This window comes from Acinetobacter sp. Res13-Abat-PEC15-P4-01 (assembly GCF_015676285.1).
Lineage (GTDB): Bacteria > Pseudomonadota > Gammaproteobacteria > Pseudomonadales > Moraxellaceae > Acinetobacter > Acinetobacter nematophilus.
This window is the reverse complement of the sequence record NZ_JADAIN010000050.1, coordinates 115344-230686: the sequence shown is the minus strand read 5'-3', so window position 1 is coordinate 230686 and position 115343 is coordinate 115344. Positions and strand designations below refer to the sequence as shown.

The following is a 115343-nucleotide window of genomic DNA, read 5'->3' as shown; positions in this document are numbered from 1 at the left end:
CTTTAAGTAAAATTTTTGATGATATTCATCTCAACCATTCAGAATATATTTATCTGCAAGCGCAAGGCGACTGGTCATTCCAGAGCCCAAAACAAGATGCGGTCATTGCACATATTGTCTTGTATGGCGATGCTTATTTAGAATTTTCCCCTTCAATGCATGTCACTTTACACACGGGTGATATGTTTTTAATTCCCGCAGGATTAGCCCATACCGTTAAAAACCAGCCAAATACCCAACTGATTGAAAACTTAAATATTGAACCTTTGTTTGATGGACTCAGACAGGATGCCATCGAATTTGGTCAGGGTAGTTCAGAAAAAACTTTGATACTGACTGTACGATGCCATATGAATGCGATTATGGCACGTCCATTAATCAATGCACTCCCTCCCTTCCTACACATTCAAAATGCATTGAGTGATGAAGCGCCTGAGTGGCTTAAAATCGGGCTGTATTTTGTATCTGCTGAAACGCGTAGAACTGTCGCAGGCAAAAACAAGATCATGGATCATGTGGTGAGCATTTTAATGATTGAATCCGTGCGAGATTTCATTGAACAAATGCAAGACCACAATAACTGGTTGAATGCATTGATTCATCCTGAATTATCAAATGCCTTAGCAGCCATCCATAGTCGCCCCGAACATAACTGGACCGTAGAAAGTTTAGCTGAAACCTGTTGTATGTCTCGCTCAAAATTTGCCAGCCTATTCAATCAGATTATTGGCGAGACACCGCTGGCATATTTACAGCAACACCGTTTACGTCTGGCCAGCCAACTGCTTAAACAAGGTCAACTCTCCATTCAGCAAATTGCCCATCAAGTAGGCTATTCTTCTGAAACCGCATTCAGCCAAGCATTTAAAAAGCAATTTGAACTAAGCCCAAGTCAATACCGTAATCAGCTTTAACCATAACTACACAAGTTCAGGGCAAAACACACAAGCAAATAAAAAAGCGCCGAAGCGCTTTTTTATTTGCTAAATTTCACAATTATTTAATCTTGGCTTGTGATTTCAAATAACGAGAATAATCATCAAGTAATTGTTCACCACGGAATTTTTGGTACATCTGAGTCAACTGTTGTACTTCAGCCGGATTCATTTGAGCAATATCTGCTTTTTTCACATTGGCAACTGCTACAACGACCAATTCATCAGGTAACTTGGCTGTAGTCACAGACCACATACCCGCTTTGGGTACAGGCAGACTGAATGCAGCACGCTCAATTTCGCGTTTAAGCCCTTGTGAACGCGTGAATGTTCCTGCATGTACAAAATTAGATTGGTATTTCGCAGTCACTGCTTGTGCAGGTAACTTTTTGAAATCTTCAATCATTGCATTCAATTTTGCATGTGCAGCATCAAATGCTTTCTGTTCAATCAACTGTGCTTTCACACGTGCTGTAGCCTGAGCTAAAGGTTGGGTGCCCGCTGGATAGTATTTACGGACCTTGATCCACACCACATCACCATTGGCCATTTGTATATTACCAGAAGCTGTTGTATTGCCGTTTTTAACATCCTCGGCAAATAATTTGGTTTTAACCGCAGGATCTGCCAAAACAGGATTGTTGGTGGCTAAATTTACATTCTTCGCTGACTGAACCTGTACTGTCTTCACAGCTTGTGCTACCACATCAAGCGAATCGCTATTCACAACTTGGTCATTTAAGCTGTTTACAGTATCTGAGAAGTAATTTGCAGATTTGTTTTTCAACACTTCAGCTGTTAATTCTACCTTTTTACTTTCCAATGATGGAATTGTTCCCGTAGGTGTATTGACTTCAATAATATGATAGCCAAAATCTGTTTTTACAGGTTTCGCCACTTGACCATTCGCAGTCGAGGCAACAGCTTTGTCAAAATCAGCTCCGAACACACCAGGCGTATAGGCTGCGAGCGCACCACCTTTTACTTTAGAATCCGGATCTTCAGAGTATTGTGCAGCCGCTTGAGCAAAAGTCATACCTGCCTGAATTTTTGCATAGACCTCATTTGCCAAAGTTGCAGCTTGTTCAGGAGTACGTGAATCCGTTGTAATCAGAATGTGCTTTACATCATGTTTTAAATTTTGCTTATATTTCTCTACAAATTGCGCATATGCTTGATTCAACTCTGCATCAGACACGGCTGCATTTGGTTGGGTCAATGTTGCAGGACTCAACACAACATAATCCACATCTACAGCAGCAACCTGTTTAAATTTATTTAGATGCTTGTTGTAATAATCTGCAATTTCTTGGTTCGTCACTTTAACGTTAGCTTTATAATCATCTAGTTTCACACTCGATAAAAATAATTCACGTTGTTCAGATTGCAAATTTGCGATCTGTTGAATATCCAACTGACTAATCAATGCATTATCTGAAATCGTTGAACTCAGAATACTCAACGCAAAATCCTGACGAATATTTTGAATAAATGCCTGACTGGTTAAGCCTTGTGAACGTAAATAATTTGCATACAAATTATTCGAAAATTTACCATTTTCCTGAAAAGCAGGAATTTGCGCAATTTTCTGTTCAATTTGAGCATCACTCAAAGTCACACCCAGTTTATCTGCTTGTTGTCTCAAAAGACTTTGGCTGATCAGATAATCCAGTGCTTTATTTGCAATAAATTCTTTGTTTAACAATGACTCGTCCCCATGAACTGCAGGGTTTGCCAATAACTGATCCGTATAGCTTTTGGTGACCGTTTCTAACTCTTTTTTAGAAATATCTTGACCATTAACAGTTTTAGCCACATCTGCTTTTTGCCCACCACTGAAATAACCTTCAATACCGACCACCGCAAATGGCGCTAAAAATAACACAAGGAGAACTTTACCAAACCAGCCCCTTATGAGAGTGCGAAACGATTCCATGAGTATTCCAATATTATATTTCGTAAGGATTCTAACTGAAATTGTAAGATGAATGAACGAGCAATCACTGATAATTTAATTTTATTTCATAAAAAACGCGCCACATGGGCGCGCTTTCGATAAGCTCAGATTAAGCTACTGAGTCTTTTAAGCCTTTACCAGCTTTAAAGCTAGGTACTTTGCTTGCTTTAATCTGAAGCTCTTCACCAGTTTTAGGGTTACGACCAGTACGTGCAGCGCGGTCTTTAACACTAAAAGTACCAAAGCCTACTAAAGTAACCGTGTCGCCTTTTTTAAGCGCTTCACCAATTGAAGCAATAGTCGCATCTAATGCTTTACCTGCATCAGACTTTGACAATCCCCCTTTTTCTGCAATCGCATCGATTAATTCTGATTTATTCATGAAGATTACGTCCTCTTATTTCGTTTGTTTAAGTTCCAAGGCTGTAGATCAAAGGCCATGACGACTTTATAGCAATGCTTTGGGGGAAAACGCAAGACTCCAAACACGCTTTTCTCAAAAATTACGACTAAAAATGAGTTTTTTTTTTGATTCACCCCGATTATTTCATTTTTTGAGCAATTGCTCACGTAAGTTTTGATTCTCATCCGCCAATGCATCCACCTTATGGTGTAACTGCATAATCAAGCTCTCAAGGTGTTGAAGATCCTTTGCCGTGACGAGACCTATTCGATTAAGCGAGTGATTTACACCATGATCAAGAAGCTTTTCTACTTTATCTTTGGTTTCCGTGACAGATTCTTTGGTTTTCTCCGACACTTTATTTACCGTTTGATCAGTGACTTCAACCGTTTTTGATTCAAGTTCCTCTCCAACTTTGACTAAAGAGTCAAATAATTTATTGCCTTCTTCTTCTGCACGCGAAAAGGCACCCAGCCCTGCCAACCAAATCTGTTTTGTATATTTTCTAAAATCTAGTGCTGATTTTTTATGATTTCTCGATTTTGTATGTGATAAATGCTGTTCATTTTGGTCTTCCTGCAGACCGAATTGTTCTTTATTGCTTTTTTTCATATCCTGCTCCATTTGCCCAAAACTCCAGCTTTTAATGGCCCATATGACCAAATTATGTAGAAAATATATCTATAATATCAAATAAAACTATTGAACCTTTTGCTAAACTGTTCTACAAAAGCAAAGTAATTGTTTAATGTTAAGGAACACTTGCCAATTCAACAATGGTCATTTAAATATTTTTTTTATATGATTGTTGAAATAATGTGTTTCACATCACAGATAAAGTTGTTTCAACGTTATTTTAGAGATCGGATTCTCAATTTGTTATAGGAATGTTTTATGAATGAATCGCAACAAAAGCAAGGTCACTCTCGTTTGTTGCTAAACATTGTCATGATTATCTTGGAAACCATTTATTCTTTTGTATTAAAACATGATCGTGTTGTTCGTTTACAAGCAAAAAAATTTGTCGAACAGCAAATGACCATTAAGATAAATAGTTACATTCCTTATTTTGACTTCTATATTCAATTTACCGATCGCGGCATTTTGTTTGACTTGCAAGCCCCAGAAAAACCTGTAGACCTTTCTGTTAGTAGTACATTAATTGATTTGGTTCAAATTTTCGTTTTTGCCAATCGCCGCAGTATGAAAAAAATGCGTTTAGAAGGCAGTGACGTTATTAAAGATCAGTTTCGTGATCTGGTGATTCATTTGACAGCACCTAAACTCTTGTCAGATTGGAAGCAATGGTTAACTCATCCAGCTGATGACAATCAGACACGTGCATCAAAAAAACGTATTGCTCCCTTGCTTGAAAAAATCGATCAGCAACGCTCAAAGATCAATACCCTTCAAGTTGAGGTAAAACAATATCAAAATCGTGTTCGCCGTCTGCAGCAAAATCAACAGCGTTTATATACGGCTTTAGGTGTATTAGGCTTTCTATTTATGGCACTAATCATGTATAATTTATGGCAAATATTCATGTAAAATATTTTATGTGATTTTATTCTTATAATAATAATCAATAATTCTGACTAATTTAGTCAGAATTAAGCTTAAAAATACTTGACTAATTTAGTCAGGATTCATAAAATTCATACATCTAGTCTAAAACATGTGTATCGAATCATGCGCCTAACTACTCGCGGTCGCTATGCAGTGACTGCACTACTCGACCTAGCATTGCAGCCTACTGAACAAACGATTACGCTTGCAGAAATTGCAGCCCGCCAAACGATCTCTGTCGCTTATCTTGAACAATTGTTCGCTAAATTAAAGCGTCATGGCTTAGTTTCAAGTGTTCGAGGCGCGAATGGTGGCTATCACTTAGCGCGTCATGCTGAAGAAATTACTGTCTTAGAAATTATTGAAGCTGTAAATGAAACTGTGGATGCAACTCGTTGTGATCATAAAGGCAATTGTCAAAATGGTGCAATGTGTTTGACTCACGATTTATGGCAAGAACTCTCTCTCCATATTGCCGATTATTTAGCTAAAATCACCCTTGCCGACTTAGTCGCTCGCGACAATGTACAAACCGTTGCGGTTCGCCAAAATTCAGCACCCCATGATTCAGCCCTTTTATCGGTTACAGGTATTTGACATGAAACGTCCGATTTATCTTGATTATGCAGCAACTACGCCTGTTGATCCTCAAGTAGCAGAACGCATGATGGAGTGTTTAACCTTTGATGGTACCTTCGGAAATGCAGCTTCTCGTTCTCATGCTTATGGATGGCAAGCTGAAGAAAAAGTTGAATATGCACGTGAACAAGTCGCAAATTTAGTTAAAGCTGACCCACGAGAAATCGTATGGACATCAGGTGCGACTGAATCTGATAACCTTGCGTTGAAAGGTATTGCTCAATTTTATGGTTCTAAAGGCAAGCATATCATTACCAGTAAAATTGAACACAAAGCAATTTTAGATACCTGCCGTGAATTGGAAGAAGAAGGTTTTGAGATTACTTATCTTGAACCAGAACCTAGAACAGGTTTAATTACTCCAGAAATGGTCCAAGCTGCACTTCGTCCAGACACAATTCTTGTTTCATTGATGATGGTCAATAATGAAATCGGTACAGTTACGGATGTTGCTGCGATTGGTGAACTTACTCGTGCCAACAAGACTTACTTCCATGTAGATGCTGCACAAGCTGCGGGTAAAGTTGAAATTGATCTTTCAACCATGAAAGTTGACTTGATGAGCTTCTCTGGCCATAAAGTTTATGGGCCTAAAGGCATCGGTGCATTATTTGTACGTCGTAGTCCTCGTGTACGTTTAAAAGCACAGATTCATGGTGGCGGTCATGAGCGTGGTATGCGTTCAGGCACACTCGCTACTCACCAAATTGTGGGTATGGGTGAAGCATTTGAACTCGCAGGTAAAACCCTGCATGCAGAACAAGCGCGTCTACGTGTACTTCGTGACAAGCTTTGGAATGGTTTACAAGATTTAGAACAAGTGTTCTTAAATGGTCATCCTGAATATAATGTTGCAAACTACTTAAACGTAAGTTTCAACTTCGTTGAAGGTGAATCATTAATGATGGCTCTCAAAGATGTTGCAGTTTCATCCGGTTCAGCATGTACATCTGCAACACTTGAACCTTCTTATGTACTTCGCGCACTTGGTCTTTCTGATGAATTGGCGCATAGCTCAATTCGCTTCAGCTTCGGACATTATACGACTGAAGAAGATATCGATCATGTGATTAAAATTACCAAAGCCGCTGTTGAGAAATTGCGTGAACTTTCTCCGCTTTGGGACATGTATAAAGAAGGTATCGACTTAAATTCAGTTGAATGGGCTGAACACTAAGTTTCTAAAATCAAACACGGCATTTCATTGAAAATCAGTGAAATGCCACCATATTAGATTGTAGCAATACATATTATTAACGCTGACCCCGAGGTTTGGAGAAGCATCATGGCTTATAGTGAAAAAGTAATTGATCATTACGAAAATCCTCGTAATGTTGGTGTTTTGGATAAAAATGCAGAAAATGTTGGTACAGGTATGGTCGGCGCACCTGCATGTGGCGATGTAATGCGTTTACAGATCCAAGTAAATGACAATGGTGTAATCGAAGAAGCACGCTTTAAGACCTATGGTTGTGGCTCTGCAATTGCATCCAGCTCATTAGTAACCGAGTGGTTAAAGGGAAAAACCTTAGACGAAGCGCAAGCGATTAAGAATATTGATATCGCAACTGAACTTGCTCTTCCTCCTGTAAAAGTGCACTGCTCTGTACTTGCAGAAGATGCAATCAAAGCTGCTGTTGAAGATTACCGTAGCAAGAAAACTAAAGCTTAATATTTGTTGCTTAAGTTTTTACAGATAATTTTTTAATGGAGTTTTCATGATCAATTTAACTGAAAATGCTGCAACTCATATCAGCAATTACTTAAAGAATCGCGGTAAGGGTGAAGGTATTCGTCTTGGTGTGAAAACTTCAGGCTGTTCTGGTTTGGCTTATGTACTTGAGTTTGTTGATGATATCGACGAACATGATCAAATCTTTGAACAGTTTGGTGTTAAAGTTTTTGTAGACCCTAAAAGCTTGGTATATCTCGATGGCATGGAAATGGACTATGTAAAAAATGGTCTCAATGAAGGTTTCGAGTTCAATAACCCCAATAAAAAAGGTGAATGTGGTTGTGGTGAATCTTTCACTGTATAATCGCCCTGCACTTTTTTCATGTTAAAACAGTGTCTTGCACTGTTTTAATCATATTTAATTACCCTGTTTTCTAGCAAAACATCGTGGATGAGTATCTCCCATGAGTCATTTTGAGTTGTTCGATCTCCCTGAAGCACTCGATATTGATTTAGCAACATTAAAAGCTAATTTCTTAAACTTGCAGCAGCAGTATCATCCTGATAAAGCGGATGATAAAGACAAAGCTTTAATTAAATCGAGTGAGATTAATCAAGCATATAAAGCCCTATCACATGTAGATAGCCGTGCCGCATATTTACTTTCACTCAAAAAACAAGATCATCATTTAGATCAATCAATTAATGATTTTGAATTTTTGCAATCTGCTCTAGAAATTCGTGAGCAACTCGATGAAGCAACAAATACAGATCAACTGCATTCTCTAAAAAAAGAAGTGCAACAATGGATCGATGGCTTAGTTCGTGAATTCAAAATTGATTTTGCTGAAGAAGACTGGGCTGAAGCACGTGATACTGTACGGAAATTGCGTTTTTTCCAAAAAGTAATGAATGACATAGACAAAGCTGAAGATCAACTTCTTGATGATGAAGATTTTAGCTTGGATGATGATTTCTAACTTTTAATTTTAACTACATGTTGAACATGAATTTGTTTTTAGCTTTTATTTTAAGGATGTAACAAATGGCACTCTTGCAAATTGCTGAACCAGGACAATCAAGTGCGCCACACGAACACCGTATTGCCATTGGAATAGATTTAGGTACAACACATTCCTTGGTTGCGACGGTATTATCAGGTAAAGCCAAAGTGCTGAATGATGAACAAGGTCGTGTGTTACTTCCATCCATCGTACATTATTCTAAAAATTCAACAGAATACGGTGATGCAGCAAAACCGTTCATTACGACCGATCCCAAAAATACCATTGTCTCAGTAAAACGTTTTATGGGACGTTCTAAAGCAGATATTAAATTTCAGCACCCACATACTTTAACAGGTGCAGACAATGAAATGCCTACTTTTGAAACGGCACAAGGTCGAAAAACGCCTGTAGAAATCTCGGCTGAAATTTTAAAGCAATTAAAAGACCGTGCTGAAAAAAGCCTGAGTAATCCTGTAAATGGCGCCGTTATTACTGTGCCCGCCTATTTCGATGAAGCGCAACGTCAGGCAACACGCGATGCCGCTGAGTTGGCCGGGCTGAATGTATTACGCTTATTGAATGAACCTACTGCAGCAGCTGTAGCCTATGGTTTAGATCAAGACACCAACCTTGCAACAGATCGCAATTATGTTATCTACGATTTAGGTGGCGGTACTTTTGACGTTTCGATCCTACGTTTCTCACAAGGTGTTTTTGAAGTTTTAGCCACGGGCGGCCATACTGCACTGGGTGGTGATGATTTAGACCGTTTGATTGTAAAATGGGCAAAAAAGCAACTTAACATTGATACTCTGGACGATGCAGAATATGCACATTTCATTGTTTCTGCTCGCAAAGCTAAAGAAGCATTGAGTGATGCTGAATCTGTTGATATTAAAGTGTTGACACACCATCTCACATTAGACCGTACAAGCTTTGAACAGATTATTCAGGTAGCACTCGATAAAACAATAAGCGTATGCAAACGTGTCATGCGCGATGCAAAGCTTACACTGGATGATATTCAAAATGTGGTACTTGTGGGTGGTTCTACTCGTTCTTATGCTGTTCAAAAAGCAGTTCGTGAAGTATTCAACCAAGAACCTCTCTGCACAATCAATCCTGATGAAGTCGTAGCGATCGGAGCATCCATCACTGCAAATCAACTGATTGGCAACTCAAAGGATGGCTCATTACTGCTTGATGTGACTCCTCTTTCACTTGGTTTAGAAACCATGGGTGGATTGGTAGAGCGCTTAATTTCTCGCAATACAGCGATTCCTGTAGCACGCCGTCAAGAATTCACCACCTATCAAGATGGTCAAACCGCCATGTTGATTCATGTTGTGCAAGGTGAACGTGATTTGGTTGAGCATTGCCGTAGTTTAGGGCGCTTTGTACTACATGGCATTCCACCTATGACAGCGGGTCAGGCACGCATTGAAGTGACCTTTCAGGTCGATGCAGATGGGTTACTTTCCGTGTCTGCAAAAGAAACCACTTCAGGGGTCCATGCAAAGATTGACATCAAGCCCTCTTATGGTCTTTCGGAAGCAGACACAGAACGTCTTTTACTTGATGGTTATAAGTTCGCTGAAGAAGACAAGCATTTACGTCATTTGAATGAAACAAAGGTTGAAGCTCGCCGTGAACTCGAGGCCTTAGAACAAGCCCTGAAAGTGGATAGCAAATTACTCAGTCCTGAACAACTGCAAGGATTGAATCTTGCAGCTGAACAGTTGACAGCACAACTTGAAACAGACGATATAAAATCTATTGAACATGCTGTTGAGCAGTTAAAAATCCACAGTGATGCTTTTGCTGCAGAACGTATGAATCAGCATATTGATCATGCGCTCAAAGGCACTAAACTTGATGACTGGTCAAACTCAAACTAATTTATAAGGTAAAGACTATGCCACGTATTAAAGTACTACCTCATGCAACAATTTGTCCAAATGGTGCTGAGTTTGAAGTTGAACCAAATGCCAATCTTTGCCAAAGTTTATTAAGCAATGGTATTAAAATTGAGCATGCCTGTGATATGTCTAAGGCATGTACTACATGTCATGTTATTGTACGCAAAGGCTTTGATGCACTTGAAGAAATGGATGATATTGAAGCAGATTTACTTGATCGCGCATGGGGATTAGAGCCTGACTCACGACTTTCATGCCAAGTTAAAATCACGGATGAAGATATGGAAGTAGAAATTCCTAAATACACCATTAACCATGCTTCAGAAAATCACTAAATAGTTCATAAAAGTGCCGAATTAAAAAATTAAAAAACCACTCAATTGAGTGGTTTTTTAATTCATTGGTCAGTCTTGAACCCTAATCGCTGACTTGGATCTATCAGCTAAAATTTTTAAAGCCGCTTAGCTTTAGCGAATTTCATCTTCAGCATTTAATCTTGCAACACCCTGAGCATTGGTCAGTCGTTGCTGAACTTTAATACGGTCAACCATTTTTTCAAGTACTTCAACCAGTTCTGGATACTCAAAATTTTGCACTTCCTCTAAATTGAGCACCAAATGAAAGCCTTTATATTCATAGTCAAACCATTGCTGATTTTCATTTTTACTGGCGGAGTATTTCTCCATGACCTGCCAAGTTCTCACCTTACCTTGAATACCTTTTAATTCAATAGGTGATTTAGGCGCACAGAGATAATCATTTTTAATCAATTTATAAGTTTCATCTGAAACAAGAATTTCATCAATATCCGCAGCATATTGCAAACGTGCAGCCAAATTTGCATCGCGACCAACAATCGTATAGGCCATACGATGTACAGCACCATAATTCCCAACGTGGCAATAGCCTGTACTCACACCCATGCGGATATGTAATGGCGCATATCCCATTTTCACCCAGCGTTCACGCAGAAACTTCATTTGCTGTCGCATGGCAATTGCCATATCGATGCAGTTTTTTGCATCCTGCTCCACACCTTGTGAATCTGGATCACCAAAGAAAATCAGAATTGCATCGCCCATAAATTTATCAATGGTTGCACCATATTGCTTTGCAATTTCAGTCATATGGCTCAGATAATCATTTAGAACAAATGCCAAATCATCTGGAATCAATGTTTCCGATAATTCCGTAAAACCTTGGATATCCGAAAAGAAAACTGTGATTTTTTTACGTTTATATTCAATTTTTGCTTCAGTGTCCCCACGCATGATCGCTTGCCAAAGTTGCAATGGTGCATATCGGCTGAGTTGATTTGACAACTCGATATAGCGGTTCATTTCATTGAAATAGGTGTTTTTTTTGATTTCCACACTTTTAATACGGCGATTTTGGTAATAATTGCCGATATTAACGAACAGAATAATGCCAATAAAAGACAGCACTGAAAGTTCGGGACTGGTTTGCTGGAAATAATCGTAGAAGCCGAAAATGAAGATAATGTTGGTATAGAAAACAATAAAAGCGATCAGAATAGCTAAAGACGCCATCATGAAAGAAATTTTACTGTTGATGGCAGTATAGATCAGTGCAAACAACAGTACAAAAGAAACCACCAAACTCAAATGTACTGCAGCCAGTGCTGTCGAAACAACAATAACATCCACTAAAAAATAGATATTTTTACGGATTTTTGAACCGTAAGAGTATTCCAGCCAGCGAGAAAATTTGGGGCTGGCTAAAAAAATAAAACCAATGAAAAAAGGAACATAGAACTGATAGTTAGCAACAGGAGAAGTAAAATAATAAATGATAACAAGCAGTGCAATAATCAAATATCCCATAAAACGCTGGAATATTTCAAATTGCTTAGGCTCTTTATCTAACATACGTTCAAATGGCAAAATATTTTACCTCGGATGTCATTTTATTAAACACTTCCCTTGTGCTGTTTTAAAAACTTAGTCCATACGCCAATCAAACGGCATATCACCTTGACCACGCAATGCCAACATCAATGTCTGACGCATATGTGCTAGCACTTCATTGGTGTATGGAACCGCCTGCAAGCCAAATACAGGCTTAGGCCAAGCTACATCATTTTGATAACGCACCACATGGTGAAAATGTAATTGTGGAACCATATTGCCCAATGCAGCCACATTCATCTTGTCAGCACGGAAAACACGTGACAGTTGACTAGACAACCAACTTGACTCGCGCAAAAACTGTTCTTGGTCAGCTTGACTCAATTCATATAATTCAGTGATACCAGGTACGCGTGGGATAAGAATTAACCACGGAAATTGCATATCATTCATTAAACGACATGTTGAAAGCGGGAAATCGCCTACAAAAAAAGTATCTTGAGCAAGTTGTGGATGCAAACTAAACATATCTTTATAAATGACGCAAAATTAAAAGGATGGCTAATACTAACACATCGGTTTTCGTGTGAATATTGGTTATCTCGTGTTTCGGTACAAATAAACACAGTTTGTTTTGAACCTGATCACAATTACACTTTAAAGAATCATTGTTTTTTTTCAAGAGCTTCTCTGAAAAAATTTCATGATTTTTTCTCAGTACTGAATAAAGATTACCCATCTTCAACATATTGATAAATTAACGCTTTAATTCAGCAAGCAAATTATTCAATAAATCTTGCACAAACTGAATCCGCTTCTCGTATTCTTCCAACATGACCATTACTTTCAGGCGTTGGCCCCCCTCCATACGGAACCAGGTCGGATGTTTTTGCATCAATTGAATGATACTGATCGCTTGCACTGGTGTATCAGGTGAAAATTCAATCACACCACCATGTGCACCAATATCGATCTTGGTGATTTCCAACTGCTCTGCCTTGATACGAATTTGATGCACGCTAAATAACTGCTTGACGGGTTGTGGCGGCACACCAAAACGATCGATCAGCTCCATCCGAATATTGTCTAATTTATCTGCTGTATCTGTATTGCTGATCCGTTTGTAGAACATAAGACGCTGATGTACATCACCCAGGTATTCATCAGGAATCAATGCAGGCATGTGTAAAGTAATTTCCGAGGTGAGCGAAAGCGGAGTATCAAAATTTGGCGTTTTACCCTGTTGAATGGCTTTGGTCGCTTTAGCCAGCATTTCCATATATAAACTATAACCAATGGCATTCATTGAACCACTTTGCTGTTCACCCAGTAACTCACCGGCACCCCGTATTTCCAAATCTTCAGTTGCCAACATAAAACCTGCACCAAGATTCGATGCTCTTGAAATTGCATCTAAACGCTTTTCTGCATCACCTTTTAGCCCTTTCAGCGAAGGGACCATCAAATATGCATACGCTTGATGATGCGAACGCCCGACACGTCCACGCAGTTGATGCAATTGCGCAAGCCCCAGCTTGTCTGCACGCTCAATGATAATCGTATTGGCATTCGGGACATCAATTCCCGTTTCAATAATCGTTGAACACACCAGAACATTGTATTCTTTGTGGTAAAACTGCTGCATGACCTGTTCTAGTTCACGTTCGCGCATTTGACCGTGTGCAACAGCTACCCTTGCTTCAGGAACCAGTTGACGAATATTCTCCGCAGCTCGTTCAATGGTCTCGACTTCATTATGCAGGATGTAAACCTGCCCACCACGAAGCAATTCACGTAAAATCGCTTCTTTCATGGTCTCGTTGGTTTGCTCATTCACAAAAGTTTTAACAGCTAAACGACGTGCCGGTGGTGTTGCAATAATCGAAAGATCACGCATCCCCCCAAATGCCATATTCAGCGTTCGTGGAATCGGGGTAGCCGTCAGCGTCAGCATATCCACATCAGCACGCATGGCTTTGATGCGTTCTTTATCCCTTACACCAAAACGATGCTCTTCATCAACAATCATCAAGCCTAAGTTTTTAAACTGCACATTTTCTTGAAGGATTTTGTGAGTTCCAATGACGATATCAACTTTACCCTCAACCAAGTCCTCAATTATTTTGACATGACTTTTACTTGTTCCAAAACGAGAGAGCACTTCAACACGGATCGGCCAATCAGCAAAACGATCTTTAAAAGACTCATAATGCTGTTGTGCCAACAATGTGGTAGGTACAAGAACCGCCACTTGTCGATTGTTCTGAACAGCCACAAAAGCTGCTCGCATTGCAACTTCTGTTTTACCAAACCCTACATCACCACACACTAAACGATCCATCGGTTTGGCTTGTTGCATATCATATAGTGTCGCTTCGATTGCATTGGCTTGATCTAGCGTTTCCTCATAGGCAAAGCCACTGGAAAACTGCATATATGTACTTTGATCCAATTCAAAACTGATACCCGGTTTTGATTGGCGTCGTGCTTGAATATGCAATAATTCAGCAGCAACATCGTGAATCTGTTCGAGTGCTTTTCGTTTTGCTTTGTTCCATGCATCCGTTCCAAGTTTGTGCAAAGGTGCTAAGTCTGGATCACCTCCACTAAAACGACTGATGAGATGCAGATTGGTCACAGGTACATAAACTTTTGCATCGTCGGCATAGTTGAGTTGTAAAAACTCATAATCCTGATCGTCAATATTCAATGTAACCAAACCAGCATAACGACCAACACCATGGTCGATATGAACCACGGGTGCACCGATATTCAGTTCAGTTAAACTTCGAATTAAAAACTCTTCGGAAACTTCCTGTTGACGCTTACGACGACGCTGTACAACCCGATGTTCATAAAGCTGATTTTCAGAAATTACCGACAATTCATCACAAATGACCAAACCACGGTCTAAAGGCGCGTTTGTGATCGCAACGGAGAAATTCGATTGCTGGAAAATTTGAAAATTCTCAACAACAGGGATTTCCCCCAGACTCGCTCTTAGGGCGTCTTTCAAAGTTTCACGACGTCCAGCACTCTCTGCCACCAATAGCACAGGATGATTGGCATCATCAACATATTGCTTGACGACCTTAAAAGGTTGTTCTTGCTTTGGGTCGACAGGTAATTTTGGGGGTATTTCGACAGATAGATTAATACAACCTGTTTTTAATTCGATCTGTTCTGTAGATGCAATGATTCTTGCAAACTGGTTTAAATGTTCAAACAACTGATTGGGTTTTATAAAAACTTCTTCAGGTGGCAGTAGTGGTTGATCAATATTGTGCCGTCTATCTTCATAACGGCGCATGACATCTGCCCAAAATTGGGTTAAACCTTCCTCAATATACTTATCTGTAATGACAATTGCATTGCCGGGTAAGTACGATGTCAAACAGCTTTGTGTCTGCATCGCAGCTTGGGTAAAAAATAAAGGAAAATAAAAGTCCAATCCCGGCGATGCAATTCCCTCTAATACGTCTTGATAAATTGGATTTTTCTTGGGATTCGCCGTTGGAAAACTTTCAGCGTAGCGATCTCTGAATATTGAACGCGCTTCTTTTAAAGGAAACTCTTTAGCCGGTAATACAGTGAAATGCTCAAGTTTTGTTGTTGTTCTTTGAGTCTCAGGATCAAAGAATTTTAAACTGTCGATTTCATCATCAAACAAATCTATGCGGATCGGTGCATTTTGCCCAGACGCATAGATATCCATGATACTGCCCCGTACTGCAAATTCACCGTGGTCATAAACCGTATCAACCAAATGATAACCTGCTTGAACCAGTTTTAATTTTTGTTGTTCTAAATCAAACTTCTGACCAATCTTAATATCAAAATGTTCACCTAAAATCCATGAGGTTGGTGCAACCCGCTGTGCCAATGTTGTTGCCGATACCAACAAAATACCTTTCTGTGGCATATTGGCAAGAATAGACAGTCGTTCAGACACTATATCTTGATGTGGTGATAAACGGTCATATGGCAAGATTTCCCAGTCTGGAAAAATTATGGGCTTAACACCGTAAAATTCAAGTTCACTTTCAAGTTGCGTCAAGTGTTGATTATTGCGCGCAACCAGCACAAAAAGTTGTTCAGACTTCTCCGTTATTTCCTTAAAGAGTAAGGCAGCAGAAGAACCAAGCATTGTACCAATCCAACGCTTTTCGCCTGCTTTCAATTGTTTTAAATTAAGGTCAGAGATTTCTTGTTTAAACATGTTTATATCGGGTCTAAAAGACATAAGCCATAGTTTAACATGATGACTTTGTTGAGTTCAGTGATTTTATTTGTTCAATTTATTCGATTGATGACTAAACACGACCATTTTTCCATCAGGATAAAATCCATTCCAGCCACAAGGTAAACCACCTGCATAATAAACCTGTAAAATCTCTTGCCATATAGGTGGGAAATAGCGATTTGCATAACAATTCAAAATATAAGCAATATCATGCATGATTAATTCTTCTGCGATTGCTTGACCATCAAATGTTGTCCACTTTTCAAGTAATCCATTTAAATTTTTTGTGAACAAGTCGTAATAATTGTTTTGCTGTAATTGATAGTTAATTCTTGAGTTCAATTGCCAATCAAAATCTTCAGGAAACTGTGAATCAACGACTGTTTCCCAATCTGTAAATTTATCCCAACTCCTGTCCGTTGAAAAATTCATCGCCAGATCAACATCGGTGATGACACAATAATCTCTATCTGTTGTATAAGGCTGACTGAAAAAATTATCACCTTTTAAAAATTCAATAAACTCACCAGCTTGTTCAACGATCTCAGCCCAATTTTTTGCAGTTAACATGGTCTATCTTTCCTATTCGTATAGGGTCTGTTGATAATTGGTCGTTTGGGCAAGGCATGTTTTTTAGACGATACTAGACGCGAAACATGCAATTTAGTCATTCCAAATAAGGATAGACACTGTTTTCGCAAGATCATGCGAAGCTGCAACAATACGCTTGTTCCCCCTACGCCTTGTGCCGCAAACAAAGCCACGCTTTGCTCTGGCTCACGATTGTGGCTAAAATTATCTCAGCCTACGTTATGGAACCTGAAAATAGTTCCGCTATTCTCTTTCGTTTGCTTGCGGAGTCTATGCCTTATGCCCGCTCAATCTTAACTTAAAAATCAAGATAAAATTTCAATATCCCGACCATAATCTATTTTTCTCTCTTAAACTCTTTATAGTAATCGTTTAGTTTCCGAACAATCTCTTTAAACTGCTTTAAGTTTTCTTCGGTATTGCCTAATCTCGTTACATAACGACCAGAGGCAATTTCTAAATCAATCTTTTCATTGATCAAGATTGCTTTATAAAACAATGTCTGCAAATCATCAAAATTATTCAGTTTACGGTTAGAAAAGTATTCGAGTCTTTCAGCCAGCTCCACATTTACAACAATGCCATCAACCACAAAACCGTTTTCAGCATCAATTTGAATGTGATGTTGCTGTAAAAAAGCTTGTTCAGCTGAGTTTTTATTGTTTTTAAATAAAGCGGCTATCTTCGTCAACATGTTTAAAACTCAACCAGTAAACAATAGAAGACCATATCTTAACAAATTAAGCTAAACATCGCTGTAAAAAGGACGTTTTTACGCCCTTTTATCGCTCATACAACCTGATGATTTATTCATCACCCAGGTTATCCAAGAAATCTACAGTAGGCACGAAGAATAATGTTCCTGTCACAGCCGTACTAAAATCAAGCAGACGATCTAAGTTTCCTTCATCATCTCCTTGAAACATATGCTCCAACATTTGACGCGTGACACTAAACTTACGGGCGTAGCCAATAAAGAAAGTACCATATTCGTTCTTTGATGGATTGGAAAAAGGCATATTGGCACGCATGATTTTTAATTCATTGCCTTGATCATCATGTGCTTTACTAACCACATTGTGTGCCGTTTTCGGCTTGACATCATCTCCCAATTCAACGTCATTAAACTTTTTCCGTCCAATCACTTTTTCTTGTTCTTCATCACTTAACTCACGCCACTTATCCATATCGTGCATATATTTTTGAATGAAGGCATAACTGCCACCTTTAAATAGGGGGTCTTCATCACCCACTAAAGCATATTCTGCAGCAATTTCCGTTTCAGGATTCTCAGTACCATCCACAAAGCCAATAATCGCACGACCGTCGAAATATCGAAAACCATTCACTTCATCAATCGGATAACTCACCTCTTTTAATTGAGTATTGATGATGTCTGCCAGTTCAAAGCATAAGGCTTGGCGATTTGCGCGGATATGGAAGAACAAATCGCCATCAGTTGATACTGCGGTATATTTAGGTCCTTGTATTTCTTTAAATGTCTCTAATTCTTGTGGCTTAGGTTGATTTGGAAATAAACAATCCCAAGCACGTGCACCAAAGCCCAATACAGCACTGAATTGTTCATCAGGATAACGGTTGCTCAAACTGCGTGTGAATGCAGAAAAGTTAGCTGCGAAATCAATCACCGTATCGACAACTTCAGTCCCTTGTTTTAAACCTAATACAATAAATAAGGCATTTTCTCCTGGGCGATTTATCACAGGTTGAATTCGAGTTAAAGTCATTCCAGTTCTCAAGTATATTTTATTGGTTACAATCTAACATAGACTGTTTTTAAGCTTAAGTTTTATCCGCGTAATTATAATAATTTTCTCTAGTATCGATCGTTTAAGCGGCAACAAAATCCTGATTCGGTATATTTTAAAATACATAATCAACACACTTAGGAGATAAGAGACTTATCCATAAATAATGTTTTCCTATCTGTACCCATAAATCTTAAAACCGCCATTGGGTTCATATTCCTGATACATCACATTCAAACGCTTTAACACATTTCGAAATCGATCCGTCTGATCTAAAATTTTGGCAGCAATTAAACGTCCTTGATGTTCAATTAACATCGGTTTTACGATCAAATACTCAATACTGATAAAAATCGGTATGCCTTCCTGATAAAAGGGTTGCCAATCACCAAAGTACCACGGAACGGTATTTAAGAACTGTGTTTCAGCGTGTTGATCAATTGGATCTTTTAGCAGTTTAGCCATAAAAGCTGGTGGAAAATCTAAACCGTTTATGGCGTCAAGAAGCTTGATCCATGTTGAATCATTCATACAGGATACCAACTGACGCTGGTAAACAATCTGTTGAATTCTCAAAACCTGCTTTTTATAGTGAGCATCATTTTCCAATGCACTGACATGATTTTTATATTCAATATAATTTTCAGCTATACCCACATTGATCTCTTTGTACAAAGCACCTTAGAAAAGGCGCTTTGATATATTTGAATTAGCCATACTGTTTTTGCAGATAATTGACGATAGATTCTGATTCAAACAGTTTTGCTCCCGTATTTGGGTCCTCCAAATACGGCACTTGAATATCTTGCTTGACACGTCCCATCACAGGAACAATTTTTTCACGCTTTCCACCCTTGAGGGGTACATATTTACCCGGTTTTAAACGTAAAGCCGCAGGACCCTGATCTTGCCAACACTCTTTAGCGACATTATGAAATACAAATGGAATTTCCAGTTCTGTTAATACGCAACGCACAATTCTTGTATATGGACTTGCTTCAAAGCCCCATAAATTTAACAGCTTTTCAGGTGCAGCTCGATCAATAATTTTTGGGTTTACCCATACGCCACGTGCGCCATTGATCACTGTTCCCGCCAAAGCAATCACTGGATATCGGGGATAATGTGCATATTTTTTTGGTGTTTTACCGCTTTTTCCATAATGCTTGAATAAATAATCAATAATCGCCACTGATTCATACATGGCTGTTCCAGTGTTTTCATCAACAAAATAAGGAAAACGTAATTTTCCACCATTTTCTTTGACAATCTTACGGTATTTGGTTCCCCCTTTAGGACATGGATAAACTTCGTAATCCAGATTTAATGTAGTCATCACTTCTCTGACACGGCGGCAAAATGGACAACCTTCAAACTCATAAAGCTTTAAGGACTTTTCAGGTTGATTGGGAAATGCTGTTCCAGTAACCCCTCGTCCTCCTCCAGTCAGCGTTGAAGCCAATGCTTGTACGACTTTAATTTGATGATGTACCATTTTGCTACCCTCGAGCAGTCACTCTACATTTTTATAAAGTGCCTATAAATCCACTAGTTTTTCTTTTGAAACCACAATTCCGTTGTTGTCTGCATAAACATAATCACCAGAATTAAAGCTTACATTGCCAAAATATAGAGGAATATCGACTTCGCCTATGCCTTTACGATGACTTTTTTGTGGAATTGAAGCCAATGCATGTACACCCAGATCAAGTTCAGCAAGCGCGTCCACATCACGAACACAGCCATAAATAATGACACCATTCCAATGATGTTTTACAGCAGATTCAGCAATCATATCGCCCATTAATGCACAGCGCATGGATGCCCCACCATCCACAACCAGGACTTTACCAGCACCCTCTGTCGCCAATAGCTCTTTTACACGAGAGTTATCTTCAAAACACTTCACTGTCACGATTTGACCACCAAAACTTTTGCGTGCCCCATAGCTTTTAAAGAATTTGCCATCTAATGAAGGGATCAGCGTTTGAATTTCTTTATCTGGATTGTCATCGAGTAAATCACAGGTTACAAAAGGTACTGTTGTCACGTTATTTCTCCCTAATTAGGCATTCTGTATATGTAAATTATCATAAATTTCAACTTTATGAGTTTGCGTTTGTGCAGCCTCGACCATAGTATGAGCCACTTGCTGTGCTGTCACTGGCTTATATTTAAAGGAGTTGGGGACTAAATGTGAAAATTTTCTATAAAGCTTTTGTGAAATATCCTCAAAAAAACGCTTTTCATTTCTGTCACCCAACAACAAAGATGGACGAATGATTGAAAAACGATATAAATCTAGCTGTTGAATATAGGTCTCAAGCTCACCCTTAACTCTGTTATAAAAAATTGGCGCATTCGCGTTCGCGCCCATAGCACTGACTAAAATCAAATGTGTTTCTGTTGTTTCAAATAAATCTGCAAAATGGGCATTAATTTCAAAATCAATATTGTAAAAAGCTTCTTTGGAACCCGCTTTTTTAATGGTCGTCCCCAAGCAGCTAAATGCATGGCTATAGCCACTTACATCTTGATCATTTAATAACAGAAAATCCTCCAAAACAAATTGCTCAACTTTTTTGTATAGATTAAATTCAGGATTTTGACGGCGAACAACCACCGTAATTTTTTCGCATTCTGTCAATGAATTGAGTTGCTCAATTAAACATTGACCGACTAAACCTGTTGCTCCAATCACAATCGCATTTTTTATCGAATTAGTCATTTTTTAAACAATCTCCTTGATTTACTACTAATCTAACGTTTTATTTCAAATTTTTCTTCAACAAAAATGTTGTCAAAGCATGTCAAGACTTGACTTTGCCGACCTGTTTAATCACAATATGGCACTTGTTTACGGGCTGGTGATAATCCTCTGATGTTGGTTTTCAGATGTGATTTCAGCCCGCCCAGACCAATCTAATCAAGGAGTGCACGAGTGGCAAACTCTGCTCAAGCAAAAAAACGTGCTCGTCAAAACGTTAAAGCACGCAAACACAACGCAAGCTTGCGTTCTATGGTACGTACTTATATCAAACGCACAATCGCTGCAATCGCTACTGGTGAATATGCTGCTGCAACTGAAGCTTATAAAGCTGCGGTTCCAGTAATTGACCGTATGGCTGATAAAGGTATCATCCATAAAAACAAAGCTGCTCGTCATAAGAGCCGTTTAAATGCACAAGTTAAAGCTTTAGCTAACTAATTTATGCATGTAAAAAGAGCCCTTTACAGGGCTTTTTTTGTACCTAAAATTCAAAAAGTCGCTCCAATTACACATATCTTGCACTTTATATTTTTATCTTTTGAACGTTAAACTGTTACAAACCAGTCATTTGCTCAATCTTTATCGCCACATGTTATATGCAAATAGAGAATAATTCTGTTGAATTCACTCTGAAAGGATTGCTGTCGCTATATCTAGCTTAAAAGAGCAGATACCGAATACCTGCCCCCTTACCGTATTTAAATCCTCATTAAAAGAAAATCATCTGAATTCACTTATGATGTCTTATATATGGGTTTGATGTGAAATCAAAACTGTTGCTGTTGACAATATTCCTTCCTGACGTCCTGTAAAACCTAACTTTTCTGTCGTGGTTGCTTTAATGCTAATCTGCGTGATTTCAACATCCAGTACATCTGCAATACTCTGGCGCATTTCCAAATTATGCTTGGCTAATTTTGGACGTTCACAAGCCACTGTAATATCCGCATTGTTCAACACATAGCCACGATCTAAAACTAACTGATAGACATGTTTTAATAGTTTACGACTATCAGCACCTTTAAATTCAGGATCTGTATCAGGAAAATGCTGACCAATATCACCCAACGCCAATGCCCCTAATAAAGCATCACACAGCGCATGCAACACAACATCACCATCTGAATGTGCTTTTAAGCCATGAGAATGAGGAATTTGAATACCTGCCAAAGTGACAAAGTTACCTTCTTCAAAGGCGTGCACATCCATTCCTTGCCCTATACGAATCGGTACGCTCATTTTCAACTCCCTTTATGCAGTTTTTAAGTTTTAAAAATCTTGTATTCGTACTTTCTCTTTCGCTATAGTACGTATGCAAACATTGTGAAAGTATAAGCGATCATGCTGTTGAATACAGAATTTAATCAAATTAAAACGCTCTTGTCTGGTCTCATTTTGAGCTGTATCAGCACGTCTGCTGTTTATGCACTCCCTGTAGACTGTAAACATCAAGACGCTGCTTTATTCAAGAAACTGTGTAGTCCACAATACAAAGAACTTCGTGAACAACTCAATGAAAGTTACCTCACCACCTATCTAGTCACAGATGCACCAGTACGTTTGATAAATGATACCCACCATCTTTGGCTTAACCGTTTACGCCAATGTAAAACTTCAGATTGTTTCAAACAGCAGTTCGATATTCGTCTTGAAGATTTAAATTTTTACACATCCATGAATCAAAGCCTCACTCAGCACTTTATTAAATACCAACATGGTAAAATTGCAGAACAGCCGATTCATTTACAAATCCATCAGTTGAGCAAGGATCGTATTAAAGTAGAGGGCATTGCATACCGAAATCCGAACAACCGTAAAGAAGCCCAAACAATTTCATTGTTGGCTTACACGACTCCAGAAAAAAAGAATGAAATCTTAGACAATGAACATGACTGTAAATACACTTTAAACTTTCAAAAAGCAATTTTATCTGTTTCTACACAACAAAAAGGTTGTGAGCGTTTTAGCGGGATATATCGTCTCTATGATTAGCAATTAAAATATGATCGGGAAAAAATAATGAATATGGCACTTGCACTCGATCCTGAGAAATTAACGGTATTATCACCATGCATGCAGAACCATGATGTTGGTTCAGACCACGATGAATGGCCAAACAATATTCTTTCGCGTTTTACCCAAGTCTATAATGATGGAACAATTACAAAATATCCAGCAAGCCCAAATCACACGATTGATCAAAATGAATTGGGATTATGCCAAAATCTCAGTTCCGAAATCGCCAAGATTATGGCAAATGTAGAAGTGGGCATGGGATCAAATTCCGGTGATTATTTTCACCCTTTCTATATTGTGCATCAGCAAAAAGTCCCTGTTAAAAAGATTACCCCTGAATTGATTTATCAGTCATTCGCCAACACCATTTTTCCACTTGCAACAATTACTGTAGAACCAATGACGTCAAAAACCTTGTGGTGGAAAGAAGTTGAACAAGATGGTGAAGAATCGCCACCAAGCTACTTTGAACCTTGGAAAAAAATGAAAGAATGGTTTACTCAGCAGAATGATTTTATTGATTCTGCCTTTATCCGTATTGGTGACGCAATGCAGTTGGAACAGATCGATCGCAAAGACTATCCTCATGGAACAGTGATTACAGGTTGTGTCTTACCTAGACTGGCATTAGGCTTGACCGCAAATGGAAGCCTAGTGGGTTTATTTGGTTATGTTGTCCAAAGTTAGCATTTTCTGACCCGTTCGACTCAAATTGGGTGATATTCGATATGGATAAAAAATTTATTTCCAAACAGTTACGCACCCAATTCTATCCGCTTTTAAAAGCACAGGGTTTTACCCAAAAAGCTGATGTATTTTGGCAAGTGGATGGTGAAGTGATTCGAATTGTAGATATTCAGCATTTCAAAAAAAGGCATTGCTTTCAAATTAATCTAGGCATACATCTCATTTCATTGGGTGAATATGTAATGGGCTGTACCGGCAAAGGTTTAGAGATTGAGAAAATGCGTGATTATGATTGCGCGTGGCGTGGTTCAATTCTTTCAGGCTTGATGAATGATTATGACAGTGATTGGTCATATACACAGTCAGCGCAAGATGCAGCACAAATGGTTGAATTTTTAGTTTCTGAATGGGATCGTCAGAGTCAGCTTTTTTTTGGAGAAATGGCGCAATGGCCTGAAGATTTCATCAAAAAAGTAACTTTGGCAATCCAAAAACCCGTACATCCAAGTGAAATGTGTACTTTATGCTATGTCTCAGGCGCAGCTGGTAATTTAGAACTCGTGAAAAAACTAGCAGAAGTTGCTCTTCCTTATGTACCTGAGCGGGCAACATCCTTAAAAGCTCGTTTAGAGTCATTTATTGTGAATCCAAGTTTGGCTATACCAAAAATCGCCCCTTAAATATCCAACACCGCACTCAGTGTTTATTCATCAAATTGAAATATTTGTTATATTTTCTAACAACTTTAAATATACGATTTAAATCATTACACTTTATTTCCTGCCCTATTTCACTTATATATAAGTATATATAAATAGTCTGATGACATATTTGTTGTAAATACCGAACACCAAATGATAGAGGATAAAAGGTGTTGCTATGGATTTGAACATGTATATCACCAATAAGTTTAAGAATTTTAATGAGTTTCTAGAAACTCATTGGCATGATTACCCCAATAAATACAAAGAGATCCAAACTTTACTATTTTTTCAAGCTTACACCACTACCCCCTTTTCTGATAAGTTTGAAATCAACATTTATCAAGCTTTAAAATATCCAACACTTAGACATTATTTTCAACAGATTGAAAAATATATTCATATCCCGCCCAAACAACTTTTTCCAAGCTCCTTTCATCGCCCGTATGAACACATTTTAAATGAATTAAAATATTTAAGTTTTTATCAAGACCCGTTTGAAGTGCATAAAAAATTGGAAAAAATCAGAGATACTTTTAATAAAATTTCCATTCCTGTTTCAAGTCATGAGATTTATAGAGAAATTTTACAGCAGCTTAGTGCAAGTTTCGAATATATTGCAGATCCCAAAGTGCTCACTGAGTTGAAAACCAAACTTATTTATCAGTGGCAGGACATTCATAATCTCGAAACTGTAACTGCCTACAAATCACTGGAAAAAATTAAAAACACTCTAAAAAATTACCAACAGAATGCTCATTCCGACTTCTATTTGAACTTGATACAGCTTGGTGAAAATCAAAGGGTTGAATTTAAAGAACGTACCACAGATTTACTGACCAATCGTAAATCTGATAAATGGGTCAAAGCCTGTTTTGCCTTTATGAATACACGAAATGGTTATGTATTTATTGGTGTAGCAGACGATCTAAAAATAGTGGGAGTTGAACAAGAACTTGCCGAACATTTTAATGATTCACTTGATTTAATGAAAAGAAGTTTGATAGACAAGCTTGCACATGAAAGCAATAAAATCTCAAATATTTACACGACATTGGAAGAAATACAGATCCAGGGAAAAACAGTACTGGTGTTCAAGTGTAATAAGTCCGATCGTCCTTTATATTATAAAGGCGAATTATTTATGCGGACCAATGGACAGACAACACGGGTACCACCTGAACTAATCGAAAGTTTTCGTGTAGAATTTTATTGCTAGTCTTAGGTCGGTAAAAACATTTAGAGAAAAGAATTAAAAAAATATGGATTACCCTCAATTTAAATATCATCCCAATGCATACAGACTTGATCTATTTGAAAAACAAATCGGTAGGTGTTCGATTTGCAATCAACAACGTGATTTAAAGTACATAGGTTCTTTCTATAGCGTAGATGAACCCGACTATATCTGTCCATGATGTATTGCCAACGGCGCAGCAGCACAGAAATATGCTGGAGAATACAATGATTACTGCAGCATTGAAGGAGTGTCTTCAAATCCAAATGATGCATTTCCAAAAATCAATCCTGAATTTTTAGATGAGATCTGTAGATGAACACCAAGTTGTCATCGTTGGCAACAAGAAGTTTGGCTCGTGCATTGCAATGCGCCACGTCAGTTTATCGCTTATGCTGATATTGAAATGCTCAAACCGATTGGAATGAAGTTAAAGCCGATATCGAAGAAAATGGCTATCTATCACAGCTAATACGTGATCACCTCATGATCGAAGGTGATTTCACAGGCTATCTGTTTCAATGCATCCATTGCCGACAACATGGCTTACATATCGATTGCAGCTAGACAGAAAAATTAATCAGCATTCATGTCAATCAAAAAATAAAAATTATCAATCACTTAACGAGATAATAATTGAGTCAAATGCTGTTTCACTTCCAGCCATTCTTCTTTTAAAATACTATACATGACTGTATCACGTACTGATCCATCTTTTCTTAAGGCATCCTGACGCAAAATCCCATCACGCTGGGCGCCCAATCGTTCGATTGCTTTTTGGCTTTTGAAATTGCGAATATCCGTACGTAATGCAACTGAATTGGCGTGTAAAGTTTCAAAAGCGTACTGAAGGAGCAGAAATTTACAACTGGTATTGATATGACTACGTTGTACAGACTCGCCATACCATGTATAACCAATTTCAACACGACGTACATCCCAGAGAAAATCTCTAAAACTGGTTGTACCGACAATTCGCTGTGTATGTTGATCGAAAACCACAAATGGAACACGTAAACCTTGTGATTTTTGCTCAAGGGCTTTTGCGATATATGTCTGCATCTGCGAGTAGTGTGGTACCGAGGTATAGTCCAACTCCCATAACTTTCCATCCTTACATACATCCATCAATGCCAGTGCATGTTCTGCCTGCAATGGCAACAGCTGTACCTGTGATGTTTGCAGTGATGTGTAAAGCGGTGAAAAAATATCCTGATTCATAGCAATTACACCAATGTAGAGAAAGCTCCCCGATTTTCCGCTATGTTTTTGAAACTTTTATGATCAAAATATGAAATTACCATGACAATTCATGAATTATAAATGATCTGATTTCTCAATAATCTTTGATATAACAAGATGCTGCGCTTTTACAATCATTTCGAGAAAAATATGAGCTTATGCTTTTTTAATCTGACTTTTGTATCATTTTATATTTTTCAATCGCTTCGATAAATTCTTCTTAAAAAAACGTTATTGCTGAAACAAACTGCCTTTAGAACAATTATGGTTAAATAATAGACCATTCAAAGACGGAGATACAAATCAAGAATAAATCTACAGAGGTTGTCAGATTGACAGCTCAACATTCGACACTTAACATCTTGAACAATCTCGGATTCGCAGTTATTGGTTTTGTTTTGAATTTTCAGTATCAGTTAAAAATAATTTCTACAATTTGTGTAACCCTTGCAATCACAGCATGCTCTTCTTTAGGCGGCGGCTCTGTGCAAAAACGCGCAGCCAAACTTTCGACAGGCATACAGAAGGCTTATTCAGTTTCCCCAGATATTGCAAATAGAGTCTCACCTTTTATTGTACAAAGTGCAGATCAATATAATGTCGATCCATTACTGATTGCAGCTACAATTCGCCAGGAATCCAGTTACCGCAGTTATGTCACTTCTCCATCAGGTGCAGTTGGTTTAACACAGATAATGCCACGTTTCTGGCAACAAGCATGCCCTGGAGATTTATTCGATGAATATACCAATGTGCGATGTGGAACCATGATTTTAGCAAAATACAACCAATCTGCAGGAAGCTGGAAAAAAGCATTGGCTTATTACAATGTGGGACCGACAAATTACGAAACAAACCGTAAGATGAAACGCCAAGGGAAAAGATATGCCAAACAAGTGAAGCAGCATGAAAAACAGTTAAAATCTTCCTTGTAGAAATCTAACAGTAAAATTTATCTATCAACAAATTAAGCCCTCTCTTTGTCATGCTTGAGAGGGCTTAATTTATAGTCGATGCAACCTAGAACAGCAGCGGTATACGATTCAACTTAGGAGAACTTAATCTGCAGAAATATCTTCAAATAGCACTGAAGACAAATAGCGTTCGCCCGCATCAGGTAAAATCACCACAATTGTTTTTCCTGCATTTTCAGGACGAGCTGCCAATTGTGCCGCTGCTGCTAATGCCGCGCCACTGGAAATCCCCACAAAAATACCTTCCTGAGTTGCACTTTTGCGTGCAAAATCAATGGCAACTTGGTTTTCAATAGCAATCACTTCATCGACCAAATCTAGGTTTAAATTTTTAGGAATAAAGTTTGCGCCGATACCCTGTATTTTATGTGGACCAGGGGTTAAGGTTTCACCGCGCTTGATTTGTCCAATGATTGGAGAGTCAGCAGGTTCAACCGCAACTGAGTGAATCGCTTGATTTTTGACATTTTCAAAATAACTGGAGATTCCTGAAATCGTTCCGCCAGTACCGACACCAGCCACAAGAATATCAACTTTACCTGCGGTGGCTGCCCAAATCTCGGGACCTGTAGTTGTTTCATGGATTTTAGGATTGGCTGGATTTTCAAACTGTTGCGGTAAGTAATATTTTTCTGGTTGCTCTGTAGCTAAACGCACGGCTTCTTCGACTGCACCTTTCATCCCTTTTGCAGGCTCAGTTAAAATTAAATTCGCACCTAAGGCTTTTAATACTTTACGACGCTCAATACTCATGCTGGCAGGCATGGTTAACGTGATTTCATAACCTTTTGCTGCTGCTACAAATGCCAGTGCAATCCCGGTATTGCCACTGGTTGGTTCAACAATGTGCATGCCTTTTTTTAAAAGTCCCTTGGCTTCTGCATCAGCAATCAATGCTGCACCAATGCGGTCTTTGACAGAAAATGCAGGATTACGGCTTTCTGTTTTTGCTAAAACAGTTGCTCCACCTGTAATCAGACGATTGATACGAATTAACGGTGTATTGCCAATGGATTCAGCATTGTTGGCATATACTGCGATACCTCGATTTTCTGTGTTGGGGAAATTTGGATCTGTAGACATGGTCTTTCCTTGAATTTAAATGAGTTTATATCAATCTATCACAATGCTGTGGCATGACACTTTGATATTCAGTAACTGAATTTAATTATAGCAACAATCAAACAGTTTACTTATATAAATCATAAGTTTAGTTTTTATGCAATGTATTTGACTGAATTGTCAGCAAATCAAAGTATATATTTGTATATTATTTCAAGCATAATAACCCTATAACTCATCTGAAGAGAAGATTATGGCAAGCAGTGCTTATCAAAAATTTTACCGTCAATTTACAAAAAAAATCTTAAATAAAATTGTCAGCCCACAAGTTCTGGGTGATACACAAACACTTGAAAATACAATCAATGATCCAGATACAGCACATTTTCCAATTTGCTATGTGATTCAAGATGATTCAACATCAAATAAAGTCTTGATTGATAATGAAACTGAAAAAAGAAAGCTTAGTCCTGCATTCGCACCTCTTCAACTTTCTTCCGACTATCAAGAAGATGATTCTTTTATAACTTTAGAGCCAACAAAAAGTAATGCATCGGCATATTACCCAGATAAAATCATTCGTCTGGTTGAGTTTTTATTGAAACATCCTGAACAGGATGTATTGCTGATCCCGACGACGATTTTATGGGGACGTGCCCCTGAAAATGAGGACAGTTGGTATAAAGCACTGATGGCAGATGCTTGGGCAAAACCGACAGGTATCAAACAAGCGCTCAACATCACGCTTTATGGCCGTGACAATTACATCGAGTTCCATCAAGCAATTTCTCTGCGTCAATTGATCAATTCAGCCATCGAACTTACACCGAATTTCTCGCCTGCTCATTATGTGGTTACTGAGCTGAATAAACAGTTTAATGGCTATAAAGAAGCTATTCTGGGTCCTGATATTTCAGATCGTCGTAATGTGATTAATAAATTGATGACCACTGAAGCGATAAAAGAAGCCATTCTTAATGAAAGTATTCATAAAAAAATCAGTATCAATGAAGCTGAAAATCTGGCACATCAGTATTTAGATGAAATCGTTTCTGATTTTTCCTACTCGACGCTGCGTTTTGCTGAGATTGCATTAACCAAACTTTGGACCCAATTATATGATGGAATCGAAGTACATAACTTTGATACAGTGCGTGAACTCGCCAAAGATTACGAGATTGTCTATACCCCATGCCACCGTAGCCACATTGACTATTTATTACTGTCTTATGTGATTTATAACCGTGGGCTGATGGTTCCACATATTGCGGCAGGCATTAACCTGAACATGCCTGTGGTTGGGCAACTGATGCGTGGTGCAGGTGCCTACTTCATTCGCCGTAGTTTCAATGGCAATGCACTATACACGGCTGTTTTCAAAGAATATATCTACAGTATGTTGAATCGTAACACACCGATGGAATACTTCATTGAAGGTGGGCGCTCCCGTACTGGATTATTATTACCGCCTAAAAAAGGCATGTTAGCAATGACAATCCAAAGTTACCTACGAGGAAACAGTAAACCGATCGCTTTTATCCCAACTTATTTCGGCTATGAAAAGCTCATTGAAGGCAGTTCATACATCAAGGAATTGGGCGGTCAAAAGAAACAGGCTGAATCCTTATTTGGTTTATTAAAGTCTATTCAAAAAATTGAAAAAGTATTTGGTGTGGTACATGTTAATTTGGGTGAACCTGTTTTTCTTGAAGATATTCTGCTAAAAAATCAAGCACCGCAACATGTCGGATTGCATGATGAGATCCCTGACAGTGTCAAAGCCAGTGTAAACGATGTTGCAATCGACATTTTGGAAAATATCAACAAAGCTGTGGTGATCAATCCAATCAGTTTGATTTCTCTGGTATTGTTAAATGCGCCTACACATGCCTTAGCTGAACGTGAAGTTTTAGTTCGTTTGGAACAATTCCGCAATTTATTGAAACACCATCACTATGATGAGCGTATGCAAATAACGGAACTCTCCAACAAAGAAATCATTCAATATGCCATGAAACTCAAACAAGTTGAGTTGATTGAACATGACAATGAACGCTGGGTAAAAGTCAGTGATCTTCAGGTCGGTTTACTGAAATATTTTAGTAATAACATCCTGCACACTTTTATTCTGCCTGCTCTGATTGCCAAAGTATTAAAACAAAATACCGAGCAACAGCATTTTAAAATTACAAAATCTGAATTATTTTCACAGGTGATTGAACAATATCCGTCAATCCATAAAGCATTTTTCTTAAAATGGGATGAAACTCAAGTGGATACCCAAATTGAATGTATTCTGGAATATTTCAGTGCTGAAAAACTGATTGATATAGATGCAGAGCATAATATCACCATTTCAAAGGCTGATCCTAAAATTCGCTTACTTTCAGCACTTGCACATTTATATGATGTCAATGTGGTGAAAGAGGCTGAAAAAGACGTAAAGGATAAATAACAGTCATGTAAATTTGAATCAATCTATACGGGGATTAACTCAAAAACAGTGGTTTTGATCCCCCAGTATAGATATCGTAGACTACAAATATAATTAAAATTTAATAATATAAAGTTTATCAACGTATTGAAGACTTGAATCCAATAAAACCATAATAATTCGATACTTGTGCGAAAGTTTTAACGAAACTAAAACCAGCATTTCGGTAAAGATCCGTCATGTTTTCTGCGCTCACCAAAGCAAAATCATCAGTAATGCGATCTGCCATGACCTGTATTTGCTTTTCATGTAATCCTGAATCTAGGGTCAAGGTTTTTAAAGCGTCCAAATCATGTTTATTTTCAAATTGAGTCAATTCTACACTTAAACATATCCCTGTATGGCTTAGGCTATTTGCAATATCTTTAAAAAAAACTAGTTTGCTTTCAACAGGAACAAAATGCGAGACCAAAATTGCCAAGGCTGCATCAAAAGTTGTGGTGATATTTTGCAGTATTGAGCTATCCCCCACGATACATTCAATTCGAGAAGATAACCCTGAATCGTCAATATGCTGTTTGGCTTTTTCAATCATATTTGGAGCAGGATCAATTGCAGTAAATCTCCAAAGTGGAAATTTCTCTGCCAAATACTGTAATTCATACCCTGTACCGCATCCCACTACCAGAATATCGGCTTGTGAAGGTACATAAGTCTGTAGCAAAGCATGGACTTGTAAATGAAACAGTTCATAACCCGGGATTAATTTACGGATATGCTCGTCATAACTTTCCACCACCCTTGGATCATTAAAATCCTTTGCCATAATTCCCCCCCCCTTCTAATCAACGTTTTAAAAAAGATATTTTATAGATGAATTATTAACCCGCTGAAATTAAGGTAACACGAGTTCGATAAAAATTCAGGATGAAATATGATATCCAAAGATGTCATCTACATCTCTTCGAACCAAAAGGTCTTTTATTAAGATATTGTTATGCTACTGATTAACTTTTGGCTGTCGACAAGTTTTGCACTAAACATGATGGCGCTGTGCAGATAATTGCCTTACGGAGTTTCGCAGCTTACACCTCATCAGAAGTAAGACTCGCCACAGGTTGATGCTGCGATTGGATAAAAACTCAGCAAAAATCAACCAAAACCATTGTGTCAAGAAGTTAAAGATAGGGTCAGCACGAACTCGAGTTTAACTATGTTTAACTTTTACGGCTTGTAGACAAAAATCTGCAATTTGTTTAACAAAATATTCTTTATAAGTTTTATCGAAGCGTTTTGTTTTTGCAATACTGAGGGGTTCAATCACGACGAATGTCATTGCTCCCACGATACACAATGCGGTGGTATTTAAATCTTCAAATATAAACTCACCTGAGTGTCGTCCTTCAGTCAAAATTTTAATAATACTTTCTTTAATCAATTGCTTGCTTTGAAAGCGCTCAAGTTCGAATTGTGGATCAACAGGTTCAAACAACAGGGAATATGACAATCGCGGGCTATTCATCGCCCTTTTGACAAAGGTTGTCACTGCGCGATGCAATTTTTCAACAGCAGTTAATTCAGTATGGGCAATATCATTCAAAATATTCACTTCAATATGAATAGCAGCATTTAAAACTTCAATCAGTACTTGATTTTTATTTTCAAAATAACGGTAAACCAAACCACTTGAGACACCCGCTCGATCAGCGATTGCTTGAATTTGAGCGTCTTTAAATCCTCCTTGTGCCACCAGTTCGCGAGCTGACAATAAAATCATCTCACGATTCTGCTGCATTTTTTCTTCCATGACAGAGGATCTTTTATAATTCATAGCAATCTGTAAGTTCCATTAAAATAAGATAATTCAGATTAAATACTAATAAATTTTAAATCAATAAGCTATCAATCTGAGAGATTTCATTGTGATATCTATTTTTATCATCTAAAAAACAATACTTTGGTTATGCGTGAATTTTTTATAAAAATGAAGGCTTAAGCATGATTTGAATAAGCCAATCCTTTAAACAATTCAATTAAAATAATCGTTAAAACATGATTACTTTGTCCGTTAATCCCCCCTTAATCGGTCACTCATCCCCTTTTTTCACATGATCAAAAATGATTCACTCTTCCTATAAAGTGTTTGAATAAAATCAGTGAAACTAATGACTTAAGATAGCTTAATGGTTTCCATTTTATTTTAATTTTATGACCGTAATAACAAAAACATTCAAGGAACGAACAGCATGAAAACACAGCCACTTCTTCTCAGTATACTCACCCTATTCTCGACAGCTTATGCACAGGCGGCTGCAATGGATCAATCCGGACAATCCATACTGGCATTTCTTGAAGACAAAAACTATTTTGAAGTCAGCATTTCCGCAGTTGATCCAGATGTTTCCGGTAAAGTCAGGAATCGTCCAGATTTGGTCAATGCTGGTAGTAATGATCTGAGTACTGGCGATATGGCACGATCATTCCAATACTATAATGCAGCATTGAAACTTCAAATTGCGCCAAAATTCTCATTTGGCGTGATTTACGATCAACCCTATGGTGCGGACATTGAATATCCTTTACGTAGCAATAATACTTTTTCTGATACTGAAATTTCCATGAAAGGTACTTCAGCCAATGTAGATACACAGAATATAACGATGCTATTGGGTTTTCAGCCAAATACACATTTTAATTTGTATGGTGGTGGCGTTTATCAGACGGTCAAGGGATCAGTATCTTTACGCGGCAATTCCATGAGTGTATTCAATGGTTATGACGCAAAATTCAAACAGGACAGTGCTGCTGGATGGGTGGCAGGTGCAGCTTTTCAAATTCCCGAAATTGCCTTAAAAGCCGCTGTAACCTACCGCTCTAAAATTAAACACAAAATTGATGCACAAGAAACGATTTTTGGTGAATCACTGGCGATCACTGAAGATAAAGCGACTGAAATCAATACACCTCAATCTGTCAATATAGACTTACAAACTGGTGTTTATAGAGACACAATTGCGTATTTAAATGCACGTTGGGTAAACTGGAAAGATTTTAAAATTCGCCCTACCCAATTCGGCGCCTTAACCGAGCTCGCCACGGCTGAACTGAGTCAAGGATTGTATTCGGGAGGATTCAATCTCGACGATTATCAAAAAGACCAATACAATTTAACACTCGGTCTGGGACATCAGTTTACTGAAAAATGGGCAGCTTCAGCGGATGTATCATGGGACTCTGGTACAGGTAATCCTGCTTCTGTGTTAAATCCAACCAAAGGTGGGTGGGGATTGGGCATTGGTGTGCAATACAATCCGACTACACAATACTTTATTGCTGGAGGCGTTAAATATCTATGGATTGGCGATGCAACAGCGCAGGATGGAACATATTATATTCCTGTTCCGGGTGCTTCTGAAATCGCACAACAAGGCGACTATCGAAATAACAATGCCATTGGTTATGGTCTAAAAATCGGCTATCGTTTCTAAAAACAACGATTTGGTTAAACTTATTTTTTAGCGTAGACTTCATTCTGGCGTATATATTTGAAGAATGAAGTCTTTTTTATTGAAAAAATTCATTTCATCGTCATTTGTGAATGCTAAAAACTTTAATGATCAATATGAATAAAAATCAACTTTCAATTTAAGGGTAATAATATGAAATTATTAAATTTAACAGCAATGATTGCTTTAGCAACAGCGTTAACGGCATGTGGTGGCTTGCCAAAGGAATGCGAAGAATCTTGGAAACATATGGAAGATTTAGCAAAACAGAGCGGTATTCCTGAAGATTCACTGAAAGAACAGAAAAAGGCTTTTGAAGAAGAAATCAAAAAATTGTCAAAAGAAGATGCAATCAAAGCATGTAAAGCGCAATCATCAATTATTGGCATGGTTAAATAATTTAATCAGCGTCAGTATATGGATGTGCCTTGATCCACATCCATATATTCTTCCACCATTTTTTAGTCCATGATTAAAGGCACTGCTCTGCTTCTGTATAAACAAACATAGGACCTAGATCATATATTTGATCATTTCTTTTGACTTGTGGAATGTATGCGCTTGAGATGCTTCCATCTAAATATAAAGCCTGATCAGTCTTGAGCTGGGTTTTAAAAATATCAGCAAATTCATAAAAATTAATTTTGCCACGACTAATCACAAAATAGAGCTGATTATTTTTAACCCCCACGCCATTCCTAACTTTCAATGAATCTGAGTCTTTTACAAAGATTGGATTAATCTGCCCATTGATGACCAGCATCGGACCAGATTGTGTTGCAAAGCGCGCTTTAAACTTAGACTTCTGATACTGGGATGTGGTTTGAATTACCACTCGATGATCATTCCATGCCACCACCCCATTCGGTTGCATAAAGAAGTTACCAAATTTGTTCTTTTGTTGATTTAATTCAACCTGTTGTTTGTTTTGCTCAATATACAGTCCGACAGGTGTAAAATTGACATGGTACATCCCTGCATTCATAGCAAAACTGATCTTACATTGCTTCAGGTTCTTCTGTAACGCAGCGAATTTCTTATAGGGTCGAGCCTGTGGGTCTTTGAGGAATAACTGTAGCTTACTCAGATCATCAATCCGCACCACATCTGCTATCACTTTCTGATCTTTACTGATTTTGATATAAGTTGTCTCAGCATGTAGCTGAAATGGAAAAGTACTCAATCCAATACTGGTCAGAAAGTTGTAGATCCAATATCTCAAACGCATAAACTTGAATTCCGAATCATCTTTTCAATTTTTAAATTCATAATGCATGTTATTTTGCATTTTAAATGTAATTTTTTACTTAATTAGCACTTTAAGGGCTATTAAATTCATCATGCATCGCTATAATCATTCTATCCTTTCAATTAAATACATGTGTACAATTTATTTGAACTGAGTGACATATGCAGACAAAACAAATAACGAAATACCCGATTGGAACACATTTAATCGTCAAACATTTTGGCTATAGCCATCATGGCATTTATGCAGGACGAGGTCGCGTGATTCATTATTCTGGTTTTGCACATTTCTTTAAAAAACGTCCGATAGAAATGACCTCTCTGGAAAAATTCTCACATGGTAAAACCATTCGCATACGTCTTTATGAGCAACCCAAGTTTTCGGGTCGCCATGTCGTACGCCGTATGCGCTCACGTATGCATGAAAACAACTATCACCTTATTATCAATAACTGCGAGCATCTCTGCAGTTGGGCAATTACAGGGATTGAGAGTAGCCCTCAAGTGGTGAAAATGATGAATCGTTTAACCACAATTGGTTATATCAGTTCAATCATGACCTATATGAACGGCTTATTTTTAACTGTTGCCACCACCTGTTTTGCTTTGGTGTTATATATCAAAATGAAACTTAGAGCTCAGTCCAAACTCAAACTCCCAACTTATCTATCATTAAAAGAACAACAAACCAAAAAGTAGTTCATTTAATGCACTGATCGGTGAAATGGACAAGCCAACACCGTTAAAATGGTGGAAATTTATCTTCAACCAAATTCAAAACTAAACCATGCTCCAAATAGGCTTTTAAACCATCCAACACCGTTGTAAATCCACCAGTCGCATCTATAATAAATTTAATCAGTTCAGCACCCTGCAATGGGATATCATAATTACGAATAGTGACATAGGTTTGCTCGGCACCCAATGCTTCAAAAATGAAATCCACAGATGTTTTAGGTTCTCCCCAGGCAATTTGAATCAATTTATTTTCAAGAATATTAAAAACCATGACCTTTGATTTTACTTGATATTTATCCCAACTCCACTGCACAATTTTGCCTTCTTTTAATGGACCGGTCGCACTGTTAAACCAAAACTTAGTGGTTATTTCAGGATCAATAAATGCATTGAAAACCTCGGATACCGGTTTACGAATCAGCATTTGTGTTTCTATTGTTGGATTCATTCTTATTACTCTTTTACAGGGATAACGATTGGATGAACAATAGCATACTGATAGCATACGTAGATAAGAATCAGTATCAAGTTTTTGTTAATAAATTTAAAGCCTTAATGATTAACCACTGATGATTCAATCCAACAAGGATGTTGTTCTGAAAAGTGAGGCATTGCCTACACAAATCTATTTAAACTCTAGATGTAAAACATGCAATTAAAAGCTTTATAGTATCAAACAGTATATTTATCGCCTTGATTTTATTGATCAAGAAGTTATCGTTTAAAGTATGCATTTTTTAACAGGTGGACGATGGATGTCCTCTGCAAAGACGAAAACATTAAATTGAACAGCGATCATTCATTCAAGCAGATTAACTAAAATTTTTCTCAAAATATAGGGCTGTCAAAGCATCTGATCGATATGATGCATATTTCAAGAATGGGGATTACTCCAAATGACAAATATAATCAACCACTTCTGTCGATTGCATACTGAATCGGCTATTTGCAGGGACTGTAAAAAACTCACCTGAATGGTACACTTCCGTTTCCTCACTTTGCTCTCTTTTTACAAAGCATTTCCCCGAAATAATTTCGATTTTTTCGCTAACATGTGTTTCAAATATCAACGGTTTCTCAGTAGGTAAAATCACACCCAATGTTTTTTTTGAACCATCTTGACATTCGATAACATAACTAATTGATCGCCCTTTATAATGTACATTAGGCTTGATATGAACCGTAACAAAATCAAATTGGGAAGACATTGGCTTATCCTGATTATTATTTGTACGCTTAATATATCGCTATTCGATATCATTGCTCAATCAATTTCGTAATCAAAAAACCTAGCCGAAGCTAGGTTTAAAGTCGAAACTGATTTAGCGCTCAATGCAAAGATTATTTGCCCGGTTTAAAACTGTCTTTTAAATCCAAGATACGGTTGAACACAGGTTTTGCAAGCGTATGATCATACTGATCTGCAACAAAATAACCTTCTCGTTCAAACTGGAAACGATCTTCCGGCTTGGCTTGAGCCAAAGCGGGTTCAACCACTGCTTGTACGGTTTTTAATGATTCAGGGTTTAAAAACTTCAAGAAATCATCATCGGCATCCGGTGCAGCTTCAGTAAATAAACGATCATAAATACGGACTTCAGCCGGAATCCCTTGAGTGGCTGAAACCCAATGAATAACCCCTTTTACTTTGCGTCCTTCAGGATTTTTACCTAAAGTTTCTGGGTCTATTGAACATTTCAGCTCAACAACCTCACCGTTTTCATCTTTAATCACTTCGTCACACTTGATCACATAGGCATGACGTAAACGTACTTCACCTTCTGGAACCAAACGTTTAAAGCCCTTAGGGGGTACCTCTTCAAAATCTTTACGATCGATGTAAATTTCAGAAGTTAATGGAATAACACGATCACCCATATCTACATTTGGATGACGTGCATGGGTTAAATCCATGTCTGCCGGCAAGTTGGTTAATGTCACTTTTAATGGATTTAATACAGCCATCCCTCGAGCTGCTGTATTTTCAAGTGATTGACGAATGCAGAATTCAAGCATTGCCACATCCACAATACCATCAGTTTTAGATACCCCTACACGCTTACAGAAGTCACGTAGACCTTCAGGAGTAAATCCACGGCGGCGCATACCGACCACCGTTGGCATACGGGGATCATCCCAACCGCTGACATAATTCCCTTCAACCAATTTGCGCAATTTACGTTTAGAAGTAATCGTATAGTCTACATTTAAACGACTTGATTCATACTGACGTGGTACAGCCTTTGAATGGACCTTTTCAACAATCCAATCGTAGAATGGGCGGTGGTCTTGAAACTCCAATGTACACAATGAATGGGTAATGCCTTCAATTGCATCTGACAATGGATGCGCATAGTCATACATTGGATACATTTTCCATTTATCACCCGTTTGATGATGTTCGGAATGAAGTACACGATATAAAATTGGATCACGCATATGCACATTCGGAGAAGCCATATCAATTTTGGCACGCAATACGGCTTCACCTTCTGCAAATTCACCATTATTCATTTTTTCAAAACGAACAAGATTCTCTTCAATAGAAGTATCTCGGTAAGGTGAGTTTTTACCTGGTTCTACGAAATTACCACGGTTAATTCTAATTTCTTCAGGGCTTTGCAAATCTACATAAGCATCGCCTTGTTTGATTAACTGGATTGCCCAAGCATGCAATTGGTCAAAATAGCTTGATGCATAACGTGGTTCACCATTCCATTCAAAGCCCAACCATTTTACATCGTTGGCAATTCCGTCGACATATTCTTGTTCTTCAGCATCAGGATTGGTGTCATCAAAACGTAAGTTACATAAGCCTTCATATTCTTCTGCAATACCGAAATTCAAGCAAATCGCTTTAACATGACCGATATGCAGATAACCATTTGGCTCTGGTGGAAAACGAGTCACGACTTGTTGTGTACGACCTGTTGATAGATCATCAGTAATCACCTGACGTACGAAATCTAAGCCCGGTTGTTGTTCTTGCTGCGCATTATCGACAGGGCTGGCATTATTTGTCGGGCTTTTCGGCAGTTCTGAAACAACATCATTTGGCTTCATAGTTGATAAATCACTTCTAAAAGTTAAAATTGAATATAGAAAATGCGATTTTATCCTTTTTAACAAAAGAATTTCACATTTTTACTTGCTATGTAGTTTACAGTTTGCTTATGCTTCTCTCAACCAAAAACCCATGACATTTTTCGTCATGATTAGGAGATTATAGAATGAGTTTTCCTCAAGTCGAATTAAACACCAACAAAGGACGTATTGTTCTTGAACTTAACTCTGAAAAAGCACCAAAAACTGTTGCTAACTTTTTAGAATATGTTCGTGATGGTTTTTATGATGGCGTAATCTTCCATCGTGTTATTGACGGTTTTATGATCCAAGGCGGTGGCATGGATGAAAACTTTAAAGAAAAAACAACTCGTGATTCAATTGAAAATGAAGCTGACAACGGTTTGAGCAATGACGAAGGTACGATTGCAATGGCTCGTACACAAGCACCTCACTCTGCTTCTGCACAATTCTTTATCAACGTAAAAAATAACTCTTTCCTTAACCATACAGGTAAAACTGCACAAGGCTGGGGTTATGCAGTATTTGGTAAAGTGACTGAAGGTATGGATGTAGTTGAAGCGATTAAAGGTGTTCGTACGGGCAACCGTGGTTACCACGCTGACGTTCCGCTTGAAAATGTAGTGATCGAATCTGCAAAAATCATTGCTGAATAATAAATAAATCCTACTTTTGTACTTTGATTAAAGAGCAACACGGCATCCAGTCACAAGATGCTGAGAGTAGGATAATTTTATAGGAAAAAAAGTGACCTATCTGTTTATCGCTGATTTACATTTGTCACCAGAACACCCTCGACTGGTTCGAGGGTTTTTTGATTTATTGGATCATTATAAAACGCTAAACACTCAATTGTTTATTCTTGGCGATTGGTTTAATGCTTGGATCGGCGATGATTATACTGCGCCTTGGCTCAATGAAGTTGTTCAACATTTACAAGCGTTTAACCAAGCAGGTAATCAAATTTACTTTCAAGTTGGCAATCGTGATTTTGCTTTAGGTCAAGCGTTCTTGGATCAGTTTAACGGCCAGTTACTTCCTGAAATTTATCATTTTAAAATTGCGCAAACGCAGTTCCGTCTTGAACATGGCGATGCATTGTGTACTGATGATGTTGCTTATCAAAGATTTAAGAAAGTCATCCGTCATCCTCTGGTATTGAAAATCTTAAAAGCTACGCCTCTCAGCTTTAGGCAGAAACTTGCCAATGGTTTTCGTAAACAAAGCCGCGAATCACAACAAAACAAATCTTACGAAATCATGGATGTCAATCCAAAGGCTGTAGAACAGGCTTTAGAAAATTCAGATGTCTTGATTCATGGACATACCCATCGTCCTGCAATTCATGATGTAAAAAATAAACTTCGAATTGTTCTTGGTGATTGGCGAGAAAAAACTTCTGAAGCAATGCTTTTGGAAGTCAATGAAAATGCAGAATGGCGATTGATTCAATGGGTAATTCAATAACAACGATCACACAGATCGCGCGTAAAAATGGATGCTATTTATGCTTAGGCTTGTACAGCAGCATCATTTAAAATACACCAAAAAACTCAATTGACATGTGCACCATTCATTACACGGGTTTAAATAAAATCTTTAAAATCTGAAGATGAAATAGAAAATCCAGTTAAAATTTATACAAATATTTCAATTCCCTTATGGTTTTGATGTTTATTTACGATTTTAAGATTCACTTTCAGGAATTTTAGCATAGAATATATCGAAACTTTACGATATACGAGATACATTCATGGATCTATTGACTGTAGCAAAAACACGTTATACCACCAAGGCTTATGATGCAACAAAGAAAATACCGCATGCACAATTTGAACGTTTAGTTGAAATCTTGCGTTTAACCCCCTCCTCCATCAATATTCAACCTTGGCATTTCTTTATCGCAGATCATGATGCGGCAAAACAACGCATTGCAAAAGCCCTTGTCGGCAAATATGCCTACAATGCACCCAAAGTATTGGATTCATCACATACAATCGTATTCTGTACACAAGCAGACATCAGCGAGCAACACTTAGAAAGTTTACTTCAACAAGATGATCAAAGCGGTCGCTTTAAAGATGAGCAAGCCAAACAAGGACAAAAAGACAGCCGTACAGGTTATGTCTCGTATTACCGTAACGAAAAAGGTGATATTCAACGTTGGTCAGAAAATCAAACCTTTATTGCGCTTGGACAAATGCTCTTAGCCGCAGGAATTGAAGGAATAGATGCTACTCCAATTGGTGGATTTGACGAAGCAATTTTAACGGAGGAACTTGGTCTAGCTGAAAAGAACTTAATTCCTTCTGTTATTATGACGCTTGGTTATCGCAGTGATGTCGATTTCAACGCCAAATTACCCAAATCTCGTCTTGCACAGAAAGATATTATTACTCGTCTTTAAGTCTGAAATGTTGATTAGACAATAAAGATTAAGAGGGGCATATCCCCCTCTTACTTTGACATTCAGATCATATCACCCAGAAAATGCCATTTACATTTAATTCATTTGTATCTACAACATGATCCAAAGCTAGATCGGATGTGAACTTGCAACCTCCTGACTGATCATCACGGCAGTTGCAGCAGATAAGGTCCAACCTAAATGTCCATGTCCCGTGTTATAGAATACACGTTCACGCTTACCTCGTTTTACCACAGGCATCATATTGGGCATCATTGGACGTAAACCTGCCCATGGCACACAATGCTCGGTTGATATATCAAAGTTCTTATTGACCCAATCCGTTAAAGGCTGGATACGGTCAGAACGAATATCACGATTATAGCCGTTAAATTCTGCTGTGCCTGCAATACGTAGACGATTCGCACCTAAACGAGACGTTACAATTTTCGCACTTTCATCGAGCAAGCTGACCCAAGGTGCACCATTAATACTTTTTTCATCATTGAGCTGGACCGTGATGGAATAGCCTTTTACAGGATAAACATTCACTCGATCACCTAACTGATTGGCTAACTGATAGCTTCCTACGCCACCACAAATGACCACTGCATCAGCGCTTAACTGCTCGATGGTCGCCGAATGTCCTTCCATATTTTCTACACTTGGATGGTATTGAATATTTACCCCCTTGGACGTGTGCTCTACATTGACCACTTCCATTCCAAATAAATATTTTACCCCATACTTTTCAGTTGCTTTCGCCAGCCCTGTTGTGAACTTATGAATATCTCCGGTTGCATCGCCTGGACAATAAAAACCACCGTAATATTCGCCAGTCAAACTTGGTTCTATGGCCTTGATTTCCTCATTGGTCACTGCATGACGCTCTAAGCCACCTTTGCATAACAGTGCGTTGACACTTGTTGCAACTTTATAATCATATTCAGAATGGTAGAAATGTAAAATTCCACGTTTTTCTAAATCAAAATCAATGCCTTCTTGTTCAGCAATGCTAAACAGCCTTTGGCGCGCTAAAAGTGCCATTCTGACCGTGTCTTGGGTATTGGCTTCATAGTGTTTGATATTACCGAGGAACTCCACCAACCAAGCATATTTATGTAAGTCAAAAGAAGGATTGAGCAATAACGGTGCATCTTTTTTTGCCATCCATTTGATGCCTTTGAGCACGGTAGATTTTTGATTCCATACTTCGGCATTACATGCAGATAATTGTCCGCCATTGGCAAAAGACGTTTCCATAGCCGGAAATAGATGTTTATCAATAACAGTAACTTGATACCCTAATTGAGCAAGTTCGTAAGCTGAGGTAACACCCGTAATACCCGAACCAATAATAACCACATGACACATACACACACTCCTTTGAAATGTAATTCTTCTCATTACATTGTCAATGTATGCCCCATCTGTCATGTGTACCTGAGAGCTTCGATAAGAATCTAAACTATTTAGATTTTACCTTCCCCTTCGGTGAGTCATTTCTTTTTTGTTTTCAATAGAATGACTTCTCTCCAGAGGTTTTACGATAATTACAGTCCTTTTGCCTGAGAGTTTCCGGGGTCGTTGCTCCTTCGGCGAGTCTACAAGAGACTTCTCTCCTGCAATCATCTTTCCTTTTATATAGCAATGTATATGCCATTTTAAATAAAATAGATACACTTTTGCGGTAATCAATGGTAAAAATTATTCTGTCTTACCAAACTCAGCTAAAAATTGCTGTTTATCCTCGTCCGTCAAGAACCGTAAAATATAAGCTTGAATACTGTTTTGTTTTAATTGTGCTATTTGCTCAATTTTAGATAATGCCACATTTAATTCAGCCATATTTTCAGCATATAAGTGCTCAAGCCAAAGGGTTTGGTCAACATCTCGTTCAGTTAAAATCAGTGCGACACCACTTTCAGAAACCAATGCTTCACTGAGTTCAACACTCATATTACATTGTGTATAAGTCTCACCTGTCCACGAGTTGAATAGCAATTGCACATGTGACGCATCTAGTTTTAACTCTACATATAAATCAGTCGCGGAAAAATACATAATTCTTTCAAATTCTGATTCATAGGCATAAGCTGCAAAATCATTTAATAAATGTTTAATCTGACCATTCTGAGTATTTGCGATTACAGCAATACCATCTACAGCAAAACGTAAAACTTTTAACGCATTCATTTTCTACTCGATAGTTTCTCATTAAATTTATTGATTACACTTGATTTTATTCAACTTTACCCATGATCCGGCTGTAAAGTTGATCAACTGTAATCTAAAATTTAATCCTTAGATAGTATTTAACACTTCATTTAAGTTTTGAATAAGTCCATCGGCATAAGTACATTGCTGAATATTGCCCATACTGTGATTTTGGAGATTATATAATCCGACCGTTTCATCAGTATCGATTTATCTATTGCCTATTGGCACTTGAGCCATGCATTAAATCCATATGTCTTATGCAAGCGACAAAGCCTAAAACAGGCAATTTAAGCATTGCTACTTTCATACCTAAACACGTTCAAGTCATCATATTCAATTTGTGGTGTCGTTCCTGAAATAATATCGGAGAGCAGTTTTGCAGAGCCACAGGACATGGTCCAGCCCAATGTGCCATGTCCAGTATTGGTATATAGGTTTTGATATTTGGTTTTACCGACAATCGGCGTACCATCAGGAGTTGCAGGTCTTAGTCCCGTCCAGAAATGGGCATCTGTAATATCACTGGCGTTAGGGAATAATTGCTGGAGCACCATCAATAAGGTATCTTCTCTGCTTGATTTTAAAGAGCGGTCAAAACCATTAATTTCGGCCATTCCTCCCACTCGAATACGGTCATCAAAACGGGTTAAAGCAATCTTATAAGATTCATCTAAGATTGTGGAAATCGGTGATAATGCAGGATCAATAATCTTGGTGGTGATCGAATAGCCTTTTAATGGATATACAGGTGCATCAATATCCAACTGTTTTAACATTTCGTGGCTATAACTACCCAAGGCCATCACATAGACATCACCTTTCAATGTACTGCCATCCTTAAGTTGAATGGCTGTAATCCGATCAGAATCTTTTTCAATTTTTTCAATTACAGTATTGAAAAGGAAATTTACACCTTGCTGTGCAGCAAGTTCAGCCAACTCTGTCGTAAATTTTTGACAGTCGCCAGTCTGATCGTTGGGTAAACGCAAGCCGCCGACAAAGTCTACTGTAGCATGTGCCAAAGCGGGTTCAGCTTTGATCACACCAGCTCTATCCAATAATTCAAATGGTACACCCTCATGCTTTAAGACTTCTGTATCTTTGCCAGCAACATCCAACTGTTGTTGTTTACGAAACAGTTGCAGGGTTCCCAACTGACGTTCATCAAAATGAATTTTCGTTTCCGCACGCAGCTCATCCAAACAATCACGACTGTATTCTGAAATTCGCACCATTCGTTCTTTATTGATTTGATAGCGATTGATATTGCATTCAGCCAACATACGAACCATCCATTGATACTGATACATATCTCCTGTCAGTTTAATGGCAAGGGGGGAATGGGGCTGAAACATCCATTTAAATGCTTTTAAAGGAATGCCTGGAGCAGCCCATGGTGAGGCATATCCTGGTGAAATCTGCCCTGCATTTGCGAAACTTGTTTCCAGTGCTACATTGGGTTGTCGGTCAATTACAGTCACGTCATGACCTGCTTGTTTTAAATAATAAGCCGATGTTGTTCCAATAACACCTGCGCCCATAATGATGATATGCATACTGAACCGAACCTTATACGAATCTATCGTCTTATAATCTATCGTGATGTGTTATACGCTATTTTTTGTCACTCTTTTAATGTAGCACTTAGACAGAATTTGGCAACACACAATTCGTATTGAACGATTAAGATTACATATACTACTGAATTATGGTTTTTTATATTTAATCAATATGAGTTCCACAAAAGTTGTTGATGAAATATGCTCAAAGGCAGCATCATCCGCATTTGTCTGAGGCAATAATTGTTTTGGGAGGTATTGTTTCTGCGATGGATTAACTGCGTTGCGGATCATTGAGTTTCAAACATGATTGCCGATCGATCGGAACACAATAAAAAACTCTCTTCATCCATGACGATTCAGAGAGTGTTGTAGAATCGATCCACCCCAGGCATTTATCGATGGGTATGAATGGACATTACGATTCCAAAACTTGCCAGCAATGCGATTACAGCCGATCCACCATAACTCATCAATGGCAATGGATCACCTGTGACAGGTAAGATGCCACTCACCATTCCTGAGTTCACAAAAACATAGAAAAACAATGATAGGCCAATTGTTCCAGCCAAAAGGCGTCCATAATTATGGAAACTGTTTAAACTGATGATCATGCATCTAAAAATCATTGCGGTATACAATGCAAATAAGAAAAATACCCCGATAAAACCAAATTCTTCTGCATAAGTCGACATGATAAAATCGGTATGGTGTTCCGGTAAATACCCCAATTGGGATTGCGTGCCTTCCAAGAATCCGCGACCCGTCATTCCTCCTGAACCAATTGCAATTTTAGACTGGATGATATTCCATCCTGCGCCCAATGCATCTGACTCGGGATCAAATAGAGTCATGATTCTTTTCTTTTGATAGGCTTGCAGCACAAATGTCCAAATCAAGGGAAAAGCCATTGCTAAAGCAGCCAAAGTACCCATGATTAAAGTCCATGACATGCCACTGAGGAATAAGGCAAAGACCCCACCAATGACAATACCTATGGCTAGGTCAGGCTGTAGCAGTGCCAACCCAAATGGCACCACCATAATGATTAGAGCCACCACGATATGTTTAAATTTCGGAGGCAAGGGATTACGTGAAAAATACCATGCCATCATCAATGGCATGGCAAATTTCATAAATTCACTGGGCTGCATGCTGCCAATTCCAGGGATGGTTAGCCAACGTTTTGCACCTAAGCGCACATCACCAATCAACAACACCAAAATCAGTAAAAAAATAGCAAACAGATAAAACCACGGACTAATCGCTTGATAAACTTTTGGGGGGATTTGTGCACATATAAACAGCAAAACAAAGCCCACACTAAAACTGACAGCTTGGCGAACCACCATGGTCATGTCTTCAGAAGAAGCGCTGTAGACCATTAATAGACCAAGAACCATATTGATTAATAACAAGCCCAATAGCCAAGGATCCAGGTGCAATCTATCCCACCGCGACATTTTCTGATTAATACTTAAACCATCTCGAACGGACTGACGTAAAAACTTATACTGGGGCGAGGGTGTCATAAATGCAAATCTTAAACCTAGCTTAATCTAGCCAAATTATAGAGATAAATATTCAAGGAGAACATCTATCCTTTGAGAATAATTTTTATTTTCGCAGTTTTTTTTAATGCGATTGTTGCGACTGTAAAATTAAATTTGCCAGCTCCAAATCGTCAGGATAGGTAATTTTAATATTATCTGAACGCCCCATCACGACTTTGACAATCTGATTACTGTGTTCTAAAGCACTCGCCTCATCTGTAATCAAGACCCCATCTTCCAGTGCTTTTTCAATGGCAGTTTTTAAGATTGAAAAAGTGGATATTTGAGGTGTTTGTGCTTGCCATAATTGATCACGGCTCACTGTTTTGACAATTTTTTGTTGCTGATCAACAAACTTTAAAGTATCTCTTACTGGAATCGCAAGAATCGCATTGCTATTCGAATGGAGCGCTGTATTGAATAGATCAACAAGACACTCAGGTGTCACACATGGACGTGCCGCATCATGTACAAATACAAAATCATCTGCCTGCGCAAACTGTTCTAAATACATTAAAGCATTCAATACGGAGTCAACACGCTCGTTGCCACCTAAACAAAAATGACTTAAATGTTTATTTTTTAGAGCCAGGGTTTTGGCATAATGGTCTTGCTCACCAATTGCAAGTACATAACCTGCAAGTGGCAATGCATTCAAACGGTCAATTGTATGCTCTAAGACGGTTTTATCTTGAATTATTTGATATTGCTTGAGTTGTGTTTTTGAAAAACGACGACCTGAGCCAGCAGCAGGGACAATTGCCCAAATTTTACGGTTGGTCTGGCACAGGTTCGTTTTCGTCTTCATTGGTTCTTAAGTCTGCATTTGGATCTGTATAAATCTGCTTGTAATGGGTACTGATGGTACTCATTTGTACAAATGTTTCATGTGGCTTCACTAGACCGAGGTCTAAGCGTGCATGTTCTTCTATGGCTTCGGAACCATTTTTCAAATCATACACTTCAGCAGCAAGGATACGGTTACGTTCTTTTAGATCAGCATTGACTTCAGCTTGCTGTTCAATTTGCTGCACTAAAGCCTGGTGAGGAAAATGACCTCCCTCACCAAACCAGAAGCGATATTGCAATACTGCAACGATTAAAATCGCCAGTACTGCAATCACTTTACTTGAAGTTGTTTTAAAGACTTCTAACATTTCAAAGAGATTAATTCAGACCTTTGAATTCAGCTTTACCGCGATAAGCTGCATGAGTCAACTCTTCAATACGAAGTAATTGGTTATATTTTGCAACACGGTCAGAACGGCAAAGTGAACCTGTCTTGATTTGACCGGCAGCAGTACCTACAGCCAAGTCAGCAATCGTAGAGTCTTCAGTTTCACCTGAACGATGTGAAATGACTGTGCTGTAGCCATTTGCTTTAGCAAGATAGATTGCATCCAAAGTTTCAGACAGAGTACCGATTTGGTTGTATTTGATTAAGATTGAGTTACCTACTTTCTCATCAATACCGCGCTGTAAGATTTTCGGATTGGTTACGAATAAATCATCACCAACCAATTGGATTTTATCACCGAGGATAGACGTCAAATAGCTCCAGCCTTCCCAATCAGACTCATCCAAACCATCTTCGATTGAGATAATTGGATATTGCTTTACAAGACCTGCCAAATAATCAGCAAATTGGTTGCTTGTAAATGCTTTATTGCCTTCTCCTGCAAGCACATACTGACCATTCTTGTAGAATTCAGAAGATGCACAGTCAAGCGCCAACATGATATCAGAACCTGCTTTATAACCCGTTGTTTCAATTGCAGAAAGGATGACTGTAATCGCTTCTTCATTTGAACGTAGGTTTGGTGCAAAACCACCTTCATCACCTACAGCAGTATTGAGTCCCTGCTTTTTCAAAACAGATTTCAAAGCATGGAAAATTTCCGCGCCGGCACGTAAAGATTCAGCAAATGAAGTGAAACCTACAGGCTCGATCATGAACTCTTGAATATCAACAGTGTTATCTGCGTGAGCACCGCCATTCAAGATATTCATCATTGGAACAGGCATGGTCAACGTTGTTTGACCACGTAAATCTGCGATGTATTGGAACAATTCTGTTTTTTTCTCAGTTGCAGCAGCACGTGCAGCAGCCAAAGATACAGCCAAAGTTGCATTTGCACCTAATTTTTCTTTATTTTCAGTGCCATCAAGCGCAATCATTTTGTCATCAAGCGCTTTTTGTTCAAATACGTTTTGACCTTTTAATAAGTCTTTGATTTGACCATTTACGTTTTGAACTGCAGTGCGAACACCTTTACCTAAGTAACGTGATTTATCACCGTCACGAAGTTCCAAAGCTTCACGAGAACCAGTTGAAGCACCAGATGGTGCACATGCACGGCCAACAACGCCAGAGTCTAGGATTACGTCTGCTTCGATGGTTGGGTTACCACGAGAGTCCAAAATTTCACGTGCACGAATGTCAACGATTTGGCTCATGAATAATTCCTCAGTTGATTAAAAATAAGATGCTGTTTAAGGGCATCAATGAGTATCTAACTTTTTGAAACCTTTAACTAAGGTATCCAATTCTTTTAATTGTGCTAAGAATGGCTCAAGTTGAGACATCCGCAATGCACAAGGTCCATCACACTTTGCTTTTTCAGGATCAGGATGTGCTTCCAAGAACAATCCGGCCAATCCTGTTGCCATACCTGCACGCGCCAATGTGGTAATCTGCGCACGGCGTCCGCCCGCAGAATCTGCACGACCGCCTGGTGTTTGTAAAGCATGGGTAACATCAAAAAATACCGGAACATTCATTTCTTTCATGGTATCAAAACCAAGCATATCAACAACCAAGTTATTGTAGCCAAATGATGTACCGCGCTCGCACAGGATGAGCTTATCATTACCTGCTTCTAGACACTTATTCAGAATATGGCTCATTTCACGCGGAGAAAGGAACTGTGCTTTTTTGATATTGATAATGGCTTGTGTTTTCGCCATTGCTTCAACCAAATCAGTCTGACGACTTAAAAATGCAGGAAGCTGAATGATGTCTGCCACTTCAGCGACAGGTGCAGCCTGGTAAGGTTCATGAACATCCGTAATAATCGGCACATTAAACTGTTTCTTAATGTCGGCTAGCCATTCAATTCCCTTTTCCAAACCTGGACCACGAAATGAATGTAAGCTTGAGCGATTGGCTTTATCGAAACTGGCTTTAAATACATAGGGTATATTTAAGCGTGTACAAATATCGACATAAGTCTCTGCAATTTCAAAAGCCAAGTCTTTCGACTCAAGTACGTTCATTCCGCCGAATAGTACAAATGGCAAGTGATTTGCCATTTGTATATCGCCTAAACGTACAATTTCTTGTGGTTTTAATTGTGACATTTAAACTTCCTAGTTTGTTTTACACACTTACTTACTGTTTTGGTGCTGCTTTTTTGCGGCGTCAATAAAACTAGCAAATAATGGATGCCCATCACGTGGCGAACTTGTAAATTCCGGATGGAATTGTACAGCAATAAACCAAGGATGGTCAGAAATTTCTACTGTTTCAACAAGATGCTGCGCAGTTGAATAGCCTGAAATTTTCATGCCTGCTTGTTCAATGGCAGGAATAAAACGATCATTCATTTCATAACGGTGGCGATGGCGCTCGGTAATTTCTGCTTTTGCATAGACTTCACGAGTTTTCGTACCTTCCACCAGCTCTGATGTCTGCGCACCCAAACGCATGGTTCCACCAAGATTTGACTCAGTACTACGATGCTGAATTTCACCACGCTCATCTAACCATTCAGTAATTAAACCAATCAGTGGGAATTTTGTTGAACGATTAAATTCTGTAGATGTCGCGTCTGGCATACCTGCAACATGGCGTGCAAATTCAATCACAGCCAATTGCATACCTAAACAAATACCCAAGAATGGTACCTTGTTTTCACGTGCATATTGAATGGCCTGCATTTTGCCTTCAGTACCACGCTCGCCAAAGCCGCCTGGAACCAAGATTGCATCAGCATCTTTTAAGATTTCAGCAGGGTTCTGGCTTTCCAGTTCTTCTGCATTGATATAATCAATCTGAACTTTAACGCGATTTTGAATACCTGCATGTAAAAGTGCCTCATTGACAGATTTATAAGCATCTGGCAATTCAACATATTTACCCACCATGGCAACACGGATGGTATATTCAGGATTAAGCAAAGCTTCTACAACGTGATCCCAATCAGAAAGATCTGCTTCTGGCAAATTGATATAACCAAAACGTTCACAGATTAAATCATCAACATTTTGCTCATAGAATGTACGTGGGATTTGATAAATCGAACGTGCATCTTTACATACCACAACGGCGCGCGCTTCAACGTTGGTAAAGAGTGCAATTTTACGCGTAGTATCCGCATCAACATCATGCTCAGTACGGCAAATCAAAATGTCAGGTTGGATACCGATTGACAACAACTCTTTAACTGAGTGTTGAGTTGGTTTGGTTTTAAGTTCAGCAGCAGACTTGATATAAGGTAATAAAGTCAAATGCATCAACATGGTACGTTTATGACCAAGTTCAACCATTAACTGACGTACAGATTCCATGAATGGGAGAGATTCAATATCACCAACCGTACCACCGATTTCAACGATAGCAACGTCATAACCTTCGCCTGCACGAAGTACACGTTCTTTAATATTATCCGTAATATGAGGAATAACTTGGACTGTACCACCGAGATAATCACCACGACGTTCTTTATTTAAAACATCTTGATATACACGACCAGAAGTAAAGTTATTCAATTTGGTCATTTTGGCACGACGTAAGAAACGTTCGTAATAACCCAAATCTAAATCAGTTTCAGCACCATCTTCTGTGACAAATACTTCACCGTGCTGGAATGGGCTCATCGTCCCAGGATCGACATTAATGTATGGATCCATTTTGACCATGGTTACTTTTAAACCACGGGCTTCTAAAAGTGCAGCAACTGAAGCAGCTGAAATACCTTTACCTAGTGATGATACAACACCACCAGTTACGAATATAAAATGGGTCATCAAGTTTCTCGTACAATGGAGCCTAAATTGGCCTACAATGTTGTGCGATTTTACTTTACCTTGTACCAAGAAAGCAAAGTCAATTCACATCAATTCATAGAACAATAAACAATTGGCTATTCTATCAGCATTTCCAATAAAAAATTAGCACTTGATAAGGTGATTTTTAAATATCATTTTACTGTTATACTAGGTAACATCTCTCTAATCTGTTTTGTTTTGAGTAATTATGAATAAGAAACTTTTAATTTGTGGCGCAATTGCGACAGCACTACTTGTATCTGCTTGTGTAAAAAAAGAAGAGCCGAAAGAGACTGAGCAAGAGAAAGTTGAAACTGCTCAAACAGCAACATCTGAACCAGCTCAGTTTGAAAGCTTGCCGAGCGCTGAACAAAATACTCAACAAGCCGAAATTCCTGCACATGTTGAAGTTGAACGCACTGAAACAGCGAATACGACTACAGAAATTCGTCGTGAGCCAACACATGAAGCGCTTGCAACAACACAGGCGACTCAGGCAACTGAAAATAAACCTGCTGCAACAGAAGCTAAACCTGCAAAAGCAGAAGCAGTAAGAAATGAAACTGCTCAAACAGCGCCAAAGACTCAGACTGCACCGAAAGCAAGTGCTGGCACGGCACAATCTGAAGATGATGCAGTTGCTGCTGCAATCGCTGCTGCTACACCTGCGTTGAAAAACTAAAACACAACTTTTCTGCACAGAAATAATGTTTTAACCAAAAAACCAGTCATTCATGACTGGTTTTTTGATACTTATAATCTTCATAGCAAACATAATATTAAGATACGGTAAAACCACCTAATTATTCATACAAGTGCTTTAGATACATCATTCATATCCAATGAACCTTATGCTTTTAGAAGATTTTGAGGATTCATTTATTTTACTATTTTGAATCATAGGTGGTGCTATCGTGAGGCGACATGGATGTCGTCATGTTGAACGGGGGTATAGGATGTGCCCCTCGCTCAACGAAAGATTTTTGTCACTTTTCATCTCTGAAAAGCGAGTTATCATCGCCTGCGCAAAACGATTTAAACTTTAGATCTAAAGCGTGGCAGTGCAAGCTTTAGATCATCGAACCATATATTGATCGCATTCATTTAAGTGATTAAGAGAAAAGATATTTTACAGTATGGTTTTTCAACGGACTGACTGTACTGAATACTGTTTTAAAAAGTCTGCCATTAAACGTGAAGCCCAAGATTTGGTATTCAAGCCCTCATAGAAACCGCAATGACTCCCCTTTTTGGTTGTCACCACCACCACATTCTCCATATTCTGAATGGTTTCTTTATAGGGTTCCAAGTTTTTAATTGAACACACAGGATCATCTTCTGCATTCAAAATCATTAATGGAATTTTGACATTTTCAAAAACATAGATAGGATTGGTGGCTTTTGAATAACTGTCATAATCTGAAAAACCCGCCATTTCAAAATATTCACTCTGAAACTCTTGTAAGGTTTTTGTTTTCAATACATTTTGTACTGAATGTACTGGTGTCCATGTTTGCGCATAAGGCGTGATAAATGCTTTAAACAGTTTTTTGGTCATCACCTTGGTATAAAAAGGATGTACATTTTCAAACCCAATTTCAGTATCGTATCCCGGACACATTGCAAATGCTGCTCTAAAAGGTGTGTCAAGACCTTGCTCACCCAGATAACGTACCAACAATCCCGTGCCTGCCGATGATCCCACTGCATATAACTCAGTCTGTGGAAATAAATCCTGTATATACGCCAATTGCTCTTTTAAATCGGATGTTGAACCAAAAATTGACATCAATGGAACAGGCATTGGCAAACCTGCATGCCCACGGCGTAAACATAGTGCAATTCGCCAGCCTGTATACTCATGTAAATCTTTAACCAATTCACGCATGCTCTCTGGCGTTCCAGTAATGGTATGCATGATCACAATTGTGGGGGTATTTTTTGGTAAATCATAGCCATACCATGCGATTGCAGTAATTCCCCCATCTTGCATGGTGATTTGATCAATTCGATCATATTGCAGCTTAACGGTCTTCTTTTTGATTAAATCAAAATATAAAAGATGTGCATGCGTATTGGTTAGCCACAGTGTTGGACGATACTTATCTTGTAATTGAGGTAGCTTCTCTAAGATTTCAGACATTTTTCCATGCTGATTAAAATACAGCTTTGGCTGTTCAGCACCTGTCACTTGATCTAATAAACCTTGGGTAATCTCAGTAAACTTATGCAGTACAGACATTTTCCACCTCAATTGGTATTGATGACAATCATATTGAAAATAAGGGAGTCAAGCCCCCTCGATTTATTTATACTATTATGCTTGCGGTATAAATGCAGCCATACGTTGCCCCATTTGAGCAGCCAAAGCCTCCAATCCGCTTTTTGGTCGAATCATCACTTCAAAATCTATGATTTTCCCATCCTCATTAAAACGAATCATATCAATCCCTTTTAACCTTTTCTCACCGACATTGGCTGAAAATTCCAGAACAACACTTTGTTCATTCTCCGTATAAAACTCACGATGATAAGTAAAATTCTCAAAAATTTGGATCACATTCGTTAAAATGAAATTTACAACTTGCTTTCCTTCATAAGGGTGATAAGCCACAGGTGAGCGAAATACCACTTCATCCGCAAGTAATTCATTTAATATACTCATATCACGACTTTCAAGCATATGATGCCATTTTTGAATTGCCGATTTGGTTTGTGTAAAACTCATTTTTTTTCATCCTGAATATAATCCTCTCTAGAACGGTTTCAAAAACCGCTTGATCAAGAGAGGATTTTGACTAATTTTTAAGTTGGATTAAATCACTGCAGCTAATTCTGCACCTTGGCGAATCGCACGTTTAGCATCCAATTCTCCCGCTTCCTTCGCACCTCCGATCAAATGTACTGACTTTCCATCAGCCTGTAATTGATCAAACATTGCCGTGAATGATTCCTGTCCGGCACAAATCACCACATGATCAACATCCAGAACCATGACTTTGTCCCCAACAGTAATATGCAAGCCCTGATCATCAATCTTGTCATAACTCGCTCCTGGGATCATATTGACATGGCGATGTTTTAAGCCTGTCCGATGAATCCATCCTGTTGTTTTACCTAAACCTGCACCCACAGAATTGGTTTTTCGTTGCAGCAAATAGATTTCACGAGGCGACTGTTCAACTTCCGGCTGCTTTAAACCACCTACATGCGCATAAGAAGTGTCAATTCCCCATTCATCATAGAATTTCTGAGGATTTAAACTGCCACTTTCACCTTCATGTGAAAGATATTCAGCAGTATCGAAACCAATACCGCCGGCACCAATAATTGCGACTTTTTTTCCAACAGGTTTACGATCACGTAAAACTTCGATGTAGGACAATACTTTTGGATGATCAATGCCTTGAATATTTAAATGACGAGGTGTCACCCCTGTAGCCACGACAATCTCATCAAATTTGGCAGTGCTTAATTCCTCATAGGTCGCAGTATGGTTGAGTACCAGCTTAATGTTGGGCTGTAATTCAATTTTACGTTTGAAGTAACGTAGCGTTTCGTAAAACTCTTCTTTGCCAGGAATGGTTTTGGCAATGTTGAACTGACCACCAATCTGATTGGATGATTCAAAAACTGTAACTTTATGCCCACGATCTGCTGCATAGGTTGCAAAGCTTAAACCAGCAGGTCCAGCACCAATCACGGCAATATTTTTAACAGCATCGGATTGCTTAAAAATCAGTTCGGTTTCATAACATGCACGCGGATTGACCAGACAAGTGGCAATTTTCATTGAAAATATATGATCTAGGCATGCCTGATTACATCCAATACAGGTATTGATTTCATCTGCTCGCCCTTGTTCTGCTTTCTGTACAAAATGAGAATCTGCCAACATTGGGCGCGCCATTGAAATCATATCTGCATCCCCTTGAGCCAACACATGCTCTGCCATTTCAGGGGTATTGATACGATTCGATGTAATTAAAGGGACTTTGACTGAACCTTTCAATTTTTTGGTGACCCAAGTAAATGCTGCGCGAGGTACTTTGGTTGCAATGGTCGGAATACGTGCTTCATGCCAACCGATTCCTGTATTGATGATGGTTGCACCTGCTTTTTCGATTTCTTTGGCCAATTGAATGACTTCTTCAAGCGTAGAACCACCTTCAACCAGATCCAGCATAGACAAACGGTAAATAATAATAAAATTTTCACCCACTTCCTGGCGGGTTCTTTTTACGATTTCAATCGGAAAACGGATACGGTTTTCATAACTCCCTCCCCACTCATCATCACGGTGATTGGTTCTGGCGGCAATGAATTCATTAATTAAATAACCCTCTGATCCCATGATTTCGACACCATCATAACCTGCAATTTGCGATAATCTTGCACAGTTGGCAAAGTCTGCAATGGTTTGATGAACTTCAGCAGAGGTCAATGCATGCGGCTTGGTTGGGTTAATGGGTGCTTGAATCGCAGAAGGTGCAACGTTTTGAGGCTGATAAGAGTAACGCCCGGTATGTAAAATTTGCAGCGCAATTTTACCCCCTGCATCATGTACCGCTTGGGTAATGACTTTATGTTTTTCTGCTTCTTCCAAATGGTCTAACTTTGAGCCGCCAAAAAATGTCACACCATGATCATTGGGTGAAATACCACCCGTCACAATCAAACCTACACCACCTGCAGCACGTTCTGCATAAAATGCAGCCATGCGCTCATATCCACCTTGAACTTCTTCCAGTCCAACGTGCATAGAACCCATCAGCACTCTATTTTTTAATGTGGTAAAGCCTAGATCTAAAGGCGCAAGTAGATGCGGATAATTAGACATGTAAACTCCTTGGCGTGCATTCGCTAGCTATCAATCTGATGAAAAAGTCTAATATTTTTTAATGCAACAAGTTGCATAGTTTGACTATTTATAATCGAGATTTGATTTTTATGCAACATGTTGCATAATGACTTTATATTTATTTTATTGATCTCATATTACACAATGTCATTAGCCCATGTTTTATTGACCAGTCTGATTGAAAAACCAAGCACAGGTTTTGAGTTGGCACGACGTTTCGACCGATCGATGGGATTCTTTTGGAATGCAACCCATCAGCAAATTTATCGTGAACTCAATGGCATGCAAAAAAAGGGCTGGATTTCGACTCTAGAAGACCAAGCGGATCAAGGTCGTAAAAAAACCTATCAGGTTGAACAACTAGGGCGCGTTGAACTGGCGGACTGGATGGTCAAGCAAGGGCAACCTGCTCAACTCCGTGAAGAACTGATGGTACGTTTACGTGCTGAAGCACAATTTGGTGGAAATACTGTTTTACCTGAATTAGAACGTCATTTAAAATTGCATCAAGAAAACCTAAAACTCTATCTTCAAATCTTTTCCAAAGATTTTGAACACACTGAGACACTTGATCGTACTTTATATATCCATAAAATGATTTTACAATTGGGAATAGATTTGGAAACTGGTTGGATCAACTGGCTCAATGAAGTGATTCCACAATTAAAAGCATTTGAGAATAAAGACAATCCGTAGGAATATGCATGCCACATTATACAATGCCTGATGGCGAAAAATTATTTGTCCGTGAAATTGGTCAAGGTGAACCTGTACTTGTTTTGTCAGGTTTAGGCATGCATAGCTGGCAATGGCTCCCTTTCTTATTGCCCAACATCAAACAATACAAATTTTATATTCCCGACTGGCGCGGTTTTGGTGGTTCAAGAACCTGTAATATTCCACAGGATATTGATGCGATATCCAATCACTGGCGTGACCTGGAAAGTTTAATTGAGCAACTGAATTTAAATCATTTTATTCTCATGGGGTATTCCATGGGTGCCACCACAGCAATGCATGGCATGCAGTATGGGAATTTAGCCAGCAAATTGAAAGCCTATTTACATATTGATCAAACCCCTAAAATTCCAACAGACGAGACTTGGGAATTTGGTTTATTTGGGAAAAAATATTTTAAAATAAAGCGATTACTCAAAGATTTTTCAGACTTTTTACATCAGTATTCCGACTATCGTTTTGTCGATGAATTGCCACTTGAACCTCGAACAGAACTGATTCAAATTTGGCTGAACTTCATTAAGATTCAAGGCAGTAACAAATTAAGTCCATTTATGTTTAATTTAGCCTTAAAACATCCGCAACTGCAAAAACACCTCTTGCCAATCCGTCGTATGGACTATTTAACTTGGTATATCGACAATTATCTCCATCATAATGAAGATTACCGGGATGCCATTGCTCAATTGGCTTGTCCTACCACCTTTTTCATTGGTGAAAAGTCCTCACTTTATCCAGCTGAAGGACAAAAACAAATTTCCAATCGCCTAGCCAATGCGAAGAATATTATTTTTAAACGTTCTGGACATACCCCACTCATCACAGAACCAGTCAAGTTTAGTCAAGAAATTCGTTCTTTTTTAAAAGAATCCGCATGAGTGATATATAAAAAGCACTTGTTTAAGCCTAATTAAACGAGTGCTTTTAAAATGTGAAAAGGTCTGTCCATTTTAAGATGCAGTTTTATAAATTTTTATGGGAAACCTGGTTTAAGATTTCCCATTAAAAATTATACATCGCCACTGCATTAAAACGATTATCCTCCCCTGTATCTTGCCCATTGACACCAGCAGCAAAGGCTTTACGCTCGCCATAGACATATTCCAGTCCAAAGCTTAACGGTTTTTTCGGGCTGTAAAATACATTTGCCCAAGCCTGCCACACATGCTTATTGGCTTTCGTCGGATCGCTCAAATATTGAATATATTTCTGATTTTCATCCGCTTTCATATAACCATAGCCCAAGGTTGAACGCCATTGTGGACTAAACTGTTGGGTCACGCCCAGAGTAATAGAATCAAATTCATTCATTGCCATGATTTTCTTGTTGGCATCCACAGAAAACCCAGCATTGGTCCATGACACTAAACTTGAGTCGCCTTTAACATGATAATAATCAGCTTTTAATGTGGTTTTTGTACTGAGTTCATATTTTGCTCCGATACCCACACCCCATGCCAATTCATCATCTGTAGCAGTGCGCTTTTGACTCATCATTGCCCTTACACTCATGCTACCTGCACGATCTGCAAAGCTATGATTCAAACGTGTGGAAAATAAAGGCAAACGCATCTGCGATAACGCATCTTTTGAATCCTCCACAGCACTGACCAATTGTGTTTCTGCATTGAATTTATGCGTATAACGGACTTGAGGATCACGCTTTACTGCTCCACCGACATAACCCAGTGCATCAATCGTTTCGGGCATATAATCTGGAACAGCAAAATTTGACCAAGTTTGACCAACTAACCATGCGCCATAATTGAAATAAGCATGACGGATTCTCAATGCCTCATTTGCGCCCAAGAAATCAACTTCTATCTTTGCATTTAGATCCTGATCCGCGGTTTTAAAATCTAATCCTATGCGCGTCGCTGCAAGGGTCGATCTCAGTACATCACTGCTCTCGTTATTGCCTTTCAATGGTACGCTATTGATTTGATTATAAAGTCGATCAGCACTTCCACCTTCTGCCTGATATAACAAATCTGCCCGGACATTGCCATATAGATTGACATCAACGCCGGCTTTAGAACGCATTAATAACGGTGAGGTTGAGGAATTTGCATCTGGCAGTTGAATGGTCTGTGGCTGATTGTGTATCAGCTCAACAGCTTGATTTTGCTGTTTTTGATGCTGCCCAATCATTTCACGCAACTGTTTGACCTCACTTTTCAATTGTTCAAGCTCTGAAAGTGAGCCTGCATGAGTCATCCCTAGACTAGATAAACCGATTGAAACCCAAATAATACTGTAATTCATTTTTTTCATTGTAGAAAGCATCCTATTCTCTACGATTGATTATTCTAAACCAGCCTTAATCTCCATGATTCAGGCTGAAAAAAAGATTAGTTTGTTGTATTTCCAACAATATTTTGTTGTGTTGAGGCTGAAGAAAGGACTGGATTTTTTTCTACAGAAGCCTTTAGGTTAACGAGAAAGATTGCCAATGCAGCGATTACGCCCGGAATCGCAATCACAAGAAAATTCATTTGATGAGGAAGTTCAAACGTGAGCAATGCACCAGTGAGGACTGGACCTACAATTGCACCGATACGTCCAATACCAGACGCCCATCCCATCCCCGTTGAACGTACAGCAGCAGGATAAAATTGAGCAACAAAGGTATAAAGTAGGATTTGCGAACCGATTGTTGCTGCACCTGCAATTGCAATCAGTGTATAAAGCACGGCCTGTGGACTTTTAAAACCAAGTAAAATGAGTGCCATAGCACCAACAGCAAACATGATGGTCAATACAGGTTTAATGTGAAATCTATCTGCCAATGCACCTCCGCCAATCGCACCGACCATCCCGCCAATATTCAATGCAAATAAGAAAATCATACTTGCACCTAAAGAATAACCTGCCTGAATCATCAGCTTTGGTAACCAGCTCCCCAGTGCATAAACCATCAATAAACACATGAAAAATGCAGCCCAAAACATGAGGGTGCTAAAAGTACGACCTTGTTGAAATAACGCACGTAATGGTGCTTGATCTTCAGCAGTGACTTCATTCAGAACAAATTGAGTTGATGCCGTTAAATTCTGATGTGGTGCTATTTTTTGCACAATCTCACGGACATGATCAGTTTTTTCTTTTTGAGTCAAATACATCAAAGATTCAGGTAAAAATTTCCAGATCAAAGGAAGCGCTAAAAAAGGAATAATGGCGATATAAAACATAATTTTCCAGCCATAATCCACCACCAACCAAGCCCCCAATAATGCTGAAGCCATACCTCCTATGGCATATCCACTAAACATCACTGCAACCAATGTACTGCGAATACGTTTAGGTGCATATTCAGTCATCAGAGCCACCACATTTGGCATCACACCACCGATTCCAAGACCTGCTAAAAAACGTAAACTTCCAAATTCAACAGGTGTTTTTGCAAAAGCACCTAAGAAAGTAAAGCCACTGAAAATTGCCACACAAATCATAATGGTTTTTTTACGACCAAGTTTGTCCGATAAAGTCCCGAAACTCATTGCACCAAACATCATGCCAAATAACGCTGTACTGGCAAGCATTCCTGCTTGAACAGCAGTGAGCCCCCACTCCTGCATCAGCAACGGTAAAGCTACGCCATAAATAACCAAATCATAACCGTCAAAAATAATGATAGATAAACACCATAATAAAACCCCCCAATGAAATGGGGTAAATTTTGCCTCGTCCACAATCTGATTGATATTTAATTGCATATTCAGCCTCCTGCTGAGAAACGTCATCTAAGTTTTCTCAGACAATGGAGTAAGCCCTATTTTTTGTCCAAAACCGATTGAATATATATCCATACCTAAAAAGTCGGTTTAATATTTTTGTTTGAATAAACAATAGATTAAAAAGTATGATTAAAATAATACAGCCTTATATTTTTGATCATTTATTTTTTATTTTAAATTTTAATTGGCTATTTTTAGATTATTAATGCACATAAAAAGACTTATTCTGCTTTTTCAATATGTTACTTTTCACATAAAATATCAACAATAATGGCGCTTGCCTTAAAATATTTAAGTACTCTTGGTTATTCGATTATATTTTTACTGATCAATGTGATTAAAACAGTATGAACAAATAAACAGTTTTTTTTAACTGCATTATGAGCTTTTAAATACGCTATCTTATTTCATGTTTTCTGCATGACGAGAGATTCAATACTTAATTTCAGCCCATAACGCCAACCATTTATGATGAGTTATCACCTCTAATATATTGTGCTAAAACTTGCACGATCATATTGAAAACCTTCCAAATCATAAACCTGGTAAATACAATCAAACAAGGATCGAATATCCTCGCTTTCATCCATACAACGAATTGCCATAAAGATAGGACTTTTTGCAGAGCTGTCCAACATGGGGATATAGATTAAATTCGGTAATTGAATGGTTTTTGCACTTTCAGGCACAACACACATACCTTCACCTGCTGCGACCAACCCCAAGGCTAATTGAATTTCCCGAACCTCTTTTAAATTTTTAGGATCTAAACCATGTTCAGAGAACAGATGACGAACCTGTGTAGAAAAGTTGGGCTTCGGATGGCTTGGATAGAGAAATAAATTCTCGTCTTCTATATCCGCAAAATACGTCCCTTTTGAATCAGCCAAAGGGTGGCTGATATGAACAGCCAGCATTAAGGGTTCTTCTCGCAATAAAACTCGTCGAACAGCGGGATCAGAAATCCTTAAACGCCCAAATCCAACATCGATACGCCCCTCTTTTAAAGCTTGAATTTGATCTTTGGTACTCATTTCAACCAATTCAATTTTTAGATGGGGTTGTTGTTGTCGAAACATATAAACAATTTTGGGCAGTAAACCGTACAATAGTGAGCCGACAAAACCCATGGTGACTGTTTTTTCGATCAAACCAATCCGTTTGGTCATCGACTTTACTTCTTCAGCATTAGACAAAAGTTTAACGGCGTGTTGATAAAAAAATTGTCCCGCTTCAGTGGTCTTTAATGGACGACTTCCCCGTTCGAAAAGCGAGATCCCCAATTCACTCTCAAGGTTTTGAATCTGTCTGCTCAACGGGGGTTGAGCAATATAAAGCTTTTCAGCCGCTTTGGTAAAACTCTGTTCTTCTACAACAGCAACAAAATAGCGCAAATGCCTGAGTTCCATCTCAAACTCCATACTTTTAAGATATAAAAAAATGCAAATTTGATCTTAGACAGCGATCATTCATTCTTTTAAGGTATATCAAAAGCAAGATGTAAAGCAAGACTGAACATTTTAGTTATTCATCGCCAAACCAAGCATGACATTCTGTTAGCCCAATGAATAACCAACAGCAGTTTAAGTGTTAAGTCTTGTTGCCAACAACACGGAAAGTGGGCAGCAAAGTTGCGAGCAAATTTTATTCAGCATGCGATGCCAAACCACTCATACTTAAGGAGCTTAGTATGAATCGTCAAGAAATCGATGCTTTAGTCAAGCAAATGAATATCGATACAGCAACAGCTAAGGTTGATCCTCGTATTCAACAAATTGTGGTTCGCTTAGTCGCTGATCTTTTTCAAGCCATCGATGATCTCGATATTTCCCAGACTGAACTCTGGAAAGGACTGGAATATTTTACCGATGCAGGTCAAGCCAATGAACTTGGTCTCTTGGCCGCAGGTTTAGGACTTGAGCATTTTTTAGATCTGCGTGCTGATGAAGCCGATGTCAAAGCAGGGATTACAGGTGGAACACCACGTACCATCGAAGGTCCACTTTATGTTTCTGGCGCACCAGAATCAGTCGGTTTCGCCCGTATGGATGATGGTTCTGAAGTCGCTCTGATTGATACTCTGTTGATTGAAGGCACTGTTACAGATCTCCAAGGCAATCTCATTCCCAATGCCAAAGTTGAGATTTGGCATGCCAATCGCCTAGGCGCATATTCCTTTTTTGACAAATCGCAAGCTGATTTTAATTTACGCCGCACCATTTTGACCGATGTAAATGGAAAATATGTCGCTCAAACCACGATGCCTGTGGGTTATGGATGCCCACCTCATGGGACAACTCAAGCTCTTTTAAATCAATTGGGGCGTCATGGCAATCGTCCGTCGCATGTACATTATTTTGTCTCAGCACCAGGTTATCGAAAACTGACCACCCAATTCAATATCGAAGGTGATCAGTACCTTTGGGATGACTTTGCTTTTGCTACACGTGAAGGTCTGGTCGCAGCTGCCATAGACGTCACCGATGAAGTTGAAATTGCCCGTTATGGTTTAGACAAAGCCTTTAAAAAGATTGAATTCAATATTCAACTGATCCAGACGCAAGCTCAAACCCCATCGACAGAAGTCGATCGTCGACGTGCTCACGCTTGAACATACGTATTGAACCGAAAAAAAAATTCATTTCGATATTTCGGTTCCGCAATCTTATTTGGAAATCCGGAGAAACAACATGCCACGTATTCCAGTGATAAACACCAGCCATCTTGATCGTATTGATGAGCTTTTGGTCGATAACTTTGAAACAGGTGAATTTAAACTTCATCGCTCAGTATTTACAGATCAAAGTCTATTTGATCTTGAAATGAAATATATTTTTGAAGGTAATTGGGTATATTTGGCACATGAAAGTCAAATTCCCAACAATAATGATTATTACACGACACATATTGGTCGCCAGCCGATCATCATTGCGCGTAATCGCAATGGTGAATTAAATGCAATGATCAATGCATGTTCCCATCGTGGCGCACAGTTATGCCGTCATAAACGTGGCAATAAGGCGACTTATACCTGTCCTTTTCACGGTTGGACATTTAATAACTCAGGTAAATTACTCAAAGTTAAAGATCCAAGCGAAGCAGGTTATTCAGATTGCTTTAACCAAGAAGGGTCTCATGATCTCAAAAAAGTTGCGCGTTTTGAGAGTTATAAAGGTTTTCTTTTCGGAAGTTTAAACCCTGATGTACCCAACCTCGTTTCATTTCTTGGTGAAACCACCAAAATCATTGACATGATTGTAGACCAGTCTGATCAAGGTTTAGAGGTTTTACGGGGCGCATCGACTTATACCTACGATGGAAACTGGAAACTTACCGCTGAAAATGGTGCTGATGGCTATCATGTTTCGGCTGTACATTGGAACTACGCTGCAACCACCCAACAACGAAAAGAAAAACAACAGGAAAATGATAATGTTCGTGCCATGAGTGCAGGTGCATGGGGTAAACAAGGTGGTGGTTCTTATGGGTTTGAGCATGGTCACATGCTGTTGTGGACCCAATGGGCAAATCCTGAAGATCGTCCGAACTATCCAAAAGCCGCAGAATATGCCGAAAAATTCGGCGCACCCATGTCGAAGTGGATGATCGAACGCTCTCGTAATTTATGTCTATATCCGAATGTTTATTTTATGGATCAATTCGGATCACAAATTCGTGTACTCCGCCCGATTTCAGTCAATAAAACAGAAGTCACGATTTACTGTATTGCACCTGTAGGTGAAGCACCAGAGGCACGTGCACGCCGTATCCGTCAATATGAAGATTTCTTTAATGCATCAGGTATGGCGACTCCTGACGACCTCGAAGAGTTCCGTGCCTGCCAAGCGGGTTATGCGGGTATTGAATTGGAATGGAACGATATGTGCCGCGGCTCAAAGCATTGGATCCAAGGTCCAGACGATGCTGCCAATGAAATTGGTTTAAAGCCAAAACTCAGCGGCATTAAAACAGAAGATGAAGGTTTATACCTTGCACAGCATCAATACTGGTTAGAGGTGATGAAACATGCCATCCAATCAGAAAAAAAATTGGCTCAACAGGAAACGAGCATGCAAGGAGAAATCGCATGAATGCAACAGCACATATTGAACAAGTGTCTTTAGAAAATATTGCTCAGTTTCTCTATCGTGAAGCTCGCTTCTTAGATGATGAAGAATGGGACCAATGGTTGGCATGTTATGCACCCACTGCGTCTTTTTGGATGCCTGCTTGGGATGATGATGATCGTCTTACAGAAGACCCGCAAGCCGAAATTTCATTGATTTACTATCCAGATCGCCAAGGATTGGAAGATCGCATCTTCCGTATAAAAACCGAACGCTCTTCAGCAACAATGCCCGATACACGTACCAGTCACAATATCAATAATATTGAAGTGGTTGCGACTGATGGGCTTAAAGTCACGGTTCGGTTTAATTGGAACACCTTAAGTTTCCGCTACAAAACCAGTTACAGCTACTTTGGAATGTCACGCTACGAAATCGACTTTTCAGGCCCTCAACCCCAGATTTTAAATAAATATGTGGTTTTGAAAAATGACTACATCAATCAAGTGATTGATATCTATCACCTCTAATTGTGCAGACACCATAAGCTGATCTTCGCTCTAGCTCAAGCATCGTTGGGCTAAGTGCGATCCAATGTTTAAAGATTTTTATAGGACCACCAGCCATGTCAAACCACAATGTTGCACTTCAATTTGAAGATGGCGTAACTCGTTTTATCTCAGTTGCACAAGGTGAAACTTTATCTGATGCAGCCTACCGTCAAAAAATTAATATTCCATTAGACTGCCGTGATGGCGCTTGTGGAACCTGTCGAGCTTTTTGTGAATCAGGTACATTCGATATGCCTGAAGAAAGCTATATTGAAGATGCGTTAACAGCAGAAGAAGCAGAACAAGGTTATATTTTAGCTTGCCAATGCAGACCCAATTCAGATGCTGTTTTTCAAATTCAAGCCTCATCTGAGGTATGTAAAACCGAAATTCATGCCTTTCAAGGTACACTGTCACGGGTAGAAAACCTCTCTGATTCAACCATCACATTTGATATTCAATTGGATGAGGGACAGCCTGATATTCATTTCCTCGCAGGACAGTATGTCAATGTTGCTATTCCGGGAACCAGTGAAACACGCTCCTACTCGTTTAGTTCCAAACCAGGACATCGTTTAACAGGCTTTGTGGTTCGCAATGTTCCCAATGGAAAAATGAGTGATTTTTTAAGTGCCAATGCCAAAGCTGGTGACAAAATGACATTTACAGGTCCATTTGGAAGTTTTTACCTTAGAAATGTTGTCCGCCCTGTTCTTATGCTCGCAGGCGGTACGGGCATTGCGCCGTTTATGTCCATGTTGCAGGTGCTTGAAGAAAAAGGCTCAACACAGCCGGTTCGTTTGGTTTTCGGTGTCACCAATGACTTTGATCTTGTGGCATTAGACAAGCTCAATGAACTGCAAGATAAGTTCTCGTGGTTTGAGTTTCGAACAGTCGTTGCCCATCCAGAATCGACACATGAACGTAAAGGTTATGTGACGGGTCATATTGAAAATGACTGGTTAAATCAAGGCGATGTCGATGTTTATCTCTGTGGTCCCGTACCTATGGTTGAAGCCGTTCGTACATGGTTAGATCAAGAAGGGATTCAACCTGCAAATTTCTTATTTGAAAAATTCTCAGCCAATTAATTTGGTCTGATTTTGGAGCTGAGTAAATGTCAAATAGACAAAGATTTGAAAATAAAGTGGTGATTGTTACCGGTGCGGCTCAAGGTATTGGCCGTGGCGTTGCATTACAAATGGCAGCTGAAGGTGCACTAGTGGTCATGGCTGATCGTTCTGAATATGTCGAAGAAGTATTGGCTGAAATCATACAACTGGGCGGCAAAGCCGTCACGATTCATGCAGATTTGGAAACCTTTGCAGGTGCTGAATCCGTCGTCAGCAAAGCGATTGCTTGCTACGGACGAGTCGACATTTTGGTCAATAATGTCGGTGGTGCAATTTGGATGAAACCTTTTCAGGAATTTTCTGAAGCGGAAATTATCAAAGAAGTGAATCGTTCATTGTTCCCGACTTTATGGTGTTGTCGCGCGGTTTTACCTGAAATGATCAAAAACCAACACGGTACGATCGTCAATGTTTCTTCAATCGCAACTTGCGGTATCAACCGTGTACCCTATTCGGCATCCAAAGGTGGCGTCAATGGCTTAACCACTGGACTCGCATTTGAACATGCCAAAGATGGAATTCGAGTTAATGCCGTGGCGACAGGAGGCACAGAAGCGCCGCCACGTAAAGTGCCACGCAATAGCACAGCATTGACTGAAAATGAACAACAATGGATGCAGGATGTTGTTGACCAAACCATAGATCGAACTTTTATGGGACGTTATGGCACGATCCAAGAACAGGTCAATGCCATTTTATTTTTGGCATCAGATGAATCTTCATATATGACAGGTACGGTTGTCCCTGTCGGTGGTGGTGATCAGGGATAAACTGATCATCCATATTATGCAACAGGAACATTGAACTCATCGCATGGAGGCTTTGCCCAATGGCAACCCTGTTAAAAACACTTAAACAAGATTGGTCTATTTCCGCAACAGTCGCTGGGTTCTTAGCTGTACTGATTTCTTATGCGGGACCCATGATTATCTTTTTTCAAGCCGCTCAACAAGCCAACGTTTCTTCTTCCATGATGGCATCATGGATTTGGGGAAGTTCGATTGGCGCGGCGATTGCGGGTATTATTTTATCCATCAAGTTTAAAACCCCAATCATTACAGCATGGTCTGCACCCGGAACAGCATTGCTTGTGGCATTATTTCCACATATTTCTTTAAATGAAGTCGTTGCTGCTTATATCACTTCAGCGGTTATTATTTTTTTAATCGGCATCACTGGCTCCTTTGATAGACTTTTAAAATGGATTCCTCAAGGACTGGCGGCAGGCATGATGGCAGGCATTCTTTTTCAGTTTGGTCTGGGACTTTTTAAAGCTTCGGATAACATGCCTTATCTTGTCTTTGGTATGCTGATTTGTTTTCTATTGGCAAAACGGTATTCTCCCCGTTATGCCATTATCTGGGTACTGATTGCAGGTGTGGTACTGAGTTTCAGTCTAGGGCAAATCCAACCTGTTGCAATGGATTTTGCTCTTGCGATTCCACATATGATTTACCCTGAATGGACATGGTCTTCTACACTAAACCTTGCGATTCCACTCACCATTGTCAGCTTAACCGGGCAATTTTTACCTGGTATGGCTATTTTAAAACTCAGTGGTTATCAAACTCCTGCCAAACCTATTTTAACAGTCGCAAGTATCACCTCGATTGTAGTTGCGTTTACAGGAGGAATCACCATTGTACTTGCTGCAATTACTGCCGCACTGTGCACAGGTAAAGATGCTCATGAGCGTAAAGAAAAACGTTATATTGCAGGCATTGCCAATGGTATTTTTTATATTCTTGGTGGTTTATTTGCCGGTAGCCTCGTCATGCTCTTTAGTATTTTACCTAAAGAATTGATTGCAGCACTTGCAGGCTTGGCATTGCTAGGGGCAATTGCAACCAATATGAGTGCTGCTATGAAAGATGATTCTCAGCGAGATGCTGCATTGATTACATTTCTTGCCACGGTTTCTGGAATGCACTTTTTAGGGTTTAGTTCGGTTTTTTGGGGTATTTGTATTGGAATGATCAGTCATTTGCTACTAACGCCAAAGCAGTCAAAAGTTCAGACTTCAACGCCAGTTCCGGACTCTACACCGAGTCAGTAAAGTAAAAATTCATTTAATCTTGTTATAAAACCTCATTGATTGTTTGAGGTTTTATTATATTTTTTTTCTAACAGCAGAACATTAATTTAAATCCAATATAATAATTTAACACTTATTTAAAGTAATTTTATTAAATAATCTAAAATATTTAATAAAATCATTTTTTAAAATTTTCAAATTATCATTATCATCAATAATTTCCATATAATTTGGCTTCTCTGATTTTTCTATCCCCTCTTCATTTAAAAATATGTAACTATAATTTAGACTATATCCTGATAAAAACTTAGAACCATCAAAGTATAAAATATCTTCACTCCCATACCCACCAGAATCGCCATCAACCCTTGAAACAATCACACATTGATTCTTGTTAACTTTATAAATAATTACTTTATTATCTAATATAGGACCTCCATTTTCAATCTCATAGTCAGCAATAAAACTCTGTAACATTTTATACCTATTACCAATCTCGTAACCAGTATATTTAATGTCAGTTTTTGCCTGTACAGTACAAACGCTAAATATAAAAATGATTGCAATTAAAAATCTCACCAAGCATCCTCCACCTAAATATATTACTTTTACTAATTTCTTCACCAGTAAGTAAATTCTCTTTTGCTTTGACATTTGTAGTTATAAAAAACACTATGACTATCCAAATTCTTAGAATCATAATAAAGTCATCCTTTTAAAAAGTTATTTTTTATAATTACTTACCCTTAATTGCAAAAACTGTGGCTTTAAAATACGCCAAGTCTTATCATTCGGATGCAATTCAAAAAATGGGTAATCAGCACTTTTTTAAATACCCCATACTAATCCCAATTTTCTCTCATTAATTTTAATAAGAAAGATATATAAGTTTTTGGATACTTATTAAAATAGATAAAAAACTACTTAGCTTAAGGCTTAATTAATAGGTATTAATAATTTAGAGTTGAGTAAAAATTATTTATGAAAGAATTATATTAATTAGAACACTCACTTAAAGTATTTTTACCAATATCATTTATATACTTACTAAATTCTTTTTCCAACTCAATCAGTGAGTTTTCAATTTCAGGGTTTTCATAATTTACCTCATTTAACTTAATAGAACCCTCACCATTTAAAAATCTATAGTTGTAATTTACATAGTATCCATATAAAACTTTTGAGTTATAAAAATATAAAATGGTTTCTGTACCATATACTCCAGAATCACCATCAATTTTTGAAACAAGAACACATTGTTTTTTATTTATTTTATAGATACTTACATCACTATCAAAGACAGGACCGCCATTTTCCAATTCATATTCCATAGTAAATTCCTGTAATTTTTTAAATCTACTATCAATTTCACTACTTACATATTTATGGAGAAAATCATTTTTAACAAGACAACCAGTAGATAATAATGTTATAGATATTAGTATAAAAAAAATCCTCATATGTATTCCTAATTTTAAAATTTTAGTTTTTTATAATTGCTTACACCAAGTTGTAAAAGTTGCGGTTTTAAATCACGCCATGTTTTACCATTAGGATGTAATTCAAAATGAGGGGGATCGAATATTGTGGTCCATAGCCCACCCCAAATAAGACCAAGACTTTCTCCAATAGGAGCTAATTTCGTTTGATCTGCTACTGCTAATTTTTCACGATCAGCTTTTTTCAATCTAGTATCATAATATACAATTTCTCCATCCCTTACCGACCACACATCTACAGCTAAACCATATTGATGATAACTTTTTAATGGTCCAGCTTTTGTTACACCACCAGATAAAGCTCCTTGTGCAGACGGGCTTCTATATCCATCTGTGATTGTCCAACATATAGCTAATTGTTGATAGCCTGTATTGATTAATTTCACTACATATGGCTGATATACTGGATGAAGTTCAGCAATTCGAGCTAATGCTCTTTTGTAGTGCTTTTCTCCACCACATGCTTCAGGTACCAAACCATTAGCATTAACGGACTCAGGCGATTCCACTGTAGCCACAGGTGTTGACTCCTTATTTTTTGATGCGTCTTGTTTTACTTTTGGAGTTACAGGCTTTTTCTCCTCTGTTTTCTTAGCTATAGCTGATTTTACTTGACGGTCATAAACTCTTAACTTTTGATTAGTGCTTAATTGATCACTACTTAGACCACTTAATCTTTTAATTTCATCAACTGTATTACCTGTTAATTTGGCGATCAAAACTAATGTATCATTTTGCTGAACAACAATAATCTTCGTTTTTTCTTGCTGACTTGGCGTTGGTACTTTTGGCTTTGGTATATTTTCTGAAGAAGACGTAAGATTTGTTTGTTTAACGGGAAGCTTTAATACTTGCCCGGGATGAATATCAGTATCACTTTTTAGACTGTTCATCCTGATTAATTCAGCGGTTGTGGTATTATTATCCACTGCTATTCGAGATAAATAATCCCCCTCGGCAACAACATATGTTGATCTTATATATGCCCCAGTAGCGACATCTTTTGCAGAAAAATTTAAACCTTTGAGCAGTACTTTTGGGCTACGTATGATAAAAGTAGTTTTTTCTCCAATTAACTGTATTTTTACTTTTGACTCATATTTTCCTGAAGTTATACTTCTTACTCGAATATCTATGATTGTACCTATTGGACGCTTGATCCACACTGATTCACCGTTTGTAGTAGTTACAAAGTCTGATATAAGCAACGTGCCCACCCAAAGTTGATGAACTAAACCATTAATAGGTTGATCTAATGCATCTAAAAACCGAATATTTGCTAAACAATCCATAATTATATCTCTTGCTCATGTGAATCACAGTTACAGTGATACTCAAAATCATCATTTTCATTGCCATCATCAATAGATACAGTCCATGCCTGATCTGTGCCTATAAGAATTTCATAGTCTTGATTTTCATCTGTATTTACACGTTGAGTTCGACCATGCGCATCTAAAGTTCCTGAAATGTAGGTACTATTTTTAGTATTGATTAACTTATATTTAACTTCTGAAAATTTATTTTCATAAAATAAGTTATAAAAATCCCATTTATTCGTAAAAGATCTAATATTATTCATGATGGGGAGTAATGGAATTTCAGTTTTAACTTTAACCCCTCCCTGAAACTTCTGTTGTCCAGACTTTACTTCAAACATACGATCTGTTTCGCATAAAATACCTGCACCGTTCAAGGTAATCCTTGAGGATTTGCCTGTAATCTGAACTTCTTTCGAGCTATTGATTTCAACACGGTCTTCTGTCGAAGATATCGTGATCCCAAGTTTGGCAAATAGTTCTAAAGCATTTGCCTGCGCGTGAATATTAAATTTTCCCTGTGCTGCAATAAAGTTGATGCCATTCATCACAGAAAATAAACTTATTTTATTTTTTGCATGCACAATCCAGTTCTTTTGCGCGCTAAAGTTAATGCTGTCACCAGCAATTTGATTGATATGGGCATCCGCAGATAAATGGATATTGTCAGGCGTGCTTAAAGCAATCCCATCTTGGGAACTCAGTAAAAGCACAGCTTGATTAAATTTGGCAATTTCTTGTCGAAGCTGTTGAGCAAATATTTTAAGTTGCTCAACTGATTCTATTTCATCGGTCTTTTGGTTCTTGGCGATATCACTGAGTGCTTTACTTTTGATTTGACTGCCTTCAAGTTGTTTCTTGGCAGGCGCTGCGTCAAGATGATCGCCTTTGGCATGTTCTTGTTGATAGGTCGACAGTAATAAGCCTTGCCCTGCACGTACTGCACCCCATTTATCGGTTCTGAGTTCAAAGCCTTCACCTCTCCCTTCGCTGGTATCTGTCTCTTTTGGATGGCTGAGATTGCCAAGATTCAGCTGGCTTGTTGCATGACTGCTGTGCAACTGAGTACTGATCTGGTTGGTGGTATCGTCAAAACGCAATTGGTTATATCCACCGCCCTGATATTCCTTAGTTTTAATCCCTGCTAATTTTTTGGTATCTGGCAACTTGCCTTGGTCATCAAATTTGGTTGGGTAGCGATATCCTTCATGAATTCGCCCCAGTACAAAGGGTCTGTCAATGTCACCATCACTGAACGAGATCATGACGATTTCTCCAACTCTTGGTAAGAATCTTGCCCCATAGACTTCTCCTGCCCATGGCGTTAATACATCCACCCAAGCCGAGTCGGTATCATTATCGTTCGAGCCTGCGCCACCATCATGTTTGTGGTCTTCGTGACGGGTAAATAAGAATCTTACTTTGATACGTCCCCATTCATCGACATAGATTTCCTCTCCACTCGGTCCGACGACTCTCGCTCGCATTGGATATGCGATTGGTCGATGTTTCAGCGGATTGTATTCAGGAACAATGGCTATATTACGTCGTTGTAGGATGAGTTGATTCGCTTGGCGCTCTTCGCTATTGGGTGTGGTGATATGGGCGAATTGCCATCGGCTTTGTTGGATGAGTGCTTCGACCTGATGGCTAAGGTCTTTGGGTAAATTGTTTTGGTTATAGAAGATCTTGGAGATAATTAAAAATTCATTATTGGAAGAGACTTTTTGATCTAATCGAAAATGATCATTTAGCTCAAACCAATAGCCCACCTGTGCATCTATTACTGTCGAAACAGCAGTATATCGTTTGGCCTGGGCGTCATAATAATTGCTCAAGTTTTGATTAAAATGCTCCACCTGACTGTTGCCCGATGCAGTTGCTCCATCTTCTCCATTCAGGTCTTGAACCCATGCAGGGCTAAACTGCCATACCTGTTCTAAGCCCAGACTCGCGTTATCGTAGCTGCCACTATGTTGATGCTTACTTAAAACATTGCCTGCGCCTTCTTCTATATCCAGCATATCGGCTTGCCATCGTTGGATATGCACAGATGTTGGTTGAAGTGAACGTAAGCCTGTCAATGTCGTGATTGTGTCTTGTTGTTCGACAGCACTGCTACGATGAAAACGGATAGTACGACGTTCTAAGCTTTTATATTGAGCATTGTCATCAATCAAGCGAAGCTTTTGAGGTTGGATGTAGTCGTTGAAATGAGGAACTTTAAGCTGTGTTTCATCAATTAGCCAATTTATTCCTTCACTTCTCATCAACCGAGTTAAAAAATCATAATCGCTTTCAGATACCTGTATAAACATCGGTCTGACATCGTAATCCTTGGTTATACCATAGAGGTCCAAAGTTAGACTTGAAGCAAATAACGAACTCCGTTGTACCCATTCAGAAAAGAGTATTTGAATAACGCCAATAACCGACTTGGCCATAAACACACGGCTATTTCTTCGATATTTCCAAAGCACAGTTGGGTCTTCTACAGTAAGGCGATAAATTGTCAAGGCACCATCCGAGGAACCCAGTTCTGCTTGAGTCACAATTCCTGAAATGCGATTGAGCTCGGATCGATCATTAATCATATCAACAGCTACACGACACCCTATAAAACGCTTTAAAGCGATATCATTTCGTGTAGATAAACAAATAAGTTGTAAATTCATGCCTTCATTGATGGCATGCGCCCCATCGATACGTTGTAAAAATACAAGTTGATTAAGATCAGTATTTGAAAAAGACACATGGATTGCACGTTTTTGGGCAGTAAGACCCATTTTTTCTAAAGCAGAATAAATATTATTAAACATGATTAATTGTGTAGTTGTTCTAAATTAACCATCACCATATAATAAAATATTATGTTTTGTCCATCACAAAGTATTTTTCACATGAATACCAATTTATTGATTTTTTGATAATTTTCACAATATTTTATAAATTACAGAATATTTTATGGAATTCAATTTATTATAGGATTGCTTATCAATTATCTCTGTTATTGTAGAATGTATAGTTATTCTTATATAAAGCTGATAAATAAAAAACTCAATTCACCATTTCCATTGAAATTCTCATTTTGTCCGATCAGTGGTAATATGCTTTTATCCAAAGAAATTTAAAAATCATAAAAAATGTACACTAAACATGTCTGGTTATTGATGTTGTATATTTATTTTATAGCATGCTATTAATCTATAAATTCTCATATTATGCAAATAAAAACAATAGTATTCATGCATTAATTTATAGATAGGCGTGTAGTAAGCTGTGTATTTTTTGTTCCAATGACGCATTTCGTTCATGATTTAAATCTAAAATCATTCAAAGAATTTGGAAGTTAAAAGCCTAATTTTCTCATTTTTAAACATAAATTATTGCAGCACTAGAATAAGGATGTTTTATGACTGAAACACATACCTATGCGCCTCACGAAAAACGTAATCGTGTCATGGCAATTGTCGGCGCTGCATCTGGTAACTTAGTGGAATGGTTTGACTTTTATATTTATGCCGCTTTTGCCACTTATTTTACCCACGCATTGACTGCACCTGATATGAATGACTCCACCAAAGCGATTTATGTATGGGGAGTTTTTGCTGCCAGTTTTTTTATGCGCCCGATTGGCAGTTGGCTGTTTGGTTGGATTGGCGACACTTTTGGACGTAAAAAGTCAATGATCATTTCCATTAGTTTAATGGCAGTCAGCTCATTTTTATTTGCAGCACTTCCAACCTATGAACAAGTCGGCATGGCTGCGCCGTTTTTATTGTTAGCTGTCAGATTGTTACAAGGGCTTTCAGTAGGTGGTGAATATGGGACAGTAGCCACCTATATGAGCGAGGTTGCTTTAAAAGGTCAACGTGGTTTTTACTCATCGTTCCAGTACGTGACACTATCAGGCGGACAGCTCTTGGCGAGTTTACTTGGCGTGATCATGTTGGCACTGATGTCAAAAGAACAGCTCATGGATGGTGGATGGCGTATTCCATTTATCATTGGTGGTGTGGTCGCGATTCTGTCCTTTTTTGCACGTCGTCATCTCAAAGAGACTTTGTCTGAAGATGATGGGCGTAAAGAAGGCTCAGGTAGTCTAAAAGAGTTGCTGACTAAAAATTGGAGCACCTTTTTACTGGTGGTGGGTTATACCTCTGCGGGTTCTCTATGTTTCTATATCATCACTGTATATTCCAAAACCTATATTACCAGTTTAGGATTTGCTGATAAAACAGTAGGTTATATGATGACCATTGCACTGTTTATCTTTATGTGTGCTCAACCCTTGTTTGGCATGCTGGCAGACCGCATTGGCAGACGCTCATCCATGATGCTATTCAGTATCACCTGTGGTATTTTTATCTATCCAGTGATGGTGATTGCAATGCCTTATTTCAGTGGTTCAGCTGTGATTGTAACTTTGCTACTGATCTTCCTTATGATGTTGCTGAGTTTTTATACCTCGATTAGTGGGTTGGTAAAAGCCGAAATGTTTCCACCGCATATCCGTGCACTCGGTGTAGGTTTTGCTTATGCCGTTGGTAATGCTATTTTTGGCGGATCAGCTCCGGCGGTTGCATTAAAACTGAAAGATTTAGGGCATGAAAATACATTCTTCATCTATGTCATTGTCATGCTGGTTATTTGTTTATTCTGTAGCATGCAGTTGCCTAAACAACCCAAATATTTACATCACGACCATTAATACACTGCAATGATTTAAGGTCTGTTGATACAGACCTTAAATTTGCTGTAAAAAACCAATAAATCAAAACGATAGAATATTTTGAGCAAATAATGAAAAGACTGTTGCTTATACTCGCCTTTATAACGATTAATTTGAGCGCCTATGCCGGAACACAAAACTATATTTTGGTGGATGGTGGTGGCACAGATGACCTTTCATTGATGTTGAAAAATATACAGGGCAAGACGATCCATGCCTATTGCAATCAGAAATGTGGAAAATGGTTCGATCCAGATGAAGAAATAGATGGACAAACATTAAAAAAGCAACATATCAACAAAAAAGTTCAGGCAGAGATCAAATTTGAAAAAAATGCAGGACGGGTGGTAGGTCCTAGTCATGATGAATCATTTTACTTTATCAAATACATTAAATTATTCGAATAATCGTCCTCCATACTTTGCAATGATATAAACGCATCTTGAATATTCCTTTATTTAAAATAAATCAAAGTGTTGATAAAATTGCATACAACACTTTGACCACGAACAGTTAATTAAAACAATACGTCTTGTCGTCCCGGCATATCTTCAACAGGGATTTTGTCGACAGTAAATTGATATTTTAAAATCTTTTTCATCGAATCCGTTTCAACCACAGCAATTGCATTCAACACCTCATCATTTTCAGGTTCTTGTATGCGAGCCGCTTCACACCATTTTACTGCGGTCGTATAGTCAAAGTAGTGCGCACGATTGGCTTGATCTGCGTAAAGCCTTGCTAAAGCACTCATTGCCTTAATATGTCGATTCCAGCCATGTGATATCAATTGTGGAATAATAATATCACCAAGCTCGGGATAATAACTGTAGTGATATAAGCGATCCGCATATAGGTCTATGATGTCATCTTCAAGTTCTTGATATTCATAAGTACCCTCCGTGCGTGATTTTTCAAGCCCAATTCTAGCCTGTTCAAAATAGTTTAAACTTTGCTGTAATAACGGAAAGGGATTGCTTTCATCATCTTTAATACCCCGATTGAGGTAATTTACCCCCATATTGTACATGGCAATATAATGCCCTTGTTCTGCTGCCTTATTTGAATATTTTTTTGCTATATCTACATCATATAAACTTGAGTCTTCTCTTGAATGAATATATCCACAAGTGAAGCTAGGATTGACATAACCCAGTTCTGATGCGGCGTGCAGCATATCAATCACATCAGGATAGCTTTCAAGTTCATCAAAACTTTTATAGACACGATAGAAGCAACAGTATTCACCTTCAGGAAAGGCTTTCGGCTTTTCTAAACTTTTGGCAAACTCAAACCAAGACTGGGCGACCAATGGATTTTTTTCTACACCAGACCAACCCTGTTGAGCAAGTAATCCATAGAGAACCGCAGCACTGGCTAAGGTTTTTCGGTTTGAAATCGCAATATGACCTAAAAAATCATGATCTTTTGCATATTTAAACCAATAATAAATAGCACGTTGCAAATCATATTCATCAAATACATCATGCCCAATCGTGTGCAAATAACAATCGAGAATTTTTGCATCAGACTCATTCAACAAGGTATAAAAATAGGCTAAACGCAGATAGATTTTAGCGCGATTTTTTTCACTCAAAGGACGTTTTAATAAATCCAACGCGATTTGAATATGTTTTTTGATCTCCCCAGTTTGATCATCGGAGTAACTGTCCTCTACAGTGTCATACCACATCACAAAGTGAAGTTCATTTTTTTCTATTTCAGTAAAATGATCACACCAATCAGATTGAATAAACTCAATAATTGCCTGATAGTTATAACCCCAACGCGGCAATAAATACCAACAATAATCAATTGCAGCAACAAGACCATACTGAGACTGATCAAGAAAAACTTTCAACCAAAATGCCGCTTCATTTTGCGGTAAATCCAATTCAGCTTTTAAATCCAGATAAGGTTTCAGCATGTCTGGAATCTGCTGAGGCAATGTCAAAGCTAAATCTGTTGATAATCCACTTAACTTGGCAATTTTCTGCAATTTGGGCTTAATGACATGTTTTAAATTTTGAGGTTGTTTCTGTTTAAATAGCCACTTATCAAACCACTTTGGTTCATCCAGTTTTGCTGCTGCATTCAGTAAATGAATCACAACAGTCCATGCGTTAGGAGAAAAAACGATTGCCTGCATTGCAGTGGCATAAATTTGCTTTTGTGCTTCACGAGCACAATCCCACATATCTTCTGAGACTTGGTTTGCCCAAGATCCCCCACGATATTCTGAAGCCCAAAATGCCCAATAGCGCACTTTGATCACATAAGGAAAAAAACTTTCAGGATATGTTTTCGACCACTCTTCAAGGTGCTGAAGCGCCTGAGGTCCTTGGTTTAAAAACATCTCAGAAAACATCTGATAAGGATAAGCAAACCACTCACTTTCCCATTGAAATGCACTTTTCTCAGTTCGGCTATTCCAGAGTTCAGTAAAATATTGCTCTAAGGCTTCATATTGTTTATTTTCCAATAAACCAAGGGGATACTGTCCCTCTTTTCTTAAAGTTTCATGGACATACTCGGCTTTAATCATGATGAAGCTTCCATACTGTAATTGGAGGATGTCCGAGTTGAATCAAATGCGATGGGCTGTATTTTTAAGTCGGCAAGTTCTGGCAGCAGTGCCAAATTCCAGTCTAAAGATTTCCAATTACACACGTTTTTTTCAAGATATTGCTGGATTTCAAAACGTGCTGATTTATCATAATTGTTATAGTCTGAATGGCGTATGATCAAATCAATTTCTCGACCTTGCGCATAATATTGCCCCATTTCCTGCCAACTTGTGCAACACTCTTGAATGATTTGGGCTGAAGCCAAAATATATTGCCAAGCTTCATCTTCTTCGACATATTCAAACTGATGCAGCAAGCGCATCATGATAATTTTTTGGATGTGGGCATAGACCAAAACATCCCGGTAATAGGGTCTGGCTTCTTGATTTAAATCATACCAACCATATAAGTCACCAACATAAAAATACTCTTTTAAAAAGAATTCAATTTTTTGCAAACGTTCGATTTGGCTATTTTGTTCCAATTTCAAGAGTTGGTCTAAATGTGTTCTATATTTTGCTTCTTGATTTTTAAAATCATCCAGCATGAGTGTATCAATGTCATCACAAGAAATTTTATTGCGTACATAAATCAAATCACCTGTTGCCAAAGCCCATTTTTTTCTTTGATTTGCCCTGCTTTTTAAAAGTGGCATTGCAGGAATTGCAAAAATAAACATTAAAATTTTAAATATCCAGCCAACCCAAGGAATCTGGCTGAGCAAACCCAATACTAAAAAAATGAGATAAAAAGGGAGTAAGATCAAATGTAAAATAAGCGGAAGTGTTTTCTTCTTTTCAAATTTAAGTGAAATATTTAGTTTTCTTTGATCAAAATCTGTTTGATTAAATTGCATGACTTGTTGAATCAAAGTGTTTTGTGGATTTTGAATATATTCCTCTTTATTTGTTGCCAACATCATCCATTGTAAAACCGAGCTTTGCTGTGTACAAAGTTCCATTAAATCTGGATTTTGCATCACTATTCCTTCGACAACCAATGGATCAGTTAATTCATAAAAGTAAAAATATGGCAGTAGTTCACTGTGCAATAAGCCATTTTTTTGTTGCTCAACTGAACCGTCAGTTTGCTGTGGGTCTAAAAGTTCAGGACGGTATATAATTCCAAGATTCGAACAATCTGAATTGTGGTTATTTTTGGGTTGAATATGATTTAAAAACAATAAAACATCATCAACATATTTTTTAACAGGAACTTGGTTCTGTTTCCCCTTAATTTGCTCAATACACCACGCATCTCCATCCCACTCCAAACTGATCGTGACATGTGGCTTATTGGAAGCATCTCTTAGGCTAAAATAACGCAATAGACCATATTCTTTCTGGGTTACATAATGCTCACCATAACCATCTTTAAGTTCAGTCAGATTGGCGAACTGTCCCAGACAATGCTGCATATAACGTGACTCAAAAGCCATCTCTTTACGCAGTAACATTCCTGTTGCTGTGATTTCAATAAAACGTCCCGTATCTACTTTTAACACCTCAGTAATCGCGTGTTCAGAACTGTCCCATTGCCCTTTTTCTAAACGCTTTTTCATCGCTTCATGATCTTTATGCCAAGCATCTAAGACTTGGTCATAAGTCATTTTCATGAATTTACCTTTTAGATTGGTTTTGAGTCTAGAGTTAAAAAATTCCAAGAGTGGTTTCTCTAGTGCTAAAATCTGTTCATGCAAAGAATCAATATACAACATCTGACTATCTGGCTGTTGTTCAAGTTTTTTCAAAAACCATGCAGGAATCGGCTGAGGCAACTGGCAGATTTTCCAAGCAGCAACTGAGTTGACATGAAAGACAGGATGAAAATGCTTAATCACATATTCAAAGAATTTTTTTTCTAACCATTGGGTAATTTCAGGGTCATCTTTACGGCGTTGGCTACGTTCTACTATTGTTCTTTTAAGTTCAGGTGCATTGACAATATCTCGTGTTTCCATGCTATTCCATTTAATGTATTTCTACTATATTACAGTCTGATTTTTATAAAAATATTCCAAATATCGGAATATTTAATGTGAATAGTTTATAACAAAATACGGTCTAGAAAATAGAACTCCCTAAAAATTAACTGCATTTATGTTAGTATTTTAAAAATTTTCAAATGCTTATATCATGAAAAAAATGGTGATTTTCTCAGGTGCTGGAATGAGTGCGGAAAGTGGTATTGATACCTTCCGTGATCGTGGCGGATTATGGGAAAATTACAATATTCAAGAAGTTGCCACACCGGAAGCATGGCAACGTCATCCTGAGTTGGTTCAGCGTTTCTATAATGAACGTCGCAGAAATATACTTGAAGCGAAGCCCAATCTTGCACATAGGATCATTGCTGAGCTTGAAGAATACTTTGATATACATGTCATTACTCAAAATATAGATGACCTTCATGAACGTGCCGGGAGCCAAAATGTCATCCATTTACATGGCAATATCAGACTGGCCAAAAGCTCAAAACCACATGCACAATACAGTAACGAATTTTATCCCATTATTGGATGGGAGTTGGATCTAGAAAAGGATCAATGCCCTGAAGGTTATCCACTCCGCCCACACGTAGTCTGGTTTGGAGAAGCAGTACCCGTTTATGAACAGGCAATCCATATTGTTCAAGATGCAGATATATTTATTGTAATTGGTTCAACATTAACTGTTTATCCTGTCGCAGGATTGATTCATGAAATTCCACAGGCTTGTGAGGCATATTATATTGACCCGCAGGCCAGTCATTCGCGTGTACCTGCACAATACGAGTGCCTAAAAATGAATGCAACTGAAGGTATGCAGCAACTTTTTGAAAAATTTACCGCGCATTAAAAAACCAGTGTAATTACACTGGTTTTGCTATTTATTTAAAAAGCTTCGCAGCCTTATTCGTGTTCATCTGTTGAATTAATTTGATCTTTTTTTTCACTTTTTACAGGTTGAGTAGAAAGCGAATCATTGAATAACTTATTCAGCAAAGGTTTCGTCAATCGATAAATAGCCAGACCAACAAATAGCAATAAATACAGTGGCCAGATGGTTATTAGAATAACCAATAAGTCCAAAATAAATTGCCAACCATATTGAATACCTTCCCAAGCACGTTTCCAGAAACCGTCGCCATTTAAACGTGCTACTGCATCTACATCAACATCCAAACTTTCACGAACCATGGCGGGCTGTTTAATACTGATGCTGATGGTACTGAAACGGACACGGTCTTGCACTTCAAGCTGTGTTAAACGAGAAATTTCATTCAGTTGGGATTGTTTGGTATCGCTAGGTACGGTCTGAGTTTGTGCCATTTTTTCTTCTAATAGCTTTAACTCAAAACGTTTTGCAGAATACTGTTGCTGGTTTAAAAAGTACATTAAAGGCAACAATTGATTTACATACACAGCAGCTTTATCACTTGGCACTCGTACAATAATTTCTGCATGCGGATCAACTTTTTCAAAAACGCGAATTTTACCATCACCGATTTTTTGCGTTTGTGTATCTAACACATCAAAGCTGATATTTTTCTGCTCAATAAAACCACCTGCCTGAAAAGTGAGCTTATCGATTTCTAAAGCAGTTTTCACTACATCCTTAGCAGTAAAATTAACCTGTGCTTCTCGCACCATACGACGCGCTTTTTCTGCTTGACTGACATCTGTGCTTAAAATGGTTTCAGGTTTTTGTTCAGTCACAGGTGTGGTGTCAACACTATTTTCAGCAGCTTGTTCATTACTTTTTTCAGCAGCATCCGCGGCTTGTGCAGCATCATGCGCAACCACTTGTGAATCTTGTGCAGATGCACTTTCAGCAGCTTCTTCCGCTTTTTTTGCACATCCGGAAACTAGAACGAGACTAAGCACAAGGATTAAATGTTTATTATTCATAAATTATTGACTTTAGTTAATGATTTTTAAGTTTTTGGGATTATAAAGATATTTTTTGTTTTTTACCATGCATAAAAATACAGCATCGAAATGCTGTATAGTGAACTGATCTATTTTATTGATTTAATATCTGTTTAACCTGTATGTCCCATTTCATCATAAGACTGCACCGCAATTTCAGAAATCATATTTTCAAATGAGAAAATTTCATCCAGCTGTTGTTGTGTTAACAAGCCTTGTTCCAATACCACTTCTTGAATAGTTTTATTTTCAGCAATGCACAGTTTCCCGATTTCATCACATTTTGCATGCCCTAAAATTGGATCAAGTAAAGTAATGATGCCCACACTGCGCATTACAGCTTCATAGCATGTTTTTTCATTGGCAATAATGCCCTGAATACATTTTTCATCCAAAGTTTGAATCCCATGAATCAATAACTCAATGGATTCATTCATCGACAGTGCAATCACAGGCTCCATCACATTCAACTGTAATTGCCCTGCTTCAGCAGCAAAAGTAATCGTCAAATCATTGCCGATCACTTTAAAGGCAATTTGATTGACCACCTCTGGAATAACAGGATTAACTTTTGCAGGCATGATTGATGAACCTGCCTGTAATTCGGGCAAGCGTATTCCCCATAATCCTGTACGAGGTCCAGAACTCAATAAACGTAGATCATTACAAATTTTAGAAAGTTTGACAGCCAAACGCTTCAATGCACTGGAAAGAATGATAAAAACACCACAATCGCTGGTCGCCTCAACATAATCTTCAGCGTCAATCAACTTTAAACCGGTTAAAGCTGTTAAATTATGATTGACTTGTGCTGCATAACCATGCGGCGTGTTTACACCTGTCCCGATTGCAGTCGCACCTAAATTAATTTCCAATAAAAGTTCTCGTGTTTTTTGAATTAAACGCACATCTTCTTTTAATAGGGTAGCAAAGGCATGAAATTCTTGCCCCAGTGTCATTGGTACAGCATCTTGCAATTGAGTTCGTCCCATTTTCAGTACAAATTGAAACTCTGATGATTTTAAAATGAGCGAACTGATCAAATTGTTGATCTTTTCAAATAACAGATCTAAAGAATAATATGTTGCCAGACGTAATGCTGTTGGATAAACATCATTGGTGGATTGTGATTTATTGACATGATCATTGGGATGAATAATATCGTATCGACCTTTTGCATAGCCAAGCGACTCTAAAGCAATATTTGCAATCACTTCATTGGTATTCATGTTGATGGATGTACCGGCACCGCCTTGGTAAACGTCTGATGGAAATGAATCTTTCCAGTCTTGAGGATTTTCAATCAACTTATCACAGGCTTGTTGAATGGCTAGACTCATCTCTTCAGATATTTTGTTAAATTGAAAGTTGGTCTGTGCCGACGCTTATTTAACTTGAGCTCATGCACGTATAAAAAAGCTTTGTTCACCAACCGTATGTTTAGAAATATTAAAATTTTCTAAAGCTCTGACGGTATGGATGCCATAATAACTATTTACAGGTACTTCTTTGCTTCCCAATAAATCTTTTTCTATTCTTGTAATTTCTGCTGCAAGTTGAACTGTTTGCATGGGATATTCTCATTATTTATGCATTCGAATTATGCATTTACCATAATATTCGCTCTCTACAGCGTTTAGTAATAGCAAAATATGTCATTTCTATCCGCAATTTTCTATTTGATATCTACTTTGTTGCTCATGTAACTTTATGTAACCACATTCATGAATACTGCTTTGATTTGAAACTTCACTGTGCTTTATTTAAATTTACTTTATAAATACCAATTTAGGTCTTTGTATCTCAATGTACAATTGGATACAAAAAGCTTGCATAATCACCTTATAAAAATTACAGCGATATTTTTTATTTATGTGAAAGAATCCGCTCGTGAAACTCATGTGAAAAAAATAAAACTTGGAGATCTACTCCACAAGGAATGAATTAGATATGGACTCAATCAACCCCACAGTTGTGACCTTTATTTTCTACATTATTGCAATGGTCTGTATCGGCTTATATGCCTATAGAAAGACCACTGATTTTTCAGACTATATTCTGGGTGGTCGAAGTTTAGGTAGTTTTGTCACCGCGCTTTCGGCAGGTGCATCAGATATGAGTGGTTGGTTGCTCATGGGTTTACCAGGTGCAATCTATCTTACAGGTTTATCGGAATCATGGATTGCGATCGGCTTAATCATCGGTGCATGGTTAAACTGGTATTTGGTCGCAGGGCGTTTACGTGTTCATACTGAAGTACAGAATAATGCCCTGACATTGCCCGATTATTTCACCAGCCGTTTTGGCGACAAGAAAAAAATTCTACGGATTATTTCTGCATTGGTCATTTTGATTTTCTTCGGTATCTATTGTGCATCTGGCATGGTCGCGGGTGCACGTTTATTCGAAAGTATTTTTGCAATGAACTATACCACTGCACTTTGGGTCAGTGCGATTGCAACCATCAGTTATGTTTGTATTGGTGGTTTTCTTGCAATCTCTTGGACAGATACATTCCAAGCAGGTTTAATGATTTTTGCGTTATTGCTGGCACCAATTATGACCTTTTTAGCGGTTGGAGATATGCAACACGTCACCCAGCTCATCGAAACTGCCCGTCCACATGCAACAAACATGTTTCAAGGGGTGAGTTTCATTGCCATCATATCGTCAATGGCATGGGGCTTAGGCTATTTTGGTCAACCTCATATTCTCGTTCGTTTTATGGCAGCTGATTCTGTCAAATCTATTCCGAATGCACGCCGTATCGGTATGGCTTGGATGATTCTTTGTTTAGCAGGTGCTGTTGCTGTAGGTTATGTCGGTATTGCTTATTTTCAAGCACATCCAGATATACCCGCAGCAGCAATTGTGGCAAAAAATCCTGAAACGGTATTTATGGAACTCACCAAAATATTATTCAATCCCTGGGTTGCAGGTGTTGTTTTGGCGGCAATTCTTGCTGCTGTAATGAGTACCCTAAGCTGCCAACTTTTGGTATGTTCAAGTACATTAACTGAAGATTTATATAAGTCGTTTATCCGCAAAAAAGCATCACAGACTGAATTGGTTTGGGTTGGTCGTTTGATGGTACTTGCAATTTCAGTATTGGCCATTATTTTAGCCTTCAACCCTGAAAGCAAAGTACTCGGCTTAGTTGCCTACGCCTGGGCAGGTTTCGGTGCGGCATTTGGACCCTTGATTTTACTTTCAGTATTCTGGAAGCGTATGACTTTGAACGGTGCTTTAGTCGGGATTATCGTCGGTGCTGTAACTGTTATTGTCTGGAAAAATACCATGGCTGCAACTGGTCTCTATGAAATTATTCCTGGTTTTATCTTCTCATTTATCAGTATTGTGGTAGTGAGCCTATTGGGTAAAGCACCTGAAAAAGAAGTCACTGATCGTTATGATCATGCTGAACAAATATATACACGCGAAATGAAAAATTTATAATCGTCGAATATGCAATCAAAAAGGGGCTGATGCCCCTTTATGATTTTTTGGCTTTTGCTTTGGATTTAAAATTAAGATGTAACTGCGAACTGTCTTTTATTACTTCCATGACTGGATAGCTCCGTGTTTCCTTTACACCAGGCAATTGCCACAATACTTGTCCAGAAATATGTCGAAATGCTTCCATATTGGCACAGCGAATTTTCACCAAAAAATCAAAGCCTCCACTAATCATATGACAAGCCATGATTTCTGGATATTGAAGTACAGCCTCTGAAAAAGCATCCAAGACATTGGGCGTGGTTTTATCTAATAAAATTTCAACAAATACCACAAAATTTGCCCCCAGCATCTTGGGGTTAAGTTTAGCCTCATAGCCAAGAATATACCCTTCTGCAGAGAGTTTCTGTACACGCGCCAAGGCTGCTGTTGGAGACAAGTTCACTTCTTCTGCAAGTTTAATATTGGAAATTTTGCCATCTTTCTGCAAAATTTCTAAAATCCGAATATCTATACGATCCAGAGTTAAATACGCACTTTCCATAGAATAATTCTCTAAATATTCTTAAAATTATAGTGAGTTATTCACCAAATATTCTGTAATCATAAATTATATAAACCACACAGCTCAACAAAAATATTTGCGAGTCACAGGATGTTGACAATGAATATCAATTCCCCCCAAATTTCAGACCCTAAACTTGCACCTTGTTTAGATTACATTACTGAATTCAAAGAAAAAACTAGTTTTGAAGAGGCAATTAACTCAGCATGGCGTCGAGCTGAACCAGAATGTGTTGAAAATCTGATTGAACACAGTCAACTGTCTGAAGAAATGAGTCAAAAGATCTATGACACCGCATTTGATTTGGCGCATAGCTTAAGAGATCGTAAAAGTTCATCAGGCAAAGCGGGGATTGTGCAAGGCTTGCTTCAAGAGTTCTCATTATCTTCACAAGAAGGAATCGCCCTGATGTGTCTGGCAGAGGCATTGCTGCGTATTCCAGACAGTGCCACGCGTGATTTGCTGATTCGCGATAAAATCAATCAAGGCAACTGGAAAGATCACTTGGGTCAAAGTAACCTGATGTTTGTCAATGCTGCAGCATGGGGATTGATGCTGACAGGTAAATTAATGGAAACACCGAAACAGTCTAGTCTTTCAGGAGTGCTCACTGCGCTTCTGGCACGTACAGGCAAAGGTATTATCCGTAAGGCGGTTGATGTTGCCATGCGTATGATGGGTGAACAGTTTGTAACTGGAGAAACCATTGAAGAAGCATTGGACAATGCCCAAACACTTGAACATAAAGGCTTCCGTTATTCCTATGATATGCTGGGTGAAGCCGCTCTCACGGAACATGATGCAGATCGCTATTTTGATGATTATACTCAAGCAATTCATGCGATTGGCAAAGCATCAGAAGGCAAAGGCGTTTATACGGGTCCAGGGATTTCCATCAAGCTTTCTGCCCTCCATCCACGTTATCAACGCTCACAAACAGAACGTGTTCATCATGAACTTTATCCACGTATTTTAAATTTAGCCCTATTGGCAAAAAGTTATGATATTGGTCTAAACATTGATGCTGAAGAAGCTGATCGTCTAGAACTTTCGTTGGAGTTGCTGGAACGCTTGTGTTTTGAGCCACAACTTGCTGATTGGAAAGGCATCGGCTTTGTCATACAAGCCTATCAGAAACGTTGTTTCTTTGTGGTAGATTATATCATCGACCTCGCCAAACGAAGTCAAAAACGCTTAATGATCCGTTTGGTTAAAGGTGCTTACTGGGACAGTGAAATTAAAAAAGCACAAATTGATGGCTTTTCAGACTATCCTGTCTTTACCCGTAAAGTTCATACCGATTTATCTTATATTGCCTGTGCAAAAAAACTACTTGCAGCACCAGAGCAGGTCTACCCTCAATTTGCTACGCATAATGCTCAAACGCTTGCCACAATTTATCAGCTGGCAGATCCACAAAAATATTATTTGGGGCAATATGAATTCCAATGCTTACATGGCATGGGTGAACCTTTATACGAACAAGTGGTAGGAGATATTTCGGCAAAAAAATTGGGCATTCCTTGTCGTATTTATGCACCTGTCGGCAATCATGAAACCTTGCTGGCTTATCTTGTACGTCGTCTTTTGGAAAATGGTGCCAACACTTCTTTTGTCAATCGTATTGCAGATAAAAATATCCCTATAGAAGATTTGATTGAAAACCCAGCTCAGGAAATTATTGCAACTGCGCAAAAAGAGCAGCATATCGGCTTGAAACATCCTGCAATACCGCTACCACCTCAGCTATATCAGGGAATTCGTCTAAACTCTCAAGGTTTTGATCTTGCCGATGACAGCCAATTAAAAGCTTTAAATCAAACAGTTCAACATTTTCTAGAGTATCAATGGAACAGTTATAGTTTAGTTGATGAAATTGATATATCGAATTTTGATGCAGCTCATTCACAAAAAATTCTTAATCCATCAGATCATACGGATATTGTCGGTCATGTCATTGAAGCTGAATCTGCACATGTAGATTTGGCTTTGGACAATGCACATCGAGCATTTGACGCATGGAAAAATACCTCAAAGGATTTTCGTGCCGGTTTACTACTGAAAGCTGCTGATCTGATGGAGGCGCGTCTTCAAGAGCTTATGGTGTTACTCTGTCGTGAAAGTGGCAAAACCTACAGCAATGCCATCGCTGAAGTACGTGAAGCTGTTGATTTCATTCGTTATTATGCTGCGCAAATGCAAAGTACAAATGGGGATTTTGCGCCTCTTGGAACAATTTTATGTATCAGTCCGTGGAATTTTCCCCTCGCAATTTTTACTGGACAAATCTCAGCAGCCTTGGTTGCAGGTAATACAGTGATTGCCAAACCCGCAGAACAAACCCCTTTGATCGCAGCACAGGCAATTCAAATCTTTTGGGAGGCGGGTATTCCACGTTCTGTCGTGCAATTACTTCCTGGACGTGGAGAAACAGTCGGCGCAAAACTCAGTCAAGATGAACGTATTCAAGGCATTATGTTCACAGGTTCTACAGAAGTGGCTAAAATTTTGCAAAAAACAGTTGCTCAACGTCTGAGTCCCTCCGGCCAACCCATTCCATTGATCGCTGAAACAGGCGGGCAAAATGCCATGATCGTGGATTCATCTGCCCTGACTGAACAGGTGGTGATTGATGCAGTTAACTCAGCTTTTGACAGTGCTGGTCAACGTTGTTCTGCACTGCGGGTATTGTGTGTGCAGGAGGACAATGCAGCCACTTTAATCAAAATGTTGAAAGGTGCCATGCAGCAATTAAATATCGGACAACCGATTTTACTCAAGACGGATATCGGACCTGTAATCGATCTGGAAGCACAGCAAAATATTGCCAAGCATATTGAAATGATGCGTAGTAAAGGTCATAAAGTACATCAATTGGCTTATGACACACCAAGTTCCGACTTAAATCTGGGCAATTTTATTGTTCCAACACTGATTGAATTGCCAAACCTTGATGACTTGAAACGCGAAGTTTTTGGTCCCGTATTGCATGTGATTACCTATAAATACGGAGAGTTAAAACAACTTTTAGCTCAAATTAATGGCAAAGGTTATGGTTTGACCATGGGTTTACATACGCGTATTGATGAAACGATTCAAACTACCATTGAACATGCTGAAGTGGGTAATCTATATATCAACCGAAACATTGTGGGTGCAGTTGTGGGAGTTCAACCTTTTGGTGGAGAAGGACTTTCAGGTACAGGTCCCAAAGCGGGTGGTCCCGTTTACTTATATAAACTGATGCAACAAGCGGAGCTAGCGCCTGTTGCCTTTGGCACAATCAAAAATATTTCTGAACAGTTGAATTTGGCATCTTCGGAAGTGCAAAAGCAATTCCAACTTTGGGCAAAACAAAAATATCCTCAAATTAATCTGCATTCATATACTTCACCACTGGCTTTATACTCACTGCCTGGTCCCACGGGAGAATCAAATCAATATCATATAGTTGCGCGTCACCGCATCGCAGTGATTGCAGCGCAAGAAAATGGTTTATTGAACCAATTCAATGCTGTAATGACTTTAAATAGCAAAGTCGGCATTTTAGCGGCAAATGCGTTGGCTCTAAAAATGATCCAATCCATGCCAAAGAGTTTGCAGCAACAATTTTTTATGATCAACGACTTATCCACTGATGAATTTGATGCAGTACTCCATCAAGGCTCTACGCAAGATTTGAAAATCTTACAGACCACAATAGCACAACGTCAAGGCGCTATCGTTGGAATCACACATCTTCATGATGCCAATGATAAGATTTCACTTGTACCTTTACTCATTGAGCGAGCCATCAGTATTAATACTGCTGCTGCGGGTGGAAATGCAAGTTTGATGACCTTAGACCAAGCTTAAAAACAGTTCAATCTTTTCCATACCAAGTCAAAGTCATTTGACTTGGTTTTTTTCAACATCCCACTTGCGAAAGAAAGTAAATGTTTTTAAAGATAAAATCCGCACAATTCATATCATCCAATCCAATATCAACAACTTGGTAAAAAATATCCTGACGTTCGAGACGGTGTATTTTGTAAAGCATGGATTTTTCAGCCTGAGTCTTGGTATTGGCCGTGGTGACAATCAGAGTATCGTCTGGTCAATCGATCAACATTTTTTATAAAATATAGGGCTGTGAAATACCTTATCCCTATCATGCAAGTTTTCAAGAATGGTATAGCGTTCTGATTGACAAGCGAATTCGTAGAGATGATGTATTGTCAATAATTTTTTAGCTTAATCGCATGACACATGTTTTATTCAAAATGAACTTTCCGCTCATCTTGCTGATAGGTTCTGGTTAATAATTCTTTTTTTATTTCCATATAATCATCTTGTTTTTTTGGCGCTAGGCTTTCAATAAACCAAAGCCCATCTGCGGCATAGCGTAAAATTTTTAATTCAATCGAATGGTCTGTTTCTACATGTTGTAATAATCTTTGTGTTAACCAAAGGTCCCATTTATCACTAAAGGATTTATCTGTCATCAATGTCATGCTTAGTGCACTCCATAGTGTATCTACTCCAAATGCTGAACTTAATGTGACCTCAATATAAGCACGAGTAAATCGACCATATTGAATGGTATCCTGTGCCATCACCTCACTGATTTGATCGTCAAGCTGTTGAATTAAAGCCTCAAGCATAGCTTCAATAAGAATCTGCTTGTTGGCAAAATGATGAAACACACCCCCTTTTGTAATGCCAGATCGAGTTGCAACAGTCTGAATTGAAACCCCATTCACACCCTTTTCTGAGGCCAAATACATCGCGTTTTCGATAATACGTTTTTTAACGCCCTCAGGATCTTTCTTACGCTGATAAGAATTCTGTACATTTTTACCGATATTCACGATATTCTGCCTACTCCTTGCTTAATGCCCTGAAGAAGTTGAAAATAGATTAATCACCAATACACCTGAAATAATTAATCCAATACCTATAATTGCAGCAATATCCAAACTCTGCTTGAAAATAAAATAACCCACCAAAGCGGTAAGAATGATTCCGACACCCGCCCAAATTGCATAAGCAATACCTAAAGGTATGGTTTTAATTACTTGCGAAAGTAAATAAAAAGAAATGACGTAAAACAGGACCACCAACAGGCTTGGGGCAAGTTTGGTAAACCCTTGTGATTTGACCAAAAATGTTGAACCTGTAACTTCTGCAATAATCGCAATCGCCAACAACATATAAGCAAATAAAATTGAGTTCATGGCTTGAACCAAAAAGATACCGAATGGTTGGTATGCTATATAATTTTAATTAAAAGTACAAATATCAGAGCATCAAAAATTATTGAAATTGTCTACGGTAATATTCTTCTCTATTTCTTGGTTTCATTATTTTTATAAAAAAGGTGGAATATCCATTTTCCCACCTTTTCTTCTTTCCATTTTGTCAACTTAGATCGGATTGATAAAGTAAAAAAATGAAATGATAAAGATCAAAACCGTTATCGCTAAAATTAGATAAGTATTTAAGGTATTGAAACTTTTTATAAAATTAAGAATTTCCATTTTCCTTCGTCACAAAATAAAACACTTTTTTATTTTAATATATTTTGTCACAATTTGTAAGATCATTAAGTATGATTAAAACTCAAAATACATATTTTCTTCATATTTATGTGATTTCGAACAATTTCTATTTGAGAAATAAAGATTTAAGCCATCTATTTTGAATGATAAACTTTATCATATAATTGTTTTTATTCAATAATCAATGCTTATTTTCATTCTACTCCTTAACTAAACACATATTTATGCAGCAGAAGGATACAGCATAGACATTGCAATTTAATTTAATAATACTTAACAGTGAATCAAGCAATAATTTGACCTTATGGTAAAAAAATAAAATAAATTAAATATTTAATTATATTATATATTTCAACAATATATGTTGGGAAAATTTATTGATCAATAATTTAAGAAAATTTTTATAATAAATCTATGATAACGAGGTGAAAATAAAGCTTCGAATCATATCAAGATTAAGCTTCACTGCTTAAATTTATTGTTTTAATCTATAAATGAGTTTTTCTCATGAATCTTAACACTCTTCCCTGAGTGTTCAACCTCTAAAAGCGTTTATTTCACTTCAAAATGATGCTTTTCAGTGACTAACTTAATCTTTATGTCTTTGTAGTAGCGAATCATTGGATCATTCACATCTTTTTTCAATGCATCGGCAAATTTATCTTCATTCATCAATTTTGCATACGTTTTATATCCAATCTTTAAAGTTTCAGCTTGCTTTCCAGACTGTTGAAATTCTTCAATACGCTTATTAATCTGCTTAACACTAATTTCCATCTTTGATTCCCCCACGAACACTTTATTTTTTTATAACACTGTTTTATGACAGTTCCATTTAAAAAGGGATTTTTTTTAAGTTTATTTCTGTAAATGCGTATTATTCTTTAGAAAATCCAGTGTTTTTAAGAATGTCTGTTGGCTGGCTTGTTTGCCTAAGAAAAATTGATATTCATGAACCAACCATTCTTTTGATTCTGGATAAAACACTGCTTTTACAGGAATCTGCTTTTCTTGTAGCGTTTTTACAAATGGGATGGACTGTGTTTCTGTCAAGAAATCTTTATTGCCCCCACTGATAAAAACCGGTGGATACTGGGATGTCAAATAATGAATGGGCGATAACATCTTTAGATTGTCAGCATTATTTTTTTGATTTCCTGTATATGCTTCTACAAGGGTATTGACTCCCCATTCAATCAATTTAATTTCGTCTGGTGCTGTATCTACAAACGCATTCATATCATAAATTCCACAATGCAAAATTAAACCTTTTACTTGGGATGGCTGAATGAGGGGGGTAAATGAAGACTGCTTTGCATAATCAACATTTGTGAGTAAGGCTGCATAATGGCTGGCTAAGTTCGCACCTGCAGAATCCCCTGCCAAAAATAATTGGTTTGCATCAATTGCGTATTGCTTGGCATTTAAATGAATAAACTGTAATGCTTGATTAATTTGATTGAGTTGAGCGGGATAAATGGAATCTGGTGCAAATTGATATTGTACTGACACCACGTTATAGCCTTGAGCTGCAAGTAACTTAAAATAACCTCTTGCATTGTCTTTGGCGCCAGAAATCCAGCCTCCACCATGAATCCAAACAATAGTCGGTCGTTGTGTTGACGGGTTAATATTCTCAGGTTGATAGAGATCAAAATTTAATCGGGGTGTGGTTTGATAAGCAATATTTTGATATACAACCACATGATCAGGTGCATGTTTGTCCATTAAAAATTGTTGAAAATGTGTTGATGTATCAAATACTCGTGTTATAACTCTGCTACTTTTCTGTACATTTTGACAAGCAGAAAGTGTGAGTAAAGATATTGCACAGATCAGAATATTAAATCTAAGCATTTTAAACTCAAAATGGACACTAACCCTATGATGGATGGGTTAAAACATATTGAAGTCAATATAACCTAAAATGAACTACTTTTCTTGCTATTTTAATCCACCCAAAATCAACAAAGTTTGTTGTCAAATTTTGGCAATTTGCTGGTGCAAACTCTGCAAAAACAAATCAGCCTCCGCTTTGGTTTGACATTTTTTATGATAAGTTCCATTCGCCTTTTGGCTATGTGGCGTATATTTAATATCTATAGAAAAATCTTGTGTAATCATATTTTTAGAAACATGTACTGCAATAATATGTAGAGAGTTTAGATAAAAACCATCTTCAATTTTAACCAACATTTTACAGCCTCAAATTTTCATATAATCATAAAATGTGAAAAAGCTCATAATGTGATGAGCCAACTATTTAAATAAATTAAAGATAAGTGTATCTCAGTTTAGCCAGGTTTTAAAATTTTGAATCTGTTTTTTATGTAACATAATTTAGACAAGGATGAATCAGATTTAAAACATAAAAGTTATTTTCAGTAAACTGATCTAAATTGTCTGACATTTTCTCAACATTGCTATTTGATCGGTGCTAGATTGAATAAATCGTGATATTTATCACATTACATAATAAAAGTTATTGTTTTGATCTCTTTTATGGAGGTTGTGAGTATGAATTATTTAATTATTTTGAATTCTCCACATCAACATCATTTTGAGGAAGTTCATAGACTGATCTGTGACTACGATGCTTCGATTCGTGTCAATCCTTCAACTTGGCTGATACATACCCATTATGATGCAACAATCATTCGCCAGCACTTAGCCAGCATTATTAGTATCCATGATTCGCTTTTAGTATTCAAAATTGATCAAGAACACTGCTTTGCCAATGATTTGGATTTAAACGATTGGATGGAGGATATCCACAATGAAACTGCCATCGGTCTTGAGTGATGACGGTTATGGATTTAGCCATCTTGCATTTGATTAAAACCAAGCTATCCCATTGATATTCAAAGGGATAGCAATAGCCTATTAGATGGTAAGTTAAACACTCAACATACTGTTTAATGTCTCACTGACATTTTTTGATTTCACTTGAGATTTTAATGCCTCAAGTGACGCCTTCACGTCACTGCGTTGTGGTTCAGCCAAAGTATACCAGCGTGTCAGTACCTGTAGTAAACGAGAGCCTACAATCGGGTTTTTCTCATCTAGATATTTAGCCAGGTCAACAAAATGTTGCACGCCGAAACTCCAGGTATTTACAGGATTAGCATTTAAACCGCCACTCACTGAACGTATACGGTTTGGTGTACCCAAATCATAGTCGACATGTGTAGTTAGATACTGGATTGTTTCAGCAGTTGCTTTTGGATGCGCAGCTTGAATCATAAACCATTGATCCAATGAAAGATCTTCGTCTTTAAAATGCGTATAAAAGTCCTGTAAAGCCGCTTCTGCTTGAGGGGCATCATTCCAGACTAAAACTTTCAAGGCACCCAAACGTTCCGACATATTCATTGAGTTTTCGTATTGAGCATAAGCCAAATCAAAAACTTCACTGTCACCTTGTCGTGCCATTAAACCCAGCATAATATTTTTCAAAGCACGGACACCCATGGCTTGTGAAAATTCATGCTGTGAATCTGGATCAAGTGATAAATAAGTATCTTTGGCAAAACTGCCCAATACTTTCGCCAATCGGTTTAAAAGCGCTTCTCGTGCTTCATGGACAATCAGTGGATTATAATCTTGGTCAATACGACTGCCCAAGTAACTTTCTGTCGGAACATCAAATAAACGAGATGCCAATAACGGATCTTTTTCAATCACATTCGGTAAAGTTTGTTGTATTGCATCTACATAGATTTGGGCATCGTGACCATCGATTAAAATACGCTCAAGTAAGGTTTGTGTCGCTTGCCACTGGTTAAACCCATTGGTTTCATACTGCAATAGGAATGCCAGTTCTGCATCTGAATAATTAAATTCAAGATTGACAGGTGCAGAGAAATTACGCAGCAAAGAAGCGATTGGCTTTTCAGTTATTCCTGTAAACTCAATACTCGCTTCTGCCTGATCAAACAAATACACGCCATCTTTTACCCCATTTTCAAATAGACGATCTGATTTCAGGGTATATTGCGCTCCAGTCTGGGCATTGAACAGGGCCAAAGCAACAGGAATAGGCACAGGTTTTAAATTTGGATATTTAGGATGTGCTTTTAAGGTTTGTTTAAAAGTTAAACGGTAGGTTTGAGTGGAAGCATCATATTCACCTTTGGCTTCAAGTTTTGGTGTGCCTGGTTGGTTATACCAAATGAGGAATGCTGACAAATCTACTCCTGAACCTGCTGTTAAAGCAGCAACCCAGTCTTCAACCGTCACAGCTTGTCCATCATGACGGCGGAAATATTCATCTGTGCCTTTACGGAATTTTTCTTGACCCAACAATGTGGACATCATTCGATTGATTTCAGCACCTTTCTCATACACTGTCGCTGTGTAAAAATTGTTAATCTCTACAAAATGATCTGGGCGTGGTGGATGAGACAGTGGACCTGCATCTTCTGGGAATTGATGTGCTTTCAGAACAGCAACATCATCAATTCGTTGTACTGCAGCGGATTGGAGATCTTCAGAGAAAGACTGATCACGGAAAACGGTTAAACCTTCTTTCAGACACAATTGGAACCAATCACGACAAGTAATACGGTTACCTGTCCAGTTATGAAAATATTCATGTGCAATTACAGATTGCACACGCATGATCGCTGCATCTGTCGTATATTCTTCATCAGCAAGCACACATGAAGTATTAAAAATATTCAGACCTTTATTTTCCATTGCCCCCATATTGAATTGGCTGGTTGCAACAATCATATAATTGTCTAAGTCATACGCTCGTCCATAATGTTCTTCATCCCAACGCATAGAATGTTTGAGTGCTTCCATCGCAATATGGCATTTTGGAATATCTTTCTCTTCTGCATAGATTTCCAAGGCAACATCCCGACCTTCTGAAGTGGTATAACGATCTTTCAATACCTCGAGATCACCAATCACACAGGCAAATAAGTAAGCAGGCTTTTTAGTGGGGTCCTGCCAAATTGTATAATGACGGTCCTCACCTGCTTCACCTGCTTCACCCGATTCAATCAGATTACCATTTGCCAATAGTACTGGATATTTTTTATCAGCTTCTACACGTGTCGTAAACACCGATAGTACATCTGGTCGATCGGGATAGAAGGTAATTTTTCGAAAACCTTCAGGTTCGTTTTGGGTTACAAATAAATCACTGCCAGCAAGATACAGCCCTTCAAGCTGTGTATTGGTTTCAGGATGAATCAGGACAACCGTTTCAACAATCGCTTGTTCTGGGGCATTACGGATGACAAGCTGTTCTGAATCCAACTTATACTCACTTTCAGTAAGTTGCTTACCATTAATTTTAATTGATTTTAATTCTAAATCCCGCCCCAGCAATACTAAATCACCATCGGTCTGGCGTTTCATTACTAATTTTGAACTTACATCGGTATGGTCATCATAAACTTGAATATCCAGATGAATAGAATCTACAACATAGGATGGTTTCTGATAATCTTTTAAATATATGGTTTGATCTGCTTCAACGGTGGGGTTTGCCGCAATATTCATATGATGTCCTAATCCTATTGTTGAGTTTAGACGTAGTATTGTGAATCTGATCATGCTTCAAATTTCACAATTTGTCTGTATTGTTTATTCATTTATATATGGGTCTGGTTGAAATTAATTTCAATCGTTTCAATGCAAAAAACGTGCGAGATGCCCTTTATTTATACAAAAATAGCGCTCTTGAATCACATTGCGTGTCAGGAAGTTTAGAAATGATTTCGATATGAAAATACTGAATCCTGATTTTTGAAAAAGTCAAGAAGCCTCATGTCTGAGCAAATGCACGATTCACTCAATACCATGAATGCGATTAAAATCCAATCAGACTTTTTAGTTTTCTAGCCTAGCGCACAATTAATACAGGATATAAAGGATTGAATAGCAGATCTCCCGCCTAGGTATCAGAACCTACAGTCCTATTTAGACAACATCCATTACTGGAAAATTAATAAACAATATCAATATAATATAGGGAAAAATATAAAATGCTTAGGCTATTTGTGATGATGTTATATCTCTTGAATCTATCCACGGATGCACATGCTACAGCATCATACTTTTGCTTTAAAACAGATCATCAGCAAAATATTTTGCTGGTTTCTGCTGAGGAATTTCCTGAAATCAAAACGATTCAGTATTATCCATATCTAAAAAGGATTGATTTGAAGTTCTCTCATTACGATGCAATAGACACAGCACGAGATCGACCAAGTGAATTTCACGACTTTTATAAAGAAATCATCGACAATCAAGTGATGGGAACTTATGAAGTGATTTATCAAGGTGCGATGTTCTCTACCATCAACCATACCGCTAAAAATAACCATCGCCCAACGAAATTCGAGAGAATTTATCATCTTGATCCAAACACACGGCAAAACTTGAATCGACAAGGTATTGATTGCTTTTAAACGATATTTTTACAAAGAAATACGCAGAATAATGCTTTCTTAATCTGAAATTATGGATAATGGCGTTAAACGAAACAAAGATATGTCATTATGAAGTTGCGAACATTGTTCAGTGTGTGCTGTTTTACTTGGTTAGGACTTAGCACGTTCACCCATGCAAATCCTGAATTTTTATCTCCAGATCAAGCTTTTCAATTTTCAGCAGAATCACTCTCAGAAAACAAAGCTCAATTAAATTGGACGATTGCACCTCATTATTATCTCTATCACGATCAATTCAAGGTCACTGTGAATAATAAAGCAGTACCCTTCAGTTTGCCTAAAGGACATATCAAAGATGATCCGACCTTTGGTAAAACTGAGGTTCACTATGAAAACCTGAGCACGACGATTCAGGTTAAACCCAATACGCAATATACGGTGATGTATCAAGGTTGCTCTGCTGATGGTTTATGCTATCCACTGCAAAGAAAAAATATTGCCACAGATGCAGACGGCTTATTGCCTCAAAACAATACTGCATCCAAAAATACGCTGAGCAGTCTGACAAATAAATCTTTGTTGACCCAAGCTGAAACTGCTCCATCTCAAGATAAAAATATTAAAACTGATTCTGATAAAGTAAAAATCTCAACACCGAATGCAGAAAAAACCTCAACGACAGCAAGTGCAACAAACACACAAAAAAGTATAGATGAAGATCAATCCACTGATGCAATTACAGCTGCTAATCAGGTACTGGGTTCAAGCGCTGTCATTACAACTGCATCCGCTTCTGCAAATCCAGATATAAATTCAGCAACAAATAGCAATACAACGTCATTACAATGGAATGATGATCAATCATTTTTTAAACTTTTGTCAAAAGATTCATTGTTTCTGAATTTATTGGTATTTTTTGGTCTGGGGATTTTGCTTGCCTTTTTACCTTGCTCACTGCCCCTCATTCCAATTCTTTCAGGAATCATTATTCAACGTGCAAAAGGCTATAAAGCGGTAGTGATTGCGCTTTGCTTTGTGGTGAGTATGGCAATCATTTACGCCATTATGGGAATCGTGGTTGCTGAGATCGGTTATAGTTTTCAACGCTGGTTCCAAAGCCCTTGGATTGTTTCATTATTTGCCGTGCTATTTGTCATATTGGCACTCAATCTATTTGGTGTATATCAACTCAATTTGCCACAATTCATCACCAACAAACTTAGTCACCTGCAGAACAATCAGAAAGCAGGAACCGTTTTAGGTGCAATCGTAATGGGAGCATTATCCGCACTGATTGTGGGTCCCTGTATGAGTGCTCCACTGGCTGGTGCATTATTATTTGTCTCACAAACTCAAAATGCTGCTTTAGGCGGTCTCTATCTATTTATTCTGGGCTTAGGCATTGGTTTACCTTTGTTTATTGCCAGTGTATTCGGTTCTAAATTATTGCCGAAACCCGGCTTATGGATGGACCGCATTAAAGTCAGCTTTGGCTTTGTGATGCTTATGGTTGCATTGTACTTTATCCGTCCAATGCTCGCTTCTACGGTTTATGCTGCAATTTTCGCTCTATTGTGTATCGCACTAGCAATCTACTTATTGATTGCTTTGCGTGACAGTGAAAAAGCTGTCAATAAAGCTATACTTGCCGTCATTGCCCTATTAAGTATTTTTGCAGGGCTTTGGAACATTCAACAAGGCTATGCAGCCTATCAAATTCAACACAGTCAATCCGAACATTTGATCTGGAAGAAAGTCACTACAGCTGAACAACTTGAAAGTGCATTGCTTCAAGCAAAACAGCAGAACAAACCGATTATTATTGATGTTTATGCGGATTGGTGTGTGGCATGCCAACCCATTGAAAAAGAAGTTTTCCCACGCGTCGATGTGCAGGATGCATTAAAGAACTTCACGCTGATTCAATTAGATTTAACTGAATATAATGCCTCACAGGACACTATTTTAAAACAACGTGAAATACTCGGTCCACCTACAATGCTGTTCTTGAATCATCATGCTGAAGAAATTCGTGAATTACGCTTCACTGGAACTTTCTCAGCACAACAATTGCTCAAACAGACAGCACAAGTGCAACAAATCTTGAAAACACAATGATCATGATCACCGCACAAGCCATTCATCTCGGACCATTCATGTTACCTTGGACGCTGACGATCTTGATGGTCGCCATCTTAGTCAGCGTCATCGCAGGAAAGTTGACTTACCGTTACTTTGGGCTGGACGCTTCACAGTGGTCAACCTTTAAAGATTCGATTTGGTCCGGGATTTGGCTGGGTTTATTATGTGCACGTATCGGCTTTGTACTATTAAATTTAGAAGTTTACTTAGACCATCCAATTGAAATCATCAAAATTCAAGACCAAGGGTTTAATCTTTATTTAGGACTCATTGCGGCTTTTCTATGGATCATATGGAAAAATCGCTTTCTAAACAAAAGCTTTGTCATATTGCTCCTCACAATATTTAGCCTACTGTGTGTTTCAGCTCATTACACCCATCAGCAAATACAACTGCGATATCAGCAATTTCCTGATGTTCAATTACTGAATTTGCAACAGCACCCCATCAAACTCACAGAATATCTAGGCAAACCGACAGTTATCAATTTATGGGCAAGCTGGTGTCCACCATGCAGACGTGAAATGCCTGTTCTCGATGAGGCACAAAAGAACCATCCCAACATCCAGTTTGTCTTTATTAATCAGAATGAAGATGCAAAAACTGTACAACATTATCTACAGCAACATGGATTGCATTTAGATCAAGTCCTGTTAGATGCAGATAGCCTGACTGCTCAAAAAATGGGAATGTTTGGTTTACCCAGTACCCTATTTTTTAATGCTCAAGGTCAGTTAGTTGATACACATATGGGAGAAATTACCCATGCGGTCCTACGTCAGAAAATTCAAAACATTATTTCAGAATAATTGATTTCATGACAATGAAGTAAAAATCATTGCGATTAACAGAGGAGTCATCTTGATGATTGATTTAAAAACACTGGGTATTTATTGTTTAAGCTTAGTCTTGAGTGGCTCACTTTTTGCCGCAGATGCTGATTTTCTCAAAAATAAACTTGAAAAAGAAGGTTATCACTTCGTTCAAAAAATTGATGCACCTGATGGATTGGAAGGTTGGACAGGTTATAAAGATGAATATCCATCTACCCTGTTTATCTCTAAAGATCAGAAACATTATATTGTAGGTGATCTATTTGATGCATCCGGAAAAAATTTAACAGAACAAGCAATTGATACACATGTTAAAGGTGCAGTGCTGGATGAAATTTGGAAAAGCTTAGAAAAATCCACATGGATCCAGGATGGTGATACAAACGCCAAAAAAATTGTCTATGTGTTTAATGATCCGAATTGTCCCTACTGTCATACCTTTTGGCAACACGCACGCCCATTTGTTGCCTCTGGACAAGTGCAGTTGCGCCATATTATGGTCGGCGTGATTCGCCCAAGTAGCAAAGGACAAGCAGCAACGATTTTAAACAGTGCAAATCCTGCTGAAATTTTTAAACAATATAATTTAAGCAATGGTAAAAACAAACTGGTTGAAATGAAAAACATTCCCAAGACATTAGCTGATCAGTTGGATGCCAATACTCAATTGATGGACAAATATGGATTTTATGCCACACCAGCCATGGTCTGGAAAGATGCATCAGGTGAAATCCAGAGCCAACAAGGTGCACCAAAAGATATTCAAAAATTATTCAAAGAATCTTTATAAATATTCGATTTAAAAACGAGAACTTAGCAATGATCAAATGATGATAAACGATCTTTATCACTCCTTCAGATTGATCTAGCAGGCATGACATGGATGTTCTGCTTATATCGAATTTTGTGATGGTGTCTTGGCTATAAAATGTTCAGTGCGTCAGGTAAAGCTTATTTCGACTTAAACTGTGTAATAGACCCAATATAGCGGGTTCGATCACACTTTGATTTATATCAAATTGAATACTTCTAGGTGAACGTACTCAAGTTTTTTCAAACTACGCCGTTGGTTTTAATCTGATTTCATCGTGTTTTCAATTGGGTTTTATTTTTGATAAATCATGCAGTAACTCCATCAATTGTTGAATTTTTTCAGCACCGTATTGCTCTTTAATATTTTTATAGGACGCTTCCATTTTTAAAGCTTGGGTTTCAAAATAATTTCGACCTGCTTGAGTAAGTTTGATTAAACTCACCCGTTGATCATGTAAATCCTTACTTTTGATAATTAAGTTCTGCTCAGCCATGCGATTGACAATGCCAGTTAAACTTGGTCTTAAAATACAAGTCAATTCTGCCAAATGGTTGTTCTCAAGCTCATCGTATTGGTAGAGTGTACAAATCACACGCCATTGTTGCTCAGTCAAGCCCATCTCATTTAAAGCAGGTCGAAAATAGGTTTTAGTGGCTTCACGTGCCTGTACCAGTGCTAAAGTTAGCGAAGGCGATAATCGAATTGTTTTCATAGAAATCCTTTCATGAAACTCATGCTAATGGATTGATGAATCGAGTTTTCATTCAATAGATCCAAATTGTTATACGACAATGATTTAAGTGAACTTTCTTTTTGTTACATCTAAATTTATATCAGATGTGAAATAAAATAAAAAATTAATTTTAATTAACAATCAAGTTTACTTTTTTTAATCCATCGTTTGAATCTGATATCTTTTTATTGGTGGAATCATGCAATATTATCTTTATTTTATTCAACACCTTATAACTACAAATAAATCAATTTTCATATTTAACACATCTATTTACTGTCAATAATAGCTTTATTTCTTCCATAAAAAAACTCGCAATAAAGCGAGTTTAGGATACATCAATCGCGAAATTGACGATTAAAACAAGATGAGACAAAGACCAGGGAAAATCAAATATCATCATGTTTCAATGCCTTTATTATTCATGATTTCTAAAAAACTTCCTTGTCATTTTCAGCCAAATAAATGTCATTTTCTGACAAAATAAAATTTAAATGACCCTATTGTTTATTTTTCAATCAAACAGAATTTCTCCAGTACCGCCCCTGAAACTTGCATACTCTGCTTTTGTCGATCCAAGAAATCATTGGCAATCATTAACATCATGTTTGCCGTATCCAGTTGCAAATTTTCTTGAGAAATTTGTGCAATCCCTCGATATGCCTCTAAACGAGAACAAAAAGCCTTTCTCTGTTGATTCGGGTCTTGGTCTTCCGTTACTTCATCATCTAGAATCTGTTTGGTTGCATTGACTTGGGCAGTATATGTTTGAATACGCTGGTTATATTCATCTTGTGTGAGCTTTTGCTGCTTGTTTTCAGCAAAAGCTGAGCTCATTAATCCAATAAAGATCATCACCAATAGCTGCAAAATAAATTTATGCTTCATAAGCAGACCTTTAATTTATAAGACATCAGCTTTCCAGACATCCTCATAATCATCTGCATCAATCATAAAACGAAAGCCTTGCTCCAAAGCCAAATAAGGGATTGCATCTGGAAAAACGTCTTCTAACTCTTTTACACTGATGACATCAAAGAAGTCCTCTCCTTCTTCTAACTCTCCGCCGTAAATAAACCATGCAACATTTTCAGCATCGGGTTGTTTACGTAAACCTACAATTGGTTCTTTATTCAAGGTGTGTTTAGCTATTGCAACCAGATCTGTTTCATTGACTTTGATATAACGTGAATCAAATTCTTCACAGACCAATTTTTGTTCTTCTATAAAATCCTGCAACATATCTATTCTCAAACAATCTGATTTTGTGAGATTGTAAGCTGACACTTTAACAATCACAACCAAATTCACATGCTGTTCAAACGATAGACAGCATTGCAAAAAATATATAATTTGCTAAACTTGATTTCGTAACATATTCAAATTAGGCTATTCGAGGTCAAACATGATGCCACAATCTTCACAGACAAAGTCTGAGTTAATTGATCTCGAAGCATATCCTCGACCTAAATCGACTCACCATGCTTTTTCCTTTAAAAGTACTATCTCATCTGAGGATATATATGCCCTACATCCCCATATCAAAATAGAAATCCCCTATCCACTTGAAACCGTTGCCGCTGGCTTTCCCTCTCCTGCACAGGACTATACTGAAAAGAAAATTGATTTGAATGAACATCTGATACATAACCCGATTGCAACGTTTATTTTAAAAGTAAATTCTTTATCGATGAAAAATGCGGGAATTGAAATTGGTGATGAAATTCTGATTGATCGTAGTCTAGATGCTGAACATGGAGATGTGGTATTGGCATTAATCAATAATGAATTTACCGTTAAACGTTTTATGCATAAAAAATTATCCACGGGTGCATATGACATCTGGCTTAAAGCGGAAAATCCCGATTTTCCCGATATTCATCCACATAGTGAAGAACAGATTATGATTTGGGGTGTGGTGACCTGTATTTTAAAAAAACTCAAATAAGCTGCAGAATGGAGCTCGCTGCCCATTAAAATCAAAACCAACTATTGCCTATATAATTAATTTTAAGGGAAATTAAATAATATGACTGAATTATTTAGACGTTTAGCGCTTTCGCATCAAGGTTTAATTTCTCCACCTAAATTTGGATTAGGCTTATCTGGAACACTTCAAGCAATCCGACATCTAGGTTATGTTCAAATTGACACTATTTCAGTCGTCGAACGTGCCCATCATCATATCTTATGGAGTCGTGTTCCAGACTATCAATCCCATTATTTGAATCAATTGGTACAACAACAGCATATTTTTGAATACTGGTTCCATGTAGCGTCTTATTTACCCATCCAAGACTATCGTTATGCACTTCCTCATATGACGTCCGTGCGTAATGGCGAACATCGCTACTTTAATCGGGGCGATCAACATTTAATGAATGAAATTTTAGCAAAAACCCGTGCTGAAGGTAGCATTCGTTTACGTCATATCGAGCAAGGCAATCGGTCAAACTCTGGGGGATGGTGGAACTCCAGCTCAGCACGCCGTTCAATCGATCAATTGTTTATGCAAGGTGATTTGATGATTTGTGAACGAAATGGAATGGAAAAAGTCTATAACCTGACTGAGCGCTGTCTTCCCAGCCAACTCGACCTCAGCATGCCAACGCTAGAAGAATATGCACGTTATTTATTCAACACTACACTGAGAGCACATGGCATATTTACCTGGAAACAATTACTGCATCTTAAAGTCGGCAGTCAAATTCGCGAAGCGATGCGTCAAATAGTCAATGAGCAACTGGAGGCAGGCGTGATCATCACCTTGTCCCAGTTAGGTTATACCGATAAAGAAAGTCCAAATATTTATATCAAAACCGAAGCTTTGGCACAAAAACCGCACCGTGAGTTGGAGGTTAAAATCCTCTCTCCTTTTGACAATCTCGTTATCCATCGTGAGCGTCTGCGTACTTTATTCAACTTTGACTATCGTTTGGAATGTTATGTGACACCTGCCAAACGGTCATTTGGATACTTTTGTTTACCTATTTTATATGCAGATCAGATCGTAGGACGTATTGACTGTAAAGCACACCGAGCCCAGAAACAATTTGAAGTCCTGAGTCTGCATTTAGAAGATCATTGTTTAAAAAATAAAGAGATAGATCATGCTCACTTGCTCAATGCACTGAATAATGAATTACATCGTTTTGCGCAATTTAATCAATGCCCTCAAATTAAAAACCAACCCAATCAGCTTTTTAAGCAGGTTGTAAAACAGCTTTCATGACATGGACAATCATCTCAAATCTGTCATTGAAAGCGAATTGAATACCATAGTCATAGAGTGACCTAAAATAAGTACAGCGCCGCAATCCTGAATTGAGGCGCTGTACTTATTTTGATCGAATTAATTTAAGTCACAATCCTAATTTCCTACTTTTGCTGAGGTTTGTTCTGACTTTGTTGGTTATGTTGTGCCTGTTGGTTTGACTGCTGATTTTGCTGCTTCTGTTGGTCCTGCTGACTCTGTTGCTTTTGCTGTTGATTGGACTGGTTAGGTTGACCTTGTTGATCATTCTGCTGATTTTGTTGCTGGTTGTGTTGATTAGCCATTTTCATATCCATCCTTTTTAAATATTGGGATATGCCGTACAAATCGACGACAACTGTTAATTTAACGTGCTCAGCAGTGGAAACAAGCGTATAGATGTTTCATTTTTCGACATCGTAAACCATCATCTGAGATTCATGTTTTAAAAGAACAACTTCTAGGTTCGGGTTGTTTACGTGAATTACTTAAACCATGATGAAGCACAACAATCCTTACAAAGCACTGTATCTATGCATTGTCTAGTAAAATTTTCATGCTGTGAAATTCAACGTGTCCACATCTATTTAAATTTGAATTTATTTTAAACTTCTTTTAATATTTCATTTGAATTTGTAACTTTTTCAAGATCATCATGAGTGAACAAATTTTTGCTTTAATCGACATCAACAATTGCTATGTCAGTTGTGAGCGTGTATTTAATCCCAGCCTAAACAACCGGCCTGTCGTCGTATTAAGCAATAATGATGGTTGCGTTGTTTCACGCAGCAATGAAGCCAAAGCACTCAATATAGATATGGCTGTACCTTGGCATGAAGTTGAAAAATCAGCGAAAAAGGCAGGTGTTATCGCCTATTCAAGTAACTATGCTTTATATGGTGATTTTTCAGAACGTTTTTTTAAAACACTGAAAACCTTTTTTAAAGAGGATGATCTAGAACCCTACTCAATTGATGAATGTTTTATTAATCTGAGCTCTTATCGAGACCTATTTGATTTAGAAAGCTATTGCCGAAGATTGGTAAAAACCATTCAAAAATGGTTAGGTTTACCCTGCTGTATTGGCATTGGATATAGCAAGACTCAAGCCAAGCTTGCCAACAGTTTTGCCAAAAAGCGACATGGATTTGAGAGTGTTTGTGATTTGACTGGCTTAGATTTATGCAGCTTTGAGGCTTTACTACTCGAAACCAATGTTGCTGAGGTATGGAGCATTGGACGTAAAACCAGCAAACGTTTGCAAGCATATAATATTTATAATTGCTATGACTTAACTTTTGCCAATGAACATTACCTAGCACGAGAGTTCTCAGTGGTCATTGCACGTACTATTCGTGAGCTAAAAGGTCAATCCTGCATTGCTCTGGACGATCCTGAAATTCCCTCTAAACGGATTCTTTCTTCTCGAAGTTTTGCCTCCGCATTGAATAATTCCGAAATCATCAAACAGGCGATTATTTTTCATGTCAATCGGGCGCATCAACGTCTCACTCGGCAGCAACAACTCTGTGCTGTGATACACGTCTCTCTGTATGAAAAAATTGCTCAAGCACCTTATAAAAAAGCACAAAGCAGCGTTGCAGGCTTGCAATATGCAACAGATGATTTGATGACTTTAACCAAGGCTGCATTACAGCAAATTGATGTTTTATTTAAAGAAAATACCAGATATATAAAAGTCGCCGTGATGCTTTCAGCCCTTCATCACAAAAGCCAACACATCAATGACTTATGGCATCCCGTAGACCTTATTCAGCAACGCGATCAACTCATGGATACACTTTCCAATATGAAGCAGCGCTTTGGTTCTGATTGTATTCAAGTCGGTTATCATTCCACCAGTGAAACATGGAAAATGCGTCAACAAAATCGCTCTCCAAGTTATACCACACGCTGGAGTGATATCTTATGTATTGATGATAGTCATATGGCTGTTACACAAATCAAATGAATAGTTTTGGTCACTCAGTTTAGAATGGAAGCACTTAAAAACAATGCATGAAAATGTCATATTTTAACATTGCCATTTAACGACAAAATTTACATTATATATGCCGTACTAGGCACAGCATTTCCGCGACAATTCAAAGAAAATATAAAGTATTTGTGGAAAAACATGCCATAATATGCAAACTTTGCAGACATCTTGCAAAGACTTTTTGCAATTTTTGAATTGGAGCAGTCTCAATGAGTTCGACCATTTTGGTCATTCACGGACCAAACTTAAACTTGCTAGGAAAGCGCGAACCAGAGGTCTATGGTCACCTCACATTGGATGACATTAACCAACAACTCCTAATGCAAGCTCAGCAAGCCAATATTACTTTAGATACTTTTCAAAGCAATTGGGAAGGTGCTGTAGTGGATCGTATCCATCAAGCACAACGAGACGGCGTTAAAATCATTATCATAAATCCTGCCGCTCTTACGCATACTTCCGTTGCCGTACGTGATGCCCTTTTAGGGGTCGCCATCCCTTTTATTGAAGTACATCTTTCTAATGTTCATGCACGTGAACCATTTAGACATCATTCTTATTTATCAGATAAAGCCGTTGGCGTTATTTGCGGTCTGGGTGCTAAAGGCTATTCTTTTGCGCTCGATTACGCTATCGACAAAATTCAATCTTCAACTCAATCATAATTTAGGAATACGAACCCATGGATATTCGCAAAATTAAAAAGCTCATCGATTTGATGATCGAATCTGATCTTCAAGCAATTGAAGTGAAAGAAGGTGATCAATCGATTGCTTTAACTCGTCGTAATCCTGTGGTTGCCGCTGGTGTAGCACCGATTGCACTCCCGGCTGCTGAAGCACCTGTAGTTAAAGCTGCCTCTCGCGGTGCGGTAGAAACCTCACCTATGGTCGGCGTGTTCTATTCTGCACCGAGTCCGGGTGAAGCTCCATTTGTGAATGTCGGTCAAACTGTTTCTGCGGGTGAGACTTTAGGTATCATCGAAGCAATGAAAATTATGAACCCTATTGAAGCAACTCAAAGCGGTGTGGTTGAAGAAATTCTTGTAAAAAATGGTGATGTAATCCAGTTCGGTCAACCTTTATTCCGCTACCGCGCGTAATACCTCGGGGGTTGATATGTTGCAAAAAGTTTTAATTGCAAACCGAGGTGAAATTGCACTCCGCATCACTCGCGCCTGCAAAACTTTAGGGATTAAAACAGTCGGAATATATTCTGATGCTGACAAAGATTTAATGCATTTACGTTTTTGTGATGAAGCGGTATGTATTGGTCCAGGTGCAAGTAGTGAAAGTTACTTAAACATTCCTGCGATTATTACAGCCGCAGAAATTACTGGTGCAGATGCAATCCATCCCGGTTATGGTTTTTTGTCTGAAAATGCTGAATTTGCTGAAATTGTAGAAAGTTCAGGTTTTATTTTCATTGGTCCACGTCCTGAACACATTCGCCTAATGGGCAATAAAGTTTCAGCAATTACGGCGATGCGTAAAGCTGGTGTACCGACAGTTCCAGGTTCTGCACATGCAGTAACACCAAACAATGCTTTGGCTGAAGCAAAAGAAATTGGCTTTCCATTGATCGTCAAAGCTGCCTCAGGGGGCGGTGGTCGTGGCATGCGTATTGTTGAACGTGTGGACACCCTACTTGAATCTGTCCAAGCTGCGCAGCGTGATGCTGAAATGTGGTTTGGGGACGATACCGTTTATATGGAACGTTTCCTGCAAAAACCTCGGCATGTTGAAGTTCAAGTTTTGGCAGACGGGAATGGTCAAGCAATTCATTTATATGACCGTGATTGTTCATTACAACGTCGACATCAAAAAGTACTTGAAGAAGCACCTGCACCAGGTCTACCGGAAGAAGCTCGCGCCCACATTTTAGAAGCATGTGTAAACGCTTGTAAATTAATGCAATATCGTGGGGCTGGTACATTTGAATTCTTATTTGAAGATGGCGAATTCTTCTTCATTGAAATGAATACACGTGTTCAGGTTGAACATCCTGTAACTGAACAAGTCACAGGCGTAGATATTATTGAACAGCAGCTGCGTATTGCAGCCGGTCTAGGTCTTAACCTTCAACAAGAAGATATTAAGATCGAGGGTCATGCAATTGAATGTCGTATCAATGCTGAAGATCCGTCGACCTTCTTGCCTTCGCCCGGTAAAATTGAATCGTTCTATGCACCAGGGGGCGCAGGTATTCGCTTAGATTCGCATATCTATCAAGGATATAGCATCCCGCCATATTATGATTCAATGATTGCAAAATTGATTTCTTACGGTAAAGATCGCGATACCGCAATTGCCCGTATGAAACAGGCTTTAGATGAAATGATTCTGACGGGGATTAAAACCAATATTCCATTACATAAAGATTTGATTCTAGAAGATAAAAACTTCTGTTCACAGGCAATGGATATCCATTACCTTGAAAAACATTTATTAAAGCAACTTCAAGGTCATGAAAATGACGCTTAACTGATTTTGTTTTACAAAAAAACCTCTGTAAATCAGAGGTTTTTTTCTATCAATAAAATTGACCTGTCGCTAACGCAATTACGTATCAGCACAAAATCTTCAAGTATTCACCTCGGTCAAATTAATCATTTAAATCCTAAGGCAATACTTTTCGCAAAGTGGCAAAACATTGATCACCTTTGTCAGACGCACAGAAGCTCATGGTATTTTTATTAATCCACTTTACATAATACTGCGAGACATCCCCGGTTTGATCTTCTTTACGACCAGAGCAATCAGTTTCATTATTTTCATAACGGATTTGCATAATCAATGCAGGTGGTTTTTCCAAAGTATTGTCAGGTGATGGTTGATAATCGAAAAGTCCAACCGACCATTCTTTGGCACTGTTGACCACAACCTCATTGGAACCTCGAAAATTATAATATTCGATGCATTTTTTATTCTCAGGAATTTCCATTCCCCATAAGCCTAAAATTTCTGGCCGTGTACTAATTCGAATGGTACTGGTTGTATTTGTCGCCATCACATTATTAGTCGTTGTTGCTTGAGCGCGTGGAGGTGCCTCATCAGCTTTAGTGTAAGAAGAAAAGCCAAGCAGTAAAGAAATTATAAGTGCTGTTTTTTTCATACCCAATCTTGTATGCCAAATTTTATCTTATATAAACTATCATATATTTATAATAAAACATGTAAAATTAACCATATAAGAACAATCTTTATCCGGCCTCACCTCCAAAATATATGTTTAATATGCTGAATTAAAGGCGATTAAAGCTATTGATTTATCGATATATATAGATATGATGATCATTACTACCTTAAAGACAAAGCCACGTGACTTGGAATTGGAATTAAGTATTCTTCTAAAAATAGGTTAGTCATTTGCCACGAGCGATACCATATTTAAGTCAAACATTTAAGGACAATATTTCTGCATTTTTTCTGATTGCAGTGATCATATTTGCCTGTGCTTTGGCTGGAATATTGGGTAGACCGCTCTCCTTCCTCGCTATTTTTTGGCCAGCAAATGCTGTCTTGCTTGGACTTTTTTTAAGATTCCATTCCCTTAAAAATATCGGCGGGTGGTTAGGCGCATTTACAGGTTTTATGCTTGCAGACCTGATCACTGGAAATAGCTTTTCAGTGACCTTATTTTTAACCTTGGCCAATCTATCACACGCTTTGGTGACATTGTTACTCATCTATTTTTTTAAACTGGACTATAAACAATACAATAAAGGTTTAACATTTTTATATCTTTTTGGCATCAGTGCGTTTGGGGGGTGTCTCGCCGCAGCTACAGTGGCTTGCTTAACGGTTTCTCACTTACCCAATACCTTTATGTCTATGGATCGAATCTGGATTGACTTTGGGATGTGGTGGACTGGAGAAATTCTCAATGTGATTGCATTTTTACCAATTGTCTTGGCGATTCCAAACCGTACAACATTACAGAACTATTTCCAAGAATTTAAGCAACAACCTATTCAAGTTCAAATCTTTTTACCTTTTCTCGGTGTTGTTTTTTCAGTAGCACTCACCCACTTTTTTATCGGTCCTGGCGCAATCATGTTCCCCATTGCGGCATTGATCTGGGCTGCACTCAGTTATAATCTATTCTTTGTCTCGGTCATCAACTGTGGGGTATGTATGCTTTTGTATAATGCATTGACCTCATACTATATTACCCAGTCACCTGATGCTTATTTAGAAACCACTCTTTCCGTTCGAATAGGCTTATTCATGCTGGCGCTGGGACCGTTGACGCTGACCATTATCAGCCGTAACCGACAAAAGCTATATCATCAGATTTTATATCTCGCCAACCATGATGGTTTAACAACCACACTAAATCGACGTTATTTTTATGAGGAAAGTGAACGCACAATCGCCAGAAATACTGAAAAAACCGTACATAGTGTGGCGATATTGCTGCTGGATCTGGATCATTTTAAAAAAATTAATGATCAATACGGACATATGATTGGGGATTATGTATTGCAGACATTTTCCCAACAAGTAAAAACGCAGCTGCGTGCCCATGACTTGTTTGGTCGTTTAGGGGGAGAGGAATTTGCAATTTTACTGAAAGATTTAAGCTTAGAACAAAGTATTGCGATTGCTCAACGCATCTGTAATACAACCTTCGATACCCCCATTGATTTAGATGATCAACGCACACTTCATATCAGCGTAAGTATAGGTTTGAGTTATCAAACATTACCCTACTGTATTCCCTTTCAACAGCTCATCAAACGTGCAGATGCAGCACTGTATCTAGCGAAAGAAAGAGGACGAAACCAACTTTGTTTGGAAACAGATATTCAGCAAGATCAAAAATTATTTGCCCAATAAACTTAAATTGCGAGGGACTGCAATGAAATATTCAGAATATATTCAATATGATGGCATTGGTTTGGCACAGTTGGTAAAAAGCAAACAGATACAAGCACATGAATTGCTTGAAATCGCCATTCAACGTGCTGAACAGGTCAATCCTAAAATCAATGCCATCGTTATTCCAATGTATGAACAGGCAATGAAAAATGCAGATAACCACCATGCAGGTCACTTTTCTGGCGTTCCTTTTTTATTGAAGGATCTCCATCAAGAGTTCGCAGGGGTGGCAACATCTTACGGTTCAAAATCTTTTAAAAATGCCCAGTATATTGCTAAAGAAAACGCAGAAATCGTTACGCGTTGGATTAAATCAGGGGTAGTGACTTTTGGTTTAACCAATTCACCTGAATTTGGCATTAAAGGCATCACTGAACCTGAAGCATGGGGAAGCTGTAAAAACCCATGGAATCTTAAATATAACAGTGGTGGCTCATCAGGAGGAGCTGCCTCCAGTATTGCTGCTGGGATTGTGCCGATTGCCGGTGCCAGTGATGGGGGTGGATCAAT

General features: G+C 38.2%; 106 protein-coding genes, 1 pseudogene and 1 riboswitch (2 of these 108 cut by a window edge). Of the genes and pseudogenes, 49 read left to right on the top strand and 58 right to left on the bottom strand.

From position 1 onward, the window contains the following. Positions 1-914, top strand: the 3' portion of a protein-coding gene (locus IMO47_RS18085) for an AraC family transcriptional regulator (RefSeq protein ID WP_196076864.1). 7 nt of this gene lie to the left of the window's left edge; only the last 914 of its 921 coding nucleotides appear in the window; the start codon falls outside the window, past its left edge; its stop codon occupies positions 912-914. Between the two features lie 82 nt (positions 915-996). Here IMO47_RS18085 and IMO47_RS18080 read toward each other — a convergent pair whose 3' ends face one another. From IMO47_RS18080 to IMO47_RS18070, 3 genes are all read right to left on the bottom strand, one after another. Next, on the bottom strand, positions 997-2871 hold the full coding sequence (locus tag IMO47_RS18080) for a SurA N-terminal domain-containing protein (RefSeq protein ID WP_196076863.1): 1875 nt from the start codon (positions 2869-2871) through the stop codon (positions 997-999). A gap of 130 nt (positions 2872-3001) precedes the next feature. Then, entirely contained in the window at positions 3002-3274 is a 273-nt protein-coding gene (locus IMO47_RS18075; RefSeq protein WP_004720620.1) for an HU family DNA-binding protein, read from the bottom strand. A gap of 165 nt (positions 3275-3439) precedes the next feature. Next, positions 3440-3919 carry a phasin family protein gene (locus IMO47_RS18070; protein WP_196076861.1) on the bottom strand — a complete coding sequence of 160 codons (480 nt, stop codon included), beginning with the start codon at positions 3917-3919 and terminating at the stop codon, positions 3440-3442. A gap of 270 nt (positions 3920-4189) precedes the next feature. On the opposite strand from IMO47_RS18070, the gene IMO47_RS18065 reads away from it, so the two are divergent. The 8 genes from IMO47_RS18065 to fdx all read left to right on the top strand — a co-directional run bounded on the left by IMO47_RS18065 (position 4190) and on the right by fdx (position 10436). Beyond that, on the top strand, positions 4190-4843 hold the full coding sequence (locus IMO47_RS18065; RefSeq protein ID WP_196077780.1) for a hypothetical protein: 654 nt from the start codon (positions 4190-4192) through the stop codon (positions 4841-4843). Positions 4844-4984: 141 nt separating this feature from the next. Further along, on the top strand, positions 4985-5458 hold the full coding sequence (locus tag IMO47_RS18060) for an Rrf2 family transcriptional regulator (RefSeq protein ID WP_004830884.1): 474 nt from the start codon (positions 4985-4987) through the stop codon (positions 5456-5458). A gap of 1 nt (position 5459) precedes the next feature. Beyond that, positions 5460-6677: an IscS subfamily cysteine desulfurase gene (locus tag IMO47_RS18055; protein ID WP_196076816.1), complete on the top strand. Its 1218-nt coding sequence runs from the start codon at positions 5460-5462 to the stop codon at positions 6675-6677. Positions 6678-6785: 108 nt separating this feature from the next. Further along, positions 6786-7172 carry a Fe-S cluster assembly scaffold IscU gene (iscU, locus tag IMO47_RS18050; protein ID WP_058971838.1) on the top strand — a complete coding sequence of 129 codons (387 nt, stop codon included), beginning with the start codon at positions 6786-6788 and terminating at the stop codon, positions 7170-7172. A gap of 46 nt (positions 7173-7218) precedes the next feature. Beyond that, positions 7219-7539 (top strand): iron-sulfur cluster assembly protein IscA, encoded by a 321-nt coding sequence (gene iscA / locus IMO47_RS18045; RefSeq protein WP_004830887.1) that lies wholly within the window; start codon positions 7219-7221, stop codon positions 7537-7539. Between the two features lie 100 nt (positions 7540-7639). Then, entirely contained in the window at positions 7640-8155 is a 516-nt protein-coding gene (gene hscB, locus IMO47_RS18040) for a Fe-S protein assembly co-chaperone HscB (protein WP_196076815.1), read from the top strand. A 65-nt stretch (positions 8156-8220) separates the two neighbouring features. Next, on the top strand, positions 8221-10080 hold the full coding sequence (hscA, locus tag IMO47_RS18035) for a Fe-S protein assembly chaperone HscA (protein ID WP_196076814.1): 1860 nt from the start codon (positions 8221-8223) through the stop codon (positions 10078-10080). Between the two features lie 17 nt (positions 10081-10097). Beyond that, positions 10098-10436 carry an ISC system 2Fe-2S type ferredoxin gene (gene fdx / locus IMO47_RS18030; protein WP_004830890.1) on the top strand — a complete coding sequence of 113 codons (339 nt, stop codon included), beginning with the start codon at positions 10098-10100 and terminating at the stop codon, positions 10434-10436. Between the two features lie 132 nt (positions 10437-10568). On the opposite strand, the gene IMO47_RS18025 is transcribed toward fdx, so the two are convergent. The 10 genes from IMO47_RS18025 to IMO47_RS17980 form a co-directional block, all read right to left on the bottom strand. Next, positions 10569-12005, bottom strand: coding sequence for an adenylate/guanylate cyclase domain-containing protein (locus IMO47_RS18025; protein ID WP_004830892.1), 1437 nt, complete (start codon positions 12003-12005; stop codon positions 10569-10571). A gap of 57 nt (positions 12006-12062) precedes the next feature. Beyond that, complete coding sequence (locus IMO47_RS18020) at positions 12063-12497, bottom strand: HIT domain-containing protein (RefSeq protein ID WP_004830893.1); 435 nt, start codon at positions 12495-12497, stop codon at positions 12063-12065. 229 nt (positions 12498-12726) lie between these two features. After that, on the bottom strand, positions 12727-16188 hold the full coding sequence (mfd, locus tag IMO47_RS18015) for a transcription-repair coupling factor (RefSeq protein ID WP_196076813.1): 3462 nt from the start codon (positions 16186-16188) through the stop codon (positions 12727-12729). A gap of 66 nt (positions 16189-16254) precedes the next feature. After that, entirely contained in the window at positions 16255-16782 is a 528-nt protein-coding gene (locus IMO47_RS18010) for a hypothetical protein (protein WP_196076812.1), read from the bottom strand. A gap of 358 nt (positions 16783-17140) precedes the next feature. Next, on the bottom strand, positions 17141-17497 hold the full coding sequence (locus tag IMO47_RS18005; protein ID WP_196076811.1) for a hypothetical protein: 357 nt from the start codon (positions 17495-17497) through the stop codon (positions 17141-17143). Between the two features lie 112 nt (positions 17498-17609). After that, the gene (locus tag IMO47_RS18000) at positions 17610-18551 is read right to left on the bottom strand and encodes a Dyp-type peroxidase (protein WP_196076810.1); all 942 of its coding nucleotides are present in this window, start codon (positions 18549-18551) and stop codon (positions 17610-17612) included. A 195-nt stretch (positions 18552-18746) separates the two neighbouring features. Next, positions 18747-19229, bottom strand: coding sequence for a DUF6678 family protein (locus IMO47_RS17995; protein WP_196076809.1), 483 nt, complete (start codon positions 19227-19229; stop codon positions 18747-18749). 52 nt (positions 19230-19281) lie between these two features. After that, entirely contained in the window at positions 19282-20067 is a 786-nt protein-coding gene (locus IMO47_RS17990; RefSeq protein ID WP_196076808.1) for a glutathione S-transferase N-terminal domain-containing protein, read from the bottom strand. Between the two features lie 42 nt (positions 20068-20109). Further along, entirely contained in the window at positions 20110-20622 is a 513-nt protein-coding gene (gene rraA, locus IMO47_RS17985; RefSeq protein WP_196076807.1) for a ribonuclease E activity regulator RraA, read from the bottom strand. Between the two features lie 15 nt (positions 20623-20637). After that, positions 20638-21300 carry a nucleoside-diphosphate sugar epimerase gene (locus IMO47_RS17980; RefSeq protein WP_196076806.1) on the bottom strand — a complete coding sequence of 221 codons (663 nt, stop codon included), beginning with the start codon at positions 21298-21300 and terminating at the stop codon, positions 20638-20640. A 213-nt stretch (positions 21301-21513) separates the two neighbouring features. On the opposite strand from IMO47_RS17980, the gene rpsT reads away from it, so the two are divergent. Beyond that, positions 21514-21780, top strand: a complete 267-nt coding sequence (gene rpsT, locus IMO47_RS17975) for a 30S ribosomal protein S20 (RefSeq protein WP_004720657.1) — start codon at positions 21514-21516, stop codon at positions 21778-21780. A gap of 306 nt (positions 21781-22086) precedes the next feature. Here rpsT and ispF read toward each other — a convergent pair whose 3' ends face one another. After that, positions 22087-22581 (bottom strand): 2-C-methyl-D-erythritol 2,4-cyclodiphosphate synthase, encoded by a 495-nt coding sequence (gene ispF, locus IMO47_RS17970; RefSeq protein ID WP_196076805.1) that lies wholly within the window; start codon positions 22579-22581, stop codon positions 22087-22089. Positions 22582-22683: 102 nt separating this feature from the next. Between ispF and IMO47_RS17965 the strand changes: the two genes are divergently transcribed. The 4 genes from IMO47_RS17965 to IMO47_RS17950 all read left to right on the top strand — a co-directional run bounded on the left by IMO47_RS17965 (position 22684) and on the right by IMO47_RS17950 (position 25965). Then, entirely contained in the window at positions 22684-23334 is a 651-nt protein-coding gene (locus tag IMO47_RS17965) for a hypothetical protein (protein WP_196076804.1), read from the top strand. 27 nt (positions 23335-23361) lie between these two features. Further along, positions 23362-24045, top strand: coding sequence for a hypothetical protein (locus IMO47_RS17960; RefSeq protein WP_196076803.1), 684 nt, complete (start codon positions 23362-23364; stop codon positions 24043-24045). 41 nt (positions 24046-24086) lie between these two features. Continuing rightward, positions 24087-24725: a DUF4304 domain-containing protein gene (locus IMO47_RS17955; RefSeq protein WP_196076802.1), complete on the top strand. Its 639-nt coding sequence runs from the start codon at positions 24087-24089 to the stop codon at positions 24723-24725. A gap of 199 nt (positions 24726-24924) precedes the next feature. After that, a complete protein-coding gene (locus IMO47_RS17950) occupies positions 24925-25965 on the top strand; it encodes an ATP-binding protein (RefSeq protein ID WP_196076801.1) in 1041 nt (346 codons plus the stop codon). 639 nt (positions 25966-26604) lie between these two features. Here IMO47_RS17950 and IMO47_RS17940 read toward each other — a convergent pair. Beyond that, positions 26605-27204 (bottom strand): GNAT family protein, encoded by a 600-nt coding sequence (locus IMO47_RS17940; protein WP_196076800.1) that lies wholly within the window; start codon positions 27202-27204, stop codon positions 26605-26607. A 419-nt stretch (positions 27205-27623) separates the two neighbouring features. Between IMO47_RS17940 and IMO47_RS17935 the strand changes: the two genes are divergently transcribed. Next, positions 27624-28160 carry a transglycosylase SLT domain-containing protein gene (locus tag IMO47_RS17935; protein WP_196076817.1) on the top strand — a complete coding sequence of 179 codons (537 nt, stop codon included), beginning with the start codon at positions 27624-27626 and terminating at the stop codon, positions 28158-28160. Between the two features lie 123 nt (positions 28161-28283). On the opposite strand, the gene cysK is transcribed toward IMO47_RS17935, so the two are convergent. Further along, positions 28284-29282 carry a cysteine synthase A gene (gene cysK / locus IMO47_RS17930; protein ID WP_196076799.1) on the bottom strand — a complete coding sequence of 333 codons (999 nt, stop codon included), beginning with the start codon at positions 29280-29282 and terminating at the stop codon, positions 28284-28286. Between the two features lie 232 nt (positions 29283-29514). On the opposite strand from cysK, the gene plsB reads away from it, so the two are divergent. Then, positions 29515-31716, top strand: coding sequence for a glycerol-3-phosphate 1-O-acyltransferase PlsB (plsB, locus tag IMO47_RS17925; protein ID WP_196076798.1), 2202 nt, complete (start codon positions 29515-29517; stop codon positions 31714-31716). 118 nt (positions 31717-31834) lie between these two features. On the opposite strand, the gene IMO47_RS17920 is transcribed toward plsB, so the two are convergent. Together IMO47_RS17920 and IMO47_RS17915 are read right to left on the bottom strand one after the other, a co-directional pair. Continuing rightward, entirely contained in the window at positions 31835-32521 is a 687-nt protein-coding gene (locus IMO47_RS17920) for a class I SAM-dependent methyltransferase (RefSeq protein ID WP_196076797.1), read from the bottom strand. A gap of 381 nt (positions 32522-32902) precedes the next feature. Beyond that, positions 32903-33526: a TetR/AcrR family transcriptional regulator gene (locus IMO47_RS17915; RefSeq protein WP_196076796.1), complete on the bottom strand. Its 624-nt coding sequence runs from the start codon at positions 33524-33526 to the stop codon at positions 32903-32905. A 415-nt stretch (positions 33527-33941) separates the two neighbouring features. Between IMO47_RS17915 and IMO47_RS17910 the strand changes: the two genes are divergently transcribed. Both IMO47_RS17910 and IMO47_RS17905 read left to right on the top strand, forming a co-directional pair. Next, on the top strand, positions 33942-35183 hold the full coding sequence (locus IMO47_RS17910; protein ID WP_196076795.1) for a transporter: 1242 nt from the start codon (positions 33942-33944) through the stop codon (positions 35181-35183). A 171-nt stretch (positions 35184-35354) separates the two neighbouring features. Further along, positions 35355-35600 carry a hypothetical protein gene (locus tag IMO47_RS17905; protein WP_196076794.1) on the top strand — a complete coding sequence of 82 codons (246 nt, stop codon included), beginning with the start codon at positions 35355-35357 and terminating at the stop codon, positions 35598-35600. 73 nt (positions 35601-35673) lie between these two features. On the opposite strand, the gene IMO47_RS17900 is transcribed toward IMO47_RS17905, so the two are convergent. Further along, on the bottom strand, positions 35674-36429 hold the full coding sequence (locus IMO47_RS17900) for a phosphodiester glycosidase family protein (RefSeq protein WP_196076793.1): 756 nt from the start codon (positions 36427-36429) through the stop codon (positions 35674-35676). 182 nt (positions 36430-36611) lie between these two features. On the opposite strand from IMO47_RS17900, the gene IMO47_RS17895 reads away from it, so the two are divergent. Continuing rightward, on the top strand, positions 36612-37148 hold the full coding sequence (locus tag IMO47_RS17895; RefSeq protein WP_196076792.1) for a lecithin retinol acyltransferase family protein: 537 nt from the start codon (positions 36612-36614) through the stop codon (positions 37146-37148). 43 nt (positions 37149-37191) lie between these two features. On the opposite strand, the gene IMO47_RS17890 is transcribed toward IMO47_RS17895, so the two are convergent. The 3 genes from IMO47_RS17890 to IMO47_RS17880 form a co-directional block, all read right to left on the bottom strand. Next, positions 37192-37635, bottom strand: coding sequence for an SRPBCC domain-containing protein (locus tag IMO47_RS17890; protein WP_196076791.1), 444 nt, complete (start codon positions 37633-37635; stop codon positions 37192-37194). A gap of 439 nt (positions 37636-38074) precedes the next feature. Then, positions 38075-38395: a pyrimidine/purine nucleoside phosphorylase gene (locus tag IMO47_RS17885; RefSeq protein WP_196076790.1), complete on the bottom strand. Its 321-nt coding sequence runs from the start codon at positions 38393-38395 to the stop codon at positions 38075-38077. 133 nt (positions 38396-38528) lie between these two features. After that, complete coding sequence (locus IMO47_RS17880; protein WP_196076789.1) at positions 38529-40250, bottom strand: glutamine--tRNA ligase/YqeY domain fusion protein; 1722 nt, start codon at positions 40248-40250, stop codon at positions 38529-38531. Positions 40251-40417: 167 nt separating this feature from the next. On the opposite strand from IMO47_RS17880, the gene IMO47_RS17875 reads away from it, so the two are divergent. From IMO47_RS17875 to nfsB, 3 genes are all read left to right on the top strand, one after another. After that, positions 40418-40927: a peptidylprolyl isomerase gene (locus IMO47_RS17875; protein WP_004830577.1), complete on the top strand. Its 510-nt coding sequence runs from the start codon at positions 40418-40420 to the stop codon at positions 40925-40927. Positions 40928-41018: 91 nt separating this feature from the next. Continuing rightward, the gene (locus IMO47_RS17870; RefSeq protein ID WP_196076788.1) at positions 41019-41738 is read left to right on the top strand and encodes a UDP-2,3-diacylglucosamine diphosphatase; all 720 of its coding nucleotides are present in this window, start codon (positions 41019-41021) and stop codon (positions 41736-41738) included. A 286-nt stretch (positions 41739-42024) separates the two neighbouring features. Continuing rightward, positions 42025-42678 carry an oxygen-insensitive NAD(P)H nitroreductase gene (gene nfsB / locus IMO47_RS17865; protein WP_196076787.1) on the top strand — a complete coding sequence of 218 codons (654 nt, stop codon included), beginning with the start codon at positions 42025-42027 and terminating at the stop codon, positions 42676-42678. A 129-nt stretch (positions 42679-42807) separates the two neighbouring features. On the opposite strand, the gene IMO47_RS17860 is transcribed toward nfsB, so the two are convergent. From IMO47_RS17860 to IMO47_RS17820, 9 genes are all read right to left on the bottom strand, one after another. Then, positions 42808-44052 (bottom strand): D-amino acid dehydrogenase, encoded by a 1245-nt coding sequence (locus IMO47_RS17860; protein ID WP_196076786.1) that lies wholly within the window; start codon positions 44050-44052, stop codon positions 42808-42810. 172 nt (positions 44053-44224) lie between these two features. Next, positions 44225-44313: riboswitch (glycine riboswitch) on the bottom strand. A 72-nt stretch (positions 44314-44385) separates the two neighbouring features. Then, on the bottom strand, positions 44386-44874 hold the full coding sequence (locus IMO47_RS17855) for a hypothetical protein (RefSeq protein ID WP_196076785.1): 489 nt from the start codon (positions 44872-44874) through the stop codon (positions 44386-44388). A 311-nt stretch (positions 44875-45185) separates the two neighbouring features. Further along, positions 45186-46454: a D-amino acid dehydrogenase gene (locus tag IMO47_RS17850; protein WP_196076784.1), complete on the bottom strand. Its 1269-nt coding sequence runs from the start codon at positions 46452-46454 to the stop codon at positions 45186-45188. A gap of 398 nt (positions 46455-46852) precedes the next feature. Next, entirely contained in the window at positions 46853-47989 is a 1137-nt protein-coding gene (gene rodA, locus IMO47_RS17845; RefSeq protein ID WP_196076783.1) for a rod shape-determining protein RodA, read from the bottom strand. Positions 47990-48092: 103 nt separating this feature from the next. Continuing rightward, positions 48093-48818, bottom strand: coding sequence for a 2-C-methyl-D-erythritol 4-phosphate cytidylyltransferase (ispD, locus tag IMO47_RS17840; RefSeq protein WP_196076782.1), 726 nt, complete (start codon positions 48816-48818; stop codon positions 48093-48095). Further along, positions 48781-49167: a cell division protein FtsB gene (ftsB, locus tag IMO47_RS17835; RefSeq protein WP_196076781.1), complete on the bottom strand. Its 387-nt coding sequence runs from the start codon at positions 49165-49167 to the stop codon at positions 48781-48783. The genes ispD and ftsB overlap by 38 nt, the downstream gene beginning before the upstream one ends. A 10-nt stretch (positions 49168-49177) precedes the next feature. After that, positions 49178-50467: a phosphopyruvate hydratase gene (eno, locus tag IMO47_RS17830; protein ID WP_196076780.1), complete on the bottom strand. Its 1290-nt coding sequence runs from the start codon at positions 50465-50467 to the stop codon at positions 49178-49180. Between the two features lie 45 nt (positions 50468-50512). Next, on the bottom strand, positions 50513-51370 hold the full coding sequence (kdsA, locus tag IMO47_RS17825) for a 3-deoxy-8-phosphooctulonate synthase (protein WP_196076779.1): 858 nt from the start codon (positions 51368-51370) through the stop codon (positions 50513-50515). 27 nt (positions 51371-51397) lie between these two features. After that, positions 51398-53038 carry a CTP synthase gene (locus IMO47_RS17820; RefSeq protein ID WP_196076778.1) on the bottom strand — a complete coding sequence of 547 codons (1641 nt, stop codon included), beginning with the start codon at positions 53036-53038 and terminating at the stop codon, positions 51398-51400. Between the two features lie 229 nt (positions 53039-53267). Between IMO47_RS17820 and IMO47_RS17815 the strand changes: the two genes are divergently transcribed. Continuing rightward, positions 53268-53741 (top strand): internalin, encoded by a 474-nt coding sequence (locus IMO47_RS17815; RefSeq protein WP_196076777.1) that lies wholly within the window; start codon positions 53268-53270, stop codon positions 53739-53741. A 462-nt stretch (positions 53742-54203) separates the two neighbouring features. Here IMO47_RS17815 and IMO47_RS17810 read toward each other — a convergent pair whose 3' ends face one another. From IMO47_RS17810 to IMO47_RS17800, 3 genes are all read right to left on the bottom strand, one after another. Beyond that, entirely contained in the window at positions 54204-55301 is a 1098-nt protein-coding gene (locus tag IMO47_RS17810; protein WP_196076776.1) for an alpha/beta fold hydrolase, read from the bottom strand. Between the two features lie 75 nt (positions 55302-55376). Continuing rightward, positions 55377-55787: a nuclear transport factor 2 family protein gene (locus IMO47_RS17805; RefSeq protein ID WP_196076775.1), complete on the bottom strand. Its 411-nt coding sequence runs from the start codon at positions 55785-55787 to the stop codon at positions 55377-55379. Positions 55788-55874: 87 nt separating this feature from the next. Continuing rightward, positions 55875-57899: an NADPH-dependent 2,4-dienoyl-CoA reductase gene (locus IMO47_RS17800; RefSeq protein WP_196076774.1), complete on the bottom strand. Its 2025-nt coding sequence runs from the start codon at positions 57897-57899 to the stop codon at positions 55875-55877. A 165-nt stretch (positions 57900-58064) separates the two neighbouring features. Here IMO47_RS17800 and IMO47_RS17795 point away from each other — a divergent pair, with 165 nt between their 5' ends. Continuing rightward, positions 58065-58616, top strand: a complete 552-nt coding sequence (locus tag IMO47_RS17795) for a PadR family transcriptional regulator (protein ID WP_196076773.1) — start codon at positions 58065-58067, stop codon at positions 58614-58616. An 8-nt stretch (positions 58617-58624) separates the two neighbouring features. Beyond that, the gene (locus IMO47_RS17790; protein WP_196076772.1) at positions 58625-59536 is read left to right on the top strand and encodes an alpha/beta hydrolase; all 912 of its coding nucleotides are present in this window, start codon (positions 58625-58627) and stop codon (positions 59534-59536) included. A 124-nt stretch (positions 59537-59660) separates the two neighbouring features. Here the strand turns inward: IMO47_RS17790 and IMO47_RS17785 are convergent, their stop codons facing one another. The 3 genes from IMO47_RS17785 to IMO47_RS17775 all read right to left on the bottom strand — a co-directional run bounded on the left by IMO47_RS17785 (position 59661) and on the right by IMO47_RS17775 (position 63804). Then, positions 59661-60932 (bottom strand): DcaP family trimeric outer membrane transporter, encoded by a 1272-nt coding sequence (locus IMO47_RS17785; protein WP_196076771.1) that lies wholly within the window; start codon positions 60930-60932, stop codon positions 59661-59663. Between the two features lie 77 nt (positions 60933-61009). Continuing rightward, positions 61010-62374 carry an MFS transporter gene (locus tag IMO47_RS17780; protein WP_196076770.1) on the bottom strand — a complete coding sequence of 455 codons (1365 nt, stop codon included), beginning with the start codon at positions 62372-62374 and terminating at the stop codon, positions 61010-61012. Positions 62375-62880: 506 nt separating this feature from the next. Further along, the gene (locus IMO47_RS17775) at positions 62881-63804 is read right to left on the bottom strand and encodes a LysR family transcriptional regulator (protein ID WP_196076378.1); all 924 of its coding nucleotides are present in this window, start codon (positions 63802-63804) and stop codon (positions 62881-62883) included. Positions 63805-64085: 281 nt separating this feature from the next. Here IMO47_RS17775 and catA point away from each other — a divergent pair, with 281 nt between their 5' ends. From catA to benE, 6 genes are all read left to right on the top strand, one after another. Further along, positions 64086-65006, top strand: a complete 921-nt coding sequence (gene catA / locus IMO47_RS17770; protein WP_196076379.1) for a catechol 1,2-dioxygenase — start codon at positions 64086-64088, stop codon at positions 65004-65006. A gap of 79 nt (positions 65007-65085) precedes the next feature. Next, positions 65086-66486, top strand: coding sequence for a benzoate 1,2-dioxygenase large subunit (benA, locus tag IMO47_RS17765; RefSeq protein ID WP_196076380.1), 1401 nt, complete (start codon positions 65086-65088; stop codon positions 66484-66486). Then, a complete protein-coding gene (benB, locus tag IMO47_RS17760; protein WP_196076381.1) occupies positions 66483-66992 on the top strand; it encodes a benzoate 1,2-dioxygenase small subunit in 510 nt (169 codons plus the stop codon). The genes benA and benB overlap by 4 nt, the downstream gene beginning before the upstream one ends. A gap of 95 nt (positions 66993-67087) precedes the next feature. After that, a complete protein-coding gene (benC, locus tag IMO47_RS17755) occupies positions 67088-68104 on the top strand; it encodes a benzoate 1,2-dioxygenase electron transfer component BenC (protein WP_196076382.1) in 1017 nt (338 codons plus the stop codon). A gap of 26 nt (positions 68105-68130) precedes the next feature. Then, the gene (gene benD, locus IMO47_RS17750) at positions 68131-68916 is read left to right on the top strand and encodes a benzoate diol dehydrogenase BenD (RefSeq protein ID WP_196076383.1); all 786 of its coding nucleotides are present in this window, start codon (positions 68131-68133) and stop codon (positions 68914-68916) included. 59 nt (positions 68917-68975) lie between these two features. Then, positions 68976-70202: a benzoate/H(+) symporter BenE gene (benE, locus tag IMO47_RS17745; RefSeq protein WP_196076384.1), complete on the top strand. Its 1227-nt coding sequence runs from the start codon at positions 68976-68978 to the stop codon at positions 70200-70202. Between the two features lie 105 nt (positions 70203-70307). Here benE and IMO47_RS17740 read toward each other — a convergent pair whose 3' ends face one another. The 4 genes from IMO47_RS17740 to IMO47_RS17725 form a co-directional block, all read right to left on the bottom strand. Beyond that, positions 70308-70835, bottom strand: coding sequence for a hypothetical protein (locus tag IMO47_RS17740; protein WP_242052697.1), 528 nt, complete (start codon positions 70833-70835; stop codon positions 70308-70310). A gap of 341 nt (positions 70836-71176) precedes the next feature. Continuing rightward, positions 71177-71512 (bottom strand): hypothetical protein, encoded by a 336-nt coding sequence (locus tag IMO47_RS17735; protein ID WP_227552370.1) that lies wholly within the window; start codon positions 71510-71512, stop codon positions 71177-71179. A 143-nt stretch (positions 71513-71655) separates the two neighbouring features. After that, the gene (locus IMO47_RS17730; protein ID WP_196076368.1) at positions 71656-72972 is read right to left on the bottom strand and encodes a M15 family metallopeptidase; all 1317 of its coding nucleotides are present in this window, start codon (positions 72970-72972) and stop codon (positions 71656-71658) included. A 2-nt stretch (positions 72973-72974) separates the two neighbouring features. Next, positions 72975-75818 carry a type VI secretion system Vgr family protein gene (locus IMO47_RS17725; protein ID WP_196077845.1) on the bottom strand — a complete coding sequence of 948 codons (2844 nt, stop codon included), beginning with the start codon at positions 75816-75818 and terminating at the stop codon, positions 72975-72977. A 593-nt stretch (positions 75819-76411) separates the two neighbouring features. On the opposite strand from IMO47_RS17725, the gene IMO47_RS17720 reads away from it, so the two are divergent. Continuing rightward, positions 76412-77710: an MFS transporter gene (locus IMO47_RS17720; RefSeq protein ID WP_196075417.1), complete on the top strand. Its 1299-nt coding sequence runs from the start codon at positions 76412-76414 to the stop codon at positions 77708-77710. Between the two features lie 92 nt (positions 77711-77802). Beyond that, a complete protein-coding gene (locus IMO47_RS17715) occupies positions 77803-78138 on the top strand; it encodes a hypothetical protein (protein WP_196075416.1) in 336 nt (111 codons plus the stop codon). 110 nt (positions 78139-78248) lie between these two features. Here the strand turns inward: IMO47_RS17715 and IMO47_RS17710 are convergent, their stop codons facing one another. Together IMO47_RS17710 and IMO47_RS17705 are read right to left on the bottom strand one after the other, a co-directional pair. Beyond that, entirely contained in the window at positions 78249-80276 is a 2028-nt protein-coding gene (locus tag IMO47_RS17710) for a DUF4034 domain-containing protein (RefSeq protein ID WP_196075415.1), read from the bottom strand. Continuing rightward, on the bottom strand, positions 80273-82258 hold the full coding sequence (locus IMO47_RS17705) for a DUF1266 domain-containing protein (RefSeq protein WP_196075414.1): 1986 nt from the start codon (positions 82256-82258) through the stop codon (positions 80273-80275). Before IMO47_RS17705 ends, IMO47_RS17710 begins: the two co-directional genes overlap by 4 nt. Before the next feature lie 175 nt (positions 82259-82433). Between IMO47_RS17705 and IMO47_RS17700 the strand changes: the two genes are divergently transcribed. Continuing rightward, complete coding sequence (locus tag IMO47_RS17700; RefSeq protein ID WP_196074821.1) at positions 82434-83135, top strand: Sir2 family NAD-dependent protein deacetylase; 702 nt, start codon at positions 82434-82436, stop codon at positions 83133-83135. Between the two features lie 53 nt (positions 83136-83188). Here the strand turns inward: IMO47_RS17700 and IMO47_RS17695 are convergent, their stop codons facing one another. Beyond that, positions 83189-84187, bottom strand: coding sequence for a hypothetical protein (locus IMO47_RS17695; protein WP_196074820.1), 999 nt, complete (start codon positions 84185-84187; stop codon positions 83189-83191). A gap of 134 nt (positions 84188-84321) precedes the next feature. After that, positions 84322-85779 (bottom strand): annotated as a pseudogene (locus IMO47_RS17690) (aspartate ammonia-lyase). Between the two features lie 379 nt (positions 85780-86158). On the opposite strand from IMO47_RS17690, the gene putP reads away from it, so the two are divergent. Then, positions 86159-87664, top strand: coding sequence for a sodium/proline symporter PutP (putP, locus tag IMO47_RS17685; RefSeq protein ID WP_196074819.1), 1506 nt, complete (start codon positions 86159-86161; stop codon positions 87662-87664). Positions 87665-87701: 37 nt separating this feature from the next. On the opposite strand, the gene IMO47_RS17680 is transcribed toward putP, so the two are convergent. Then, positions 87702-88208, bottom strand: coding sequence for an Lrp/AsnC ligand binding domain-containing protein (locus tag IMO47_RS17680; protein ID WP_196074818.1), 507 nt, complete (start codon positions 88206-88208; stop codon positions 87702-87704). 120 nt (positions 88209-88328) lie between these two features. On the opposite strand from IMO47_RS17680, the gene putA reads away from it, so the two are divergent. Continuing rightward, positions 88329-92084 carry a trifunctional transcriptional regulator/proline dehydrogenase/L-glutamate gamma-semialdehyde dehydrogenase gene (gene putA / locus IMO47_RS17675; RefSeq protein WP_196074817.1) on the top strand — a complete coding sequence of 1252 codons (3756 nt, stop codon included), beginning with the start codon at positions 88329-88331 and terminating at the stop codon, positions 92082-92084. Positions 92085-92482: 398 nt separating this feature from the next. Here the strand turns inward: putA and IMO47_RS17670 are convergent, their stop codons facing one another. The 6 genes from IMO47_RS17670 to IMO47_RS17650 form a co-directional block, all read right to left on the bottom strand. Then, the gene (locus tag IMO47_RS17670) at positions 92483-93079 is read right to left on the bottom strand and encodes a TetR/AcrR family transcriptional regulator (protein WP_196074816.1); all 597 of its coding nucleotides are present in this window, start codon (positions 93077-93079) and stop codon (positions 92483-92485) included. Positions 93080-93100: 21 nt separating this feature from the next. After that, positions 93101-93445 carry an SMR family transporter gene (locus IMO47_RS17665; protein ID WP_196074815.1) on the bottom strand — a complete coding sequence of 115 codons (345 nt, stop codon included), beginning with the start codon at positions 93443-93445 and terminating at the stop codon, positions 93101-93103. Between the two features lie 189 nt (positions 93446-93634). Beyond that, positions 93635-93748 (bottom strand): hypothetical protein, encoded by a 114-nt coding sequence (locus IMO47_RS19805; RefSeq protein ID WP_009586989.1) that lies wholly within the window; start codon positions 93746-93748, stop codon positions 93635-93637. A 573-nt stretch (positions 93749-94321) separates the two neighbouring features. Further along, complete coding sequence (locus IMO47_RS17660; RefSeq protein ID WP_004830522.1) at positions 94322-94546, bottom strand: hypothetical protein; 225 nt, start codon at positions 94544-94546, stop codon at positions 94322-94324. Positions 94547-94627: 81 nt separating this feature from the next. Beyond that, positions 94628-95626 carry an alpha/beta hydrolase gene (locus tag IMO47_RS17655; RefSeq protein WP_196074744.1) on the bottom strand — a complete coding sequence of 333 codons (999 nt, stop codon included), beginning with the start codon at positions 95624-95626 and terminating at the stop codon, positions 94628-94630. Between the two features lie 123 nt (positions 95627-95749). After that, positions 95750-95965: a hypothetical protein gene (locus IMO47_RS17650; RefSeq protein ID WP_196077794.1), complete on the bottom strand. Its 216-nt coding sequence runs from the start codon at positions 95963-95965 to the stop codon at positions 95750-95752. 321 nt (positions 95966-96286) lie between these two features. Between IMO47_RS17650 and IMO47_RS17645 the strand changes: the two genes are divergently transcribed. Continuing rightward, the gene (locus IMO47_RS17645) at positions 96287-96571 is read left to right on the top strand and encodes a hypothetical protein (RefSeq protein WP_196077448.1); all 285 of its coding nucleotides are present in this window, start codon (positions 96287-96289) and stop codon (positions 96569-96571) included. 93 nt (positions 96572-96664) lie between these two features. Here the strand turns inward: IMO47_RS17645 and pepN are convergent, their stop codons facing one another. Continuing rightward, on the bottom strand, positions 96665-99283 hold the full coding sequence (gene pepN, locus IMO47_RS17640; protein ID WP_196077447.1) for an aminopeptidase N: 2619 nt from the start codon (positions 99281-99283) through the stop codon (positions 96665-96667). Positions 99284-99786: 503 nt separating this feature from the next. On the opposite strand from pepN, the gene IMO47_RS17635 reads away from it, so the two are divergent. The 4 genes from IMO47_RS17635 (at position 99787) to dsbG (ending at position 103941) form a co-directional block, all read left to right on the top strand. Then, positions 99787-100194 carry a hypothetical protein gene (locus IMO47_RS17635; RefSeq protein WP_227552269.1) on the top strand — a complete coding sequence of 136 codons (408 nt, stop codon included), beginning with the start codon at positions 99787-99789 and terminating at the stop codon, positions 100192-100194. Positions 100195-100284: 90 nt separating this feature from the next. Then, entirely contained in the window at positions 100285-102294 is a 2010-nt protein-coding gene (gene dsbD / locus IMO47_RS17630) for a protein-disulfide reductase DsbD (RefSeq protein ID WP_196077445.1), read from the top strand. After that, positions 102291-103127 (top strand): TlpA disulfide reductase family protein, encoded by an 837-nt coding sequence (locus IMO47_RS17625; protein ID WP_196077444.1) that lies wholly within the window; start codon positions 102291-102293, stop codon positions 103125-103127. The genes dsbD and IMO47_RS17625 overlap by 4 nt, the downstream gene beginning before the upstream one ends. A 55-nt stretch (positions 103128-103182) precedes the next feature. Continuing rightward, on the top strand, positions 103183-103941 hold the full coding sequence (gene dsbG, locus IMO47_RS17620; RefSeq protein WP_196077443.1) for a thiol:disulfide interchange protein DsbG: 759 nt from the start codon (positions 103183-103185) through the stop codon (positions 103939-103941). A 304-nt stretch (positions 103942-104245) separates the two neighbouring features. Here dsbG and hpaR read toward each other — a convergent pair whose 3' ends face one another. The 3 genes from hpaR to IMO47_RS17605 all read right to left on the bottom strand — a co-directional run bounded on the left by hpaR (position 104246) and on the right by IMO47_RS17605 (position 105940). Then, positions 104246-104677 carry a homoprotocatechuate degradation operon regulator HpaR gene (gene hpaR, locus IMO47_RS17615; RefSeq protein ID WP_196077442.1) on the bottom strand — a complete coding sequence of 144 codons (432 nt, stop codon included), beginning with the start codon at positions 104675-104677 and terminating at the stop codon, positions 104246-104248. A gap of 528 nt (positions 104678-105205) precedes the next feature. Then, the gene (locus IMO47_RS17610) at positions 105206-105586 is read right to left on the bottom strand and encodes a hypothetical protein (RefSeq protein WP_196077441.1); all 381 of its coding nucleotides are present in this window, start codon (positions 105584-105586) and stop codon (positions 105206-105208) included. A 15-nt stretch (positions 105587-105601) separates the two neighbouring features. After that, positions 105602-105940: a hypothetical protein gene (locus IMO47_RS17605; RefSeq protein WP_196077440.1), complete on the bottom strand. Its 339-nt coding sequence runs from the start codon at positions 105938-105940 to the stop codon at positions 105602-105604. Between the two features lie 166 nt (positions 105941-106106). On the opposite strand from IMO47_RS17605, the gene umuD reads away from it, so the two are divergent. Together umuD and IMO47_RS17595 are read left to right on the top strand one after the other, a co-directional pair. After that, complete coding sequence (umuD, locus tag IMO47_RS17600; RefSeq protein ID WP_196077449.1) at positions 106107-106646, top strand: translesion error-prone DNA polymerase V autoproteolytic subunit; 540 nt, start codon at positions 106107-106109, stop codon at positions 106644-106646. 81 nt (positions 106647-106727) lie between these two features. Next, positions 106728-107930, top strand: coding sequence for a crosslink repair DNA glycosylase YcaQ family protein (locus IMO47_RS17595; protein WP_196077439.1), 1203 nt, complete (start codon positions 106728-106730; stop codon positions 107928-107930). A 146-nt stretch (positions 107931-108076) separates the two neighbouring features. Here IMO47_RS17595 and IMO47_RS17590 read toward each other — a convergent pair whose 3' ends face one another. Further along, positions 108077-108256 carry a hypothetical protein gene (locus IMO47_RS17590; RefSeq protein ID WP_196077438.1) on the bottom strand — a complete coding sequence of 60 codons (180 nt, stop codon included), beginning with the start codon at positions 108254-108256 and terminating at the stop codon, positions 108077-108079. Positions 108257-108606: 350 nt separating this feature from the next. Between IMO47_RS17590 and IMO47_RS17585 the strand changes: the two genes are divergently transcribed. The 4 genes from IMO47_RS17585 to accC all read left to right on the top strand — a co-directional run bounded on the left by IMO47_RS17585 (position 108607) and on the right by accC (position 112433). Further along, positions 108607-109923, top strand: a complete 1317-nt coding sequence (locus tag IMO47_RS17585; RefSeq protein ID WP_196077437.1) for a Y-family DNA polymerase — start codon at positions 108607-108609, stop codon at positions 109921-109923. A 236-nt stretch (positions 109924-110159) separates the two neighbouring features. Next, a complete protein-coding gene (gene aroQ, locus IMO47_RS17580) occupies positions 110160-110615 on the top strand; it encodes a type II 3-dehydroquinate dehydratase (protein WP_196077436.1) in 456 nt (151 codons plus the stop codon). 17 nt (positions 110616-110632) lie between these two features. Continuing rightward, the gene (accB, locus tag IMO47_RS17575) at positions 110633-111052 is read left to right on the top strand and encodes an acetyl-CoA carboxylase biotin carboxyl carrier protein (RefSeq protein ID WP_196077435.1); all 420 of its coding nucleotides are present in this window, start codon (positions 110633-110635) and stop codon (positions 111050-111052) included. Positions 111053-111068: 16 nt separating this feature from the next. Beyond that, the gene (accC, locus tag IMO47_RS17570; protein ID WP_005031915.1) at positions 111069-112433 is read left to right on the top strand and encodes an acetyl-CoA carboxylase biotin carboxylase subunit; all 1365 of its coding nucleotides are present in this window, start codon (positions 111069-111071) and stop codon (positions 112431-112433) included. A gap of 136 nt (positions 112434-112569) precedes the next feature. Here accC and IMO47_RS17565 read toward each other — a convergent pair whose 3' ends face one another. Continuing rightward, positions 112570-113064 carry a hypothetical protein gene (locus IMO47_RS17565; RefSeq protein ID WP_196077434.1) on the bottom strand — a complete coding sequence of 165 codons (495 nt, stop codon included), beginning with the start codon at positions 113062-113064 and terminating at the stop codon, positions 112570-112572. 254 nt (positions 113065-113318) lie between these two features. Between IMO47_RS17565 and IMO47_RS17560 the strand changes: the two genes are divergently transcribed. Next, positions 113319-114791 carry a GGDEF domain-containing protein gene (locus tag IMO47_RS17560; RefSeq protein ID WP_196077433.1) on the top strand — a complete coding sequence of 491 codons (1473 nt, stop codon included), beginning with the start codon at positions 113319-113321 and terminating at the stop codon, positions 114789-114791. Positions 114792-114813: 22 nt separating this feature from the next. Then, on the top strand, positions 114814-115343 hold the beginning of the coding sequence (locus tag IMO47_RS17555) for an amidase family protein (protein ID WP_196077800.1). The gene runs 961 nt beyond the window's last position; the window shows 530 of its 1491 coding nt (coding positions 1-530); it begins with the start codon at positions 114814-114816; its stop codon lies beyond the right edge, outside the window.

What these genes read in the sequence shown, in the direction of transcription:
- ftsB (WP_196076781.1), bottom strand. Translation starts at nt 49,167, where the DNA reads ATGTTAGAAGTCTTTAAAACAACTTCAAGTAAAGTGATTGCAGTACTG.
- IMO47_RS17565 (WP_196077434.1), bottom strand. Translation starts at nt 113,064, where the DNA reads ATGAAAAAAACAGCACTTATAATTTCTTTACTGCTTGGCTTTTCTTCT.
- iscA (WP_004830887.1), top strand. Translation starts at nt 7,219, where the DNA reads ATGATCAATTTAACTGAAAATGCTGCAACTCATATCAGCAATTACTTA.
- IMO47_RS17775 (WP_196076378.1), bottom strand. Translation starts at nt 63,804, where the DNA reads ATGGAACTCAGGCATTTGCGCTATTTTGTTGCTGTTGTAGAAGAACAG.
- IMO47_RS17610 (WP_196077441.1), bottom strand. Translation starts at nt 105,586, where the DNA reads ATGAAGCATAAATTTATTTTGCAGCTATTGGTGATGATCTTTATTGGA.
- IMO47_RS17965 (WP_196076804.1), top strand. Translation starts at nt 22,684, where the DNA reads ATGCTGTTGAATACAGAATTTAATCAAATTAAAACGCTCTTGTCTGGT.
- IMO47_RS18060 (WP_004830884.1), top strand. Translation starts at nt 4,985, where the DNA reads ATGCGCCTAACTACTCGCGGTCGCTATGCAGTGACTGCACTACTCGAC.
- IMO47_RS17915 (WP_196076796.1), bottom strand. Translation starts at nt 33,526, where the DNA reads ATGAATTATAAAAGATCCTCTGTCATGGAAGAAAAAATGCAGCAGAAT.
- IMO47_RS17910 (WP_196076795.1), top strand. Translation starts at nt 33,942, where the DNA reads ATGAAAACACAGCCACTTCTTCTCAGTATACTCACCCTATTCTCGACA.
- IMO47_RS17655 (WP_196074744.1), bottom strand. Translation starts at nt 95,626, where the DNA reads ATGCTTAGATTTAATATTCTGATCTGTGCAATATCTTTACTCACACTT.
- eno (WP_196076780.1), bottom strand. Translation starts at nt 50,467, where the DNA reads ATGAGCCAAATCGTTGACATTCGTGCACGTGAAATTTTGGACTCTCGT.
- IMO47_RS17635 (WP_227552269.1), top strand. Translation starts at nt 99,787, where the DNA reads ATGATGTTATATCTCTTGAATCTATCCACGGATGCACATGCTACAGCA.
- IMO47_RS17905 (WP_196076794.1), top strand. Translation starts at nt 35,355, where the DNA reads ATGAAATTATTAAATTTAACAGCAATGATTGCTTTAGCAACAGCGTTA.
- IMO47_RS17700 (WP_196074821.1), top strand. Translation starts at nt 82,434, where the DNA reads ATGAAAAAAATGGTGATTTTCTCAGGTGCTGGAATGAGTGCGGAAAGT.
- hscB (WP_196076815.1), top strand. Translation starts at nt 7,640, where the DNA reads ATGAGTCATTTTGAGTTGTTCGATCTCCCTGAAGCACTCGATATTGAT.
- benA (WP_196076380.1), top strand. Translation starts at nt 65,086, where the DNA reads ATGCCACGTATTCCAGTGATAAACACCAGCCATCTTGATCGTATTGAT.
- IMO47_RS17645 (WP_196077448.1), top strand. Translation starts at nt 96,287, where the DNA reads ATGAATTATTTAATTATTTTGAATTCTCCACATCAACATCATTTTGAG.
- IMO47_RS18070 (WP_196076861.1), bottom strand. Translation starts at nt 3,919, where the DNA reads ATGGAGCAGGATATGAAAAAAAGCAATAAAGAACAATTCGGTCTGCAG.
- IMO47_RS17725 (WP_196077845.1), bottom strand. Translation starts at nt 75,818, where the DNA reads ATGTTTAATAATATTTATTCTGCTTTAGAAAAAATGGGTCTTACTGCC.
- IMO47_RS17890 (WP_196076791.1), bottom strand. Translation starts at nt 37,635, where the DNA reads ATGAATCCAACAATAGAAACACAAATGCTGATTCGTAAACCGGTATCC.
- rodA (WP_196076783.1), bottom strand. Translation starts at nt 47,989, where the DNA reads ATGACACCCTCGCCCCAGTATAAGTTTTTACGTCAGTCCGTTCGAGAT.
- IMO47_RS17705 (WP_196075414.1), bottom strand. Translation starts at nt 82,258, where the DNA reads ATGGAAACACGAGATATTGTCAATGCACCTGAACTTAAAAGAACAATA.
- IMO47_RS17790 (WP_196076772.1), top strand. Translation starts at nt 58,625, where the DNA reads ATGCCACATTATACAATGCCTGATGGCGAAAAATTATTTGTCCGTGAA.
- IMO47_RS17730 (WP_196076368.1), bottom strand. Translation starts at nt 72,972, where the DNA reads ATGGATTGTTTAGCAAATATTCGGTTTTTAGATGCATTAGATCAACCT.
- IMO47_RS17810 (WP_196076776.1), bottom strand. Translation starts at nt 55,301, where the DNA reads ATGTCTGTACTGCATAAGTTTACTGAGATTACCCAAGGTTTATTAGAT.
- benB (WP_196076381.1), top strand. Translation starts at nt 66,483, where the DNA reads ATGAATGCAACAGCACATATTGAACAAGTGTCTTTAGAAAATATTGCT.
- aroQ (WP_196077436.1), top strand. Translation starts at nt 110,160, where the DNA reads ATGAGTTCGACCATTTTGGTCATTCACGGACCAAACTTAAACTTGCTA.
- putA (WP_196074817.1), top strand. Translation starts at nt 88,329, where the DNA reads ATGAATATCAATTCCCCCCAAATTTCAGACCCTAAACTTGCACCTTGT.
- IMO47_RS18065 (WP_196077780.1), top strand. Translation starts at nt 4,190, where the DNA reads ATGAATGAATCGCAACAAAAGCAAGGTCACTCTCGTTTGTTGCTAAAC.
- IMO47_RS17960 (WP_196076803.1), top strand. Translation starts at nt 23,362, where the DNA reads ATGAATATGGCACTTGCACTCGATCCTGAGAAATTAACGGTATTATCA.
- IMO47_RS17715 (WP_196075416.1), top strand. Translation starts at nt 77,803, where the DNA reads ATGAAAAGACTGTTGCTTATACTCGCCTTTATAACGATTAATTTGAGC.
- kdsA (WP_196076779.1), bottom strand. Translation starts at nt 51,370, where the DNA reads ATGTCACAATTAAAACCACAAGAAATTGTACGTTTAGGCGATATACAA.
- IMO47_RS17850 (WP_196076784.1), bottom strand. Translation starts at nt 46,454, where the DNA reads ATGCATATCATCATTATGGGCGCAGGTGTTATTGGAACAACATCGGCT.
- IMO47_RS18055 (WP_196076816.1), top strand. Translation starts at nt 5,460, where the DNA reads ATGAAACGTCCGATTTATCTTGATTATGCAGCAACTACGCCTGTTGAT.
- IMO47_RS17895 (WP_196076792.1), top strand. Translation starts at nt 36,612, where the DNA reads ATGCAGACAAAACAAATAACGAAATACCCGATTGGAACACATTTAATC.
- IMO47_RS17605 (WP_196077440.1), bottom strand. Translation starts at nt 105,940, where the DNA reads ATGTTGCAGGATTTTATAGAAGAACAAAAATTGGTCTGTGAAGAATTT.
- iscU (WP_058971838.1), top strand. Translation starts at nt 6,786, where the DNA reads ATGGCTTATAGTGAAAAAGTAATTGATCATTACGAAAATCCTCGTAAT.
- IMO47_RS17680 (WP_196074818.1), bottom strand. Translation starts at nt 88,208, where the DNA reads ATGGAAAGTGCGTATTTAACTCTGGATCGTATAGATATTCGGATTTTA.
- accC (WP_005031915.1), top strand. Translation starts at nt 111,069, where the DNA reads ATGTTGCAAAAAGTTTTAATTGCAAACCGAGGTGAAATTGCACTCCGC.
- IMO47_RS17585 (WP_196077437.1), top strand. Translation starts at nt 108,607, where the DNA reads ATGAGTGAACAAATTTTTGCTTTAATCGACATCAACAATTGCTATGTC.
- IMO47_RS18020 (WP_004830893.1), bottom strand. Translation starts at nt 12,497, where the DNA reads ATGTTTAGTTTGCATCCACAACTTGCTCAAGATACTTTTTTTGTAGGC.
- IMO47_RS17660 (WP_004830522.1), bottom strand. Translation starts at nt 94,546, where the DNA reads ATGGAAATTAGTGTTAAGCAGATTAATAAGCGTATTGAAGAATTTCAA.
- IMO47_RS17855 (WP_196076785.1), bottom strand. Translation starts at nt 44,874, where the DNA reads ATGAATGCGTTAAAAGTTTTACGTTTTGCTGTAGATGGTATTGCTGTA.
- IMO47_RS17735 (WP_227552370.1), bottom strand. Translation starts at nt 71,512, where the DNA reads ATGGAATATGAATTGGAAAATGGCGGTCCTGTCTTTGATAGTGATGTA.
- IMO47_RS17740 (WP_242052697.1), bottom strand. Translation starts at nt 70,835, where the DNA reads ATGTCAAAGCAAAAGAGAATTTACTTACTGGTGAAGAAATTAGTAAAA.
- umuD (WP_196077449.1), top strand. Translation starts at nt 106,107, where the DNA reads ATGCCACAATCTTCACAGACAAAGTCTGAGTTAATTGATCTCGAAGCA.
- dsbD (WP_196077445.1), top strand. Translation starts at nt 100,285, where the DNA reads ATGAAGTTGCGAACATTGTTCAGTGTGTGCTGTTTTACTTGGTTAGGA.
- dsbG (WP_196077443.1), top strand. Translation starts at nt 103,183, where the DNA reads ATGATTGATTTAAAAACACTGGGTATTTATTGTTTAAGCTTAGTCTTG.
- putP (WP_196074819.1), top strand. Translation starts at nt 86,159, where the DNA reads ATGGACTCAATCAACCCCACAGTTGTGACCTTTATTTTCTACATTATT.
- IMO47_RS17885 (WP_196076790.1), bottom strand. Translation starts at nt 38,395, where the DNA reads ATGTCTTCCCAATTTGATTTTGTTACGGTTCATATCAAGCCTAATGTA.
- IMO47_RS17990 (WP_196076808.1), bottom strand. Translation starts at nt 20,067, where the DNA reads ATGGTACATCATCAAATTAAAGTCGTACAAGCATTGGCTTCAACGCTG.
- IMO47_RS18000 (WP_196076810.1), bottom strand. Translation starts at nt 18,551, where the DNA reads ATGACTTTAACTCGAATTCAACCTGTGATAAATCGCCCAGGAGAAAAT.
- accB (WP_196077435.1), top strand. Translation starts at nt 110,633, where the DNA reads ATGGATATTCGCAAAATTAAAAAGCTCATCGATTTGATGATCGAATCT.
- IMO47_RS17980 (WP_196076806.1), bottom strand. Translation starts at nt 21,300, where the DNA reads ATGACTAATTCGATAAAAAATGCGATTGTGATTGGAGCAACAGGTTTA.
- IMO47_RS17805 (WP_196076775.1), bottom strand. Translation starts at nt 55,787, where the DNA reads ATGAGTTTTACACAAACCAAATCGGCAATTCAAAAATGGCATCATATG.
- hscA (WP_196076814.1), top strand. Translation starts at nt 8,221, where the DNA reads ATGGCACTCTTGCAAATTGCTGAACCAGGACAATCAAGTGCGCCACAC.
- mfd (WP_196076813.1), bottom strand. Translation starts at nt 16,188, where the DNA reads ATGTTTAAACAAGAAATCTCTGACCTTAATTTAAAACAATTGAAAGCA.
- IMO47_RS18080 (WP_196076863.1), bottom strand. Translation starts at nt 2,871, where the DNA reads ATGGAATCGTTTCGCACTCTCATAAGGGGCTGGTTTGGTAAAGTTCTC.
- IMO47_RS17920 (WP_196076797.1), bottom strand. Translation starts at nt 32,521, where the DNA reads ATGGCAAAGGATTTTAATGATCCAAGGGTGGTGGAAAGTTATGACGAG.
- hpaR (WP_196077442.1), bottom strand. Translation starts at nt 104,677, where the DNA reads ATGAAAACAATTCGATTATCGCCTTCGCTAACTTTAGCACTGGTACAG.
- IMO47_RS18075 (WP_004720620.1), bottom strand. Translation starts at nt 3,274, where the DNA reads ATGAATAAATCAGAATTAATCGATGCGATTGCAGAAAAAGGGGGATTG.
- IMO47_RS17875 (WP_004830577.1), top strand. Translation starts at nt 40,418, where the DNA reads ATGAGTTTTCCTCAAGTCGAATTAAACACCAACAAAGGACGTATTGTT.
- IMO47_RS17695 (WP_196074820.1), bottom strand. Translation starts at nt 84,187, where the DNA reads ATGAATAATAAACATTTAATCCTTGTGCTTAGTCTCGTTCTAGTTTCC.
- IMO47_RS18010 (WP_196076812.1), bottom strand. Translation starts at nt 16,782, where the DNA reads ATGTTAACTGCAAAAAATTGGGCTGAGATCGTTGAACAAGCTGGTGAG.
- IMO47_RS17785 (WP_196076771.1), bottom strand. Translation starts at nt 60,932, where the DNA reads ATGAAAAAAATGAATTACAGTATTATTTGGGTTTCAATCGGTTTATCT.
- IMO47_RS17795 (WP_196076773.1), top strand. Translation starts at nt 58,065, where the DNA reads ATGTCATTAGCCCATGTTTTATTGACCAGTCTGATTGAAAAACCAAGC.
- benD (WP_196076383.1), top strand. Translation starts at nt 68,131, where the DNA reads ATGTCAAATAGACAAAGATTTGAAAATAAAGTGGTGATTGTTACCGGT.
- IMO47_RS17955 (WP_196076802.1), top strand. Translation starts at nt 24,087, where the DNA reads ATGGATAAAAAATTTATTTCCAAACAGTTACGCACCCAATTCTATCCG.
- ispF (WP_196076805.1), bottom strand. Translation starts at nt 22,581, where the DNA reads ATGAGCGTACCGATTCGTATAGGGCAAGGAATGGATGTGCACGCCTTT.
- cysK (WP_196076799.1), bottom strand. Translation starts at nt 29,282, where the DNA reads ATGTCTACAGATCCAAATTTCCCCAACACAGAAAATCGAGGTATCGCA.
- IMO47_RS17880 (WP_196076789.1), bottom strand. Translation starts at nt 40,250, where the DNA reads ATGAAGCCAAATGATGTTGTTTCAGAACTGCCGAAAAGCCCGACAAAT.
- IMO47_RS17590 (WP_196077438.1), bottom strand. Translation starts at nt 108,256, where the DNA reads ATGGCTAATCAACACAACCAGCAACAAAATCAGCAGAATGATCAACAA.
- IMO47_RS17860 (WP_196076786.1), bottom strand. Translation starts at nt 44,052, where the DNA reads ATGTGTCATGTGGTTATTATTGGTTCGGGTATTACGGGTGTTACCTCA.
- benC (WP_196076382.1), top strand. Translation starts at nt 67,088, where the DNA reads ATGTCAAACCACAATGTTGCACTTCAATTTGAAGATGGCGTAACTCGT.
- IMO47_RS17625 (WP_196077444.1), top strand. Translation starts at nt 102,291, where the DNA reads ATGATCATGATCACCGCACAAGCCATTCATCTCGGACCATTCATGTTA.
- fdx (WP_004830890.1), top strand. Translation starts at nt 10,098, where the DNA reads ATGCCACGTATTAAAGTACTACCTCATGCAACAATTTGTCCAAATGGT.
- IMO47_RS17815 (WP_196076777.1), top strand. Translation starts at nt 53,268, where the DNA reads ATGAATAAGAAACTTTTAATTTGTGGCGCAATTGCGACAGCACTACTT.
- IMO47_RS17800 (WP_196076774.1), bottom strand. Translation starts at nt 57,899, where the DNA reads ATGTCTAATTATCCGCATCTACTTGCGCCTTTAGATCTAGGCTTTACC.
- IMO47_RS19805 (WP_009586989.1), bottom strand. Translation starts at nt 93,748, where the DNA reads ATGGAAATTCTTAATTTTATAAAAAGTTTCAATACCTTAAATACTTAT.
- IMO47_RS17650 (WP_196077794.1), bottom strand. Translation starts at nt 95,965, where the DNA reads ATGTTGGTTAAAATTGAAGATGGTTTTTATCTAAACTCTCTACATATT.
- IMO47_RS17710 (WP_196075415.1), bottom strand. Translation starts at nt 80,276, where the DNA reads ATGATTAAAGCCGAGTATGTCCATGAAACTTTAAGAAAAGAGGGACAG.
- IMO47_RS17900 (WP_196076793.1), bottom strand. Translation starts at nt 36,429, where the DNA reads ATGCGTTTGAGATATTGGATCTACAACTTTCTGACCAGTATTGGATTG.
- IMO47_RS18005 (WP_196076811.1), bottom strand. Translation starts at nt 17,497, where the DNA reads ATGTTGACGAAGATAGCCGCTTTATTTAAAAACAATAAAAACTCAGCT.
- IMO47_RS17665 (WP_196074815.1), bottom strand. Translation starts at nt 93,445, where the DNA reads ATGAACTCAATTTTATTTGCTTATATGTTGTTGGCGATTGCGATTATT.
- IMO47_RS17940 (WP_196076800.1), bottom strand. Translation starts at nt 27,204, where the DNA reads ATGAATCAGGATATTTTTTCACCGCTTTACACATCACTGCAAACATCA.
- catA (WP_196076379.1), top strand. Translation starts at nt 64,086, where the DNA reads ATGAATCGTCAAGAAATCGATGCTTTAGTCAAGCAAATGAATATCGAT.
- pepN (WP_196077447.1), bottom strand. Translation starts at nt 99,283, where the DNA reads ATGAATATTGCGGCAAACCCCACCGTTGAAGCAGATCAAACCATATAT.
- IMO47_RS17595 (WP_196077439.1), top strand. Translation starts at nt 106,728, where the DNA reads ATGACTGAATTATTTAGACGTTTAGCGCTTTCGCATCAAGGTTTAATT.
- IMO47_RS17720 (WP_196075417.1), top strand. Translation starts at nt 76,412, where the DNA reads ATGACTGAAACACATACCTATGCGCCTCACGAAAAACGTAATCGTGTC.
- plsB (WP_196076798.1), top strand. Translation starts at nt 29,515, where the DNA reads ATGGCAAGCAGTGCTTATCAAAAATTTTACCGTCAATTTACAAAAAAA.
- IMO47_RS17950 (WP_196076801.1), top strand. Translation starts at nt 24,925, where the DNA reads ATGGATTTGAACATGTATATCACCAATAAGTTTAAGAATTTTAATGAG.
- IMO47_RS17820 (WP_196076778.1), bottom strand. Translation starts at nt 53,038, where the DNA reads ATGACCCATTTTATATTCGTAACTGGTGGTGTTGTATCATCACTAGGT.
- ispD (WP_196076782.1), bottom strand. Translation starts at nt 48,818, where the DNA reads ATGAAGACGAAAACGAACCTGTGCCAGACCAACCGTAAAATTTGGGCA.
- IMO47_RS17780 (WP_196076770.1), bottom strand. Translation starts at nt 62,374, where the DNA reads ATGCAATTAAATATCAATCAGATTGTGGACGAGGCAAAATTTACCCCA.
- nfsB (WP_196076787.1), top strand. Translation starts at nt 42,025, where the DNA reads ATGGATCTATTGACTGTAGCAAAAACACGTTATACCACCAAGGCTTAT.
- benE (WP_196076384.1), top strand. Translation starts at nt 68,976, where the DNA reads ATGGCAACCCTGTTAAAAACACTTAAACAAGATTGGTCTATTTCCGCA.